Source organism: Micrococcus lylae NBRC 15355 (assembly GCF_001570885.1).
GTDB classification, from domain to species: Bacteria; Actinomycetota; Actinomycetes; order Actinomycetales; family Micrococcaceae; genus Micrococcus; species Micrococcus lylae.
Map to the genome: position 1 here is coordinate 1 of NZ_BCSN01000003.1, position 99,854 is coordinate 99,854.

Here is a 99,854-nt window from a genome sequence, read left to right on the forward strand (position 1 = left end):
AGCAGCCCGGGAGACGGCGCACGGGAGACGGCGCACGGCAGGGCACCGTCAGAAGTGGCTCTCCCCGCTCAGGTGCTGAGCAGCAGCAGGGGCACCTCACGCTCCGCGCGGGTGGGCGAGCCGTGCTGTCCGACCATCTCGAAGGCGTGGGCACCGACCCGGCGGCCGTCGTAGAGGGCCAGGTCGCCGTGGGCGGCGATGAGCAGGTCGCCGATGCGCGGGCGCACCCGGTCCGCGACCTTGGCGCCGAACCAGCCGGCGGCCACCGCCTCGTCCCGGGTCAGGACCCATGCGTGGGCGCCGTGGGCGGCACGCCAGGCCTCGGCCACGGCGGCGCGGCGCTCGGCGGAGACGTCCGCCCCGAAGTGCAGCTGCACCAGGCGCGGCTCCCCCGCCGTGTGCTCCACGCCGTCGAGCAGCTCCGGGAAGCGCAGACTCCCGTCCTCGAGCACCTCCGCGTAGTCGAGCCGACGGGAGTCGGGCACGTCCACCATCCCGTGGTCCCCGGTGATGCCGAGGGTGGAGCCGGGCGGCATCCGCTCGTGCAGCCGCTTCAGCGTCGTGTCGACCTCCTCGAGGGCATGGAGCCAGGAGTCGGAGCCCAGGCCGTCGCGGTGACCGGCCTTGTCCAGCTCGTTGAAGTACAGGTAGACCAGGGCTGGCTGCCGGGCGCTGTCCAGCACGCCGAGGGCCAGCTGCATGCGGGCGGCCATCGTGGAGCCGGCCCGGTACTCGCCGCCGCGCAGGGCGGCGCGGGTCAGCGCGGAGCCGGCGAACAGAGGCAGGGAGACCGTGACCACCGCACAGCCGGCCGCCTCGGCCCGCTCCAGGACGGTGGGCAGCGGCTGCCACTGCTCCGGGACGGTGGCCGGGTCCCAGCCGCCGAGCATGTTCACCACCACGCCCCGCTCCGGATCGAGCACGTCATAGCCGACCACGCCGTGCACGCCCGGCTCCTCGCCGGTGCCCAGGCTGGTCAGGGAGGCCGCGGTGGTGGTCGGCACGGGCACCTGCAGGACGCGGCCGTGGGACTCCATGGCGGACTTGAGGAACGGGGCGTGACCCCCGAAGCGGCGCAGCACGTTGCGGCCGAGCCCGTCCACCAGTGCGACCACGGCACGGCGCGTCTGCGGCCAGGCCAGCGCGTTGTCCAGCCCCTCCACCCCGAGCGCCGCGGCCGCCGAGGCCATGACGGAGCGCAGATGCCGCTCGGACGGGACGACGCCGGCGGGGACGGGTGCGCTCATGCGACCGCCGCCAGGTGGACGCGGCGCAGGGTGCGGGCGAACGCCAGGGCGTCCTCGACCGCGGCACGCCCGTCGGCGTCCGCCGCCACGCGGATCACGAGGTCCTCGCGCGTGGAGGTGCCGGTATAGCCGTGGTCCGCCTCGCAGTTCGGGTCGGCGCAGCCGGCCGGCTGCAGGTCCAGGCGCTGGCCGCCGGCCCACTGCACGGCCAGCGTCATCTCGGCCACCGGGTCGGTGGGGCGGAACCGCTCGGGCTCGGCGTGGCCGGTGGTGATCACCACGGAGCCGATCGCGGACACCGGGACGAGCTCCGTGGAGATCTGGGCCAGCATGCGGCGCCCCTCGGTGTCCAGCGGGTGGTCGTCCAGGTGCGCGGCCACCACCACGTCCTCACACACCACCAGCACGGTGATGTGGCGGTGGATCTCGTCGTAGTCGAAGTGGGTGTCCACGTGCACCAGGTGGGCCAGTGGCTGCCGCCCCTCCAGCTCCTGGGCCAGGTGGTGCGCCACCAGGTCCGGGTAGAACCCGGCGCGGGCGAGCGATTCGGTCAGCGACGGACCCGAGCCCACCGTCCAGCGGCGGCCCTGTTCGGCCGCGCCCAGGCGGTTCAGCGGTGAGCGGTGGTCGTCGTGCTCGTGGTTCCTGCGCAGCGGGGTCATGGGCTCCATGCTATCGGCGCCCGGTCACCTGACCGCCGCATCCACAGGCGACGCCCTGGCGGCGCCGAGGGGCGTCGTCCACGAGGTCAGTCCCCGCGCATGGCACGGCGGGCGGAGTCGGTGCGCTGGCCGGCGTCCGCGACGTCCACCTCGGCCTGCAGCACCGTGACTCCGCCGGGGCCGGCCAGGACGGGGGCGAACCTCAGGCGGGCGACAGACGGCAGGTCGTCCTTGAGGGCGGCCACGCGGGAGACGAGGTCCTCCAGGGCCCCCATGTCCGCGGCGGGCACACCGCCGTGGGCCTGCAGCTTGGACGCGGCACGCGGGGCGCGGACCATCTGGGAGACGTCACCGGAGGTCAGCGGCGGGACGCGGTGCACCCAGTCGTCCAGCAGGTCGGTGGCGTCGCCGGTGATGCCGAAGGACACCACGGGGCCGATCAGCGGGTCCTCCAGGGCCGTGACGGTGACGGCCTGGCCGGCCGGCGCCATGGCCTGCACCTCGAGCTCGGTGACGCCGAAGGCCTTCAGCGCCTGGCGCATCTGTTCCACGTTGCGGCGCAGCGAGTCCGCGTCCGTGATGGACAGCCGCACACCGCCCAGGTCGAGACGGTGGCGCAGGTGCGGGTCGACCGCCTTCACGGCCACCGGGAACCCGAGGCGCTCGGCCGCCTCCACGGCCTCATCCGTGGTGCTGAAGCGCTCGGACGGGAGCGTGGAGATGCCATAGCAGTCCAACAGGCGCGCCGTCTCCTCCGGGGTGAGACGGGTCAGCTCGGTGCCGTTGTTGCCGCGGGCCACGGCGGCCTCCACGATCTCCTCCGCGGTGTGGCGGTCCACGCCCTCGAGCTCGATCGGCTCGCCCATGTCCTCGTCCCGCCAGTCCACGTAGGTGGCCAGGCGGCCGAGCACGCGCAGGGCCTTCTGAGGGGACGGGTAGAACGGGACGCCCGGCTGCAGGGCACCGGGCTCGGCGTCGTCGTCCAGCGGAGCCGAGCCGGCGAGCAGCGCACCGGAGTATTCCGGGTCCACCACATCGGTGAGGCAGACCAGGACCGGCACCTCGGCGCCGCGGGCGGCGTCCGAGAGTTCGCGGGCCAGATCGGCGGGGACCTCGGCCGACTGGTGCAGGCCGGCGCGGGCGATGACCACCACGGCGTCGGCGCGGCCGTCGGCGAGCGCGGTCTCCAGATCCTTGCGGACGGCGTCTGCGTGGCGGGCGGTGCCGTCCTCGGCGGAGGCGAGGCCGACGGTGTCCACGACCTCGAGGCCCTCGGCGGAGGCGGCGTCCCGGGCGAGGCGGTCCAGGGCGAGGGAGTCGCCCACCAGGAGCACACGGCGGCCGCGCGGCAGCGGTTGGGAGGCCAGGGCCTGCATGAGGTCCATGAGCTCCTCGTGGGTGATGACCTCGATCGCGCCGGTCTGGTCCAGCATGGAGTCCACGGTGCCCTCGGGTGCCCGGGTGGTGCGGGTCTCGTGGCCCGGGGGCAGGTTGCGTCCGGTGACGTCCGAGCGGACCACCACGACCGGCTTGGTGCGGGAGAGGCGGCGCGCGATCCGGGAGAACTTGCGCGGGTTGCCGAAGGACTCGAGGTACACGCCCACGGCGGCGGTCTGCGGGTCGTCCTCGAAGTACTGCATCGCGTCGTTGCCGGAGACGTCGGCACGGTTGCCTGCGCTGATCACGGTGGACACGCCGATGCCGCGGCGCAGGGCGGAGGAGGCGAGCATCGCGGAGATCGAGCCGGACTGGCTGAACAGGCCGATGCGGCCGCGAGCCGGCATGCCGGGCGCCGGGGAGGCGTTCAGGCGGATCTTCGGGTCGGTGCAGATCACGCCGAGCGAGGCAGGACCGATGATGCGCATGCCCTCCGCGCGGGCGCGGGAGACGAGCGCGCGCTGGGCGGCCACGCCCTCGGCGCCGGCGTCCGCGTAGCCGGAGGTGAGCACAAGGATCCCCTTGACGCCGTGCTCGGCGCACTGCTCGACGACGCCGGGCATCTCGTCCACGGGGACGGCGGCCACCACGAGGTCGACCGGGCCCGGGATGTCCTTCACATGGGCGTGGGCGGGCACACCGCAGACCTCGAAGGCCTCGCGGTTGACGGCATGGACGTCCCCGGTGAAGCCGCCGGCGAGGATGTGCTCGAGGACCACGTGGCCGACCGACTCGGGGTGACGCGAGGCGCCGACGACCGCCACGGAGGACGGGTTGACGATCTCGGAGACGGACCGGGCCTCGGCGCGGTGCTCGCGCGATTCCATGACGGCACGCCAGCGGGCGGTCGGGTCGATGGGGAACTCGACGGCCACGACGCCGTCCTCGAAGCGACGGGCGATCTCGAAGCCGGACTCCTGGAACACGGAGAGCATCTTGCGGTTCTCCGGGAGGACCTCGGCGGTGAAGCGGCGGATGCCGTTCTCGCGGGCGGCGACGGCCAGGTGCTCCATGAAGATGGAGCCGAGGCCGCGGCCCTGCGCGTCGTCGGCGATGTTGAACGCCACCTCGGCGACGTCCTGGTTCGGGTAGCGGTCGTAGCGGCCGACGCCGAGGATGCGGCCGCGGCGCTGGACCACGAAGGCCACGCGGTCCTTGTAGTCGACGACGGTGAAGCGCTTGAGGTCCTTCTTGGACAGCTGCGACTTGTACGTGAAGTAGCGCAGGTAGATCGACGACTCCGACTGGCCGCGGTGCATGGCCTGCAGGCCGTCCGCGTCGTCCGGAGTGATCGGCCGCAGGCGGGCGGTGGTGCCGTCCCTGAGCACGACGTCCGCCTCCCAGTGGCGGGGATATACAGGCTTCTGACGCTTCTCACCCATAGGATTCAGCCTAGACAATCTCCGAACCGTTGAGGACTCCCGAAGCACCATGACAGCCCGATCGACCCGTTCCCGCTCGGCCGGTGGCGACGCCCCGCAGCCCGTTCCCGTGGAGCAGGAGAACATCGTCGACGTCGACGTCGCGCAGGAGATGGAGGGCTCGTTCCTCGAGTACGCGTACTCGGTGATCTACTCCCGCGCCCTGCCGGACGCCCGCGACGGCCTGAAGCCGGTCCAGCGGCGCATCCTGTTCATGATGTCCCAGATGGGGCTGCGCCCGGACAAGGGGCATGTGAAGTCGGCGCGCGTGGTCGGCGAGGTGATGGGCAAGCTGCACCCCCACGGCGACGGCGCGATCTACGACGCCATGGTGCGCATGGCCCAGCCGTTCTCCCTGCGCCTGCCGGTGGTGGACGGCCACGGCAACTTCGGCTCGCTCGACGACGGTCCGGCGGCCCCGCGCTACACCGAGGCCCGCATGGCTCCGGCGGCGCTGGCGATGACCGCCGACCTGGACGAGGACACGGTCGACTTCGTCCCGAACTACGACAACCAGTTCACCCAGCCCGGCGTCCTGCCGTCGGCCTACCCGAACCTGCTGGTCAACGGTGCCTCCGGCATCGCGGTGGGCATGGCCACCAACATGGCCCCGCACAACCTGCGTGAGGTCGTCGCCGCGGCCCGCCACCTGCTCGGGCACCCGGACGCGGAGCTCGCGGACCTGATGGAGCACGTCCCCGGCCCGGACCTGCCGTCGGGCGGCCGGATCGTGGGCCTGGACGGGGTGAAGGACGCCTACGCCACCGGCCGCGGCTCCTTCCGCATGCGCGCCACCGTCGCCGTGGAGCAGGTCACCGCCCGCAAGACCGGACTCGTGGTCACCGAACTGCCGTACGGCGTCGGCCCGGAGAAGGTGATCGAGCGGATCAAGGACGGCGTCAACGCCAAGAAGATCACCGGCATCTCCGACGTCGTCGACCTGACGGACCGCAAGAACGGCCTCAAGCTCGTCATCGAGCTCAAGTCCGGGTTCAACCCGCAGGCGGTGCTCGCCGCGCTCTACAAGCACACGCCGCTGGAGGAGACCTTCGGCATCAACAACGTGGCCCTCGTGGACGGCCAGCCGCAGACCCTGGGGCTGAAGGAGCTGCTCCAGGTCTACGTGGACCACCGCCTGTCCGTGGTGCGTCGCCGGACCGAGTACCGCCTCGGCAAGAAGAGGGACCGGCTCCACCTGGTGGAGGGCCTGCTGCTGGCCCTGGTCGACATCGACGAGGTCATCGAGATCATCCGCACCTCGGACGACGCCGCCGCGGCCCGCACCCGCCTCATGCAGGTCTTCGACCTCACCGAGGTCCAGTCCAACCACATCCTCGAGCTGCGCCTGCGCCAGCTGACCAGGTTCTCCCGCATCGAGCTCGAAGCAGAGCGGGACGAGCTGGCCGCCGCGATCGCCGAGCTGGAGGCCATCCTCGCCTCGGACGCCCGCCTGCGCGAGGTCGTCTCCGGCGAGCTGGCGGACGTGGCGGCCGAGTACGGCGACGACCGCCGCACCCGGCTGCTCGACGCCGAGAACCTCGCCTCCCCCACCGCCTCCGCCCCGGCGGCGAAGGAGGCCGGGGCCGTCGCGTCCCCGATGATGGTCGCGGACACCCCCTGCTGGGTGCTGCTGTCCACCGCGGGCCGCCTGCTGCGCACCGCGGACCGGACCCCGATCGCCCCTGTCGGCCGCCGCCACAAGCACGACTCCTACACCTCCGTGGTCCCGACGACGGCCCGCGGCGAGATCGGTGCCCTCACCTCCGCAGGCCGCCTCCACCGCCTCCAGGTCGTGGACATCCCCGCCGCCGCGGAGGCCTCCGCCTCCCCGGCCATGGCCGAGTCCGTGCCCGCCAAGGAGTTCGTCCCGCTCGAGCGCGGCGAGTCCCTCGTCGCCCTCGTCCCCCTGGACGCCGTCCTGGCGATCGGCACCGCCCGCGGTGTGGTCAAGCGCGTCCGCCCACAGTGGCCGCTGAACCGGGACGTGTTCGAGGCCATCACCCTCAAGGACAGGGACGCCGTGGTGGGTGCCGCACCCGCAGTGCAGGACGAGGACCACCTGGTGTTCGTCACCGCCGCCGGCCAGCTGCTGCACTATGAGGCCTCGCTGGTCCGTCCGCAGGGCCCGTCCGCCGGCGGCATGGCCGGCATGCGTGTGGCGGACAAGGACACCGTCCTCGCGTTCGCCGTCGCCCCGGCCGGCACCGTGGTGCCCGAGGCCGAGCTGTCCTCCTCCGAGCGTCCGGCCGTGGTGGTCACCGTGGCCGACGGCCAGTCCGACCTGCTCGGCTCCGCGCCCGGGTCCGTGAAGGTCACCCCGCTCGGCGAGTACCCGACCAAGGGCCGCGGCACCGCCGGCGTCCGCGCCCACCGGATGCTCAAGGGCGAGAACGCCGTGGTGCTGGCCTGGGCCGGCGCCTCCCCCGCCCTCGCCGCGTCGAAGGCCGGCGTCGCCCGCGCCCTGCCCACCGAGTTCGGCCGCCGCGACGGCTCGGGCGTCCCGGTGGACCAGAGGATCGAGGCGATCGGCTCCGGCGCCTCGCCGATCCTGGTGGCCGCCGCCCCTCAGGCCGACGACGCGGTGGAGGTCTCGGCCGAGTGAGCGTCGCGGTGCAGGTCACCGCTCCGGCACCCGGGGCTGACCTGCCGAGCGCGTGGACGACGACTCACTGCGCGCCGTGACGGCCCCTGACGCGGCGTCGGGTCACCGCCGGCGGTGGCCGTGCTCGGCCCCGAGCCGCAGGACCACGTCGGCGTCCGCCACCAGCGCCTCGTCATGGGTGACCGTCACCGTGATCCTCTCCCCCAGGCCCGCCACCAGATCCTGCATGAGCGCGTGGCCCTCGTCGCGGCCGAGGTGCGCCGTCGGCTCGTCCAACAGGACCACATCCGCCCCGGCCAGCAGGGCCCGGGCCACCGCGAGACGCTGACGTTGCCCGCCGGACAGTCGCCGGCCGCCCGGTCCGACCCGGGTGTCCAGCCCGTCCGGCTGTGCCGCGAGCCAGCCGTCCAGCCCGACCCGGCGCAGGGCGTCTGTCAGCTCCTCCTCGTCCGGGGCCTGCTGCGGGTCTCGGGACAGCGCCAGGTTGCCGCGCACGGTGGAGTCGAACACGAGCGCGTCCTGCGGCGTCCACGCCACCCGGCGCAGGCGGTCCGCCGAGGGCCTGGTCCCGGCCTCGGCTCGGCGCCCCGTGCCGGCCGCGTCGGCGCCCGGCCGGCACACCGGGGCCGTCCCGGGCCCGAGCTCCGGCCCCGCCTCCTTTGACTCCACCTCTTCCGACTCCGCCGCGGTGAGCAGCGCATAGCGGCCCTGGGCAGGCGGGAGCAGGCCGAGCAGCACGGACAGCAGCGTGGACTTGCCGGAGCCGGACGGCCCCACCACCCCGATCCGCTCGCCCCGCCGAGCACGAAGGTCCAGGCCGGTCCAGACCGGCTCCTGTGCCCCCGGATGCCACGCGGCGGCGTCCTCGAGCAGCAGGGTCTCGACGACGGTGTCGGCCTCGACGACGGTGTCGGCCTCGGCGGCGGATGTCGGACGCCCCGATCCGGTCGGCTCCGGCCCAGCCAGCAGTGGCGCGACGGCGCGGCCCCGATCCCGCAGCACGGGCAGCTGCGCCGCGGCGGTCCCCAGGGCGGCCAGCGGCTCGGCCCAGCTCAGAGCGATAAGGACGGCCAACGCCGCGGCCGGAGCGGCGGTGCCGGTGTCCAGGGCGGCCTGGGCGGCGGCCAGGGCGGACGCCGAGGACGCGGCCACGGCCAGGGCCGCCCCGAGCCCGGCCGCGCGGGAGGCGCGGCGTGCCGGGGCGTCCAGCTGCTCGGCGGTCCGGTCAAGCCTCTGCAGGGCGCGCTCTGCCAGGCCGTTGGCGTGCAGGTCTGCCGCTGCCTGAAGCAGGCGGGTGACGTGTCCGAGCAGCGCCGAGCGTCGCGTGGCGGCGGCCCCGGAGGCGGCCCGGTCGACGAGCAGCACCGCCGCGGGGACCAGCACCAGCCCGGCGGCCGCGACGGGCAGGGCCGCCGCGGCCGGACCGGGGGCCAGCACGGAGACGATCGCGGCCGTGACAGCCCAGGCCAGCAGCGCCGCCGGGACCGGGACGAGGACGCGGGGCACGGCGTCGCGCAGTGCGTCGACGTCCGCGACGAGCGCGGACAGGGCCCCGTCGGCCCGGCTGAGCCGGCGGAAGGCGGCGGGATCCGCGCCGAGGCGGTCCCAGATCCGCAGACGCAGCCGGCCCGCCCACGCCAGCACCGCGTCGTGGGCGGACAGCCGCTCCAGGTAGCGGCAGACGCCGCGGGACACGCCGAACGCCCGCACCAGCACGATCACGGCCAGCAGGTACAGGATCGGCGGCTGATAGGCGGCCATGACGATCAGCCAGCCGGACAGACCGGCCAGCAGCGCGGCGGACAGGTGGGTCCCCACGGCCCAGCCCACCGCCGCCCACAGCCTGCGGGCGCCCCAGGGCAGCAGCCGGAGGACGTGGCGCCCGCGCGGGACACGCTGTGCGGTGGAGGCGACCGGCGGCCCGGTGACGGCCGCATCGATGCCGGCATCGGCCACGGCGGCCGTCGGCGGCCGCCCTGATCCGGCGAGGGCGGGGTCGTGGGATGCGATGAGCAGGGCGACCGGCGGCAGGGACATTCCGGGCACCCGGTCCGTCCTGATCGTCAGCAGCAGTCGGCGCACCCGGTCCGCCGCCGTCTCGTCCAGGTGGGCGGTGGGCTCGTCGAGCAGCACCAGCCGAGGCGCGCCGTCCGCGTCGTCGTCGCCCGTCTGCGCGAGCCGGGCCAGCAGCCGGGCCAGGGCAAGACGACGCCGCTCCCCGGGGCTGAGGTCGTCGACCGGGCGCTCCGCCAGGTCCGCGCGAAGGCCCACCGCCTCCAGAGCGGACCGGGCCTGCACCGGGTCCGCCCCCGCCAACGCCAGCTCCTCGGCGCCCGTGGGGGCGGCGAACTCCGGATGCTGCCCCAGCCACAGGACGCGTCCGGGCTCGGGCGCCCGCACCGTGCCGGCCACACGGACGTCGTCGTCGCGGAGCAGCCCGGCCAGCAGGTGCAGGACGGTGGACTTGCCGGTGCCGGACCCGGTCGAGAGCACCCGGGCCTCGCCGGCGGGCACGGACAGGTCGAGGCCGTCCACCACCCATGGCCCGGCCCCGTAGGCGATCCGCAGCCCGTCCAGGGCCAGCACCGGCTGCGCAGGGTCCTCACCTGCGTCGTCTGCGCCCCGCAGCCGGTCCAGGGCGGGGACACGCAGCGGCTCGTGCAGGCGGGCGTCGATGCGGTCCCGGGCCGCCTCGGCATCCTCGGTGGCATGGAAGGCGGCACCCAGGTCCCGCAGCGGCAGGTAGACCTCGGCGGCCATGACCAGGACCACCAGCCCCTCCGCGAGCCCCAGGCTCCCGGAGACCAGACGCACGCCGATCACCACGGCCACGACCGCGACGGACAGGGAGGCGATCAGCTCCAGCGCAAGACCGGAGACGAACGCGGTGCGCAGGGTGCCCATCGTGGCGGCCCGGTGCCGTTCGGAGACCCTTTCCAGAGAGCGCCGCTGCACCCCGGCCCGGTGCAGGCCCACGAGCACCGGCAGCCCACGGGCGAGCTCGGCCAGCTGGGAGGAGAGCCGGGCCAGTCCCGCGGCGGAGTCGGCGATGCGCTCGGCGGTGTGCCGGCCGATCAGGACCATGAACAACGGCACCAGCGGCAGGGTGAGCAGCAGCAGCAGCGCGGACAGCGGATCTCGCAGCAGCGCCCACCCGATCAGCGCGGGTGGGACCACCGCTGCCGCGGCCAGGGCGGGCAGCACCCGCGCGTGGTAGTCGTCCAGTCCCTCCAGGCCGCGGGTCGCCACCACCGCGTCCGGGCCCACGTCCTCGCCCAGGGCGTCGGCCTCGTCCAGGCGGCGCCGCAGCAGCGCACGGCGCAGGTCCGCCTGCACCTGCAGGGAGGTCCGGCGCCCCAGCGCCGGAGCGATCGCCTCCGCCGCCGCACGCAGCAGGGTGCCCGCCGCGCCCAGCAGCAGGGCGAGGCCGACCTGGTCCGCCTCCACTGGCCCGGCAGGGGCCGGCGGGCGCAGGAGCAGGTCGAGCAGGTCGGAGGCATCGGGGACGGGCAGGGCCGCAGCCAGCCCGGTCAGCAGCCGGGTCAGCGCCTCGGCGAGCAGGATCCATCCGCCCGCACGCAGCACGGCGCAGCCCAGCAGGGGGACCAGCAGCCGCCGGGAGGCGGAGTCTCGGGGAAGGGGGCCGGAAGACCGAGGTGCCCGGCCGTCGTCGGGACGACTCACACCGGGCGGACCGCGTGGGCCGTGGGGATGTGGGTGACAGCGATGCGGCGGCGGAAGGTCCAGTAGGACCAGGCGGTGTAGGCCAGGACGATCGGCACGAAGACGACCGTCACCCACGCCATGACGGTGAGCGTGTAGGCGCCCGACGAGGCGTTCTCCACGGTGAGGCTGTACGCGGGGTCGATGGTGGAGGGCAGCACCACCGGGTAGACGGCGGTGAACAGGGCGGCCACGCCGGCGGCCAGGAAGCCCGCCATGCCGGCGAACGTCAGGCCCTCACGGCCGGCACGCGCCCACATCCAGGCCGCCGCCAGGGCCACCACGGCGAGCACCGTGAGCACCCACGGCAGGACGGCGCCGCGGCGGGCGACCACGAGCACGACCCACAGGGCCAACGGCGCCACGAGCACCGGGAGCCAGCGGCCCAGCACCCGACGGGCCGCCTCGCGTGCGGCGCCGTCGGTCTTCAGGCCGAGGAATGCCCATGCCTGGGCGATCGCGTAGAGGACCACCGCCACGCCGCCGAGCAGCGCGTACGGGGTGATCCAGACGAAGGGGCCGCCCACGCGGTCGCCGTTGGCGTCCAGCGGCAGGCCGGTGGTGGTCAGGGCGAGCATGGCGCCCACGGTGAAGGCGGCCAGCAGCGAGCCGCCGGCCAGGCAGGCGTCCCATACGGCGCGCCCGGCGTCGGTGATCGCCTTGCCGCGGTACTCGATGGCCACGGCGCGCAGGATCAGTCCCACCAGCGTCAGCGTCAGCGGCAGGTAGAGGGCAGAGAACAGCGAGGCGTACCAGTGCGGGAACGCCGCGAAGGTCGCGCCGCCGGCGGTGAGCAGCCACACCTCGTTGCCGTCCCACACGGGACCGATGGTGTTGAGCAGCTGGCGCCGGGAGCGCTCGTCCCGCGCCCACAGGCGCATGAGCATCCCGACGCCGAGGTCGAAGCCCTCGAGCAGCAGGTAGCCGAGCCAGAGGACTCCGATGAGGGCGAACCAGATGGTGGGCAGGGTCTCTGCCATGGTGACGTTCTCCTTGGGTCCCGATCGCGGGTCAGTAGGCGAAGGCGAGGACGTCGTCCTCGTCGTGGTCGTGGTCGGCGGGGTCCGCGTGCTCGTGTGCGGTGAGCTCCGGCATGCCGGCGGGCACACCGCCGCGCACATAGCGGGCCAGCAGGACGACCTCGACCACGAGCAGCGTGCCGTAGAGCAGGGCGAAGACGATCAGGGACACGAGGATCTCGAACCCATCGACGCCCGGGGATACCGCCGCGGCGGTGAACATGAACACCTGGTCGCCGGCGGGCAGGGCGGGGTTCGGGGCCACGACGAACGGTTGGCGGCCCATCTCGGTGAACACCCAGCCGGCCATGTTCGCTCCGAAGGAGCCTCCGATGGACAGCACGGCCACGCGCATCCAGTTCCGGCTGGCCGGCACCGTCCCCCTGCGCGTCATCCACAGGGCGCAGGCGGCCGCGAGCGCTGCGAGGCCGCCGAAGGTGATCATCAGACGGAAGCCCCAGTAGGTGACCTCCATGAGCGGCTGGTAGTCGATCTGCATGCCGGCGCGCTCGCCGTACATGGGGTCGTCCGGCAGGTGGGTGCCGTACTTCTGCTCGTACTCGGGGATGAGGGTGGTGACGCCCTTCACCGGGGTCGTGAAGTCCTCATAGGCGAGGTAGGACAGCAGGCCCGGGATCTCGACCACTCCGACGACGTCGTCGCAGGTGGTGGCGCCCGACCGGTTGGAGAGGTCGGCGAAGGAGAAGACCGAGAACGCGGTGCCGTCGTGGCAGGCCGCCTCCGCGGAGGCCATCTTCAGCGGCTGGTTCTCGATCATCTGCTGAGCCTGCGCGTGACCGGTGAAGGCGGTGCCGACGAACCCGATGATCGCGACCACGGCGCCGATCCGCAGGGAGCGGAGCCAGACGGTGTGGTCCTGGCGGTCACGGGCGGCCGAGCCGGTCTCCCCCACCACCACACGGCCGTCCGCGTCCACGGTGTCGATGCCGTCGGCACGTCGTCGCCACAGGTGGTACCAGGAGATGCCGAGCAGAAAGCCCCCGCCGACGGCGTAGGCGCCCATGAGGGTGTGCGGGAAGTGGGTCAGCAGGATCGGGTTGGTCAGCACCGCGCCGATGTCGTCCAGCACCGGGCGTCCGTCCACGACCCGGTATCCCACCGGATGCTGCATGAAGGCGTTGGCCGCCATGATGAAGAACGCGGAGAAGTGGGCGCCGATCACGGCCAGCCAGAGTGCGGCGAGGTGGACGGCCTTCGGCAGCGTCTTCCAGCCGAAGATCCAGGCGCCCAGGAACACGGACTCCAGGAAGAACGCGATGAGCGCCTCCATGGCCAGCGGGGCGCCGAACACGTCGCCCACGAAGCGGGAGTACTCGGACCAGGCCATCCCGAACTGGAACTCCTGCACGATGCCCGTGGCCACACCCATGATGAAGTTGATGAGGAAGAGCTTTCCCCAGAACTTCGTCATGCGCAGATACGCCTCCTTTCCGGTGGCGAACCAGGCGGTCTGCAGGACCGCCACGAGCAGGCCGAGGCCGATCGTGAGCGGGACCATGAGGAAGTGGTAGACGGTCGTGATGCCGAACTGCCAGCGGGCGAGTTCCAGGGGATCCATACTGTGAGACTCCAGGGCAGAGACGTGATTCCACGGTGTGGGACGTTCTCAGGATACCCCTGGGCCATCACCGGTCAGGCATGTGTCGAGTGGCTCCGATCACCCTCCTGAGGCCCTCGGTCCCCCCGGGGGATAGACTCGTTCTCCGGCCTGCCCGCTCGGCGGGCCCGACAGACGTGCCCCGAGCAGATTGGCCCAGGTAACCGAACGTGTCCGGCAACGCCAGCTTCGAGTACTCCCGCGCCGCCCTCCTGGCGGTGACCGAGGTCGAGGCCCCGAACGAGCTCACCTCCGATGAGCTGGACGTCCGTCTGGACGACGTCCTCAAGCGCCTCAAGCTGCCCAAGGGGCTGCTGCAGCGCGTGGCCGGCGTCCGCGCCCGCCGCAACTGGGACAGGCCGGGCGACTTCCAGGAGGCCGCCGCCCGCGCCGGCACCGCCGCCCTCGAGGCCGCGGGGGTGCGCCCGGACCAGGTCGGCCTGATCGTCAACACCTCGGTCACCCGCGCCACCCTCGAGCCGTCCGTGGCCGTCGGCGTCCACCACATGATGGGCCTGCCGACCTCCGCGGTGAACTTCGACATCACCAACGCCTGCCTCGGCTTCGTCAACGGCATCATGCTGGCCTCCTCCCTCGTGGACGCCGGCCAGGTCGACTACGCCGTGGTCGTGGCCGGAGAGGACGCCCTCAAGGTCCAGGACGCCACCGTGGAGAACCTGCACTCCCCGCAGACCAACCGCGGCAACTTCATGGAGCAGTTCGCCTCCCTCACCCTCGGTTCGGGCGCCGCCGGCGCGGTGATCGGCTCCGCCGAGGAGCACCCGGAGGGCCACCGCATCGTCCGCGGCGTCACCCGCGCCGGTTCCGAGCACCACCTGCTCTGCGTGGGCGACCACAACGGCATGTACACCGACTCCACCGGCCTGCTCGACGGCGGCCTCGAGCTCGTCATGGACGCCTGGAACGACGCGCCCGCCGACTGGGGCTGGAAGGACGCGGACCGGTTCATCACCCACCAGGTCTCCCAGCTGCACACCAACGCGATCGCGGAGGCCGCCGGCCTGGACCTCGACCGCGTCCCCACCACCTTCCCGACGCTCGGCAACATCGGCCCGGCGTCCCTGCCCATCACCCTCGTCCGCGAGCAGGACACCCTCGAGCGCGGGGACAAGGTCCTCTGCCTCGGCGTCGGCTCCGGACTGAACACCGCCATGCTCGAGATCCAGTGGTGAGAAGGAGGACCACGCCGTGAGCATCCCCGCAGCCGCAGCGACCATCCCCCCGATCGACAGGATGCCCGGGTGGGACCCGCAGTGGTCCCGCCTGCTCACGGTCCAGTCCCCCGCGGACCCGGCCGGCACCGTCCGGACCTTCCACATCGCGGACACCGGCCCGGCCCTGGCCGCGATGGGCGTGGAGGTGCACGGCACCATCCTCGCCGTCCACGGCAACCCGACCTGGTCCTACCTGTGGCGCTCGCTCATGCGCGCCACCGTGGACCAGGCCCGCGCCGGCGGCACCGCCTGGCGCATGATCGCCCCGGACCAGCTGGACATGGGCTTCTCCGAGCGCCTTCCCCACGCGCAGATGCCCCGCCCGGAGACGATGGGCACCGCCGACTCGGACTACCGCGGCCTCGCCGCCCGCCTGGACGACCTCACCGCGATCACCGACGCCCTGGAGCTGCCCGGCCTCGTGGCCGCCGGCCACCGCCTCGTGACGATCGGCCACGACTGGGGCGGCGTCGTCTCCCTGGGCTGGGCCGGCCGCCACGCCGAGCTGCTGTCCGGTGTGATGACGCTGAACACCGCCGTCCACCAGCCGGAGGGCGCCCCCATCCCGGTGCCGCTGCAGGCCGCCCTCGCCGGCCCCCTGCTGGCCAACTCGACCGTGGCCACGGACGCGTTCGTCTCCGTCACCACGTCCCTGGCCAGCCCGCAGCTGTCCCGCGCGGTGCGCGCCGCCTATCACCTGCCGTACACCTCTGCGGACCGCCGCGGCGGTGTGGGCGGCTTCGTGGCGGACATCCCCGCCACCGCCGACCACGGCTCCCACCCCGCGCTGCAGGAGGTCTCCGCAGGCGTGTCCGCCCTGGGCGCCGCCGACGTTCCCGCCCTGATCCTGTGGGGCGCAGACGACCCCGTCTTCCTCGACCGCTATCTCGACGACCTGCGCGACCGCCTTCCGGCCGCCCGTGTGCACCGCTACGAGGAGGCCGGCCACCTGCTCGTCGAGGACCGGGACCTGACCGGACCCGTCCTCACGTGGCTGGAGCTCCTGGACACCGGCATGCTCTCCTCCCCGGGATCGGGCCTGCCCGTGTCCCTGCCGGAGCCCGAGCTGCGCTACGAGGCGCACCCGTCCACCACGTCCCTGCACCTGGAGGACCTCGAGTCCCACGTCTCAGCCGGTGAGGAGGACGACGACGGCACCGCACCCTCCGGCCAGGACGTCCCCGCCGCCCCGGCGCAGCCCGCCTCCTCGTCCTCCGGACGCCGTCGCCTGTGGGACCAGCTGGAGGAATGGGGCGCGCCGGAGGCCTACAACCGCGACGCCACCGCCCTGGTGGACATGACCGGCGCCGCCAGCTCCCGAGCGATCGTGCGCCGGAAGCGCCGCCCCGTGGCCGTGAGCTGGGGCGAGCTGCAGGAGATGGTCTCGGCGATCGCCACCGGCCTGTGGGCCGCGGGGGTCCGCCCGGGGGACCGCGTCTCCATGCTCGTGCCGCCGGGCCGGGACCTCACCGCCGCCCTCTACGCCGTGCTGCGCCTGGGCGCCGTGGCCGTCGTCGCGGACCAGGGCCTGGGCATCAAGGGCATGACCCGGGCCATGAAGTCCGCCCGCCCGAAGTGGATCATCGGTCAGACCCCCGGCCTCACCCTCGCCCGGGCGCAGTCCTGGCCGGGCACCCGCTTCTCCGTGGCCACGCTGGGGGCCGCCCAGCGCTCCCTGCTGAACGTGGAGGACAGCCTCTACGCCATGGTGGAGCGCCACCGCGACCCGCACCGCGTCGGCCCGGTGGACGAGCAGGGCCAGATGCTGCCGGTCCCCGAGGAGCACCAGGAGGCCGCCGTCCTGTTCACCTCCGGCTCCACCGGTCCGGCCAAGGGCGTCGTCTACACCCACGGCCGCCTGGGCCACCTGGTGCGGCGCATCCGCCGCACGCTCGGCATCGAGCCGGGCTCGTCCCTGCTCGCCGGGTTCGCGCCGTTCGCGCTGCTGGGCCCTGCCCTGGGCGCCACCTCCGTGTCCCCGGACATGGACGTCACCAAGCCGGCCACGCTGACGGCCCGCGGCCTCGCCGAAGCCGCAGAGGCAGGCCAGTCCACCGTGCTGTTCGCCTCCCCCGCCGCACTGCGCAACGTCGTGGCCACGGCCGACGAGCTGGACGAGGCCGGGCACGCCGTCCTCGACCGGATCCGTCTGGTCCTCTCCGCCGGGGCCCCCGTCCCACCGTCCCTGATGCGCCAGGTGACCGCGCTCGTGCCGAACGCGCAGGTCCACTCCCCCTACGGCATGACCGAGGGCCTGCTGCTCACGGACATCGACGCGGACACCGTCCAGGAGCTCGTGCACGCCAAGGACGCCGGCGTGTGCGTCGGCACCCCCATCGAGACCGTGGAGGTCGCGATCGCCCCGCTGCTGGAGGACGGCTCCGCGGAGGAGGTCATCCTGGACCGCGAGTCCGGCTGGGGCGTGCTGGGCGAGGTCGTCGTCTCGGCGCCGCATCTGAAGGAGCGCTACGACGCCCTCTGGTACACGGACCAGCAGTCCAAGCGGGACAGCCTGTTCGGCGGCGGCGGGCGCGTGTGGCACCGCACCAACGACGTCGGCCACGTCGACGCCGAGGGGCGCCTCTGGATCGAGGGCCGTCTGCAGCACGTCGTGTCCACCCCTCACGGCCCGGTCGCCCCGGTGGGCCCGGAGGCCGCCATCGACGCCCTCGGCCCGGTCGACCGCTGCGCGGTCGTCGGCGTGGGCCCCGCCGGCACCCAGGCGCTGGTGGTCTGCGTGGAGGCGGCGAAGCCTGCGACCCGTCCGGAGAAGCGTGCCGGTCACCTGCGGGACGGCCGCCCGAAGCCGGGTCTGGCCCCCGCCGAGCTGGCGACCCAGGTCCGTGCGGCCGTGGCGCCACTGGCCGTCTCCGCCGTCCTCGTCACGGAGGCCATCCCCACGGACATCCGACACAACTCCAAGATCGACCGTGCCCGCATGGCCCGGTGGGCCGAGCACGTGCTGGCCGGCGGAAAGGTGGGCCATCCCTGATGTCACGCATGGGATTCGAGGTCGAGCTCGACGCGCTGGGCACTCCTCAGGTCTTCGAACAGCCTGAGGCGCACCGCGTCCTCGTCACCGGCGCCTCCGGCATCCTGGGCCAGGGCGTGGCACGGGCGCTGCTCGCCTCCGGCTCCGAGGTCGTCACCCTCCAGCGCCGCCCCTCCGGCGTCGAGGGCGCCGAGGACGTCCGCGGCTCCGTGGCGGACCCCGAGGCGGTCGCCCGCGCCATGGACGGCGTGGACACGGTCGTGCACGTGGCCGCCAAGGTCTCGGTGTCCGGCCGCGAGGAGGAGTTCGAGCTCGTCAACGTCGCCGGCACCCAGTACGTGGTGGAGGCCGCCAGGGACGCCGGCGTCAGCCGCATGGTGCACATCTCCTCCCCGTCCGTGGCGCACGCCGGCAGCTCGATCGTCGGTGAGGGGGCCGGCCCGGCCGACCCGGCCGCCGCGCGAGGACCCTATGCCCGCACCAAGGCCGCCGGCGAGCTGATCGCGCTGTCCGCCGACTCGCCGTCCTTCCACGTGCTCGCCCTGCGCCCGCACCTGATGTGGGGTCCCGGAGACATGCAGCTGACCGACCGCATCGTGCAGCGGGCCCGCGCCGGCCGCATGCCGGTGCTCGGCTCCGGCGCCGCCCTCGTCGACACCCTCTACACCTGGAACGCCGTCGAGGCCGTCCTGGCCGCCGTGACCGCCGCGGACCACACGCACGGCGAGTCCCTCGTGGTCACCAACGGGGAGCCGCGCCCGGTGGGCGAGCTCATCACCCGCATCGCCATGGCCGGCGGTGCCGCCCCGCCCCGCCTGCGCCTGCCCGCGGGCGTGGCCCGCCGCGCCGGCGCCCTCGTCGAGCGCGCGTGGGAGCGGAACCTCTTCGGCATGCGCCGTGCCACCGCCGACGGCGAACCGCCGCTCACCGAGTTCCTCGCCGAGCAACTGTCCACCTCCCACTGGTTCGACCAGCGCCGGACCCGCGAGGTCCTGGACTGGCGTCCCCGGGTGAGCATCGACGAGGGCCTCGAACGCGTCGCCGAGCACTACGCCGAGCGCTGACCCTCCGCGCCGGGCCGTCCCGGCCGCGTCCTACCGCCGGCGCTGGGCCGCGGGTCGGTCACGCCGCCGGCGTGTGCCTGCACGATCTGCGCGGCGATCTCACGGAAGCGCTCGATCGCCCCGGGAGGACTGAGGAGGCGGATGTGGTCGCCGAACTGGAGCAGCTGACGCACCGATTCCACATCCGAATAGTGGACGGTGATCGGGGTCCAGCCTTCCTCCGGGACACCCGCGGCGACCAGCCGGGTTCCGAGGATCCGCCGCGCCAGGTCCAGACGGGTCGAGCGCAGCATCGCCTGCACCTCGACGCCGGGGGTCGGTGAGAGTCCGGTGACCAGCTCGTGCCAGACCGATCGCAGATCGCTGCCGGGGCGCAGCACCGCGTCGTCCGTGAGGGCCTCGTACCGGTCGATGCGGCCGGCATGGAACATGCGGGGCGCGCCGCCGACGTCGGCCACGAGGTACCACGCGCCAGCCTTGTTCGCGAGGCCGTACGGATCCGCGGTGAGCCAGGTCCCGTCGGCCTGACCGCTGCGGCGGTAACGCAGGCGGATGCGTCGTCGCCGGCGCGCGGCGGTGAGAAGATCGCTCAGGTCTTGCTCCTGCCCCGCGGTGAACCACCCGGTGGGGTCGATGAGCAGGACCTCGGACAGCGGTGTCGTCTCGGGCGCCCGTCCCCGGAGGGCCACGGCCGTCAGTTTCTCCTGGGCACTCACCTGGTGCGCCTTGAGTCCGATCTGGTTCAGCAGCTCGGCATCCGGGCCGGCCGCGGTCAGCACCTGCAGTTCGCCCGGATCGAGGCGTGCCACGTCCAGCCGTGCCCGGCGGTCCAGCACGATCGCTCCGCCGCGGCCCTGTTCCGTGTGGATGGGCACACCCGCGGCCGACAGTGCCACAACGTCCCGGAGGATGGTGCGCGAGGACACCTCGAGGCGACGGGCCAGTTCGGCGCTCGTCATCCGCTCATGTGTCTGCAGGAGCAACAGGATCGACAGCAGCCGGGAGGACCTCATAGGCCGATCCTGCCAGAAGCATGACAGCAGATGTCATGTTTCCCTGCTCGAATGGTGGCTCCTGAACCACCGATCCGAGGAGCCACCATGACGGCACCCAACCTGTTCCTGAACTACGTGAGCGACGCCGAGCGGTCCACCGCCTTCTACAGCGACCTTTTCGAGATCGAACCGACCTTCACCAGCCCCCGCTATGTCGCCTTCGAGGTGGCCCCGGGAGTGCTGTTCGCCATCTGGACCGGCCGCAGCGAGAACGCGGTCGCCGGCACGCCTCGGACGAGCGAGGTCGGACTCATGGTCCCCGGCCCGGCGTCGGCCGTCGACGAGGTGTACCGGCGGTGGGCCGCCAAGGGCGTGCGGGTGGTCGAAGGGCCCTACGACGAGGTGTTCGGCCGCACCTTCGTGATCGCCGACCCCGACGGCAACCTCATCCGGGTCAGCCCCGTCGACTGACCGGCGGCCGGAGGCTGATGCGCCGCGTTCCCGTCACGGGGCGGCGCCCGGCCTCACCGGTCGGCGGGCGAGTCGAGCAGCACTGCACGGTAGCTCCGGTGGAAGAGGACGCCGACGACGGTGCCCAGCGCCACGGCCGCCGCGACCTGTAACGTCCCGCCCGGCAGTCCCGCGATCAGAGCCGGTCCGATGGCCGCCCCGAACGCCAGGGCGAGCGCGGCCGCGGCGGGCACCGTGTCCTGGGACGCCGAACCGCCGGCCGCCCGGAGCTCGCTGAACCGCCGCTGCACGGGGAGCAGGGCCACGACGGCGACGACCATCGCCACCACCATGCCCGCCAGGGCGGGCCAGTCCCCCACCAGCGCGCGGAGGCCGGCGCTCGTCAACGCGACGCCGACGCACACGGAGGCGACCGTCAATCGTCTGAGCACGGAAGGCTCTGTCACGGCGGCGAAGCTCATGTCCCCCACCCTAGGGGCCCCACCGGCCGCCGGGTCCACCGCACCGCGTCCTCAGGCATCGATGCGCTCGGCGTCCAGCTCGTCCGCGTTGGAGACGATGAACTCCTTGCGGGGTGCCACGGAGGAGCCCATGAGCAGGTCGAAGACCTTCTCTGCGGCCTCGAACTCGCTGATGCGCACGCGGCGCAGCATGCGGTGGCGCGGGTCCATGGTGGTCTCCGCCAGCTGGTCCGCGTCCATCTCGCCCAGGCCCTTGTAGCGCTGGATCGGCTCCTTGTAGCTGCGGCCCTCCGACTCGAGGCGGGTCAGCAGCTGCGCCAGCTCCTTCTCGGAGTACGTGTACACGACCTCGCGCTCCTTCTTGCCGCGGGCCACGACCTCCACGCGATGCAGCGGCGGGACGGCGGCGTAGACGCGGCCTGCCTCCACCAGCGGCCGCATGTAGCGGAAGAACAGGGTGAGCAGCAGGGTGCGGATGTGGGCGCCGTCCACGTCCGCATCGGTCATGAGGATGACCTTGCCGTAGCGGGCGGCGTCCAGGTCGAAGGAGCGGCCGGCACCGCCGCCGACCACCTGGATCAGCGCGGAGCATTCGGCGTTGGAGAGCATGTCCCCCACCGAGGCCTTCTGGACGTTGAGGATCTTGCCGCGGATCGGCAGCAGCGCCTGGAAGTCCGAGGAGCGGGCCAGCTTCGCGGTGCCCAGCGCCGAGTCGCCCTCCACGATGAACAGCTCGGAGGAGGTGACGTCGTTGGTGCGGCAGTCGGCCAGCTTCGACGGCATGGAGGAGGACTCGAGCGCGTTCTTGCGGCGCTGGTTCTCCTTGTGGGTGCGGGCCGCGATGCGGGACTTCATCTCCGCCACGACTTTCTCCAGCACCGCGGCGGACTGCTGCCTCTGGGTTCGGGCGCCGGACTTCAGCAGGGCTGCGAGCTCCTTGGAGACCACGTTGTTGACGATGCGGCGCACGGCCGGGGTGCCGAGCACCTCCTTCGTCTGGCCCTCGAACTGCGGCTCGGCCAGGCGCACGGTGAGCACCGCGGTGAGTCCGGCGAGGACGTCGTCCTTCTCCAGCTTGTCGGTGCCGGCCTTGAGCTTGCGGGCGTTCGCGGCGACCTGGTCGCGGAAGGTCTTCAGCAGCGCTGCCTCGAAGCCGGACTGGTGGGTGCCGCCCTTGGGGGTGGCGATGATGTTCACGAAGGAGCGGAACGTGGTCTCGTAGCCCACGTCCCAGCGCAGGGCCACGTCCACCTCGCAGGTGCGATCCACGTCCTTCATCTGGGTGCGGCCGTCCGCGCCCAGCACGGGGACGCGCTCGGAGAACGTGCCGGAGCCCTGCAGGCGCCACACATCTGTGACGGGCGAGGCCGGGGTGAGGTGCTCGGCGAACTCGGCGATGCCGCCGTCGTACTGGAAGACCTCCTCATGCGGGCCCTGTTCCCCCGGCGTGCCCTTGAGCCGGCGCAGGTCCCGCACCGTGATGCGCAGGCCCGGGATCAGGTAGGCGGTCTGGCGGGCGCGGGCCTGCAGCTCCTCCACGGAGAAGCGGGCGTCCGGAGTGAACACCTGTTCGTCCGCCCAGTAGCGGACCCGGGTGCCGGTGACACCGCGCTTGGCCCTGCCGACGACCTCGAGCGGGGTGACCTCGGTGCTCTCGGCGAACGGCGCCTCCGGGCTCGGGCGGGAAGCGTCCTGGAAGGTGCCCGGCACTCCGCGGCGGAAGGACATGCGATGCACCTTGCCGCCGCGCGAGACGTGGACGTCCAGGCGGGAGGACAGCGCGTTCACCACCGAGGCGCCCACGCCGTGCAGGCCGCCGGAGGCCGCGTAGGAGCCGCCGCCGAACTTGCCGCCGGCGTGCAGCTTGGTGAAGACGACCTCCACGCCGGACAGGCCGGTGCGGGGCTCGACGTCCACGGGGATGCCGCGGCCGGAATCCTCGACCTCCACCGAACCGTCCGGGTGCAGCGTGATCTCGATCGAGGAGCCGTAGCCGGCCAGGGCTTCGTCCACCGAGTTGTCGATGATCTCCCACAGGCAGTGCATCAGGCCGCGGGAGTCGGTGGAGCCGATGTACATGCCGGGGCGCTTGCGCACGGCCTCGAGCCCCTCCAACACGGAGAGGTGGCGGGCGTTGTACTCGGTTGAGCGGCTCACGGCGGGATCTTGCCTTTCCTGCGGATCGAGGGCGTCTTCCAGGGTACGTCGGCAGCCCGCTACGCGGGCGGCGAAACACCGCGGCCGCGACACCACGGGAGGGAACAGACCTGCCATAGTGGTGGTTCTGATGGATGGAGCGGGCACGCCCGCGGGACCGTCGAGACGGACCCGTCGCCCGCTGCCGGACACCGAAGACCGAAGGAGGACGCCATGTCCACGACCGCTGTGGCCGAACCGGCCTCGCTGAACGCCACCGACCGCTGCGACCGTTGCGGTGCGCAGGCCTACGTGCGCGCCGTCCTCACCGCCGGCGGCGAGCTGCTCTTCTGCGGCCACCACGCCCGGGCCGTCGAGGACGTCCTGCGTCCGCAGACCTCGGTGTGGCAGGACCAGACCCACGAGCTCACCGTGCGTCCCACCCCGGAGGACTGACCTGCCGGACGCAGATGAGGGCCGGGACTCCAGTGCGGGGTCCCGGCCCTCAGTGCGTCCCGGGTCGACGAGGTTCGCCCGCGTCCCCGGCCGACGAGGTTCGCCCTCCTGCCCGCCGTCGCTCATGCTCTGGCGGGCCCGTTGCGCGGGCGAAGGACGAGGTTCACAGGCCCACCGCCCAGCCCACGTCAGCGGGCCGGGACCAGGCGTCCGTATTCGACTTCCGCGAGCTGGGGCCGGCGGGGGTCCGCGGAGCGGTGACCGGTCTCCGTGAATCCGAGCCGCTCGTAGGCGCGACGCCCCGCGATGTTGTCCTCCGGCGTCTCGAGCAGCTGGCGGCTCCGCCCCGCCTGCCGCATCACCTCGTCCGCCCCCGCGAACAGCGCCTCGACGACGCCGCGGCCGCGGTGACCGGGGCGCACGTAGACGGACACGATGTTCACCGTGTCCTCGTCCAGGAGCATGTCCTCGGTGTAGCCGACCCAGTCGATGCTCAGCGCGCCCACCGGAACACCGTCCGCCAGTGCCTGGAGGTGGGTGTGCGGTCCGGACACCCGTTCACGCCAGGTGGCCTCCGTGTAGTCGGCGACGTCGTCCAGGGTTGCCCAGAAGTAGTCCGGGGCGTCCGCGAGCATCTCCAGGCGCAGCTCGCGGTAGGACTCCCAGTCCGCCTCGTCCAGCAGACGCAGCGAGAGCGGCGCGTCCGGATGGACGGTCTCGGGCAGGGTGACCTCCGGCCGTCGGCCGGAAACGGGGATGTCCGACATCGGGCGTCCTCTCGAAGACGGGCTCGCCGGTCGCGGCGGGCAACGGTGGGGGCCTGCGACGACGCGGCGTGGGTGCCTGCGACGACGCCCCGCTCGGCGGGGCCGGCAGGGGCGTCGTGGGGCCGCGGGGTCAGTCGAGGTAGTCGCGGAGGACCTGGGAACGCGAGGGGTGGCGCAGCTTCGACATGGTCTTCGACTCGATCTGCCGGATGCGCTCCCGCGTCACGCCGTAGACCTTTCCTATCTCGTCCAGGGTCTTCGGCTGGCCGTCGGTGAGGCCGAAGCGCATGGCGACGACGCCGGCCTCGCGCTCGGAGAGCGTGTCCAGCACGGAGTGCAGCTGCTCCTGAAGCAGGGTGAAGGACACGGCATCCGACGGGACGACCGCCTCGGAGTCCTCAATGAGGTCGCCGAACTCGGAGTCGCCGTCCTCACCGAGCGGAGTGTGCAGGGAGATCGGCTCGCGGCCGTACTTCTGGACCTCGACGACCTTCTCCGGGGTCATGTCGAGCTCCTTGGCCAGCTCCTCCGGGGTGGGCTCGCGGCCCAGGTCCTGGAGCATCTGGCGCTGCACGCGGGCGAGCTTGTTGATGACCTCCACCATGTGCACCGGGATGCGGATGGTGCGCGCCTGGTCCGCCATCGCGCGGGTGATGGCCTGACGGATCCACCAGGTCGCGTAGGTCGAGAACTTGAAGCCCTTGGTGTAGTCGAACTTCTCGACGGCACGGATCAGACCGAGGTTGCCCTCCTGGATGAGGTCCAGGAAGAGCATGCCGCGGCCGGTGTAGCGCTTGGCCAGGGAGACGACGAGACGCAGGTTCGCCTCGAGCAGGTGGTTCTTCGCCCGACGGCCGTCCGCGATGATCAGCTGCATGTCGCGACGCTCGCGGTAGTCCTCGACCGGGTTCTCCTTCATCTTGTGCTCGGCGTAGAGGCCGGCCTCGATGCGCATCGCGAGGTCCACCTCCTGCTCCGCGTTGAGGAGGGCGACCTTGCCGATCTGCTTCAGGTAGTCCTTCACCGGGTCAGCGGTCGCACCGGCGACGACGACCTGCTGGACCGGCGCGTCGTCCTCCGAGTTGTCCACCACGAAGCCGCCGGAGGAACCGGCATCCTCACCCTTCTTGTCGCCCTTGACGCCGGCCTGCTCCTTGGCCGCCGACTCGTCGGACTGGGGCTCTTCGACCTCGGTCTCCTCGACGGCGTCGGGCGCGGTCGGCTGGAGGTCCTCGAGCTCCGCGGCGGCCTTGGCCGAGGCCTTCTTCGTTGCAGGCCTGCGGGCTGCGGTCTTCGCGGCCGGAGCCTTCTCGGCCGCCGTGCCGGTGGTCTTCTTCGCGGCGGCGGTGGTCTTCTTCGCCGTCGAGGACTTCGCGGTCGAGGCAGAGCCGGTGCCCGTGGTCTTCTTCGCCGCGGGGGTCTTGGCGGTGGAGGCCTTCTTGGTCGCGGTCGACGTCGTCTTCTTCGCCGCGGCGGTGGTCTTCTTCGCCGTCGAGGACTTCGCGGTCGAGGCAGAGCCGGTGCCCGTGGCCTTCTTCGCCGCAGGCTTCTTCGCAGCGGTCGTCGTCGAGCCCGTCGTGCCGGACTTCTTGGCCGCGGTGGTCTTGCGAGCGGTGGTCTTCTTCGCGGCGGGGGTCGAGGTGGTCTCCGGACCGTCCTGCTTGCCGCTGGTGGTCGACGTCGGGGTCACACGTGGCCTTTCGGTTGGTCCGCGGCCGTTCCGCGGGTGTCTGCAGTGGCGCGCACCGTCGCCTCTCCGGCCCGGTGGAGGACCGCAGGGAGCCGACATGCGCGTGACCCTGTCAAGTCCAGGCCTGACGGCCACACCGCGCCGCGGCGTGTCCGGCGACCGCATCGGACTCCAGGGTCTTCGGTGCGCACAACACGGCCTGCTGACGGTCTATTCCCGCTCGGGACGGAAATGCTCCGCGGCCTGCCGTGAGGCAATGCTCCGCGGCCTGCCGTGAGGCCCGATTATGCCACGCAGACCCGCGCTCGGCCGGGCCCTCACCCGGCGGGTCGCCAGGCGGTCCGCGGGTTCGACGCCCAACCGGCGATGCGCCCGCCCTCGACCAGACGGAGGAGCAGGGAGGTCAGGCCGTGGCCTGGCCGCAGGCGCCATGCCTCCTCGAGGTGCGCGCCGGCCCGTGACCCCTGCCCTCGGGCCCAGGCGATCCATCCGACCACGGCGAGCGCATTGGCCGCCTGCTCGACGGGCAGGTCCGGGACGGCGGCCCGCAGCTCGTCGTGGAGACGGTCGAGCAGGTCCCAGCGCGGCGCCTCGTCCGAGTCGGCGAAGAAGAGGTCGACGGGACAGGCGTCGGGCCCCGCGTCGTGGTCATGCCCGACGGCGGCCATCCCCAGCAGGCGGTCCCGCCACAGGGGCAGCGCCAGCGGGGCCGCAGCCTGCCTGCGGTTCAGCACGCCGATGCGCGACCGCCCGGCCAGGATCCGCGCCCAGAGTCCGAGCCAGGCGGTGATCGAGGCCTCGTCGTCGTCCGCCGGCAGCGGCCAGGGGGCGTGCTGTGCCGCCGGGGTGGGCACATCTGCGCGTCCGGGCCCGGAGTTCCAGATCGACCCCTCCGCCGCCATCAGGGACAGGGAGACGGCGCTCAGCTCGGGGGAACCGATCGGGCGCGGCTCGTCGTCCTGGCCGACGTCGATGTCCTCACCCTCTCCGGTCCAGGCGACGGCGGCCCCGTCCTCCACGCACCATGCGGCCACGACGGGGACTCCGGCCCGCTGGAGGACTGCTCGCAGGACCGGCGCCAGCGGCCGGTGCACGGACTCGTCCAGGCCGGGCTCATGGACGACGAGCAGGCAGCCGTCGGCGTCGCGGTCCGAGCGGACGGCGCGGGCGACGGCCTCGGCCCAGCGTCGCCGCGTCCCCTCTGCCGACGGGGCGGGGACGGGGACGTCGACCCGCGCCACGGCGCGCATGGTCTTCCCCCGGAGGGTGATGAAGCAGAGGCTGGAGCGGGGCAGTCGGCCCAGGACGTGCCCGATGTAGCCGAGCAGGTCGTCGACGTCGCGGGCCGAGGCGTGCGGGACGGTGGCGGTGTGCTGTGTGGTGTCCATGCCGTCACGCTGGACCGCCGTGCCGTTTCAGACCAGCGCGACCCCTTGCGTCACGGCGTGTCTGTGGACGGGTCCGGGCCCTCGTCGTCCTGTGCAGGAGAGGAGGGGCGTGCGGACGGGCCACCCTCCCGTCCGAGCAGGTACGCCTCCACGGCCGAGGCGAGTTCGTCGCCGTCGGGGAGTCCCTCGGAGGTCTCGAGCAGGGACCGCCCCTGCTCCGCGACGTTCTGGTCGAAGGTGCGTTCAAGACCGGACACCATGGCCTGGATCTCCTCGGAGCCTGCGGTCTGCCGTTCGAGCTCGGCCTCGACGTCCCGTGCCTTGTCCCGCAGCTCGTCGGTGGGGAGCATCAGCCCCATGGCGGCGCCGGCGTACTCGAAGGCCGCGACCGCCGCCTGGGGGAACTTCGCCTCGGCGATGTAGTGCGGCACGTGCAGCGAGTAGCCGGCCGTCGGGATGCCCTTCTCCTCGGCGGCCGTCTCCAGCAGCTGGAGCATCCCGGCCATCATCTCGGCCTCGGCGGACCAGGTGCTCAAGCCCGCCAGGACGTCGGTGCGCGTGCCATGGGCGGTCACGCCGACCCGGCGCGTGTGCGGCACGGGCATCGGCACGGAGTCGACGAGGACGAACGAGTTGACCCTCCAGCGGTCGGCCAGCTCCAGGACCTCTGCGGCGAAGCCGTGCCATCGGAAATCCGGCTCCGGCCCGGAGAGCATGAGGAACGGATGGCCCAGCAGGTCCTTCACGAGATCCACGCCGATGCGCGGCACCTGCAGGTCCAGATAGCGGTCCCGCTCGAAGCGCACGTGCGGACGGCGGGCGCGGTAGTCGTAGGCGGCGTCCAGGTCGACGTCCGCCACCGGGGTGGTCTCCAGCCGGTCGCGGACGGCCTCGCGCAGCTGGCGGGCCACGCGTCCGGCGTCCATGTGCCCGGAGAGGGCGACCAGAAGGTCGAGCCCCTCGGGCACCTCCACGCCGGGGTGCAGGGTCATGAGCGTCTCGGGAGTCTGCATGGCCGCGGCCTCACCTGGTCCTTCCTGGTCCGGTTCCTCGATCTCGGCGCAGACGGCTCGCCGTCGGCCCCGCCTCGATCCACAACGATGCCGCATGCCGGTCCATTCCCCGCACGATGCGGGTCGTCCGCCGATGCCGCGCCGCTCCGATCGCCCGCCGCGAACGGCTCGCAACAGGCGACGATAGGATCGGGCGTGACGCGCATCATGCCGCGGGACCCGCCCGTGCCCGGCACAGCGCGCTCGCGACCAGAACCATCGACATGGAAACGAGGACCGACGACGTGATCACCACCGATCGTCCGACCCTGACCACCTGCACGCTCGAGGGCACCGACGCCGCTGCCCTCGTGATCGGCGTGGGCACCGGCGCCGACGGCGCCGAGCTGCTGGCCAACCCCCTGCCGGCCGACGCGGCGGAGAGACTCCAGTCCCTGCTGGAGCCGCTGGGCGTCTCGGGCAAGGCGGACGAGGTCGTCCGCGTGCCGGGCGTGGAGGGCTGCCCCGTCGAGCTGGTCGTGCTCACCGGCGTCGGCTCGGTGGAGGACGCCGAGCCGACCGAGGAGGCCCTGCGCCGCGCCGCCGGCGCCGCGGTCCGCGCCCTCGCCGGCACCGAGAAGGTCGCCGTGGGCCTGCCGGCCGACACGGCCGAGCGTCTCGCCGCCGTCGCCGAGGGCGCCGGCATGGGCTCCTACGCCTTCACCGCCCACAAGTCCACCAAGGACACCGAGGCCGCCCGCCGCTCCGCCCCGGTCTCCGCCCTGTCCTTCGTGACCGAGGCCGCCGACGCCGAGGCCGTCCTCGAGCGCGCCGGGCACATCGCCGACGCCGTGTGCGCCACCCGCGACCTCATCAACACCCCGCCGTCGCACCTCTACCCGGAGACCTTCGCGAAGACCGTGGAGGAGGACCTCGCCGGCTCGGGCGTCTCCGTCAAGGTCTGGGACGACAAGCAGCTGCTTGCCGAGGGCTTCGGCGGCATCATGGGCGTAGGCCAGGGATCCTCGCGCCTGCCGCGCCTCGTGCGCATCGAGCACGCCCCTGCTGACGCCGCGGCCCACGTCGCCATCGTGGGCAAGGGCATCACCTTCGACACCGGGGGCATCTCCCTGAAGCCGGCGACGTCCATGACCACCATGAAGTCGGACATGGGCGGCGCGGCCTCCGTGTTCGCCGTCGTGCGCGCCGCCGCCCGCCTCGGCCTGAAGGTCAAGGTCACCGGCTGGCTCGCCCTCGCCGAGAACATGCCCTCGGACACCGCGATCCGCCCGTCCGACGTCCTGACCATGTACGGCGGCAAGACCGTCGAGGTCATGAACACCGACGCCGAGGGCCGCCTGGTCATGGCCGACGCCATCGTCGCCGCCACCGAGGAGACCCCGGATGTCGTCATGGACATCGCGACCCTCACCGGCGCCCAGATGATCGCGCTGGGCACCCGCACCACCGGCATCATGGGCGACGACGAGATCCGTGACGAGCTCGTCGCCACCGCCGGCCGCGTGGGCGAGACCGCCTGGGCCATGCCGATCCCGGAGAACCTGCGCGCCTCGCTGGACTCCCGCGTGGCAGACATCTCCAACGTGGGTGACCGCTTCGGCGGCATGATGTCCGCCGCCGCGTTCCTGCGTGACTTCGTGGACGCCTCCCGCGACGAGTCCGAGCGCGCCGAGTCCCCCACCCCGTGGGCACACCTGGACATCGCCGGCCCCTCGTTCAACGAGTCTGCCCCGTACGGCTACACCCCGAAGGACGCCACCGGCACGATGGTCCGCACCCTGATTGGTTTCATCGCGGGCCGCGCCGGGTAAGGTAGACACGACCGTCCGCACCGGACCTGCGGCGGCGCCGACACCACGGGCGTCGCCGCGGCTCGGTCGGCATCCGGACAGCAATCAGCGATCGATCCAGCACCCAAGGAGCTCCATCGTGGCCGACAAGGCATCCGCTCAGGAATTCGACGTCCTCGTCCTCGGCGGTGGTTCCGCCGGCTACGCAGCCGCGCTGCGTTCCGTCCAGTACGGCAAGACCGTCGGTCTCGTCGAGAAGGCCAAGCTCGGCGGCACCTGCCTCCACACGGGCTGCATCCCCACCAAGGCTTACCTGCACGCCGCGGAGGTCGCCGATGAGACCCGCCACGCCGAGAAGTTCGGCGTCAAGGCCACCCTCGAGTCGGTCGACATGTCCGCCGTCCGCGACTACAAGGACGGCATCGTCGCCGGCAAGCACAAGGGCCTGTCCGGCCTGATGAAGATGCGCAAGATCCAGGTCATCGAGGGCGAGGGCAAGCTCGTCTCCGAGAACGAGATCGAGGTCGACGGCACCCGCTACAAGGGCGAGAACATCGTCCTGGCCTCCGGCTCCGTCTCCAAGACCATGGGCCTGCCGATCTCCAAGAAGATCATGACCTCCACCGAGGCCCTGGAGCTCGACTACACCCCGAAGTCCGCCATCGTCCTGGGCGGCGGCGTCATCGGCTCCGAGTTCGCCTCCCTGTGGAACTCCTTCGGCGTCGAGGTCACCGTCATCGAGGGCCTCGAGCACCTCGTCCCGAACGAGGACCCGGCCATCATCAAGGTCCTCGAGCGCGAGTTCAAGAAGAAGGGCATCAAGACCAACCTCGGCACCTTCTTCGACAAGGTCGAGGAGACCGAGGACGGCGTCAAGGTGACCCTCGCCGACGGCAAGGAGTTCACCGCCGAGGTCTGCCTCGTCGCCGTGGGCCGCGGTCCGAACACCGAGGGCATGGGCTACGAGGATCAGGGCATCAAGATGGACCGCGGGTTCGTCCTGACCGACGAGCGCCTCCACACCGGCGTCGGCAACATCTACGCCGTCGGCGACATCGTCCCGGGCCTGCAGCTCGCCCACCGCGGCTACCAGCAGGGCATCTTCGTCGCCGAGGAGATCGCCGGCAACAACCCCATGGTCGTCGAGGACGTCAACATCCCGAAGGTCACCTTCACCGAGCCGGAGATCATGTCCGTCGGCCTCACCCAGCCGAAGGCCGAGGAGAAGTACGGCAAGGACAACGTCGAGATCACCGAGTACAACCTGGCCGGCAACGGCAAGTCCTCCATCCTCGGCACCGGCGGCATCATCAAGATGGTCCGCCAGAAGAACGGCCCGATCGTCGGCGTGCACGGCATCGGCAAGCGCATCTCCGAGCAGATCGGCGAGGCGCAGCTCATCGTGAACTGGGAGGCCTACCCGGAGGACGTGGCGGCCTTCGTCCACGCCCACCCGACCCAGAACGAGTCGCTGGGCGAGGCCGCCATGGCCCTGTTCGGCCACCCGCTGCACGGCTGACCCCATCCACCCAGACATCCCGACCCGCGTCCCCGCGGGCCGGACAGACCACCCGACGACTGCGACGACGGTCGTCCGTCCGTGAGGAGAATCGGCCACATGTCCGAAACCGTGAACCTTCCCGCACTCGGCGAATCCGTGACCGAGGGCACCGTGTCCCGCTGGCTCAAGGAGGTCGGTGACGAGGTCGCCGTCGACGAGCCGCTCGTGGAGGTGTCCACCGACAAGGTCGACACCGAGATCCCGTCCCCGGTCGCCGGCGTCCTCGAGGAGATCCTCGTCGAGGAGGACGACACCGTGGAGGTCGGCGCCCCGCTCGCCACCATCGGCGACGGCGAGGGCGGCGGCGCGTCCGACGACTCCGACGACGACGCCGAGGCCGAGGAGGACGCCTCCGAGGCCGCTGCCGCCGACGAGTCGGACGACTCCGACGACTCCGAGGAGAAGGAGGAGGTCAAGGCCGACAAGGGCTCCTCCTCCGGCGAGACCACCGAGGTCACTCTCCCGGCCCTGGGCGAGTCCGTCACCGAGGGCACCATCAGCCGCTGGCTCAAGGAGGTCGGTGACGAGGTCGAGGTCGACGAGCCGCTGCTCGAGGTCTCCACCGACAAGGTCGACACCGAGATCCCGTCCCCGGTCGCCGGCACCCTGGTCGAGATCAAGGCCGAGGAGGACGAGACCGTCGAGGTCGGCGCCGTCCTGGCCCTGGTCGGCGACGGCTCCGGCTCCTCCGACTCCGACGGCGGCTCCACCGACGACGCGGACACCGAGGACGAGTCCGACGCCTCGGCCGAACAGATCGAGGAGAAGGCCACCCAGGCCGAAGCTCCCGAGAAGACCGAGGAGGCGGTCGAGGAAGCCGCGGACGAGGACGCCGGCCAGGACAAGGGCGGCGCCAAGCCCGAGGAGACCTCGGCGTCCGAGGAGGACGCCAAGCGCGCCGACCGCGAGCGTCAGGACGCCGACACCCCGACGGCCTCCGAGCCGGGCCAGGGCTACGTCACTCCGCTGGTGCGTCGCCTGGCCAAGCAGCACAACGTGGACCTGTCCACCGTGCGCGGCACCGGTGTGGGCGGTCGCATCCGCAAGCAGGACGTGCTGGCCGCCTCCCTGGCCGCGGGCGAAGCTGCCTCCGGCACCGAGAAGACGGCCGCCGAGACCCAGGCCCCGGCCGCTGCCGCCTCCGCTCCGGCCGCCGCCGCCGAGTCCTCCGTGGACCCGTCGGTCCGCGGCAACACGGAGAAGGCCCCGCGCATCCGCCAGGTCATCGCCCAGCGCATGCGCGAGTCCCTGGACCTGTCCACGCAGCTCACCCAGGTGCACGAGGTCGACCTCACCCGCATCGTGAACCTGCGTGCCCAGGCCAAGGCCTCCTTCCAGGAGCGCAACGGCGTGAAGCTCACCTACCTGCCGTTCATCGCCCAGGCCGTGGCCGAGGCGCTGAAGCAGCACCCGAAGCTCAACGCCTCGTTCTCCGAGGACAACAAGGAAATCACCTACCACGCCTCCGAGGACCTGGCGATCGCCGTCGACACCGACAGGGGCCTGCTCGTCCCGGTGATCAAGGACGCCGGCTCGCTGAACCTCTCGGGCCTCGCGCAGAAGATCGCCGATGTGGCGGACCGTGCCCGCACCAACAAGATCGGTGCGGACGAGCTGTCCGGCGGCACCTTCTCGATCACCAACATCGGCTCGGTCGGTGCCCTGTTCGACACCCCGATCATCAACCAGCCGCAGGTGGCCATCCTCGGCACCGGTGCGATCGTGAAGCGTCCGATGGTGGTCACCGACGCCGACGGCAACGACTCGATCGGCATCCGCCACATGATGTACCTGTCCCTGACCTACGACCACCGTCTGGTGGACGGCGCGGACGCCGGCCGCTTCCTGATGACGCTGCGCCAGCGTCTCGAGGCGGGCGAGTTCGGTCACGAGCTGGGTCTCTGACGAAAGGAATCCCCCGCACACCATGGACTTCACCGACGTCCTCCGCCTGATCTTCCTCGCCCTCCACTTCATCTCGGTGGCAGCGGTGTTGGGAGGCTGGTTCGCCAACTTCAAGCGTCCGACCGTCACCACCTCGCAGTGGTGGGGTGCGATCGGCATGCTGGTCTCCGGCATCGCTCTGGCCGCGATCGTCTCGATCGTGGGAGATGCGAACCACATGAAGCTCGGCATCAAGCTGCTCGTCGGAGTGATCGTCTTCGTGGCGGCCCTGATCGGACGCCGCAAGATCAATTCCGGTGAGTCGGTCGGCACGGGCCTCGCCCACGCCGTCGGCGGCATGGCGCTGATCAACATCCTGGTGGCGGTCTTCATCTGATCGTCGGCGGCACACGCCGTCAGCAGCAGGGGTCGGCCCGGTGAGCATCGCTCGCCGGGCCGACCCCTTCTCCGTGTCCGGGGACCCGGCGGCCCACGCCCTCCCCGGCGGCCCGCCCCCTCCGGCTGCGCCGTCGTCACGACGACGTCCGCTCACCTCGGGCGCACCTCGCTCACCTTCCAGCCGTCCTCCGTCCGCTCCATCACAAGGGTCGCGGCGTCACGTCGCGCGACCTCCGCGGTGAGCACCTCGCCGTTGCCGTCCACGAGCCGGTGAGCCGAGGTCTCCAGCACCACGGGGACGACCGCCACGGTCGGCCGCTGCCCCGATCCAGCGTCAGCCTCACCGTCCGGTGTCACGGACAGCTCCAGGCCGTCGAACCGCGTGTCTTCTGCCCGGAGGCGTTCGATCACCGTGCGGTCCGCCATGCCCGCGTCCGAGTCGGGGACCGCGTAGGCCGCCACGGCGGCGGCGTCGGCGTGGGCGAGGGCCCTCGCACGCTCTGTGGCCACCCGTTCGAGCACGTGCGCGTCGGGAAGCGCGGGGTCCGCCTCCGGCCTGCGACCGTCGGTTCCGGCCGTCTGCGAGGCCGCAGTGTCCGGCCCCGCCCCGGACGGCGGGGCGTCACCCTGTCCTCCGGACGGTCTTTGGCGCGGATCAGCCGTTGCTGTCGAATCCGTAGCTGCGGCGGCCTGCCTCGGCCGTGTCGGCTCTGTCCCGCCCTGCTCCCGCAAGTCGTGCGTGTCAGCCGGTGCGAAGAGCATCAGCGCTGTCGTCATGGCTGCAGCGGCCGCCGCGAGTCCTCCGGCGGCCGGCAGCATCCGGCCCCGCCTCCGGCTCGGTCGAGCGCGCCCCGAGCGTCCCGGTGCCGTGGGCGCCGGCCGCACCGTCGGCAGGACGAGCGCCACCTCCGGGGAGGCCGATGCGTGCAGGAGGACGGGCTCGCACTCCCCCGTGGCATACAGCGCATGGGCGAACTCCTCCGCGCTCGGCCTGTGTTCGGGCACGGGGTCGAGGCAGGCGTCCAGCAGGTCGGCGAGCTCTGCTCCGGCGTCCGGGACCAGCACCGGCAGCGGCGCCCGGTCGTCGAACCCGGCCGGCGCCCGCCCGGTGAGGCAGAACCAGGCGACGGCGCCGAGGGCGAACACATCCGCCGCGGCGCCTGGGGCCCCGTCCCCGTGCGCCCCATCCACTGTCTCCGGCGCGGCGAACCCGGGGGTGCCGCCTGCACGGTCCTGCCCGCCCAGCAGCCGCGAGGCACCCAGGTCGGACAGGGCAGGCCGGCCGTCGACGTCGAACAGGATGTTGGCCGGGGAGACGTCCCCGTGCACGATGCCCTCCTCATGCAGGGACTGCAGGGCTTGGGCGATCGGCACCACGGCCGTCCGCATCCGGGCCACCGGGAGCGGACCGCCGGCACGCACGAGCGCGGCCAGGCTCCCACCTGCCAGCAGCTCGGTGAGCAGACCGGTGCCGCGGTCGGTCTCGACCTCACCGAGCGGCGCCACGAGGTGGCGGTGGCGGTGGTGCCGCAGCGCGGCCGCCTCCTGGGCCAGGCCCTCCGCCCCGCCGGGCAGCGGCACCTTGAGCGCCGCCTGCTCCCCGCCCGGCCCGCGGACCTCCCAGACCTCCGCGTCGGCGCCGGCGCCCAGCCGGCGCCCCACGGTCCACCCGGGCACCCGGGGCCTGCCCGGCGGCTCCGTCTCCTGCGGCGCGTGCTCCCGCCCACGCTCGCCGCCTCCCTCTGCCCCGGGGCCTCCCCGGGGCGTGTCCCCGCTCTCCTGCGAAGCCTGCATCTTTGAGCTCCCTCGCGTCCGGCTCGGCGTGACCGGTGCGGTCCCGCCACGGCCATTCTGGACGCACCACGCCGTGCCCCTCTGAAGTTATCCACACCCTGCCTGAACCGATAGAGTGGCGGGCATGTCTGAGCTCTCTGCGCCCCCGGTGCGCGTCCTCGGCTTCGATCCCGACTTCGTCGACTACCGCGAGGCGTGGGACCTGCAGCGATCGCTGCACGCTCAGGTCGTCTCCGGCGCGTCCGAGGGACAGATCCTCCTGCTCGAGCACTCCCCCGTCTACACGGCCGGCCGCCGCACCGAGGACGCCGAGCGCCCCAGGGACGGCGCCGAAGTGATCGACGTGGACCGCGGCGGGAAGATCACCTGGCACGGACCGGGCCAGCTCGTGGGCTACCCGATCGTCCGGCTGCGGGACCGCGCCCACGTGAAGGACTTCGTCTGGTTCATCGAGGAGCTGCTCATCCGCACCGCGGCCGAGTACGGGGTCACCGCCGTCCGCGTGGACGGCCGTGCCGGCATCTGGTGCCTGGCAGACCGGGCCCCGGACGGCGCCCAGCGCCCCGACCGCAAGCTCGGCGCCATCGGCCTGTCCATCCACGAGGGCGTCTCGATGCACGGATGGGCCCTGAACTGCTCCAACTCGCTGGAGCCGTTCTCCACGATCATCGCGTGCGGCATCGCCGACGCCTCCACCACCACCCTCTCCGCGGAGATCGGACGCACGGTCACCCCGGCCGACGTCCGTCCTGTGCTCGAACGCCACCTCGCCGAGCTCGCCCCGCAGTACATCTCCACCGCCGACCCGGAAGGACACCCCGCATGAGCCCCGCACCCGAAGGCCGCCGCCTGCTCCGCGTCGAGGCGCGCAACGCCGAGGTCCCGGTCGAGCGCAAACCGGAGTGGATCAAGGCCAAAGTCCACATGGGCCCGGAGTACATCGGTCTGAAGAACAAGGTGAAGCGCTCGGGCCTGCACACCGTCTGCGAGGAGGCGGGCTGCCCCAACATCTACGAGTGCTGGGAGGACCGCGAGGCCACCTTCCTCATCGGCGGCGACATCTGCACGCGCCGCTGCGACTTCTGCGACATCGCCACCGGCAAGCCGCGTCCGCTGGACATGGAGGAGCCGCAGAAGGTCGCCGAGAACATCCGCGAGATGGGCCTGCGCTACGCCACCGTCACCGGCGTGGCCCGAGACGACCAGAAGGACGGCGCGGCCTGGCTGTACGCGGAGACCATCCGCAAGGTCCACGAGCTGAACCCGAACACCGGCCTGGAGATCCTGCCGCCGGACTTCGGGGCCGTGCCGGAACTCGTCCAGCAGGTGTTCGACGCCCGCCCGGAGGTGTTCGCCCACAACCTGGAGACCGTGCCGCGCATCTTCCGCAAGATCCGCCCGGCCTTCACCTACGAGAAGTCCCTCAAGGTCCTGTCCATGGCCAAGGAGGACGAGCTCGTCACCAAGTCGAACCTCATCCTCGGCATGGGCGAGGAGGACCACGAGATCGACCAGGCCCTCGTGGACTTGCACGAGGCCGGCTGCGACATCATCACCATCACCCAGTACGTGCGTCCGTCGAAGCTGCACCACCCGATCGACCGCTGGGTGAAGCCGCAGGAGTTCGTGGACTGGTCCAAGCGCGCCGAGGAGATCGGCTTCGCCGGCGTCATGGCCGGGCCGCTGGTGCGCTCCTCCTACCGTGCCGGCAAGCTCTACGCCTCGGCGCTGGAGAAGCTCGGCCGGACCCTCCCGGAGCACCTGTCCCAGCTGGCCGGCGAGTCCACGGCGCGCCAGGAGGCCGCCGCCGTCGTCGCCCGGATGGGCTGATCAGCGCAGGTAGACTGGAAAGGCTATGGCCAAGAACTCCGCATCCTCTCAGCCCGGCTCGCCGTCGCCCTCCCTCAAGGAGGTCAAGGCGATGCAGCGCGACCGCCGTCGCCAGATGAAGGCAGACAAGAAGTCCGACCGCGCGGCCAAGCGCGCCGAGCGCAGCCGCAAGCCCGGCATCATCACGCAGCTGAAGCAGGTCTTCAGCATGACCCGCCAGCACTACCCGAAGCTGGTGCTGTGGATGGTGCTCGCCTTCGTGGCGACCCTGCTGGTCGGACTGCTCATCGGCCTGCTGCTGCACAACTGGATCACCTGGCTGCTGATCTCCATCCCGTTCGGCGTCCTGGCGGCGATCATCGTGATGAACCGCTTCGCCGAACGCGCGATGTTCGCCCAGATCGACGGCCGCCCGGGTGCCTCCGGCGCCGCCCTGTCCACGCTGAAGCGCGGCTGGATCGTCTCCCAGGAGCCGGTCGCCGTGAACCCGCGCACCCAGGACGTCGTCTACCGTGCGATCGGCCGCCCGGGCGTCGTCCTGGTGACCGAGGGCCCGTCCAACCGCATCGCGAAGCTCGTGAACAAGGAGGAGCGCGCCATGAAGCGCTTCCTGCCGAACGTGCCGGTGCGCGTCGTGGAGACCGGTCATGGCGAGGGGCAGGTCCCGCTGCACAAGGTCGTCAAGACCCTCAAGGCCATGGAGAAGAAGCTGACCAAGCACGAGGTCAACGCGGTGGACAAGCGCCTGTCCGCCATCGGCTCCGCCAAGCTCCCGATCCCGAAGGGCGTCGACCCCATGAAGGCCCGCCCGGACCGCCGGAGCATGCGCGGACGCTGACCGGCCCGCTTCCCGCACCGCGGACCAGACGATGACGGACCGTCACCTCGCGAGGTGACGGTCCGTCGTCGTTGTCCCGCCCGCGACACCGTCCGGCGCCCGGCGCCGAAGGCCCCGCACGCAGGCGCCTCGGTCTCACATGACGAGCTCCACGGTGCCGGCGGCCTTGTCGTGGAGGCTGCGGCCGTCCGGGTCCACGATCATCAGCGGCAGCACCAGGCACAGCAGGACGGTGCGCAGCAGGATCCTGTGCACGGGCGCGGTGGAGCCGCCGCCCAGGGGCACCACCTGGATGCGGACGAGGGCCTTGCCCACCGTGGTGGCGAGCAGGGACAGGCCGAGTACGTGCATGACGGCCAGGGCGATGAGGGTGGCCAGGGCGTTGCCGCCGAAGAAGACGTTGGAGATCACCAGGGCGATGGCCCAGTCGATGCAGAGCGCGCCGATCCGGCGCAGGGGGCGAGCCAACGAGCTCGGCCCGGACTCCGGCAGGCCGAGCCGGTCGCCGGGCCACCGGCCGGCATGGATGTTGCCGCCGGGCCCGTCCACCCAGCCGGCCATCTCCCGGCGGGTGATCAGCGGCTCGCTCCGGCCGCCCTGGGGTCGCTGCTGCCGCGGGGTCTTCTCGTCTCTGGCCACCCCACCAGCGTAGTCGGGGTCCGCCGGCAGCGCGTTACACGCCGGAAACACCCGCGGCATGACCGCGTCACGCCGCTCACGTAGTGTGAAGGAAGCTCCACGGAGGAAGAAGTCCTGCCGCGGACGCCCCCCACTGCCGCACAAGGAAGGCCAGGCGAGAACAATGTTCAGCTCTGTCGAGGAAGTCCTCACGTTCATCAAGGAGGAGGGCGTCGAGTTCGTGGACATCCGCTTCACCGACCTGCCGGGCGTCCAGCAGCACTTCAACGTGCCGGCCACGACCGTGGACGAGGACTTCTTCCGCGACGGCCAGCTCTTCGACGGCTCCTCCATCCGCGGCTTCGCCGGCATCGCCGAGTCTGACATGCAGCTGATCCCGGACATCGCCACCGCCTACGTGGACCCGTTCCGCAGACGCAAGACCCTGGCGATGAACTTCTCGATCGTGAACCCGCGCACCGGCGAGCCGTACCACCGCGATCCGCGCGGTGTCGCCCAGCGTGCCGAGGAGTACCTGACCGCCTCCGGGATCGCAGACACCGCGTTCTTCGCCCCCGAGGCCGAGTTCTACGTGTTCGAGGACGTGCGCTACTCCTCCCGCCCCAACCACGCCTTCTACGCCGTGGACTCGGACGAGGCCTGGTGGAACACCGCCCGCGAGGAGGCCGGCGGCAACCTGGGCAACAAGATCCGTCAGGGCGGCGGCTACTTCCCCGTCTCCCCCATCGACAAGCAGGCGGACCTGCGCGACGAGATGTGCGCCGTCCTCGGCGAGGTCGGCCTCGAGGTGGAGCGCTCGCACCACGAGGTGGGCGCGCCCGGCCAGGCCGAGATCAACTACCGGTTCAACACCCTCACGCACTCGGCGGACGACCTGCAGAAGTTCAAGTACGTCATCAAGAACGTGGCGGAGCAGTTCGGCAAGACCGTCACCTTCATGCCGAAGCCGGTGTTCGACGACGGCGGCTCCGGCATGCACTGCCACCAGTCCCTGTGGACCGACGGCGAGCCGCTGTTCTACGACGAGAAGGGCTATGCCAACCTCTCGGACACGGCCCGCTGGTACATCGGCGGCCTGCTCAAGCACGCCTCCGCCGTCCTGGCGTTCACCAACCCGACCGTGAACTCCTACCGCCGCCTCATCCCGGGCTTCGAGGCGCCGGTCTCGATGGTCTACTCCCAGGGCAACCGCTCCGCCGGCATCCGCATCCCGATCACCGGTTCCAACCCGAAGGCCAAGCGCATCGAGTTCCGCGCCCCGGACGCCTCCGGCAACCCGTACCTGGCCTTCGCGGCCCAGCTGATGGCCGGTCTGGACGGCATCCGCAACCGCATCGAGCCGGCCGAGCCGATCGACAAGGACCTCTACGAGCTCCCGCCGGAGGAGGCCAAGGACATCCAGAAGGCCCCTGCCTCGCTGGAGGAGGCGCTGAGCGCCCTCGAGGAGGACCACGAGTTCCTGCTCGCCGGCGACGTCTTCACCGAGGACCTCATCCAGGCCTGGATCGACTACAAGCGCGAGACCGAGATCGCCCCGCTCGCCGCCCGCCCGAACCCCTACGAGTTCGAGCTGTACTACTCCTGCTGACGTCATAGCAGGGATCCCGCGGGCGTAGTCCGCCAGGAGTCCGCGCGGCCCCGCAGCCTCCCTCCGGAGGGTGCGGGGCCGTCGTCGTGGTGGCCGGCACGCGCCGGCGGCGCGGAATAACGACGACGGCCCGGGCGCTGGCACTGACGACCCACCGTCGTCTGCCCACCGGAGGACCACCATGACCGCGCTGCCGATCTCGATGCTCGACCTGGCCACCGTGAAGCCGGGACGGACGGTGGCCGAGGCCCTGTCCGAGTCCGTGCAGCTCACGCAGGCCGCCGAGGAGCAGGGCTTCACGCGCGTGTGGTTCGCCGAGCACCACAACATGCCGGGCATCGCCTCCTCCGCCACCGCCGTGCTCCTGGCCCACGTGGCCACGCAGACCTCCACCATCCGGCTGGGCTCCGGCGGCGTCATGCTGCCCAACCACTCCCCGCTGGTGATCGCCGAGCAGTTCGGCACGCTCGCCGAGCTCCATCCGGGACGCATCGACCTCGGACTGGGCCGTGCCCCGGGCACCGACCAGCGCACCCTGCAGGCCCTGCGCCGCTCCCCCGACGCCGCCGAGGACTTCCCCCAGGACGTCCTGGAACTGCAGGGCTACCTGCGCGGTGAGTCCCGCCTGCACGGCGTGGACGCGTACCCCGGCAAGGGGACGGACGTGCCGCTGCACATCCTCGGCTCCTCCGCCTTCGGCGCACAGCTGGCCGCCCGCCTCGGCCTGCCCTACGCCTTCGCCAGCCACTTCGCCCCGGACATGCTCGAGCACGCCGCCCGAATCTACCGCGAGACCTTCGAGCCGTCCGAGCAGCTGGCCGAGCCCCACTTCATGGCGGCGATGAACGTGGTGGCCGCGGACACCGAGGAGCACGCCCGCGTCGAGTACGAGCACGCGCTGCGCCTGCGTGTGCAGATGCTGGTCGGCCGCGGACGGGACTACACCGACCAGGAGCTCGACCTGCTCATGGACTCGCCCGCCGCCGCGCAGGTGATCCGCATGGTGCGGCACACCGCCGTGGGCACCGGCGAGCAGGCCGCCGCCCACGTCCGCGACTTCGCGGCACAGAGCGGTGCGGACGAGGTGATGGTGACCGCCATGGCCCCGAGCCTGACGGTGCGCCGGCGCACGGTCGAGCTGCTCGGCGAGCACGTGGTGCGCAGCTGACGGACCGGTGGCACGCGGCCGTCCCTCCGAGGGAGTCTCCGGCGCAGGCCGGCCACCGGCATGGGGTCAGAGCCCGTAGAAGTGCTTCTCGAACACCTGGCGGGCATGGCGCATGGTGCGCTTGACGTGCTCCTCGACGTCGCCGGCGTGGTGCCCGGGTCCGGCGCACCAGCGGGCGAGCGCGGCCACGTCCCGAGTGTGGGAGGGCAGCACGTCCGAGGCCTTCCCGGACCAGAGGTAGCCGGCTGCACGGATGCGGCTGCACAGCAGCCACGCCTTCTCGAGGGCCTCGGCGTCCGCGGCCGGGAGCAGGTCCAGGGACACCAGCGCGCGCAGCGCCGGAAGGGTGGACGTGGTGCGCAGCGAGGAGTGTTCGCCGGCATGGCGCAGCTGCAGAGTCTGCACGAGCCACTCCACGTCCGAGAGGCCGCCGGGGCCGAGCTTCACATGGCGGGAGGGCTGCACGCCGCGCGGCAGCCGCTCGGACTCCACGCGGGCCTTGATGCGGCGGATCTCCCGCAGCTCCCCGGCGGAGAGTCCGCCGCTGTAGCGGACGGAGTCCGCCCAGTCCCCGATCTCCTCGAGCAGCGAGGACTCGCCGGCGAGCGGACGGGCACGCAGCAGCGCCTGGCGCTCCCACACCTCGGCCCAGCGCTGGTAGTACTCGCGGTACGAGTCCATCGAGCGCACGAGTGGTCCCTGACGTCCCTCCGGGCGCAGATCCGCGTCCACCACGAGGGTGGGTTCCCCCGGCAGGGCGGGCTTCGCCGGCTGCTTGAGCAGGGCGGTGAGCTGCTTGGCGATCGCCACGGCCTGGTGCTGGGCGGCCTCCGGGTCCGCGCCCTCGCGCGGGCGGTGGACGAACATGGCGTCCAGGTCCGAGCCGTAGGTGATCTCGCGGCCGCCCTGACGGCCCATCGCCACGACGGCGACGTCGGTGAGCAGCTCCTCCTCCTGCTCGACCGCGGCCAGGCACACGTGCAGGGCTCCGAGCACGGCCACGTGGTCCACGTCGGAGAGCGCCCTGACGGTCTGCTCGAGGTCGATGTGACCGGAGGCGTCGGCCAGGGCGACGCGGAGGATCTCGCGGCGGCGGGCGTGTCGCACATGGCGGACCACCTTGGCCGGCTCCTCGGACCGGTCTCGGCGGGACAGGACGGCGCGGGCCTGCTTCCACAGGGCCTCCGGCTCCATCGGCTCGAGCTGGCGGTCGTCGCCGAGCCAGGCGGTCGACTCCGGGGAGTGCTCCAGCAGGTCCCCGATGAACCGGGAGCTGGAGAGCACGCCGCACAGGCGCTGGGCGGCCGCGTTGGAATCGCGGAGCATGCGCAGGAACCAGGAGCTCGCCCCGAGGGACTCGGAGAGCCGACGGAAGGCGAGCAGACCGCCGTCCGGGTCCGGTCCGTCCGCGAACCAGCCGAGCATGACCGGCAGCAGCTGGCGCTGCATCGCGGCGCGGCGGGACACGCCCCGGGTGAGGGACTCGATGTGCCCCAGGGCTCCCTTCGGGTCGCGGTAGCCCAGGGCGGCCAGGCGCTCCTGGACCGCCTCGGCGGTGAGCTTGACCTCGTCGTCGGACAGGGCCGCCGTGGTGGACAGCAGCGGCCGGTAGAAGATCCGCTCGTGCAGCTGACGGACCTCACGGCGCACGGTGCGGAAGGCCTCGGAGAGCTCCTCGCCGCCGGCATGGCGCTGCTCGCCCTGCGCCTGCATGGAGCGGGCGACCACGCGCAGCGCCTCCTCCTTCGTGGGCATCAGATGCGTGCGCCGCAGGTGGACGAGCTGGATGCGGTGCTCGAGGGTGCGCAGCCAGCGGTAGCGGGCGGCGAACGCCTCGGCGTCACGGGTGGAGATGTAGGAGGCCTCGCACAGCCGGTCGATGGCCTCGAGGGTGGAGCGGACGCGCACGGTCTCGTCCGCACGCCCGTGGACGAGCTGCAGCAGCTGCGCCGTGAACTCCACGTCCCGCAGGCCGCCGCTGCCGAGCTTGATCTCCCGGTCCCGGTCCGCGTGGGCGATGGTGTCCATGACCCGGCCGCGCATCTTCTGCACGCTCTCCACGAAGCCCTCCTGGGCGGAGGACTTCCACACCAGCGGCCACATGCGGTCCATGTACTCCGCGCCGAGGGCGGTGGAGCCGGCGATCGGGCGGGCCTTGAGCAGCGCCTGGAACTCCCAGCCGTGGGCCCACCGCCGGTAGTACTGCGCGTGGGAGTCCACCGTGCGGGACAGCGCCCCGTCCCTGCCCTCGGGCCGCAGGTTGGCGTCCACCTCCCAGAGGTTCGGCTCGGGGGCGGCGCCGTAGACGACCTTGCCGATGCCGCCGGCCATCTCGGCAGCCACCACGGCGGCCGTCGTCTCGTCCTGGCCCTCGCCGGCGGCGTGGACGAACACCACGTCCACGTCGGAGATGTAGTTGAGCTCGCGGGCGCCGCACTTGCCCATGCCGATCACGGCGAGGTCGAGGGTCTCGGCGGCCTCGCCGTGACGTTCGACGGCGGCGGCCCGGGCCACGGCGAGCGCGGCGTCGATCGCGGCACCGGCCAGGTCGGCCAGCCAGGCGGAGACGGACGGTTCGATCAGGGTGGGGTCGGCCGAGCCGAGGTCCTGCAGGGCGATCGCGGTGATCTGCCGGCGGTAGGCCCGACGCAGGGCCACGGCGGCCTCCGCACCGGTCCGGCCGGCCACGGGTCGCTCGGCCTCCGGGTCTGCGCCGACCGACTCGAGCAGCAGGCGACGCAGGGCAGCGGACTCGTCCTGCCAGTCCTGGCCGGTCGCGGCCGGGTCGCGCTGGGTCAGGGCGGGAGCGGTGGCGGCGGCCCGCTCGGGATCGGAGACGAGGTCCAGGTGCTCCGGGCGCCGGATGAGGAACTCGCCGAGGGCCTCGGACGCGCCCAGCAGGCGGGCCAGCCGCGCTGCCTGCTCCTCGTCCGCCACGATCCCCTTCGCGTCGGGCTCACGCTCGATCAGGCGCAGCCAGAGCAGCAGCGCCTGTTCCGGGTCCGGGGCGTGGGACAGTGCGGCCACGAGGGCCTCGAGGTCCACGCCCTCGAATTCCCTCTGGCCCATGAGGGAACGGGCACGGTCCAGGTCCGTGAATCCGGCGGCCGTCAGGGCGCGGCGCTGGAGGGACTCGGCGTCGGCCCCGGGCAGCGAGGTCATCGGCGTCTCCCTCCGCTCAGAGGCCGCTGAGGTAGCGCTTGATCTCGTACTCGGTGACCTGGACCCGGTAGTCGTCCCACTCCTGGGCCTTGTTCCGCAGCAGGGTCTCGAAGACGTGCTCGCCGAGGACTTCGGCCACGAACTCGGAGTCCTCCATGATGCGCAGGGCGTCGTGCAGGGTGCCCGGCAGCGGCTGGTGGCCGAGGGCGCGACGTTCCATGGTGGTCAGCGCCGAGATGTCCTCGGCGGCGGCCTCGGGCAGCTCGTAGCCCTCCTCGATGCCCTTGAGGCCGGCGGCCAGCAGCAGGGCGTAGGCGAGGTAGGGGTTCACCCCGGCGTCCAGGCCGCGGTACTCGATGCGGGCAGAGCCCGCCTTGTCCGGCTTGTAGAGCGGCACGCGCACGAGGGCGGAGCGGTTGTTGTGGCCCCAGGACACGTAGGCGGGCGCCTCGCCGCCGCCCCACAGGCGCTTGTAGGAGTTCACGAACTGGTGGGTCACCGCGGTGATCTCCACCGAGTGGTGCAGCAGGCCGGCGATGAACTGCCGCGCCGTGGTGGAGAGCCGGTACTCGTCCGAGGGGTCGTAGAACGCGTTGGAGTCGCCCTCGAAGAGGGAGAAGTGGGTGTGCATGCCAGAGCCCGGGTGCTCGGAGAAGGGCTTGGGCATGAAGGTGGCGTAGTGGTCGTTGAGCGAGGCCACCTCCTTGATCACCGTGCGGAACGTCATGATGTTGTCCGCGGTGGTCAGTGCGTCGGCCGCGCGCAGGTCGATCTCGTTCTGTCCGGGGCCGCCCTCGTGATGGCTGAACTCCACGGAGATGCCCATGTCCTCCAGCAGCGTCACGGCGTGGCGGCGGAAGTCCTGGGCCACGCCGCCGGGGACGTGGTCGAAGTAGCCGGCGGAGTCCACCGGGACCGGCTTGCCGTCCGGTCCGGGCTGGGAGGACTGCAGCAGGTAGAACTCGATCTCCGGGTGCGTGTAGCAGCTGAAGCCCATGTCCGCGGCCCTGTTCAGGACGCGGCGCAGCACGTGGCGGGGATCGGCCGGGGAGGGCTCGCCCTCCGGGGTGAGCACGTCGCAGAACATGCGTGAGGTGCGCTCCTGCTCACCGCGCCACGGGAGGATCTGGAAGGTGGACGGATCCGGCTGCAGGAGCATGTCGGACTCGAAGATGCGGGTGTAGCCGTCGATCGAGGAGCCGTCGAAGCCCAGCCCCTCGGTGAACGCGCCCTCCACTTCGGCCGGGGCCAGCGCCACGGACTTGAGGGTGCCGATGACGTCGGTGAACCAGAGGCGGACGAAGCGCACGTCCCGGTCCTCGATGGTGCGGAGCACGAAATCCTGCTGTCGATCCATGCACGTCACTGTAGTCGGCGTGGTGCACGCCACTGCGTAGACTCGGGCACATGTCGACCCAGCATCCCCAGGCCGCCGACAGCGCGGTCGCACCCGCTTCCGCAGACACCGCCGACGAGACCGCTGTGTACGGGCCGCCCGCCCCGTCCCGCTACCGCACCGTGCACCTGCAGAGGGCCAAGGACGAGGGACGGCGGTTCGCGATGCTCACCGTCTACGACGCCATGACGGCCGCCCTGTTCGACGCCGCGGGCGTCGAGGCGCTGCTGGTCGGCGACTCGGTCGGCAACACCGTGCTGGGCCACTCCTCGACCCTGCCGGTCACCGTGGAGGACATGGTGACCTTCTCCGCCGCCGTCGTCCGCGGCGTACAGCGGGCCTTCGTGGTGGCGGACCTGCCCTTCGGCTCCTACGAGGAGTCCCCCGAGCAGGCCGTCCGCTCCGCCATGCGCCTGGTCAAGGAGGCCGGGGTGCACGCCGTGAAGATGGAGGGTGACGAACGCTTCGTCCCCCATGTGGAGGCCATGACCGCCGCCGGCATCGCCGTGGTGGCCCACATCGGGTTCACCCCGCAGTCCGAGCACGTGCTCGGCGGCTACCGGGTGCAGGGCCGCGGCGACGGCGCGGCCGACCGGATGATCGCCTCCGCCCGCGCCCTCGAGGCGGCCGGCGCGTTCTGCGTGCTCATGGAGATGGTCCCCGCCGAGGTCGCCCGTGCCGTGGACGAGGCCCTCACCGTCCCGACCATCGGCATCGGCGCCGGCGACAGCACCACCGGACAGGTCCTCGTCTGGCAGGACATGCTCGGCCTCTCCGACGGCAGGAAGCCCCGCTTCGTGAAGCAGTACGCGGACCTGCACTCCGTGATCACCGACGCCGTGGCCGCCTACCGCCGGGACGTGATCACCGGCGCCTTCCCGGCCCCGGAACACCAGTTCGAGTCCTGACGGCCTCCCGCTGCCGCGCGCCCGTCGCCGCAGGCGGCCGGGAGCACGACGGCGGGGCCCGAGGTCAGTCCGCGTCGTTGCCGGGACGGTTGTCCCACTTGCTGTCCTCGTCGTCCGCGGCGTCCGCGGCCTCGTTGTTGGCCGCGACCTTCGCCATCGCCCCCTCGGCCTCCTCGCGGGAGCCGTAGGGGCCCAGCAGCTGCGACCAGTCCGACTGGGCGCCCTGCTCGACCTGGCCGGTGCGGGTGTTGTACCAGAACTCTTTCTCGCTCATGGGGGCGAGCGTAGCCCCCGAGTAGGCTGGACACCATGCCCGAATCGCGTCCTGCAGCACCGTCCAGCCACAACGGCCCCCGTCCGGAGGGCCCGCCCGCGCCCCAGGAGGGCTCGCGTGCCCCGATCGGCACCCTGACCCCGGGCGTCCTCTCCCCCGCCCCGTCCGTGCCCGCCTCGATCCCGCGCCCCGAGTACGTGGGCAAGAAGACCGCGGACGAGGGCAACGCCTCGGACGTCTACGACGCCGCCGGCATCGCCCGGATCCGCGAGGCCGGCCGCCTCGCCGCCGAGGCCATGGAGCACACCGCCGCCCACATCCGTCCCGGCGTCACCACGGACGAGCTCGACCGGATCGCCCACCAGTACCTCGTCGAGCGCGGCGCCTACCCGTCCTGCCTCGGCTACCGCGAGTTCCCGCGCTCGATCTGCACCTCCCTGAACGAGGTCATCTGCCACGGCATCCCGGACTCGACCGTCCTCGAGGACGGGGACATCCTCAACCTGGACATCACCGCCTACTACGACGGCGTCCACGGGGACCACAACCGCACCTTCCTGGTCGGCGACGTGGACGAGGAGTCCCGCCTGCTCGTCGAGCGCACCCACGAGGCCATGATGCGGGGCATCCGTGCCGTCAAGCCCGGCCGCCAGGTCAACATCATCGGCCGCGCCATCGAGTCCTACGCCAAGCGCTTCGGCTACGGCGTGGTCCGCGACTTCATCGGCCACGGCGTCGGCGTGGAATTCCACTCCGGCCTCGTGATCCCCCACTACGACACGGCCCCGCTGCACGACACCCTGCTCGTTCCCGGCATGGTCTTCACCATCGAGCCGATGATCACCCTCGGCACCCACGAGTGGGACATGTGGGACGACGGCTGGACCGTGGTCACCCGGGACCGGAAGCGCACGGCACAGTTCGAGCACACGATCGTGGTCACCGAGGACGGCGCGGAGATCCTCACCGCCGTCTGACACGTGTGAGTCGCGCCACGGGCGCCGGTGCGCGGACAGCCCTCGGGCCTGTCCGTAGACTGGCGCCCGTGAGCACTTCGAGCACCTCCAAGTACCCCACGGCCGTCGGCATCGATGTGGGCGGCACCGGCATCAAGGGCGGTCAGGTCCGCCTCGGCACCGGCAAGAAGGCCGGCACTCTGCGCGGCGACCGCTTCCGCATCCCGACCCCGCAGCCCGCCGTCCCGGACTCCGTCGCCCAGACCCTCGCGGCGATCGCCGAGGAGCTCGACGCCCGCCCGAAGGCCGCCCCGGCCGACGCGACCCTGGGCGTCTGCTTCCCCTCGATCGTCCGCGACGGCGTCTGCCTGTCCGCGAACAACATCGACACCTCCTGGATCGGCACCGACATCGCCGCCCTCTTCTCCGAGACCCTCAAGCGTCCGGTGCGTGTGCTCAACGACGCCGACGCCGCCGGCCTCGCCGAGGCCCGCTACGGCGCCGGCCGCGGTGCCCAGGGACTGGTCATGGTCATCACCCTCGGCACCGGCATCGGCGGCGCCATGATCCACGACGGCCGCCTCGTCCCGAACTTCGAGGTCGGCACCATGGAGCTGGACGGCGTCATGGCCGAGCAGCGCGCCTCCGCCAAGGCCCGCGAACGTGAGAACCTGTCCTGGCCCGAATACGCCGAGCGGCTGCAGCGCTTCTTCGGCCACCTCGAGCGGATCTTCTCCCCCGACCTGTTCATCGTCGGAGGCGGCATCTCCAAACGCCCGGACGACTACCTGCCGCTGCTGCGGCTGAACGCCCCCATCGTCCCCGCCCAGCTGGTGAACAACGCGGGCATCGTCGGCGCCGCCCTGGCCGCTCACGACGACCCGGCCGACGCGAACTGACGTCACAGGAGAGTCGACATGACACCCCGTCCCCGCACGGCCCTGTCCCGGCTCCTGCGCCGAACCGTGCCGACGCCCGTGACGTCGGCGCTCCGGCGCTACCGGGACACGTCCGCTGCGAACGCCCCGGCCTCCGCCGTCCGTGACTCCGGCCCGTCGGCCGACGAACGTCTGCGCCGTTACGAGGCCCGCACGAAGGAGCTGCTGGAACTGCTGACCGATGCACAGGCCCGTGCCGCGCAGCACGAGGGCACGCTGGCGGAGGCACAGGCGCAGCTGGCCGACGCCGTCGCGGAGCGCGACGCGGCCCGCAAGGAGGTGAGGCGGCTGCGCAACCACGTGGCGATCTGGCAGAGGCGCATCAAGTCCCCTTCGTTCCTGCGCCACCACCACGCCTGGGTCGACCTCGGCAAGCACTACCGTCAGGATCCCAGCCCTGCGAAGGAGCGCATCGGCGAGCTCAACCGCAAGCTGTGGGTCCATGCCTACGCGGCCAGCCACGGCGTCGCCCTGCCCACGATCTATGCACTGGCCGAGCGTCCCGAGGACGTCGACCTGTCTCGACTGCCGGACGAATTCGTCGTGAAGTCCGACGGCGGCACGGCCAGCAAGGCGGTCCTGCCGCTGCGCCGAGTGGGCGAGGACCGCTACGAGTGGATCAGCCATGACCCGCCCCGTACGCTCTCCACGACCGAGGTCGTCGAGCACTTCCAGGCCGCACGTGCCGCCGGTGCCTCCTACGGCCCCGTCTTCGCCGAGCAGCTGCTCCGCCCGCTGCACGGCGAGGGCCTGCCCGACGACGTGAAGATCTACGTCGCCTACGGCAAGGTCCTGCACGTCCTCCTGCGCCGACCGCAGATCATCGACGGCCGCCCGGTCACCACCACGCGCTATGTGGACGACAAGGGCGTCAGCCTCGGCAAGGTGGCGCTGTGGGGCCAGCACTCCGAGGACATCCCGGTCCCCGAGCAGCTCGACCAGATGCTGGCCGTCGCCGTGCGGCTCTCCCTGTCCCTGCCGATGCCGCTGTGCCGCGTCGACATGTACGAGACGCCCGACGGACCGGTGCTCGGCGAGATCACCCGCACTCCCGGCGCACCGCACTTCTACCGTGAAGACCACGACCTGTTCCTCGGCACCGAGTGGACCAAGGCGGAGGCGCGCCTGTTCGAGGACATGCACCAGGGGCGCTCGGGTCGTCCCCTGTGGGGACCGCACGCGGACCTGTCGATGATCGACGACATCCCCGGGTTCGACGCACCCCAGGCCTGACCCGACCCCCAGACGAGGCGAGGTCCCGACGGACGGCGAGCGGCCGTCCTCGGGACCTCGATGCCTCTGCACGCGCGGGGCCGACGGACCCGGAATGCACCGAGGGCGGTTCCGGCTTCCCCTCCGGAACCGCCCTCGGCAGACTCGTGGTCCCGGCACTGCCGGAACCGGGCACCACTCTACCGGGTGAACAGTCGTGGTTGTAAAGCCGGGGAACGTCGTTCGTCCCCCATCTCCCGCAGGTCCGCGATCGCGGTCTCGAAGTCCTGCAGCGACTCGAAGTCCTGGTAGACGGACGCGAACCGCAGATACGCCACCTTGTCCAGCCGGCGCAGCGGGTCCAGGATCGCCAGGCCGACGTCATGCGCGTCCACCTCCGCATGGCCGGTGGCGCGGATCGACTCCTCGACCTCCTGTGCCAGCATCGCCAGGTCGTCCGCGCTCACGGGGCGACCCTGGCAGGCCTTGCGCACACCGTTGATCACCTTCGAGCGGTCGAAGGGCTCGGCCACGCCGGAGCGCTTCACCACGGTCAGCGACGTGGTCTCCATGGTGGTGAACCGCTTGCCGCAGTCCTGGCACTGGCGGCGCCGGCGGATCGCCGAGCCGTCGTCCAACGAGCGCGAGTCCACCACACGGGAGGCCTCATGCCGGCAGTACGGACAGTGCACGTCTGCTCCTTCCGATCACGCGGGGGCGTCTGTGGTGAGCGTACCGCGCGCTCAGCCCAGGCAGTGGGAGCCGAGCAGCACCTTGAGGTCGCCGAACAGCGCCGGGTTCGGGTTCACCCGGAACTGCGGGCCCAGCTGGTAGACCTCCGTGGACCGCTGGCCGGACAGGTGCAGGCGCACCTCGGTGGAGCCGTCGTGGTTGCGGAGGGTGTCCGCGAGCTGGCCCATCAGGTCCTCCGTGGCACGGAACGCCGGGATGGTGATGGTCACCGGCCCGCCGTCCGTGTCCTTCAGCTCCGGGATGGTCAGCTCCTGGGCGGAGAGGACCACGGAGCCGTCGTCCCGGCGCTGCACGCGGCCCTTGACCGCCACCACCAGGTCCTCCGCCAGCATCATCGCGATCGGGGCGTAGACCTGGCCGAAGAACATCACGTCCATCGAGCCGCCGAGGTCCTCGATCTCGCAGCGGGCATAGGCGTTGCCGGAGGACTTCGCGATGCGCCGCTCGAGCGTCGTGATCAGGCCCGCGATCGTCACGGACTGGCCGTCGGCCGGACCGTCGTCGTCCAGCACGCGGGTGATCTGCGTGTCCGCGAACTGGTTGAGGACGCCGTCCAACCCCTGCAGCGGATGGTCCGAGACGTAGAGGCCGAGCATCTCGCGTTCGAAGGTGAGCTTGTCCTTCTTCGGCCACTCCGGCAGGTCCGGGACCACCACGGAGTCGGACTTCTCCTCCTCCGTGTCCTGACCGCCGCCGAGCGCGAAGATGTCGAACGTGAACTCGCCGTGGTCCTCCTTGCGCTTCTGCTGCACGGTGGCGTCCACGGCCTCTTCGTGGACGGCGAGCAGCGCGCGGCGGGCGTAGCCGAGGGAGTCGAAGGCGCCGGCCTTGATCATGGACTCGATGGTCCGCTTGTTGCAGACCACCAGCGGCACCTTCGCCAAAAAGTCGCCGAAGGACGTGTAGTCCCCCTTCTCCTCACGGCTCTGGACCATGCCGCGCACGACGTTCGCACCGACGTTGCGGACCGCGCCCATGCCGAAGCGGATGTCGTTGCCGACCGGGGTGAAGTTCTGGAAGGACTCGTTGACGTCCGGCGGCAGCACCGTGATGCCCATGTGGCGGCACTCGTTGAGGTACATCGCCAGCTTGTCCTTGTCATCCCCCACCGAGGTGAGCAGCGCGGCCATGTACTCCGCCGGATAGTGGGCCTTCAGGTACGCGGTCCAGTAGGACACCAGCCCGTACGCGGCCGAATGCGCCTTGTTGAACGCGTAGTCCGAGAACGGCAGCAGGATGTCCCACAGCGCCTTGACGGCGGCCTCCGAGAAGCCGCGGTCGATCATGCCGCCGTGGAAGGCCTCGTACTGCTTGTCCAGCTCGGCCTTCTTCTTCTTGCCCATCGCACGGCGGAGGATGTCCGCCTGTCCGAGCGAGTAGCCGGCGACCTTCTGCGCGATCGCCATGACCTGCTCCTGGTACACGATCAGGCCGTAGGTCGTGTCCAGGATGTCCTTGAGCGGCTCCTCCAGCTCCGGGTGGATCGGGGTGATCTCCTGGAGCCCGTTCTTGCGCAGCGCGTAGTTGGTGTGCGAATTCGCTCCCATCGGGCCCGGACGGTACAGCGCGATGGTCGCCGAGATGTCCTCGAAGTTGTCCGGCCGCATCATCTTCAGCAGCGAGCGCATGGGCCCGCCGTCGAGCTGGAACACGCCGAGGGTGTCGCCGCGGGCGAGCAGCTCGTAGGACGCCCGGTCGTCCACGTCGAGGGTCTCGAGGTCCAGGTCCACGCCCTGGTTGGCCTTCACGTTCTCGATCGCGTCCGAGATGATCGTGAGGTTGCGCAGGCCCAGGAAGTCCATCTTGATCAGTCCGAGCCCCTCCGCGGTGGGGTAGTCGAACTGGGTGATGACCTGGCCGTCCTGCAGCCGGCGCATGATCGGGATGACGTCGATCACCGGGTGCGAGGACATGATGACGCCCGCGGCGTGCACGCCCCACTGCCGCTTCAGGCCCTCCAGGCCCTTCGCCGTCTCGAAGACCTCCTTGGCCACCGGGTCCGTGGCGATCAGCTCGCGGAAGTCACCGGCCTCCGCGTAGCGCTTGGCCTCCGGGTCCTCGATGTCCTTCAGCGGGATGTCCTTGGCCATCACCGCCGGCGGCAGCGCCTTGGTGAGGGCCTCGCCCATGGAGAACGGCTGGTCCATCACGCGGGCGGAGTCCTTGAGCGCCTGCTTCGTCTTGATGGTGCCGTAGGTGACGATCATGGTGACGCGCTCGTCCCCGTACTTGCGGGTGACGTAGTCGATCACCTCGGAGCGGCGGCGATCGTCGAAGTCGACGTCGAAGTCCGGCATGGACACACGGTCCGGGTTGAGGAAGCGCTCGAAGATCAGGCCGTGCTTGAGCGGGTCCAGGTCCGTGATGCGCAGCGCGTACGCGACCATCGAGCCCGCGCCGGAGCCGCGGCCGGGGCCCACGCGGATGCCGTGGTCCTTGGCCCAGTTGATGAAGTCCGCCACCACCAGGAAGTAGCCGGGGAAGCCCATCGAGATGATGACGTCCAGCTCGTAGTCCGCCTGCTTGCGGACGTGGTCCGGCACGCCGTCCGGGTAGCGGTAGTCGAGGCCTGCGGCGACCTCCTTGATCAGCCAGCTGGTCTCGTCCTCCCCGTCCGGGGTGGGGAACAGCGGCATGTAGTTCGCGTCCGTGTCGAAGGAGACCTCGCACCGCTCGGCGATCACCAGGGTGTTGTCGCAGGCCTCCGGAAGCTCCTTGAACAGGTCCCGCATCTGCCGCGGGGACTTCAGGTAGTACTCGGTGCCGGAGAACGCGAAGCGGGAGCCGCCCTGGTCGTAGGTCGGCTCGTTGAGCTTGGAGCCGGACTGGATGGCCAGCAGCGCCTCATGGGCCTTCGAGTCGTGCTCGTGGGTGTAGTGCAGGTCGTTCGTGGCCACGAACGGAAGGTCCAGCTCCTTGGCGAGCCGGCGCAGGTCCGTCATGACGCGGCGCTCGATGTCGAGGCCGTGGTGCATGACCTCGCAGTAGAAGTTGTCCTTGCCGAAGATGTCCCGGAAGTCCGAGGCCGCCTGCAGCGCCTCACGGTACTGCCCCAGGCGCAGGCGGGTCTGCACCTCGCCCGAGGGGCAGCCGGTGGTGGCGATGATGCCCTTGGAGTACTGGCTGAGCAGCTCCCGGTCGATGCGCGGCCACTTCGCGTACACGGAGTCCAGCGAGGCGATCGAGCCCATCTTGAACAGGTTGTGCATGCCCGTGTTGTCCTCGGACAGCAGGGTCATGTGCGTGTACGCGCCGCCGCCGGAGACGTCGTCCCCGCGCTGGTGGGGCTCGCCCCAGCGGGTCTTCTCCTTGTCCGTGCGGTGCTGGTTCCCCGGTGTCAGGTAGGCCTCGAGGCCGATGATCGGCTTCACACCGGCCTGCTTGGCCTTGTTCCAGAAGTCGAAGGCGCCGAAGAGGTACCCGTGGTCCGTGATCGCCAGTGAGTCCATGCCCAGGCGGTTGGCCTCGGCGAAGAGCTCGTCGAGCTTCGCGGCGCCGTCCAGCATCGAGTACTCGGTGTGGGTGTGCAGGTGGACGAAGCCACCGTCCTTCGTGGCCTCTGCGGCGGTCTCGGCGGTCGCGGACATCGGTGCGCACTTCCTCCTGGGCACGGGGCGCACCGGAGGGGACCGGGGCGCCGGGGTGGTTCGGCCGACGGGTCGGACGGTGTCCGGGCGACGGCGGGGGCTGGGCGGCGAGGCTCCAGCCTACTGCGCTCAGGCCTCCCCGCGCAGGGCGGCCAGGGCGTGGTCGAGGTCGTCCGGGTACGGCGAGACGATCGTCACGGACTCCCCCGTGACCGGATGCGGCAGCTCGAGCCGATGGGCGTGCAGCCACTGCCGCGTCAGCCCCAGCTCGGCGGCGAGCTTCGGGTTCGCCCCGTAGGTCAGGTCACCCACGCACGGATGCCGCAGCGCGGAGAAGTGGACGCGAATCTGGTGGGTGCGTCCGGTCTCCAGGTGCACCTGGACGAGGGTGGCCGGACCGAAGGCCTCGAGCGTCTCGTAGTGGGTCACCGAGGCCCGGCCGCCGTCGATCACGGTGAACTTCCACTCGTGGCCGGGGTGCCGGCCGATCGGCGCGTCGATCGTCCCGGACAGCGGCTCCGGCAGGCCCTGCACGACGGCGTGGTACACCTTGGTCGGCACCCGGTCGCGGAACTGGTCCTTGAGCGCCGTGTACGCCTGCTCCGTCTTCGCCACCACCATCACGCCGGTGGTGCCGACGTCGAGCCGGTGCACGATGCCCTGGCGTTCCGGGGCTCCCGAGGTCGAGATCCGGTAGCCCAGCGCGGCCAGGCCGCCGACCACCGTGGGCCCGACCCAGCCGGGCGAGGGGTGGGCGGCCACCCCCGTGGGCTTGTCCACCGCCACCATGTGCTCGTCCTCGAACAGGATGCGCATCTCGTCCACGGGTTCGATCCTCACTTCCAGCGGGTCGCCGTCGTCCGGCACGTCCACCACGAGCCGTTCCCCCGGCACGGCCTTCGCGGACTTGCTCAGGGTGCGGTCGCGTCGGCCGTTGCGGGTCTCGGCGCGGACCAGCCCGCGGGAGAACCAGTCGGCCAGCTGTGAGCGGGAGACCCCGAAGGCCTCCGAGAGCACGACGTCGGCCCGTCGCCCCGCGTGCTCGTCCGTCACCTCGAGCGTCTCCGTGCATCCCGGGTGCATGCCCATGCTCAGCTCCGCCGCCCGTCGTCGTGGGCACCGTCCACCCGGCGGCCCAGGAAGACCAGGAGGCACACGGCGACCATGGCGCAGCAGATGAACGAGTCCGCGACGTTGAAGACGGCGAAGTTCGGCACCCAGATCATGTCCACCACGTGGCCCTGGCCGAACGACGGCGGCCGGAACAGGCGGTCGGTGAGGTTCCCGAGGACTCCGCCGGCCAGGCCGCCGAGCGCCAGGGCCCAGGGCAGGGAGCGCACGCGCAGGATCAGCACCAGCGCGACCACGGCGACGACCGACTGGATCACGGTGAAGACCCAGGTCATGTCCTCGCCGATCGAGAAGGCGGCGCCCGGGTTCAGGATGTAGTGCCAGTGCAGCAGGCCCGGGATCACGTCGATGGTCTGGCCGAGCGTCATGGACTGCTCGACCCAGTACTTGGTGCCCTGGTCCAGCAGGTAGGCGACAACGAGCACCGCCGCCGCGAGGAGCGTGCGGCGGCGGGGGCGGACGACGGCCGTGGAGGTCACCGCTCAGCCTGCTCGACGGCGCGGCCCTGCGTGAGTGGGGTCCGACGGAACCGCTCGGTGACGAGGTCCTCCCTCAACAGCGACATCGGGGCACTCCTCCAGGGTCGGGGGCAGACCCCGGCGCTGGGGTCCGCAGGCGGCGGACATGGCGGTCCGGTGCGGTCCGCAGCCGCGGTCCGGAGGCCTCCGTCAGGCTATCACCGGGGCTGACACGGACGCCGCCGGAGACGGCGGGTCAGACCAGGGCGCGGACGAGAAGCTTCAGGATCACCACGGCGATGAACAGGACGAGGAACGCCAAGTCCAGCTGGACGCCGCCGAGGTTCAGCGGCGGCAGCTTCTGCCGGATCGCGCGCAGCGGGCGGTCGGTGACACCGTAGATCGCGCTCGCCACCACCAGCACGATCCCCGAGGGACGCCAGTGCGGGACGAACGACGTCACGACGTCGAAGACGATCCGGACGATCAGCACGGCCTGGAAGACCGTGAGCAGGATGTACAGGCAGGCGAGCAGCAGCGCCATCGCGAGCGATCAGTCCTCGGTGAACAGGGCGGCGTGCTCGCCGTCGTCCTGGTTCTCGTCTCCCATGACCTCGACGGTCGACGGGGTCAGCAGGAAGACCTTGTTGGTGATGCGGGAGATCGAGCCGTGCAGGCCGAAGACGAGGCCGGCGGAGAAGTCCACGAGGCGCTTGGCCTCGTTGTCCCCGAGCTCCGTCACGTTCATGATCACCGGCATGCCGGAGCGGAACGCCTCGCCGATCGACTTGGCGTCGTTGTAGGACCGCGGGTGCACGGTGGTCAGGGTTCGCACGGGGGCTCCTTCGCTGGCCGACGCGGCGGCACGCTTGATCGGGGTGACGGGGGCACGGTACTCCTGCTCGGAGCTCTCCGCGCGGGACGGGCGCGAGGTCTGGTCCGAGGCGGCCGGACGGGAGCCCTCGGCGCGGGCGGGGCGCTGCTCGCGCTCGGCCGGGACCGCAGCGGCGGAGGCCGGCTCTGCGGCGGCACGCTGCTCGTGCTCGGCCGGACTGGAGGCCGCCGCGGCCGGACGGTCCTCGGCGGCGGCCGGCCGGCGCTCACGGGATTCCTGGCGCGGGATCTCGTCGTAGTCCTCACCGTCGGCCAGGCCGAGGTAGATCATCGTCTTCTTCAGGGCACCGGACATGCGTCAGTTCCTTCGGGGAGGGGCGGCTCGCAGCGGAGAGGGGCCGCGCCGCCGTGGCCATTCGGTCGGTGACGTCGAGGTCCGACACCCGGGATCCGGGGTCGGCGCGGTCGACGCGCTGTCACATCAACGCTATCCCAGGTGCGCACGGCGTCCGAGGATGTCCGAGCCGATGCGCAGGTGTGTCGCCCCGGCGGCGACCGCCTCCTCGAGGTCGGCGGTCATGCCCATGGAGAGCCGGTCCGCCTCGGGGTGCCCGTCGCGCAGCCGTGCGGACAGGTCTGCCGCGCGTGCGAACGACTCCGCCGGGTCGATCCCGCGCGGGGCGACGCACATCAGGCCGCGCAGGCGCAGCCGCGGCGCGGCGGCGATGCGGGCCGCCAGCGCGGGGACGTCCTCGGGTGCCGCCCCGCCGCGGCCGCCGATGCCGTCGGTCGGACGGTCCTCGGGCTCACGCGGGTCCACGTCCACCTGGATGAGGCAGTCGAGGTCCTCGCGGGCAGGCACCTCGCCCGACGCCGCACGCTCGGCGCGCACCTGCATCGCCCGGGCGAGGGCGTCGACGAGGGACTCGCGGTCCACCGAGTGCACGGCCGCGGCGTAGCGGATGACGTGCTTGGCCTTGTTGGACTGGAGCTGACCGATGAAGTGCCAGGCCGGCGCGGTGACCGAGGCCTCCGCGCAGAGCCCGGCGGTCGCCTCGGCCTTGGGGCGGGCCTCCTGGTCCCGGTTCTCCCCCACGTCCGTGACGCCCAGGCGGGCGAGGGAGAGGACGTCCTCGGCCGGATGCGTCTTGGTCACCACGATCAGACGGGGCCGGTCCGTACGGCCTGCGGCGGCGCACGCCGCCTCGATCCGACCATGGACGTGCTCCAGGCCGGCCGCGATCTCTGCGGAGCGGTCGGCGGCGGGGTGCTGCTCGGTCACGGGGTCCTCCAGACGAGTCCGGCGAAGCGGCCGCGCCCGGGGGCGCGACGATGGGAGAAGAGGCGTTCGTCCTCCACGGTGCACAGCTGCACGCGGTGCACGTCCACGCCGCGGGCGGCCAGCACGGCCTCAGCACCGGCGGGCAGGTCCAGGGAGGGCGTTCCCCAGGATGTGGTGGCGGAGGCCACCGGGAGCACCGTCGCGGACTCCGCTCGCATCTGCTCCGGCACCTCATAGCAGGCGCCGCAGACGCCCGGGCCGATCCAGGCGCGCACCGGCTCGCCCGCACCCGCGTCGGCCGGGCGCAGCGCCGCCAGCCGGTCGAGGGTGTTCTGCAGGACGCCGTCCTGAAGACCTCGCCGTCCTGCGTGGGCGACGGCCGTGGCCCCGGTGACGGGGTCGACGAACACCACGGGGAGGCAGTCGGCCACCATGATCGCCAGGGCCTGGGAGCCGCCGGCGGAGACGATGGCGTCGCCGACCCGGACGGGGCCGTCGCCCCAGCCTGCGCCCTCGGCGTCCACGACGTCGGCCGAGTGGATCTGGTCCACGAAGGCCGTCGACCCGGCGTCCACGCCCATCCGCTCTTCGAGTCGGGTGCGGGCCGCCGCGACGCCCTGGCGGGCCCGCTCGCGCTGGTGGCCGGAGCCGTCCGGAAGGACGTGGAAGGCCAGGTTGCCGGCCTGCACCGAGGTGAAGGCCACGTGCACCGCGCGTCCGCCGGCGTCGGTCACCTCATGGAACACGAACGGGTCGGAGGACGCGGCGGCGTCCCCCGACCCGGGCGAGTGGTCGAGCACGTGTCAGATCACTTCAGGAAGTCCGGCACGTCCAGGTCCGAGCCGCCGGAGCCGAGGTCCGGCTCCACGACGGTCGGCAGGTCCTCCTGCGCACGGCGCGGGGCCTGCTGCTGCGACTGCCGGCCGCCGTCCTGCTGACCGTGGGACGGGGCCTGGCCGCCGAACTGCGACGCACCCGCGACGCCGCCCTGCGAGCCCTGGTTCAGGGGCATGGTGCCCGGCACGGACGGGCGGGACTGCTGCTCGGACTGCTGGCCGCCCTGGCCACCCTGCTGGCCTCCGGACTGCGCGGAGCCCTGCTGGCCGGCAGCGGACTGGCCCGGAACGGGCTGCTGACCGGAGCCGTAGGAGGTGGGGGCGGAGGTGACGTCCACCTTGTCGAAGCCCGCGGCGATGACGGTGACGCGCACCTCGTCGCCCAGGGCGTCGTCGATGACGGTGCCGAAGATGATCTTGGCCTCCGGGTGCGCGACCTCCTGGACGAGGCGGGCGGCCTCGTTGATCTCGAACAGGCCCAGGTCCGAACCGCCCTGGATGGAGAGCAGCACGCCGTGGGCACCGTCGATGGAGGCCTCCAGCAGCGGGGAGGCGATGGCCAGCTCGGCGGCCTTGACGGCGCGGTCCTCGCCCTGGGCGTGGCCGATGCCCATGAGCGCGGACCCGGCACCCTGCATCACGGACTTCACGTCGGCGAAGTCCAGGTTGATCAGGCCCGGGGTGGTGATCAGGTCGGTGATGCCCTGCACGCCGGACAGGAGCACCTGGTCGGCCTGGCGGAAGGCGTCCATGACGGAGACGTTGCGGTCCGAGATGGAGAGCAGGCGGTCGTTCGGGATGACGATGAGGGTGTCGACCTCGTCACGCAGGGCGTCGATGCCGTTCTCGGCGGAGTCGGCGCGGCGACGGCCCTCGAAGGTGAACGGGCGGGTGACGACGCCGATGGTCAGCGCGCCCAGGGAACGGGCGATGCGGGCCACGACCGGGGCGCCGCCGGTGCCGGTGCCGCCGCCCTCGCCGGCGGTCACGAAGACCATGTCCGCACCGCGGAGGACCTCCTCGATCTCCTCGGCGTGGTCCTCGGCGGCCTGACGGCCGACCTCGGGGTTCGCGCCGGCGCCGAGGCCGCGCGTGAGCTCGCGGCCCACGTCGAGCTTGACGTCGGCGTCCGACATCAGCAGAGCCTGCGCGTCAGTGTTGATCGCGATGAATTCGACGCCGCGCAGGCCGACCTCGATCATGCGGTTGACGGCGTTCACGCCGCCGCCGCCGATGCCGACGACCTTGATGACGGCCAGGTAGTTCTGGGGTGCAGCCACGGTGTTCAGTTCCCTTGTCTTCAGTCTCGATGTGAGCCGGTGCCGACGCGGGGCCATGGGCGACCGAGTCGGGCGGATGCCGCCGCGCCGCCCTCCCATCCCCGGACCCTCAACACGGGGTTGAAGGCTGCCCGGAGGGGCGGAGGAGAACGCGGCGACACCCAACGTTCAGGGCAACGGTAGCGTCACGGCGGACCGCCGCGCAAAGCGCCCAGGCCCGCATGGACGCTGATTTCTCGCCACAGATCTCAACCTTCACGCGATGCTTGAAGCACACGCGTTCTCCGCGCGACGCCCGAGGGGCACGATCTGGCCGCACCCATCGCCTTCACCTTCACCTTCGAGTTGAATGCTGTGAGGTTGCGGCGACCTCGTCACCGGGTGACCGGGCGGTCCGGGACGGAGACGTCGAGCTCCTCGACACCCGCCCGGGACTCCTCGCCCTGCCCGAGAAGCGATTCCACCACAGCGGCCTTGACCCGGGGCTGGTCCGTGCCACCCCACTGGACGGACGGGCCGTCCTCCAGGCGCAGCTCGACGGAGTCCGGACCGGCGGCGCGGACCTCCTCCACCCGCTCGCGCAGGGCGGACGGCAGCGCGTCGACGACGGCCGCCACGGCGGCACGGGTGCGCTCGTCGGCGTGCAGCACCCCCGGGGCGACCGGCACGGGCGTCTGGCCCTCGAACACCCGTGGATCGACACCCGACAGCACGGCCCCGTCGTCCATCAGCACACGGGCGGTGCCGTCGGAGACGTGGGCCGCCACCGGACGGCGCTCGTGCACGGTCACCTGGAGGCCCGTGGGCGGGGCTGCGATCATGTCCAGCGACTCGACCCCGGGCAGGTCGCCGGCGAGGTCCTGGACGCGTCCTCGGCCGACCTGTGGCAGCGGAACGCCGTGAAGGGGACGGAGACGCTCTTCGACGTCGGCGCGGTCCACGAGGCGCGTGCCGTCGACCTCCACGCGGTCCACGGCCAGCACCGGCGAGAAGTAGAGCACCAGGGCGCCGGCCACCAGCGCGACCAGGGCGAACGCGGCCATCGTCCACCGCAGCCAGCGGCGGGGCCTGCGTGCAGGCTCCGGGAACGCGACGACGTTCTGGCCCACAGGCTGGGACGAGGAGTCCCGGCGCCGTGTCGCCGCGGTGCCGCCGCGGCGTCGCAGCCGTGGCATCCTCACTGCGCGGCCGTGGCGTCGTCCGACAGCGCGGCAACGATGGTCGGCCCCAGCGCAGTCACGTCTCCGGCGCCCATGGTGATCACGACGTCGCCCGGCTCGGCCCCCGCCACGAGGTCGGCGACAGCCCGCTCAGGGTCGGCGGCGACCGCACGGTCGGTCTCGTCCGGCGTGGTGAGGCGGGAGGAGATCAGGCTGGAGTCCACCCCCTCCATCGGCTCCTCGCGCGCGGCGTAGACCTCGAGCACACGCACGCGGTCGGCCGTCGAGAGCGCCTGGGCGAACTCTGCGGCGAAGTCATGGGTGCGGGAGAACAGGTGCGGCTGGAACAGCACGTGCACCCGGCCCGTGCCGGCCACCGCCCGACCGGCGGAGACGGCGGCCGCCACCTCGGTCGGATGGTGGGCGTAGTCGTCGAAGACGCGTACGCCGCGGCCTGCGCCGCGGAATTCGAAGCGGCGCGCCGTGCCGCGGAAGGCCTCCAAGCCCGCGGCCGCGGCCTCCGGCTCCATGCCCGCCTGCACGGCGGCCAGGAGGACGGCCGCGGCGTTGAGCGCGTTGTGAGTGCCCGGCACCTGCAGGCGCACGGACACCACAGTGCCGTCGGCGAGCTCGTAGCGCACGCGCTGGCCCACGCCCGACTCCCGTGCGTCCACGAGGGTCTCGGCGACGAGCAGGTCGGGACGGACGCCATCGCGCTCGGCGGTGCCGTAGGTCACCACCCGGCAGCGGGCCTCCTCCCGGGCCCAGGCGGCCAGGGCGGCGGCGCCGTCGTCGTCGAGACAGGCCACCAGTGCACCGCCGTCCGCGGCGGCCGGGAGCTGTCCGGCGAAGGTGCGGAACACCTCATGGACGGCCTCCTCCGTGCCGTAGTGGTCCAGGTGGTCGGCCTCCACCGTGGTCACGATCGCGACGGTGGACGGGTAGTTCACCAGCGTGCCGTCGGATTCGTCGGCCTCGGCCACGAACCAGTCGCCCTCGCCGTGGGCGGCGTTCGTGCCCAGCCCTGCGACGGCGGCCCCCACCGCGAAGGTGGGCTTCCAGCCGGCCTCGGTGAAGGCCATGGCAGCCATGGACGAGGTGGTGGTCTTGCCATGGGTGCCGGCAACGGCCAGGACGCGGTGGCCGCGCATGGCCATGGCCAGGCCCTCCGACCGGTGCATCATGGGCAGCCCGCGGGCGGCCGCCGCGTCGTACTCGGGATTGCCCGGTCCGGCGATCGAGGAGGCGATGACGCAGGCGACGTCGTCGCCGACGTTCTCCGGGGCGTAGCCGACCGTGATCCGGGCACCGCCCTGGGCCAGCTGGTGCATCACCGGCAGGTCCTTGGCGTCGGTGCCGGACACGGGCACTCCCTGGTCCTGGAGGATGCGGGCGACGCCGGAGACGCCGACTCCGCCGATGCCCAGGAAGTGGACGCGGCCCTCGGCCGGGAAGTCCTCGGGGTGTGCGGTGGCGGCGGTCATCGATGTGCTCCTTCGGCGGCGGCGGCCCGGGTCAGTCGGGCCATCTTCTGGTCGGCGTCCCGCACACCGTGGGCGGCGGAGGCGGCGGCCATGGCGGACAGGCGCTCAGGCGAGGTCGCCAGCGGGATGAGCTCGCGGCGGACCCACTCGGGGCTGAAGGTGTCGTCCCGGACGAGCAGGGCTCCCCCGTCGGCGACGACCTGCTCGGCGTTGAGGGCCTGTTCGCCGTTGCCGATCGGCAGCGGGACGAAGACGGCGGGCAGCCCCACGGCGCAGACCTCGCAGACGGTGCCGGCACCGGAGCGGGCGACGATGAGGTCGGCCACGGCATAGGCCTGCTCCATGCGGTCGAGGTACTCGCGCTGGTGGTAGCCGTCACGGACCACGCGCTGCCCGGCGGAGTCGGTGACCTCCTTGCCGCGTCCGGTCAGGTGCAGCACCTGCACACCGGCGCCCAGCAGGTCGTCCAGGGCGCCCTGGACGGTGCGGTTCACGGACAGCGCGCCGGAGCTGCCGCCGGTGACGACGACGGTGGTGCGCTCGGGGTCCAGGCCGAGCTCGGCGGCGGCTGCGCCCCGGGCCTCGGCCCGGTCCAGGGACGACACCTCCGGACGCATCGGCATTCCGACCCACTCGGAGCCCTTCAGCGGGGTCCCCTTGAGCGCCACGGCGACCCGGGCGGCGGAACGGGCTCCCCAGCGATTGGCCATTCCCGGCCGCGCGTTCGCCTCGTGCACCACCGTGGGGATGCCGAGGGACTTCGCCGCCCGGTACATGGGAGTCGACACATAGCCGCCCACGCCGACCACGACGTCGGCCTCCCGGCGGCGCAGGATGGCCTTCGCCTGGTCGATCGCGGCACGGAACCGGCCGGGGAACCGCAGCACGTCCATCGAGGGACGGCGCGGGAAGGGGACGCGCCCGATCGTGTCGAGCTCGAAGCCGGCGTCGGGGACCAGACGGGTCTCCATGCCGGACTCCGTGCCGACCATGGTGCAGACCGCCGGCACCGGGACGGTGCCGTCCGGGCCCGGCTGCGGCTCCTGGAGGGCGCGGGCGATCGACAGCATCGGGGAGATGTGCCCGGCGGTGCCGCCGCCGGCCAGGACCACGCGCAGAGGTCGTTCGGTGGAGGGGACGGTCATGATCAGGCCTCCTGGGTCTGGGGAGCGGGCGTCGGATCGATCGGTCTGAACGAGGCGGCGTGGGCCTGTTGGGCCGCCAGGTGTGCCAGGCGACGCTCATGGCGTGCGAAGGACAGCACGACGCCCACAGCCGTCATGGCCAGGGTCAGCGCGGAGCCGCCGTACGAGATGAACGGCAGCGGGACACCCACCACCGGCAGCAGGCCGGACACCATGCCGGCGTTGAGGAAGGTCTGGCCCACGAACCAGGTGATGATGCCCCACGTGGCCACGCGGATGAAGGTCGAGCGCGTCTGGGCGGCCACCCGGTACATGCCCAGGGCGAGGATCGCGAACAGGCCGATCACGAGCAGGGTGCCCAGCAGCCCGAGCTCCTCGCCGAGGATGGTGAAGATGAAGTCGTTCTCCGCCTCCGGGATGTAGCTCCACTTCTGGCGGGACTGGCCCAGGCCGACGCCCCACCAGCCGCCGGAGGCCAGCGCATAGAGGCCGTGGGCGGGCTGGAAGCAGGGGTCCGAGGGGTCATCGCACGCGGCCTCGACGCCGAGCCAGGCCTGGACGCGGAGCATGCGGTGGGAGGCGAACAGCGTCAGGCCGATCGTCAGGAGGGCGACCATCCCCGCGGTGACCATGAACACGATGCGGTGGGCCCCGCCGACCCAGAGCACGGCGGCGAGCACGAGCGCGACGATGATCGCGGTGCCCAGGTCCCTGCCCCACATGATCAGGCCGAGGACGAGCACGCCGCCGGGGAACACCACGGGCACGAGGGCATGCTTGACCTGGTTCACCAGGCGCCCCTTGCGCGCGATCACGGCGCCGCCCCACAGGGCGAGGGAGAGCTTCGCGAGCTCGGACGGCTGCGCCGTGAACGAGCCGATGCGCAGCCAGTTCGTGTTGCCGCCGACGTTCACGCCCAGCGGCGTGAACGCGACCAGGCCGAGCAGGACCACGGACACGGCCAGCGCAGGCCAGGCCATCCGCCGGATCCAGGGCACCGGGGTGAAGGTCGCGGCGGTCAGCATCACCATGCCCACGCACGCCCAGAGCGCCTGGCGCAGGAACAGGGAGTACGAGCCCCCGGAGCCGATCGCCTCGACCGAGGACGAGGACAGCACCATCACCAGGCCCAGCACGGTCAGCACCGCGGTGCTACCCGCGATCATCAGGACCGTCATGTCGAGCATGCGACGGCCCTCGAGGGCGGCCCACATGCGGTCCAGCCCGTGCTTGACGGGGCTCAGGCCGCCGGAGGTCTTCGTCGGCATGGTGCTCCTTCAGCGGACGGGGACGGTGGGGTCAGAGGGAACGGCGGGCCTTCAGCCGGAGACGGGGCCGTCGTCGTCGACGTTCCAGCCGTGCTGCCGCATGACGGCGGTGACGGCCTCGATGAACGCGTCGCCGCGGTCCGCATAGGACCGGAACTGGTCCATGGAGGCGGCGGCCGGAGCCATGAGGACCACGTCGCCGGCCTCGGCCAGCTCGTCGGCACGCTGCACGGCGGCGGTCATGGCGGCGTGGCCGTCCTCGGTGCCCCGGCCGGACGGATCGGTGAGCGGGCTCTCGACCGGGACGTCCGGGGCGTGCTCGGCAAGGGCCGTGCGCAGCGCGGAGGAGTCGGCGCCGATCAGCAGGACGGCGCGGAGACGGTGTCCGTGCGCCCTGACGAGCTCGTCGTAGGTGACGCCCTTCGGCAGGCCTCCGGCGATCCACACGATCGAGGAGAACGCCGCCAGGGAGGCGTCCGCGGCATGCGGGTTGGTCGCCTTGGAGTCGTTGATCCACATGACGTCCCGCGAGGTCGCCACCAGCTGGATGCGGTGCTCTCCGCGGTCGTAGCCGCGCAGGCCGTCCCGGACCGCAGTGGGCGAGACGCCCACAGCACGGGTCAGCGCCGCGGCCGCGGCCGCGTTGGACACGGTGTGCTGCGGAGCCACGGCGCCCAGGTCCGAGCGCTCGGCGAGGGCCACGGCCTCATGGGCCCGGTTCTCGGTGAACGCGCGGTCCACGAGGATGCCGTCCACGAGGCCGACGGTGGACAGGCCCGGGGTGTCCGTGGAGAAGGACACCGCACGGCATCCCTCCTGCACGTCGGCCTGCTCCACGAGGCGGCGGGTGATCGGGGCCGCCTCGTTGAACACGCACGCGATGCGGGTGTTCTCGTACACGGAGCCCTTGTCCCGGACGTACCCGTCCATGGAGCCGTGCCAGTCCACGTGGTCCTCGGCGATGTTCAGCACCGCCGAGGAGGCCGGCTCGATGTGGTGGGTCCAGTGCAGCTGGAAGCTGGAGAGCTCCAGCGCCAGGACGTCGAAGCCCTCCGGATCGCGGACGGCGTCCAGCACCGGGGTGCCGACGTTGCCGCAGGCGATCGCCCGGCGGCCGTCTGCGCGCAGGATGGCCTCCACCATGCTCACGGTGGTGGTCTTGCCGTTGGTGCCGGTCAGGCAGATCCAGTCGGCGACCTTGCGGCCCGCGCGCTCACGGACCCGCCAGGCCAGCTCGATGTCCGACCAGATCGGCAGGCCCGCGGCGTGGGCCTGCATCAGCAGCGGCTGGTCCGGACGCCAGCCCGGGGAGGTCACGACGACGTCCGGCGGCTGTGCGTCGAAGCGCGGCAGTGCGGTGGTCGCCTCCTTCTCCAGCACGACGTCGCGCACACCCACGATCCTGAGGGTCTCGGCACGCCGGACGTTCTCCTCGGACGCGTTCCCGTCCACGACGAGCACGTCGGCACCGAGCTCCACCAGCGTGTCCGCCACGGAGAAGCCGGTGACGCCCAGGCCGGCGACAACCACGCGCAGCCCCTGCCACTGGGGGGCGTCCCAGGAGGTGAGCGGGTCGGTGCGGGGAGTCGAGGCGATCGGCTCGAGGACGGGGGTCACCATGGCCTCGCTCATGGGGTCACCGCCGCGGTGCCGCCGCCGGCGAGGAGCCACTCGCCGTAGAACACGAACAGGCCGACGGTCACGCAGACCAGGCTGATGAGCCAGAAGCGGACCACGACGGTCACCTCGGCCCAGCCCTTGAGCTCGAAGTGGTGCTGCAGCGGGGCCATGAGGAACACTCGCTTGCCGCCGGAGAGCTTGAAGTAGCCCACCTGGATGATCACGGACAGGGTGATGGCGACCATGAGCCCGGCCAGGATGACCACGAGGATCTCGGTGCGGGTGAAGATGGCGAAGCCGGCGAGGGCGCCGCCGAGGGCCAGGGAGCCCGTGTCTCCCATGAAGATCTTCGCCGGGGAGGTGTTCCACCAGAGGAAGCCCAGCAGCGAGCCGGTGAGTATCGCGGCGAGCAGGGCCAGGTCCATGGGGTCGCGGACCTCGTAGCAGCCCGGGCCGGTGATGGTGCCGCAGGCCTGGCTCGCCTGGAAGATCGACATCAGGACGTAGGCGCCGGTGATCATGGCGGTGGCGCCGGTGGCCAGACCGTCCAGGCCGTCGGTGAGGTTCACGGCGTTGGTGGTGGCCGTGGTGATGAGGTTGGACCAGATCACGAACAGCACGTAGGCGAGCACGGGACCGGCGAAGGCCATCTCGAGCCACGGGATGTCACGGACGAAGGAGATGGCCGTCGAGGCCGGGGTCAGGCCGTCGCTGTTCGGGAAGTTCAGCGCCAGCACCGCGAAGACGGTGCCGATGAGGCCCTGCAGGACGATCTTCCCCATGGGGGTCAGGCCGAGGGACTGCTTCTTCGTGATCTTGGTGAAGTCGTCGACGAAGCCGACGAACGCCATGCCGACCGTGAGGAAGAGCAGCAGCACACCGGACGCCGTCGGCCCGGCGAGCTCGGAGTCGAGCATCGCCAGGATGGCGTGGGTCAGGAAGTAGACCACCACGAGCACGACCACGAAGACGAGGCCGCCCATGGTCGGGGTGCCGCGTTTGGTCTTGTGGCTCGTGGGGCCGTCGTCGCGGACGAACTGGCCGTACCCCTTCTTCACCAGGAACCGGATGAACAGGGGCGTGCCCGCGGCCGCGAAGACGAGGCCGAGGACACCGCCGATGAGCAGGCCGATCACGGACGCTCCTCCTTGGGGGTGGACGACGCGGAGTCCTCGGCGCCGACGGCGGCGAGACGCTCGCCGAGCTGGGCGAGCCGCGAGCCGTTGGAGGACTTCACCAGGACGATGTCTCCGGGGGCGAGGAGCTTCGAGAGAAGGTCGAAGGCCTCGTCGAGGTCGGCGGCGAAGTGCGCCTCCTCTCCCCAGCTGCCCTCATTGAGGGCGCCGATGTACAGGGGGCGGGCACCGGCTCCGACGACGAGCAGCTGTGCGATGTTCAGGCGCACGACGGTCTCGCCGACGAGCGTGTGCTCCCTGATGTGTTCGTCGCCGAGCTCCAGCATCTCGCCGAGCACCGCCCAGGTGCGGCGGCCGGTGGCGCGGCCGAGCTGAGCGAGGGTCTTCAGCGCGGCGCGCATGGACTCCGGATTCGCGTTGTAGGCGTCGTTGATGACGGTGACGCCGTCGGGACGCTCCGTACGCTCCATGCGGAACCGGCTGGTCGGGCCGAGACCGTCCAGCACGCCGGCGATGTCCGCCGGGCGGACGCCGGCCGCCGCGGCGGCACCGGCCGCGGCGACGACGTTGTGGGCGTGGTGGACGCCGATGAGCCCGGAGGTGACAGGCACGGTCGGAGCCTCGGTGTCGGCGCCGAGCTGCAGGTCGAACACCGGCCGGCCCTCGACGTCGGTGGTCAGGTTCCGAGCGAGGGCCACGCCGGCGGCGCGGCCCCCGGCCACGTCCTCGGCGATCAGCGGCACGGTGTCCTCATCGGTGGAGAACCAGACGACCGGGGCCGTGGTGCGCTCGGCCATGGCGGCGACCTGGGAGTCGTCGCGGTTGAGCAGGACGACGCCCTCGGGGCCGATGGCCTCCACGAGCTCGCCCTTGGTCTTGGCGATGTTCGCCACGCCGCCGAAGCTGCCGGCGTGGGCGGTGCCGACCATGAGGACGACGCCGATGTCCGGCTTCACGATGTCGCAGAGGTACGCGATGTTGCCGACGTGGTCCGCGCCCATCTCCACCACGAGGTAGCGGGTGTCCAGGGATGCGCGGAACACGGTGAGCGGCACGCCGACCTCGCCGTTGAACGAGCCCTGCGGGGCCACGGTCGGCCCCTGCTCGGCGAGGATCGCCGCCAGCAGGTCCTTCGTGGTGGTCTTGCCGGCCGAGCCGGTGATGCCGATGACGGTGGTCTCGGAGTGCGCCCGCACGCGGGCCACCACGTCACGGGCGAGGGCGCCCATGGCCATCACCGCGTCCTCCACGAGGATCGACGGGTGCGCGGAGCCGTCCGGAGCCGTGGTGGCACGCTCGGCCAGCACGGCGGAGGCGCCGGCGGACAGCGCGGCGTCGATGTAGTCGTGCCCGTCGGCGTGCTCGCCGGGCTTGGCCACGTACAGGACGCCGTCCTGACCAGCGACCTCACGGGAGTCCGGGGTCACAGCGGTCAGCACGGTCTCCGGGTCGAGCGACTCGGAGAGGGTGCCGCCGACGGCCGCGGCGATCTGGGAAGCGGTGAGAGCGATCATTTGGACTCGACTTTACCGCGCCGTGGATGACAGATCCGTGAGGCGGCCCTCGCGCCGGTCGACCAGGGCCGCGCGCAGCTCGACACGGTCGTCCAGCTCCACGTCCACGCCCGCCACGTCCTGCACGGTCTCATGGCCGCGGCCCGCCAGCAGGATGCTGTCCTCGTCCGCGGCCAGGGCGACGGCGAGCCGGATGGCCTCGGCGCGCGGTGCCGACTCGTGGACCTCGACGGTGCGGCCCTGCTCGGCCTGCTCCGCCGCCTCGGCCCGCACGCCCTCGAGGACCTGGGCGCGGATCCCGGCGGGGTCCTCGCCGTGCGGGTCGTCGTCCGAGACGATCACCACGTCCGCGTAGCGGGCCGCGATGCGTCCCATCAGCGGACGCTTGGTGGTGTCCCGCTCCCCGGTGGCGCCGAAGACGAGGATGGTGCGCCCGTCGCGGCCGGTGGCGGCACGGGCCTGCGTGAGCGACTCGAGGGCCTGGACCATGCCGTCCGGGTTGTGGGCGAAGTCGACCACGCCGTCCGGCTCACGGCCGACGACCTCCATGCGGCCGGGCACGGCGGCAGCGAAGGGTCCGGCGCCGGCCGGCACGTCCAGCACGTCCTGGAGCAGCTCGAAGGTCTCCTCGCCCAGGGCCTCGAGGACCATGAGGGCGGCCAGGGCCGCGTTGGCCGCGTTGAAGCGGCCCGGCAGCCCGACCGAGGCCTTGAGCACCCGCCCGGTGGCCGCCTCGGTGAGCTCGAATCGATGGCCGAGGCCGTCCGGGGTGAGGGCGGTGAGCTCCCAGTCCGGCACGACGTCCGGGTGGCGTTCGGCGAGAGCGCCCGGCACGGACGCCGCCGGTCCGAGGGCGAGGGTGGTGGTCGGTGCGCCCGAACGCTCCGCCATGGCGACGCCCCACTCGGGGCCCTCTCCCCCGTCGAGCACGATCACGGCGCGGCCGGTGCGTGCGGCGTCGAACAGGCCGAGCTTGGCCTCGAAGTACTCCTCCATGGAGCCGTGGAGGTCCAGGTGGTCCTGGGTCAGGTTGGTGAATCCGGCGACGGCGTAGCGCAGGCCGGCGATGCGCTCGAAGGACACCGCGTGGGAGGAGACCTCCATCACGGCGGTGTCCACGTCCTCCTGGCGCATCAGGGCCATCAGTGCGTGCAGCTGCGTGGACTCCGGCGTGGTGAGCGAGGAGGGCACGGTGCGCTCTGCCGCCCGTGTGAGGATCGTGCCGATGACGCCGGTCCGGCGGCCGATCGCCTCGAGCAGCGAGCAGGCCAGGAAGCTGGTGGTGGTCTTGCCGTTGGTGCCGGTCACGCCGATCAGCCGGGGTCCGGCGTCCAGTCCCTCACCGTAGACGGCAGCGGCCGCCGCACCCGCCGCCGTGCGGGGGGTGCCGGTCTTCAGGACGGCGAGGTCGGCCAGGCCCTGCTCGGCGACGAGGGCCGCGCCCTCGGCGTCGGTGAGCACACCGACCGCTCCCGCCGCGACGGCCTCGGTGGCGAAGGAGGCGCCGTGGACACGGGCACCGGGCAGGGCGACGTACAGGTCGCCCGGCTGCACCACACGGGAGTTCAGGCAGGCACCGGTGACCCGACCGCGCGGTGCCGTCCCGGACTCGACCGCCTCGATGCCGGCGCCGTGGAGCACCTCTACCAGCGTGGACCAGGCGACCCCGTCCACCCGGTCCGGGCGGAAGGCGCGGTCCTGCTCCGCGGGGGTCAGGGTCGAGGACTCGGTCATGACGGGTGCTCCTGGTCTTTCGGTTCGGAGTGCGGGTTCGGGGGCTGCGGGCAGGCGGCCGTCACCAGGGACGGTCCTGCGGGTCCTCGGCGAAGACCTTGTAGTCGTCGGGCTTGTCGCCGGTGGCCGGGACGTTGTACTTGCGCAGCAGGTGCTCCATCAGATCGGCGGACAGGGCGTCCAGGTGCGCTCCCTGGTAGTTCTCCGCGGGCCGGTGCATGGAGACGGAGACGACGAATCGCGGGTCGTCCAGCGGCGCCACCGAGGTGAAGCCGATGTTGTAGCCGTCGTAGCGGCCGGAGGGGCCGGCGGCCTGGGCGGTGGAGGACTTGCCGCCGACGCGGTACCCCTCGACGGCCGCGCGCTTGGAGGTGCCCCGGGTGACCACGGTCTCCATCATGCGGATCATCTCCGCGGCGGTCTGCTCGGACACGACCCGGTGCTTCTCGCGGTGGGGGTAGGCGTGCTCGGCGCCGTCCGGGTCGACGATCGACTTGATGACCGAGGCGGGGACCATCTCTCCGCCGTTGGCGAGGGCCTGGTAGATCTGCGCGGTGTGGAGGGTCGTCTGCGTGTAGGCCTGGCCGAAGGTCGTGGTCGACCTCTGACGGTTGTCCCATTCCTCCGGCGGCACGAGGGTGCCCGCGGCCGCGGCGGGAAGGCCGATGTCGTTGGCCTCGCCGATGCCGAAGGACTTCATGTACTCGAAGCGCTCCTGCAGGGACATCTCCTCGGCCGCCTTGACGGTGCCGACGTTGTAGGAACGGGCGAAGATGCCGGCGAGGGTCATGTCGTACTCGGCGTGCGCGTTGGCGTCGTTGATCCTCTGCCCGTGGAACTCTTCGCTGCTGGGCACGGTGAACTCGCTGAGCGGGGTCAGGTCGGTGGCGTCGAGCGCGGCGGCCATGGTGACGGCCTTGCCGGTGGAGCCCGGCTCGACCGCCTGGGTCATGGCGGTCGGGCGCCAGAACAGCTGGTCGGTGGCGTTCGGGTCGGCGGGGTCGACGGTGGTGGAGTCGGCCATCGCCAGGATCTCGCCGGTCTTGGCGTCGAGGACCACGATGTTGGCCCATTCGGCGTCGTAGTCGGCGGCCTTGGCGGCGATGAGCTCCTGCGCGTACCACTGGATGTCCCGGTCGATCGTCAGCTCCACGTCCGAGCCGTCCACGGCGGGGGTCTCGTTGTACACGGCGTTGGGGATGCGCAGGCCGTTGGCGGCGACCTCGTACTCGCGGCGGCCGGCCTTGCCGGCCAGGGCCTCGTTCTGGCTCAGCTCGAGTCCCTCGCGGGCGGTGCCGTCCGCGGAGACGAACCCGAGGACGGAGCCGGCCACGGGGCCGTTCGGGTAGCTGCGGCGGTCGACGGGCTCGGCGATGAGTCCGGGCACGCGCAGGTCCATGGCGAGGTCGCGGACCTGGGGTGTGACCGAGCGCTTGACCACCGAGTACGGGCGGTCGCCCTTCATCCGGTCGTCCAGGTCGTCTTCGGAGACGCCGATCACGGTGGACAGCTGCGCGATGCGGTCGTCGATCGAGACCATCTCGTTCTGCTCCGTCTCGGAGTTCCACTCCTTGAAGTCCTTGACCAGCCGCTGGTCGACCACCAGATCGTAGCGGCGCACGCTGGTGGCGAGCACCTCGCCGTTGCGGTCCTTGATCGCACCGCGCTCCGGGGTCAGCACTTGGCTGCGGAGCCGCTCGTCGAGGGCGGCGGAGGCCTGGCCGGTCGGGTCGATGCCCTGCACGTAGAGCAGCCGCAGGGCGACGGCGGCGAGCAGGACGAGGCAGACGAGCAGGAGGGTGCGTGCGCGACGCCGCGCCCCCGTGCCCGCCTCGGCTCCGGTGGGGTCGGAGGTCGCGGACATCAGTCCCGGCCGGATTCCGCGTCGTCGGCGGAGCCGTTCTCGGCATCGGCCGCGTCCACGGCGTCCTCGGACGCCGCGCGCTCCTCGGCCTTGCGCTCGGCCGTCCGCTCCTCGGCCGCCTTCTTCTCCTCCGCGGGGTCCTTCAGCTCCGGCCCGGCGATGTGGCCCGGCGGGAGGGCGTCGCCCTCGAGGCTGTTCACGCCCAGGGGCTGGTCCAGGGAGGAGGGCGGGTTGACGTAGGACGCACCCCGCTCACCCTCCTCGGCCGCGACGGCCTCGCCCGAGACGCGGCCGGTGGCGACGTCGACGGTGGCGCTGCCGGCCGGGTCGACCATGCCCAGCGCGTCGGCGCGGGCGGCCAGGTTCTGCGGAGCCTCGAGGTAGCCGACGCGCTGGGACAGCAGCTCGTTGGCCTCGGACAGCTCGGTCTGCTGGGCACGCAGCTCCAACATCTGGTACTGACGGTTGGAGACGGTGATGTTGGCGACGAGGACGACGGCGAGGGCGACCATCAGGATGCCCAGGCAGAGCACGGTGATGCCGCGGCCGGTGCGGGGCAGCGGGGCGGGCACCACGGACAGCGGGGTGCGGACGCGCTCGGAGGCGCCTGCGACGTGCTCGAGGGCGCGCTCGGGACGGGGCTCGACGCTCCGTGCCTCTGCGGTTGCGGCCATGCGATGGTCCTCCAGTGCCGTCATCGGGTTCCTCGTGACTTCCTGATCTTCTCTGCTGCGCGCACCTTTACGGAGGAGGCGCGCGGGTTCTCAGCGATTTCCCCGGAAGTCGGCTTCTCCGTGCCGCGGGTCAGGATCTTCACCACGGGTTCGTGCTCCTCGAGCACCACCGGGAAGTTCGGCGGCGCCGTCGATGTCGCCCACTCCCCCAGGTGCCGCTTGGCGATGCGGTCCTCGAGCGAGTGGTAGCTCATGACGACGACGCGGCCGCCGACGTGCAGGCGGTCCAACACGGCGGGCACGGCGGCCTCGAGCAGGTCGAGCTCGTCGTTGACCGCGATGCGCAGCGCCTGGAAGGTGCGCTTGGCAGGGTGGCCGCCCTTCGCGCCGGCCGCGACGGGGACGGCCGAGCGGATGACGTCGACCAGCTCGCCGGTGGTGGTCAGGGCGCGCTCGGCACGGGCCCGGACGATCGCCCGTGCGATGGGGCCGGCGAACTTCTCCTCGCCGTAGCGGCGGATGAGGCTGCGCAGCTCGGACTCCTCGGCCTCCGCCACGAGGTCGGCGGCGGTGTACGCGGCGTCGGTGTCCATGCGCATGTCCAGCGGGGCGTCGTAGGAGTAGGCGAAGCCGCGCTCCCGTGCGTCCAGCTGATAGGAGGAGACGCCGAGGTCGTAGAGCGCGGCGTCCATGCGGTCCACGCCGGCGGCCTCGAGGGCCTCGGGGACCTGGTCGTAGGTGCCGTGGAAGGGGATGAGCCTGTCCGCGAGGCCCTCCAGCCGTTCGCCCGCCATCCGCAGGGCGTGCGGGTCACGGTCGATGCCCACCACCACGAGGTCCTCGAAACGGCGCAGCATCTGCTGGGTGTGCCCGCCCATCCCGAGGGTGCCGTCGACGGCGATCGGAGTGCGACCGGCGTCCCGGGCCGCCTGCACGGCGGGGGCGAGGAGGTCGATGACGCGGTCCCGCATGACGGGCAGGTGACGGTCCTCGGGGCGCAGCGGCGTCTGTCCGCTCTCGCTGTGCTGCATCGGGGTCCTCCTCCCCTGCTGTGGGTGGGCCGCGTCGGGGCGGCCCCGGGCTCGGGGCGACGCCGTCGCGCTTCAGCGTGTCACGCCGGGGGCGGTTCCCCCGGAGACGACACGGATCCCTGGGCCTGATCCCCATCCGACCGCGTTCCGCCTGGCCCAGGGGAAGTCAGGTCAGGTGGCTCGCGTCGGCTGGAGGCCACGCTCAGGGATCCGTGGATGTTCTGTTGTGGACCCGCCCGCGGACGGGTCAGAAGATGCCCGGCAGGACGTCCTCGTCGGTGTCGGAGAAGGAGGTCTCCTGCTCCTGCAGGTACGCGTTCCAGGACTCGAGGTCCCAGATCTCCGCTCGTGTCCCCGCGCCGATCACCGCGACCTCCCTCTCCAGCCCGGCGTACTGCCGCAGCGGAGCGGGCACGGTGATGCGGCCCTGCTTGTCCGGCGTCTCGTCCGAGGCTCCGGACAGGAACACGCGGATGTAGTCGCGCGCCTGCTTCGAGGAGAGCGGAGCCGACCTCATCTGCTCGTGGACCCTTGCGAACTCACGCTCAGAGAAGACGTAGATGCATCGCTCCTGACCGCGGGTCAGGACCAGTCCGTCCGACAGCTCCTCACGGAACTTCGCCGGGAGGATCAGCCGGAACTTGTCGTCCAGACGCGGGGTGTAGGTCCCGAGGAACACGGGCACCCCCTGTCTCGCCGAGCTCCGCAACGGCCGATGCATCGCCTCTGCTCTCTTCTGGACTCCACTTTACCCCACTTCCCCCCACTCTCCAACCACCACATTCACGACGGCACCCCGGCACTCGCCAGAATCCGCGGATTCATGCGGATGTCTCACAGTGGAGGACAGTGGAGGGGCCGGCCGCCCGCCCCCGCGACACCCCTCGCCGAAGGCCCGGTGGAGGGCAGGGCAGGCCCGGTGGAGGGGCTCGGGGAGGGGTGTGGAGGGCCCGGTGGAGGGAAGTGGGGGCCTCGGCCGCCCACCCCGACGGCGGCCGCCTCCCTCAGGGCGCCCCCTCACCGTCCGAGGGCGCACATGACGAAGGCCCCGACCGCATCGCGGTCGGGGCCTTCGTGGAGTGGTGGGTGGCCAGCGGTGCCCTCCGGGGGCTCAGCGCCCCTGGCCTCGGCGTTCGTCCCACTGCTGTTCGAGGCGGGACATGAAGGCGCTCTCCTTCTTCTTCCCGCCGGCTGCCGCGCGGGCGCCGGCATCGGCACGGCCGGCCCCCGAGGAGTCGCCGGAGCCACGGCTGGAGAGCACGTAGACGCCGGCGCCCATGACGGCGACGCCCACGACGCCCACGATCACGTTCTGGAGGGAGACGCCGAGGAGCACGACCGCGAGGCCGGCGACGGCGATCGCGACACCGAGGACGACGCGCCGGACGGAGACGCCGCCGGGGCGGCTGTCCCTGAGGTGGGTGTCGAGCCGGGGGTCCTCCGTGCGCAGCTGGGCCTCGAGCTCGTCGAGCATGCGCTGCTCGCGCTCTGACAGCGGCATGGCCGCACCTCTGCTTTCTTCCGGTCCGTGCTTGCTTCCGGTGCGTCGGATCCGTCCCCGACCTGCGACGCCGTACAGGTCGTCTGACCCACCAGTCTAGTGACGGCGACGCCGCCGGGCCAGTGGGTGACGGCCGCGCACGGCAACCTCCCAGGAGACGGCCCGCCGCCCCGGTCCGGGCATCGCCGCGGCACGCCGTTCAGCCGGCGTCGGAGCAGACCGTCACTGCCGGCGGTCGCGGCCGTCGGCCGCAGGGTCGACGTCGCCGAGCAGCGAGGCCGGGGCGGGTCCGTGGCCCGGAAAGCGACGGCGGACGGCGTCCACCGCCCGCTCGGCTGCGCCCCAGTCGGCGGCCCGGCCGCCTGCCTCGTCGTCGAAGAGGCTCTGCTGCCGCGGCGCCTGCTCGTCCGTCAGCCGTTCGGCCCGCACCCCGACCAGACGCAGCGGATGGGGCCTGTCCGCGAGCAGCTCCCTGACGGCACGGCGCGCCGGAGCGAAGAGGTCGTGGCCGGAGTCCGTGGGGTCCGGCAGCCGGGCGGCCCGCGAACGGACCCGGGCCTCCGGGGACTTCACCCGGACGGTGACGCCGCCGGCGAGCACACCCTCGGCGCGCAGCCGTCCGGCGACGTGGTGGCAGAGCCGGAGCACGTGGCGGTCGATCTCCTCCGGGTCGGTCGGGTCGTCGTCGAACGTGTGATCCGCGCCGATGCTCTGGTGCCCTGTCTCCTGGTGCACCGGACGGGGGTCGAGGCCTCGGGACAGGTCCTCGACGCGTGCCCCGACCTCGCCGAACCACTGGCGCAGGCGCCCCTCCGGCAGAGCGGCGGCGTCACCGATCGTGTCGATGCCGCGGGTGCGCAGCCGCTGGGCCAGCACGGGGCCGACGCCCCACAGGTGGTCGATGGGGCGGGGATGCAGGAACTCGAGGAGCCGCTCCCCGGGGACGACCACCAGGCCGTCGGGCTTGGCGGCCGTGGAGGCCATCTTGGCCACGAACTTCACGGGCGCCGCACCCACGGAGCAGGGCAGACCGAGCTCGGCACGCACGCGTTCGCGGATCGCGGCACCTATCCGGGCCGGCGGGCCCAGGCGACGCCGGGAGCCGGCCACGTCCAGGAACGCCTCGTCCACGCTGAGCTGCTCGCGCACCGGGGTGACCCGGTCGAGCAGGGCCATGACCTCGGCGGACACGGAACGGTAGACGCTCTGCCGCGGCTCCACCAGGCGCAGCTGGGGGCACAGGCGCAGCGCCTGCCCCACGGGCATCGCCGAGCGCACCCCGAACGCCCTGGCCTCATAGGAGGCGGAGAGGATGACCGAGCGCAGCGACCGGCCGGCCACCGCGGCGGGGACGCCCCGCAGGTCCGGCCGCTCGCGCAGCTCCACGGAGAGGAAGAACGCGTCCATGTCCACATGGAGGACGGTGGCGTCGTCCCCGGGGACCACGGGCGCCGGCTGCTGCATGTCTTCGACCCTACCCACGGCACGGACGGCATAGGGTGGGCGCATGTCGCAGAACATCCCGCATGACCGCCTGGCCCCGGAGCAGTTCCGCGCCGCCGTGGCGGACCGTCTGACCGAGCTGCTGGGCTCCCACCGCGCCCGCGCCGAGCGGGTCCACCCGGAGGCGGCGGCGGTCGTGGACGCGATCTCCCGGCTGACCGCGGGCGGCAAGCGCCTGCGTGCCACCCTCTGCTGGCTCGGCTGGCGTGCGGCCGGAGGCGCTGCGGACGACCCGAGGATCATCACGGCGGGGGCGGCCTTCGAGCTGTTCCAGGCGGCGGCCCTGATCCACGATGACATCCTCGACCGCTCGGACACCCGCCGGGGCATGCCTGCGGTCCACCGCGCCTTCGAGGCCATGCACCGCTCGTCAGGATGGCGCCACGACCCGGAGCACTTCGGCGTCTCCGCCGCGATCCTCGCCGGAGACGTCTGCCTCTCCCTGTCCGACGCCGCCTTCCACGACGCGTTCGCAGGCTCGCCCCGGGCGGACCGCGCCCGCCAGGAGATGGAGACCATGCGCTTCGAGGTGATGCTCGGCCAGTACCTGGACGTCCTCGCCGAGATGGCCCCGCCGGCGGAGGACCCCGCCGTGGCCGCGCAGCGGGCGGAGACGGTGGTGGAGTACAAGTCCGCGCGCTACTCCGCCGTGCACCCGATGGCCCTCGGTGCCGTCCTGGCCGGCGGCGACGACGGCCTCGTCGCCTCCTTCGAGCCCGTCACCCTCCCCTTCGGACTCGCCTTCCAGTACCAGGACGACCTGCTGGGCGTCTTCGGCGACCCGGAGCTGACCGGCAAGCCTGCCGGCGACGACCTGCGCGAGGGCAAGCGGACCGTGCTGATCGCCCACGCGCTCGACCTGCTGGAGGCGGACACTGCGGCCGCCCTCGAGGACGAGCTGGGCCGGGCCGACCTGAGCGCGCAGAGCGTGGCCCACTGGCAGCAGGCCCTGCGCGAGTGCGGCGCCGAGAAGCGCGTCCGCGCCGAGATCGACGACCTGGTCGCCCAGGCCCAGGAGGCCGCCGGCCGCCTCGAGGGCTCGGGCGCCGAGCCGTCGGCGCTGGCGGACCTGCGCGGCCTGATGGACACGCTTCTGCATCGCACCGCCTGACCCGACGGGCAGGGTGGGTGCCCCGACGGGCAGGGTGGGTGACCCGATGGGCACGGAGGGTGACCTGACGGTCACGGGGGCGCCCGGGACACGGCCCGGTCCGCCCCGACCCGGGCGGACCGGGCCGTGTCAGGCGAGGGGACGTCGTCGGGAGGCCTCCGGCGAGCGCCGGGCCGGGCTCACCAGGCGAGGGCCTGGGCGCGGCGGCGGACCTCCGTCTTGCGGCCGTCGCGCAGTGCGTCGATCGGACGCCCCGGCAGGGACTCGTCCTCGGTGAAGAGCCAGCGCAGGGCCTCCTCGTCGGAGAAGCCGGCGTCGTTGAGGAGGACCAGCGTGCCGTGCACGGGCTCGACGACCCCGGTCGCGGAGAGGAACAGGGCCGGGACGCTGCGCACGGCGCGCTCGCCGCGGCGGACGGCCACGAGCCTCCGGTCCTTCACGAGGTTGTGGACACGGGAGACGACGACGTCGAGGCGCTCGGCGACCTCGGGAAGGGTCAGCCACTGGCCCACGAGGGCGTCGAGGTCGGCGGGGATCTGATCGGAGGCGTCGCTGGTGTTCACGGCTCCACGATAGTTCCCCGGCGGACTGGTCGTTCCCTCACGGGTGCGGTCACGGTGACATCACGACCGGCACGGCCCGCGCCTTTCCCCACGTGACAACCTGTCCCGCGCGCGACACGCCGCACTGACCTGCATCGCCCCGTACTCACAGCGCATTCATTGGTCCCGGCTGGCCCTCACCCCCTCCCCGCACTAGGCTCACGAAGGTCACAGAACGATCTCGTCAACGCGACACGCCGCTGTTGACGAGATCGTTGTGTGATCACGCGGCGGGTGGCCGCCGCGGCTTGTCATCACCGTCGACGACTCCTCGTGAGGTACCCGTTCCATGTCCGCTTCCCAGCAGCAGACGGCCCCCGCGCCGCGCGCTTCCGGTCAGCGTCTCGTCCGCTCGGCCCTGACCACCTCCGTGCTCCCTCTGATGCTCCTCGGCACCGCTCCGGCGGCCCAGGCCGAGGAGGCCACACGCCCGGCCGAGCAGCGGCCCACGGGCTCCGGCTCCGGCTCCGGCTCCGGCTCCGGCTCCGACGGCACCGTCGCGCCCGCCACCAGCACCTACACCGTCCGGCGCGGCGACACGCTCTCCGAGATCGCCTGGGCCCACAGGGTGCCGCTCAAGGAGGTGTTCCGCCTCAACGGCATGGACCACAGCACGGTCATCTACGCCGGCCAGAAGATCACCCTGCCCACCGGCACCGCAGCGACGACGTCCTCCGGCGAGCGCAAGGCTCCGACCTCCTCGAAGCGTTCCGGCCAGGCCGCCTCCACCTACACCGTCCGCCGCAACGACGGCTGGTGGATCATCGCCCAGCGCACCGGCAGCACCATGGCGGCGCTCCAGAAGGCCAACGGCATGTCCGCCACCACCACGCTCCATCCGGGCATGGTGCTGAAGGTCCCCGGTGCCGCCTCCTCCGCACCTGCGGAGCAGGCCGACCCGGCCCCGACGCGGTCCGCAGGCCGGTCCACTGCGCTCGAGCGCACCGGCTCGACCTCCGGGGAAGCCGTCCGATACACCGTCGTCGCCGGCGACTCCCCGTGGCGGGTGGCCCAGAAGTTCGGCATCTCCGTGAAGAGGCTGCGCGACCTGAACGGCCTGAGCGTGGACTCGCCGATGTACGTCGGCGACGTGCTGGTCGTAGACGACGGCAGCCCGAAGTCCTCCGCCCCGGCCCCGCAGAACCGCCCGATCGGCAACACGTTCCTCCACTACACCTACCCGGAGCACGTGACCGCCTCGGCGAACGAGAACTACGCCCGCCTGCAGTCCGCGCCGGCCCCGTCGCCGGCCGAGACGCAGCAGCTGATCCGCGAGACCGCCCGCAGCATGGGCGTGGACCCGCGCCTGGCCCTGGCGCACGCGTACACCGAGTCCCGCTTCCAGCACCGCTCCGTCTCCCCCGCGAACGCGATCGGCACCATGCAGGTCATCCCGGTGGCCGGCGAGTTCGCGTCCCAGCTGGTGGGCCGGGAGCTGAACCTGCTGGATCCGCAGGACAACGTGACCGCGGGCGTCGCCATCATCCGCTACATGCAGCAGAACACTCCCACCCGTGACTTGGGCATCGGCGCCTACTACCAGGGGCACGGCAGCGTGATGCGCCAGGGCCTGAAGCCCGACACCGCCGCCTACGTGGCCCGTGTGAAGGCAGCGATGGCCATGTTCTGATCCTCTCCGCCCGTGTCCTTTCCGGGGCGTGATCTACCCTGGAGCAATGACGTCCCCGCGCACGGACCCGCTGGTGGGAGCGACCCTCGACGGCCGCTACCTCATCCGTGCGCGCCTGGCCCGCGGCGGCATGTCCACCGTGTACCTGGCCCTGGACACGCGCCTGGACCGGCAGGTCGCCGTGAAGGCGATGCTTCCGCACCTGGCGGAGGACCCCGCCCTCGTGGCGCGCTTCGAGGGCGAGGCCAAGACGGCCGCCCGGCTGGCGCATCCGCATGTGGTGGGGGTGCTGGACCAGGGACATGCGGACGGCCCGGACGGCGAGGTCGTCGCCTATCTGGTTATGGAGTACGTCCCCGGCTGCACGCTGCGTCGGATCGTCCGGGACGAGGCCCCGCTGACCTCCCGCCGCGCGCTGACCCTGCTCCTTCCGGTGCTGGACGGCCTCGCCGCCGCGCACGAGGCCGGGCTGATGCACCGGGACGTGAAGCCGGAGAACGTGCTCGTCGGAGAGGACGGCCGCATCCGCGTCGCCGACTTCGGCCTCTCCCGTGCCACCACGTCCCACACCTCGGGCGGCAAGGCCCTGGTGGGCACGGTCGCCTACCTCTCGCCCGAGCTCGTCTCCGGCGAGGAGGCGGACGCGCGTTCGGACGTCTATGCGGCCGGCATCATGCTCTTCGAGCTGCTCACCGGCCGTCAGCCGTACACCGCGGACAGCCCGGTGCAGGTGGCCTACGAGCACATCCGCAGCCGGGTGCCGGCGCCGACCGTCGTGGTGCCGGAGGTGCCGGACGCGGTGAGCGACCTGGTGCTGTGGTGCACCGAGCCCGTCCCTGCAGACCGCCCCGAGGACGCGGCCGAGGTGGCCGCCGAGGTGCGCCGCCTGCTCTCCTCCACCCCGGACTCCCTGCTGGACCGCGAGCCGCACTCGACGGCGGCCGAGGAGGAGAGCCTCGAGAACGCCGCCGTCGTCATCGAGCCGGGCGGGGCCGGGCACCAGCCCACCTCCGTGGTGCCGTATCCGTCCGTTCCCGACGACGGTCCCTCACCCGGCACGGGGGACGTCGCCTCCCCCGCGGGCCGGGGCCGGCACGGCGACCACCGCACGGAGCCGCAGCCGGACCGTCGTGACCTCCCGGACCGCGCCCCGGACACCCCTGCGGCCGCACCCGGCCCGACCGCCTCCTCGGACCAGACCCGGGTGCTGGACCGTGGATCGGCGGGCCGCCTCTCGGCGGACCGGCCCTCCGGACCCCCGGCAGGCTCCGCCGCTCCAGGCCCCCGCCCGGTCTCGAAGCGTCAGCGCCGCCGCGCCGCCCAGCGCCCGACCCTGGACGTCGGGCAGGGCAACGGGCGCACCCTGGCCACCGGCATCGCGGTGACCCTGCTGCTCACCGGCATGGCCCTGCTGCTGGGCTGGACGCTCGGTGCCGGCAACGTCCCGTTCTCCGGGGCGTCCTCCACGGTTCCGGACCTCGGCGGCACGGACCGCGAGACCGCCGTCGCGCGCCTGCACGAGGCAGGTCTGCAGGTCGACGTCTCCAGCAGACACGACGAGGTCTACTCCGCCGGCGCCGTGGTGGCCTCCGCTCCGGCGGCCGGCACCGAGGTGCGCACCGGGGACCGGATCGAGCTCACCGTCTCCTCCGGCCCGGCCCCTGTGCTGGCCCCGGACCTCGTGGGCCGCGACGCCGCCGACGCCCGCCTGGCCGCCCAGGACGCCGGCCTGCTCGTCAAGGTCGAGCACACGCGCCACGACCCCGACGTCCCCGAGGGCCAGGTCATCTCCCAGGTGCCCGCGCCGGGCTCGACCACGAGCCGCAACGCTCTGGTACGCTTGACCGTCTCCGAGGGACCCCGCCGAGTCGCGGTGCCGGACGTGTCCGGTCTGACCGTCCAACAGGCCCGGGACCGGGCCGCCGAGGCCGGCCTGCGGCTGGAGGTCGAGACCACCCCGGGCGGCGGCATCTTCGGTCTGCGTGAACCGCGCATCGCGGAGCAGCAGCCCCGCGGCGGCGCCCAGCTCGATGAGGGCTCGATCTTCCGCGCCCGTGCTTTCTGAGGGCTGACGGGGCCGGATCCTCCGCGGTGGAGGGTCCGGCCCCGTCCTGCGTGCGGCCCCCGTGCCCTCAGGCGCGGCGGTCCGGGTGCGTCAGCGCCTCCGTGACCAGGAAGGCCATCTCGAGGGACTGCTCGTGGTTCAGCCGAGGGTCGCAGAGCGACTCGTAATGCTCCTCGAAGGCGGACTCGTCCACGAGGTTGGCGCCGCCGAGGCACTCGGCCACGTCGTCTCCGGTGAGCTCGACGTGCATGCCGCCCGGGTGGGTGCCGAGCTCGCGGTGCACGTCGAAGAATCCGGCGACCTCGTCCATGACGTCCTCGAAGCGGCGCGTCTTGTAGCCGTTCTTCGCCGTGACGGTGTTGCCGTGCATCGGGTCGGTGACCCAGACCGGTTCCAGACCCGCATCCTTCACCCCGGAGACGATGTCCGGCAGGACGTCGCGGATGACGCCGGCGCCCATGCGGGTGATGAAGGTCAGGCGGCCCGGCTCGCGCGTCGGGTCGATCTTCTCTGCCAGGGCCAGCACGTCGTCGACCTTCGTGGACGGGCCCAGCTTGACGCCGATCGGGTTGCGCACGCGGGACAGGAAGTCCACGTGGGCCCCGTCCACCTGGCGGGTGCGCTCACCGATCCAGAGGAAGTGCGCAGAGGTGGCGTAGGGGTTCCCGGTACGCGAGTCCTCACGGGTGAGGGCGCGCTCGTAGTCCAGCAGCAGCGCCTCGTGGGCGGAGTAGAACTCGGTGCGGCGCATCGCCTCGAAGTCCACGCCGGCCGCCCCCATGAAGCGGACCGCGCGGTCGATCTCGGCGGCCATCTCCTCGTACTTCGCGTACGCCGGGTTGGCGAGGAAGCCCTGGTTCCAGGCGTGGACGCTGCGCAGGTCGGCGAAGCCTCCCTGGGTGAAGGCACGAACCAGGTTCAGGGTGGAGGAGGAGGTGTGGTACGCCTGCACCATGCGGCGGGCGTCGTGCCGACGGGCCTCTTCGGTGAACTCGTAGCCGTTGACGATCTCCCCGCGGAAGGACGGCAGGGTCACCCCGTCCCGGGTCTCGGTGTCCGAGGAGCGGGGCTTGGCGAACTGTCCGGCGATGCGGCCCATCTTCACCACGGGCACCGACGCGCCGTAGGTGAGCACGGCCGCCATCTGCAGGATCGTCTTCACCCGGGCGCTGATGCGGTTCGCGGTGGATCCGGCGAAGGTCTCGGCGCAGTCGCCTCCCTGCAGGACGAAGGCCTCGCCGCGGGCGGCTTCCGCCAGCCGGGTGCGCAGCACGTCCACCTCGCCCGCGAACACGAGCGGCGGCACCTGGCTCAGCTCGGCGACGGCGGCCTTATAGTCCTCCTGGTCCGCCCACTGCGGCGCCTGACTGATGGGCAGGCTGCGCCAGTGGTCCAGGCCTGCAGTGGTGGCGGCACCCTCGGAGGTGGCGGTGCCGAAGGCCAGGATCTCGTCGCGGGAGTGTGCAGTCATGCGCTCCACCCTAGGTGCGCGATCCTCGGCCGGGGGCGAGCACACGGCCGGTGGCCGACATGTGGACATGCACGTCTCACAGAGCGCGCCCTCACGGGAGCGGGCGGACGCCGGCGGCGCGACGGCAGACCGAAGCGGGCGGCCGTCGTCGTGGGACGGGGATGCGGCAGCCCGCCGCCGGCGACCGGCCCGACAGACGGGGCGAGGTCAGGTGCGCGCAGCGCGCGGCGGGGCCTGGACGTGGCCGGACTTCACGTCCGCCGCGTAGACGTCCACGTACTCCTGGCCGGAGAGGCGGCGGATGGCCTCCATGATCTCGTCGGTCACCTGGCGCAGGACGGCGATCTCGTCCTTGCGGTCCTTCAGGTGGGAGAACGTGAGCGGCTCGCCGAAGATGACCCCCACGCGGCCCGGACGCGGGAGCGACTGGCCGATGGGCTGGACCTTGTCCGTGCCGATCATGGCGATCGGCACCACCGGCACGTCCGCGGTGAGCGCGAGTTTGGCCACGCCGATCTTGCCGCGGTGCAGGCGACCGTCGGGGCTTCGGGTGCCCTCCGGGTAGATGCCGAGCAGCTTGCCCTCCTGGAGGGCCTCCAGGCCCGCCTGCAGGGAGCGCAGGGAGGCGGCGCCACCGGAGCGGTCCATCGGCAGCTGGTTGATCGCCACGAAGAACTTCCTGGTGATCCAGCCCTTGAGACCGGTGCCGGTGAAGTACTCCATCTTGGCGAGGAAGTGGACCTGGCGGTCCAGGCTCGCCGGCATGAACACGGAGTCCGAGACGGAGAGGTGGTTGCTGGCGAGGATCGCCCCGCCGGTCTCGGGCACATGGGCACGGCCCTTCACCCAGGGGTTGAACAGCGCCCTCACCACGGGGCGGACCACGAACGTGCGGGCGGACCGGTAGAAGGTGGACATGCCTCTCCTGGGACGGCGGACGGACGGTGCTGTGGCTCCATCGTAGTCCGAGCCGCGCCGCTAGGGTGGTGGCCATGTCCCACACGCGACGCACCTGCCCTGTGCCGCCGACTGCGGCCGGGACCGTCCCGGTCGACCCTGTTCATCGCCCGCTGGACCTGCCGCCGGCACGCGGCCCCGGCGACCGCGCCGTCGTGATGGTGCACGGCTTCACCTCCGGCCCGCACTCGGTCAAGGACTGGGCCCATGCCCTGGCCGAACGCGGCAGCAGGGTGATCGTGCCGCTGCTGCCGGGACACGGCACCTGTTGGCAGGACCTCAACAGGGTCAGCGCCGAGGACCTGCGCGGCGCCGTGCGCGCACACGTGGACCACGCCCTGACCGAGCACCGCCACGTGGTGGTGGCCGGCCTGTCCATGGGCGGGGCGCTCGCCCTGGACGCGGCGGCACACCGCCCGGTGGCGGGGGTGGCCGTGGTGAACCCGGCCCTGTCCTTCGGACAGCCGCTCGCCCATGCCGCTCCCCTGCTGCGCTGGGTGGTCGCGTCCACGGCCCCGGTGGCCGACGACGTCGCGGCCCCGGTCAGCGAGCACGCGTACGAGCGCACCCCGGTCGGCGGCGTCGCCGCGCTCGGCCGCATCCAGCGAGCCGCAGTCCGCGGGCTGCCCCGGATCACCGCAGACGTCGTCTCGTACTGGTCCCCGCAGGACCATGTGGTGCCGCCGTCCTCCCAGGACCGTCTGCGGGCCGGGCTGCGTGCGGCCGCCTTCGAGCAGGTGCGCCTGGAGCGCAGCTACCACGTGGCCACCATGGACCGCGACCTGCCGCTGATCGTGGAGCACAGCGCCGCCTTCGTGGACAGCGTGTGCCGGAAGGCGGCCCGCCGATGACGCCGGACCGCTTCCCGGACGGCCCCGAGGACCACGAGGGCCCCGAAGACCGTCGGCCCTCGGACGACGAGGCGTGGGACGACATCGTCGCCCGCCTCCACCCGGACATGCCCGCGGCCCCGCCGGCCGAGGAGGGGCGTCGGACCTCAGCCGAGGGCGGCCGTCCCGCGCCGCCGCACGAGCCTGCCGCGCCGGCTGCGCCGTGGCCGGTGCTGCACCCCGAGCCCGTCGAGGACGAGGAGCTGCCCGGCGAGTTCGTGCCGCCGGAGCCGCCGCCGGTGCTCAGCGGGCGCCCCTCCCTCGTGCTCGCCGCTAGCGCCCTGCTGCTGCCGATCCTCGCCCTCCTGATCCTGGCGGTCCTGCCGGTGTCCTTGCCCGGCTGGGCGCTGTTCGCCCTCGTGCTGGTCGCCGCCGGCGGCGGCGTGGGCCTGTTCCTGCAGCTGCCCCGACGCGGCGACGGCCGCGGAGACCGCCTCGACCGCGGGGCCCAGGTCTGACCGTCGGGCACCTGCCCTCCCGGGCCCGGACCCGACCACCACGCTGCCGCCTGGACGGATACGGAACAATCCGAGACTGCGGGTATCGTAGACTTCAGCAATGTGATCCCCGCCACGGACTCGGCGGCGGATCTGGTCCCCTCACGTGCACCAGGAGCCTCTATGCAGCAGATCAGCACCCCGCCCGCACCGGCGCTGCCCGCCGAGTCCAACATCACGGACCTGCTCGAGCGCCAGGTGCGCGAGCGCAGCCACGGCATCCTCTTCTCGGTGCCGGTGGGCGAGACCGCGTGGCGCGACGTCACCGCCAAGGAGTTCCGTGACCGCGCCGTCGAGCTGGCCAAGGGCCTCATCGCCTCCGGCATCGGCCAGGGCGACCGCGTCGGCCTCATGGCCGCCACCCGCTACGAGTGGACCCTCGTCGACTTCGCCATCTGGTACGCCGGCGCCGTGACCGTGCCGATCTATGAGACCTCCTCGGCCTCCCAGGCCGCCTGGATCGTCGAGGACGCCGCGATCAAGGCGGTCGTGGTGGAGAACGCCGACCGGCGCAAGACGGTCACCGACGCCGTGCACCGCGAGTCCCTGCCCGAGCTCAAGGGCCTGTGGGTCATCGATCCGGACTCCGGCCTGCCGGGCACCGGCCTGGACGAGCTCGCCGCGGCCGGCCGCGACGTCGCCGACGAGGACGTCGAGGCCCGCCGCTCGCACGCCGGGCTCGAGGACCCCGCGACGATCATCTACACCTCTGGCACCACCGGCAAGCCCAAGGGCTGCCTGCTCACCCACGGCAACTTCGCCGAGCTGTGCCACCAGGCCCTCGAGAGCTCGCTCGGGGACATCGTGAACGAGCGCGAGTCCACCGTGCTCTTCATCCCGCTGGCGCACGTGTTCGCCCGCTTCGTGTCCGTGCTGACGATCGCCGCCGGCGCCCGCTGCGGCCACACCTCGGACCTCACCAAGCTCACCACGGCCCTGCAGTCCTTCAAACCCTCGTTCCTCCTGGCCGTCCCCCGCGTGTTCGAGAAGGTCTACAACGCCGCCCTGCTCAAGGCCCAGGACGGCGGCAAGGGCGAGATCTTCGAGAAGGGCGCACAGGTCGCGATCGCCTACTCCAAGGCCCTGGACACCGGGAAGGTGCCGCTGGCCCTCAAGGCCAAGCGCGCCCTGTTCTCCAGGCTGCTCTACGGCAAGATCCGCGCGGCCATGGGCGGCGAGCTGCAGTACGCCGTCTCCGGCGGCGGCCCGCTGTCCACCGAGCTGGCCCACTTCTTCCGCGGCATCGGCCTGACCGTCCTCGAGGGCTACGGCCTGACCGAGACCACCGCGCCGATCACCGTGAACACCCCGGACGACCTGAAGATCGGCACCGTGGGCCTGCCTCTGGGCGGCAACGCGGTGAAGATCGCCGAGGACGGCGAGATCCTCGCCAAGGGCGTCTGCGTGATGGCCGGGTACCACCAGCGCGACGACGCCAACGCCGAGGCCTTCGACGACGAGGGCTGGTTCCGCACCGGAGACCTCGGCTCCCTGGACGAGGACGGATTCCTCAAGATCACCGGCCGCAAGAAGGAGCTCCTCGTGACCGCCGGCGGCAAGAACGTCGCCCCGGCGCAGATGGAGGACCTCATCCGCTCCGACGCGGTGGTCTCCCAGGTCATGGTCGTGGGCGACGGCAAGCCGTTCGTCGCCGCGGTCGTCACGCTCGACGCGGACACCCTCCCCGGCTGGCTCTCCGCCCACGGCCTGGACTCGGGCATGTCCGTGCCGGAGGCCGCGAAGAACGAGAAGGTCCGCGCCCACATCGCCGAGATCGTCGAGCGCACCAACCAGACCGTGTCCCGCGCCGAGTCGATCCGCGAGTTCCGCATCCTCGACCGCGACTTCACCCTCGAGGACGGCCACATGACCCCGTCCCTGAAGATGCGGCGCGCAGCGATCATGAAGGACTTCCAGGCGGAGATCGACTCGATCTACAACGGCGGCTGATCCGCGCCGGCGGCACCGGCCGCCGCAGGCGCCTGCGGGCCCCGGACCACCCCAGGTCCGGGGCCCGCGTGCGTCCGGCTCAGAGCAGGCCGGAGTCCGGGACGTCGAGGCCGAGCAGGGCGTTCTCCACCACCTCGGACAGGGCCGGATGAATCCAGTACTGTCCCCGAGCCATGGTGTGCGCGTCCAGGCCGAATGACATGGCCTGCACCAGCGGCTGGAGGAGATTCGCCGCCTCGTGGCCCACCAGGTGCGCGCCCAGGAGTCGCCCGGTGCGGCGGTCCGCGACCAGCTTGCACAGGCCGACGGCGTCGTTCATCGCCCAGCCGTAGGCGACATCGCCGAACTCCTGCTCCTTCACCGTCACGTTCTCGGCGCCGACCTCGTCCACCGCCTGCTGCTCGGTCAGTCCGACGGAGGCCACCTGCGGGCGGGAGAACACAGCGGACGGCACCGGGGCCAGTCGGTTCTCGCGCAGGTCCTCCGGATGCACCAGGTTGTGCGCCACCACGCGCGCCTCGTGGTTCGCCACGTGCTTGAGCTGCCAGGAGTTGACCACATCTCCCAAGCCCCACATCCCCTCGACCGGCTCTCCGCCACAGAGCAGCCGCTGGTAGGCGTCCACGGCAAGGACGCCGCGGTGGGTGACGTCCAGGCCGGCCGCCGCCACGTCCAGGGTGTCCACGTTCGGGGTGCGGCCGGTCGCCATGAGCACCACGTCGGCCTCGAGCTCGAGGAACGCCTCGGCCGTCCCGGCGGCCGTGCCCTCCTGCGCGGCACCGCGCCAGCTGCGGGCGAAGCGGACGGTGACGGGGCCGTCGTCGTGCCCGGGGACGATCTTTCGCGGCTCCCAGCCGGTGCGCACGTCCCATGTGCGGGAGGCGATCTCGGTGAAGCGGGCGGAGACGGAGTCGTCGTGGGAGGTCAGCAGCCGTTCGCCGCGGATCACCTGGACCACCTCGGAGCCGAGGCCGTCGAACACGGCGGCGAACTCCACGGCGATGAACCCTCCGCCGACCACCACCACGCGGCGCGGCAGCTCAGGCAGTCGCATGACGGTGTCCGAGGTGTGCACGGCGGGCAGGTCCACGCCGGGAATGTCCGGCAGCGACGGCCGGGAGCCGGCGGCCACCACGATCTGGTCCGCGGTGAGCACCCGCCCGGAATCCGTGGTGAGCTGCTTGGGGCCGGTGAAGCGCACACGTTCCTCGACCACGGTGGTGTAGTCCAGCTCGTCGCGACGGTACCGCAGCCCGCTGTCGCTGATGGCGTCGATGCGGCCGAAGATGCGGTCCCGCAGCGCCGGGAAGTCCACACCCTCGCGGCGCAGGTCCACGTTCACCCGGGCCGCCTCCTGCTCGGAGCCGCCCAGCGAGGCGGGGTAGGCGTACATCTTCGTGGGGATGCAGCCCACGTTGAGGCAGGTGCCGCCGAAGGTCCCACCGTCCACGACGGCGACCCGGCGGCCCTCCCAGGCCTCACTGATCAGGGAGTTGCCGGAGCCGGAGCCGATGATGATCAGGTCGAAGTGCTCGGCGGCCGCAGTCCCGGGGTGGTCGAAGGTGGAGGTGCTGGTCGACATGCCAGCCAGCATAGGCCGGACGCAGCGCTGGGGCGGGCACCGCAGCTGCGGTGCCCGCCCCAGCGGACGCTGCGCCCCTGCGCGGGGCAGGGAAGGTCAGGCCTCGTCGATGACCACGATGAGGTCGCCGCCGTTGACCGGGGTGACGCCCTCGAGGACGACTCGCTTGACGGTGCCGCCCACCGGCGTGGTGATCGCCGCCTCCATCTTCATCGCCTCGATGGTGGCGACCGGGTCGCCGGCCTCCACCGTGTCGCCCTCGGCGACCTGGACGGTCACGGAGCCGGCGAACGGTGCCGGGATCTGGCCGGCCACGGACGAGTCGGCCTTCTCCGCGGTGCGGACGGAGGACTCCACCGAGCGGTCGCGGACCATCACGTGGCGCATCTGGCCGTTGAGGGTGAGCATGACGGTGCGCATGCCCTTCTCGTCCGGCTCGGACACGGACTGCAGGACCGCCAGGAGGCGGACGCCGCGGCCCAGGGAGATGACGTGCTCGCGGCCCGGCACGAGGCCGTAGAGGAAGTCGCGGGTGTGCAGCGTCGAGGTGTCGCCGAACTCATCGCGGTGGGCCTCGTACTCCTTGGTCGGGGCCGGGAAGAGCAGGCGGTTCAACGTGGCGCGGCGCTGCTCGCCGGACTCGGCCAGCACGGCCTTGTCCTCCTCGGGGATCTCGGTCATGCCGGTGCCCTCGCGGCGGCCCTGCAGGGCCTTCGTGCGGAACGGCTCCGGCCAGCCGCCGGGCGGGTCGCCCAGCTCGCCGCGGAGGAAGCCGACCACCGAGTCCGGGATGTCGAAGTCCTGCGGGCGCTCGGCGAACTCCTTCGGGTCCACGTCCCGGCCCACGAGCTGCAGGGCGAGGTCGCCGACGACCTTGGAGGACGGGGTCACCTTCACCAGGTGGCCGAGCATGTCGTCCGCGGCGGCGTACATGGACTCGATCTGCTCGAAGCGCTCGCCCAGGCCGAGGGCGATCGCCTGCGTGCGCAGGTTGGACAGCTGACCGCCCGGGATCTCGTGCTGGTACACCCGGCCGGTGGGGGCCTTGAGGCCGGCCTCGAACGGCGCGTAGATCGAGCGCACGGACTCCCAGTAGGGCTCCATGGCCGCGGCGGCGTCCAGGGTGAGGCCGGTGTCCCGCTCGGTGTGCTCGAGCGCGGCGACGAGGGCGGACATCGGCACCTGGCTGGTGGTGCCCGCCATGGAGGCGGTCGCCACGTCCACGGCGTCCACCCCGGCCTCGGCGGCGGCGAGGAGGGTTGCCAGCTGGCCGCCGGCGGTGTCGTGGGTGTGCAGGTGCACGGGCAGGTCGAACTCGGCGCGCAGGGCGGTGACGAGCTCGCGGGCGGCGGCCGGACGCAGCAGGCCGGCCATGTCCTTGATGGCGAGGATGTGCGCACCGGCGTCGACCATCTGGCGGGCCAGGCCCATGTAGTAGTCGAGGGTGTACAGCTTCTCGTCCGGGTCGGACATGTTTCCGGTGTAGCAGAGGGCGGCCTCGGCCACGGCGGTGCCGGTGGCGCGGACGGCCTCGATCGCCGGGGTGATCTGCGAGACGTCGTTCAGCGCGTCGAAGATGCGGAAGATGTCCACGCCGGCCTCGGCGGCCTCGGCCACGAAGGCGTCGGTCACCTCGGTCGGGTACGGGGTGTAGCCCACGGTGTTGCGGCCGCGCAGCAGCATCTGGATCGGGATGTTCGGCATCTCGGCGCGGAGCAGCTCGAGGCGCTTCCACGGGTCCTCGGAAAGGAAGCGCAGGGCCACGTCGTAGGTGGCGCCGCCCCAGGCCTCGACGGAGAACAGACCCGGCAGGGTGTGGGCGACCGCCGGCGCGGCGGCCAGCAGGTCACGGGTGCGGACGCGGGTGGCCAGCAGGGACTGGTGGGCGTCGCGGAACGTGGTGTCCGTGACGGCCAGCGCGGTCTGCTCACGCAGCGCCGTGGCGAAGCCCTCGGGGCCCTTCTCCTGGAGCACCTGGCGCCAGCCGGCCGGCGGCACGGCGTCCGGGTTGCGGGACGGGCCGTCGAACGGCGAACGGTCCGGCTCCTGGGACTTGTCGCCCGGGTGGGCCGGCAGGCGGTCGCGCGGGTCGATGCCGTCGATGCGATCGCCGTGGGGCTTGTTCACGGTGACGTCGGCCAGGTACTGCAGCACCTTGGTGCCGCGGTCCCGGGACCGGTTGACCTGGACCAGCTCCGGGTGGGTGTCGATGAAGTCCGTGGCCACGTCGCCGGCGAGGAACTGCGGGTCGTCCAGCACGTTCATCAGGAACGGGATGTTGGTGGCCACGCCGCGGATGCGGAACTCCGCCAGCGCACGGCGGGCACGGTGCACGGCGGTGAGGTAGTCGCGACCGCGGCAGGTGAGCTTCACCAGCATGGAGTCGAAGTGCGGGGAGACTTCGGCGCCGGCGTAGATCGTGCCGCCGTCCAGGCGCACGCCGGAGCCGCCGGCGGAGCGGTACGCGGTGATGGTCCCGGTGTCGGGGCGGAAGCCGTTGGCCGGGTCCTCGGTGGTGATGCGGCACTGCATGGCGAAGCCGCGCAGGCGCAGGGACTCCTGGGTGATGCCGAGCTCCGGGAGGGTGGCGCCGGCGGCGATGCGCAGCTGGGCGCCCACCAGGTCCACGTCGGTGACCTCCTCGGTCACGGTGTGCTCCACCTGGATGCGCGGGTTCATCTCGATGAACACGTGCTGGCCGGCGCGCTCGCCCGCAGTGTCCACGAGGAACTCCACGGTGCCGGCGTTGACGTAGCCCATCTCCTTGGCGAAGGCCACGGCATCCCGGTAGAGCGCCTCGCGGATCTCCTCGTCCAGATGCGGGGCCGGGGCCATCTCCACGACCTTCTGGTGGCGACGCTGCAGGGAGCAGTCGCGCTCGAAGAGGTGGACCACGTTGCCGGCGCCGTCGGCGAGGACCTGGACCTCGATGTGGCGCGGGCGCAGCACGGCCTGCTCGAGGAAAACGGTGGGGTCGCCGAAGGCGGTGTCGGCCTCACGCATGGCGGCTTCGAGGGACCCCTTGAGGTCCTCACGCCTCTCCACGCGGCGCATGCCGCGTCCGCCACCGCCGGCCACGGCCTTGACGAAGATCGGGAAGCCGATCTCCTCGGCCTGTTCCAGGAGCCAGTCCACGTCCGCGGAGGGCTCCGAGGAGGCCAGGGTCGGGATGCCGGCGCGCTTGGCGGCACGCAGGGCCTCCACCTTGTTGCCCGTCAGCTCGAGCACGTCGGCCGGCGGGCCCACGAAGGTGATGCCGTTGTCCGCGGCGGCGCGGGCCAGGTCCGCGTTCTCGGAGAGGAAGCCGTAGCCCGGGTAGATGGCCTCTGCGCCGGCGTCCTTGGCAACGCGGATGATCTCGTCCACGTCCAGGTAGGCGCGGACCGGGTGCCCCTCCTCGCCGATGCGGTAGGCTTCGTCGGCCTTCTGACGGTGGATCGAGTTGCGGTCCTCGTAGGGGAAGACGCCCACGGTCTTGGCGCCCAGCTCGTAGCAGGCGCGGAAGGCGCGGACGGCGATCTCGCCGCGGTTGGCGACGAGGACCTTCGAGAAGACGGGTGCGGTGTCGGCTGTGGGGGCCGCGTCGTTGCGGCCGGAGGTGTTCTCGGCAGAGTCGCTCATGCTGGCAGTGTGCCACAACATCTGGACGTGCATCTGCATGTCTCGCTGGGTTCACGCGGGCATGAGACTGCCCCGTCACGTTCGCGCGGTGACGTGGGCGACAGGGCCGGACGCACCCGGCCTCAGCGGGTCAGGAGGCGCTCTGCTGGCGGCGTGCGCGACGGCGGGCGGAGAGCTCGTCGCCGGGGAACTGCTCGGCCTGCGGGAGGTGCTCGCTGGGCAGCTCGGCGAGGGTGCCCTCGACCTCGCGCCACACCCGGCCCACGGCGATGCCGAAGACGCCCTGACCGCCCTGGACCAGGTCGATGACCTCGTCGGCGGAGGTGCACTCGTACACGGAGGCACCGTCGCTCATCAGGGTGATCTGGGCGAGGTCCTCCACACCGCGCTCGCGCAGGTGGCCGACGGCGGTGCGGATCTGCTGCAGCGAGACGCCGGTGTCCAGCAGCCGCTTGACGACCTTGAGCACGAGGATGTCGCGGAACGAGTAGAGGCGTTGGGAGCCGGAGCCGGCGGCCGTGCGCACCGTGGGCACGACGAGGTCGGTGCGCGCCCAGTAGTCGAGCTGCCGGTAGGTGATGCCGGCGGCCTTGCACGCGGTCGGGCCGCGGTAGCCGGCCTCTTCGTCCAGCTGCGGCATGTCGTCGGTGAAGAGGATGCCTTGGTGGGAGCCGACCGGTGCGGGCCGACCAGAACCTGCATGGGGTGTCACGAGTGAGCCCTCCTGGTCTCGGTTCCGCTTCGGGGGAAGTGGGTGCCGACGTCTCGGGCCCCGCCCTCCGGTGACCGTGGAGGGACAGGGTGGGCCGCCGGCGGCGCGGAACCCTTCTCCATGAAGGTACGGTCCCGGGCGTCCCCGGTCAAAGACCTGCCGCCCGCACGAACCGGCGTGTCGCCGGCCGGCGGCCGCCCGCAGGGGCACGACGACGGCCCGTGCCTCCGCCGTCCCCGCCCCGTGCGCACGGGCTCGGCTCAGGCGAAGTCCTCCGGGTCCACGTCGTCGAGGAAGCGGCGGAAGGACTCCAGGTCGTCGGTGTCATGCTCCTGCGCGGGCACGCCCAGCTCCTCGACCACGGCCGGCGGGGCGAGCACGGGGGCCTCGGCCCGCAGCGCCACGGCCACGGCGTCCGAGGGGCGCGCGTCCAGCACGGTGCCGTCGGCGAGCACGAGCTCGCCGAGCACGGTTTCGCCCTCGGTTCCGGTGAGGCGGGCGCAGGAGACGGTGCCGCCCAGTGCCCGCACGGCGGACAGCAACAGGTCGTGGGTGAGCGGACGCGGCGGGGGGACGTCGTCCAGGACGAGCGCCACCGCGGTGGCCTCAGCGGCTCCCACCCACACGGGGACCACCCGGTCCCCCGCCGGAGTGAGCAGCAGCAGGGCGTGGTTCTGGGCGGGCAGGTCCACCCGGACTCCCAGGACGGTGAGGGGGACGTCGTCGGGAGCACTCATCGGCGCGGCCCCTCGGCGAGGGCAGAGACCCCGTCCTCCACGAGCGCGGAGTGCAGGGAGAGCATGGCCTCGCCGAGCCGGCGGGCCGTCTCTGCGGTGCGGGCGCGGGAGTCCTCGTCCCGGCGCGTGGCCAGCGGGGCCACGACCTGCTGCACGAGGCCGAGCTCGCGGTCTGCGGCGGCACGGACGGGCCGGAGGTGGCGCGGTTCCAGGCCGTGCTCGGCGAGGGTGGCCACGGCGGCCACCACGTCCGAGGCGTTCTCCGGGTAGCGGCCCTCGGCATCCGGCGCCGGGAGCAGCGCGTACCGCTCCATCTCGGCCAGGGCGGCCGGGGTCAGCCCATGGGCGGCGCAGAGCTCGTCCCCGGTGAGCCGGCGGGCGGTCGGCTCGGAGGGTGTGGCGCCGGCTCGCCGGGCGTCCAGGGTGTGCCCGCCGGGCAGCGGCTCCGGCCGCTCGCCCCGGTCCAGGGCGTCCAGGTGTTCGCGGATCACCTTCAGCGGGAGGAACTGGTCCCTCTGGACGGTGAGGACGAAGCGGAGCCGCGCCACGTCGTCTGCCGTGAACTTGCGGTACCCGGCCGGGGTGCGCGCCGGGTGGACCAGGCCGCGCTCCTCGAGGAAGCGCAGCTTGGAGGCCGCCACCCGGGGGAACTCGTCCTGCAGCTCCGTCAGCACCTCGCCGATCGTGAGCGTGGACGGCGACGCCCCCGAGTCCTCTCGGGGGCGTCGTGACGTGCGCGGGGCGTCTGCCTGCACGGCGTCCGTGGCCTCAGGCGCGGCCGGGGGCCGTGTAGTAGGTCATCCGGAACTTGCCGATCTGGACCTGCATGCCAGTGCGCATCTGCACCTGGTCCACACGGTCCTGGTTCACGAACGTGCCGTTCAGCGAATTGCTGTCCACCAGCTCGTAGCCCTGCTCGGAGCGGCGGAACTCCGCGTGGCGTCGGGACACGGTGACGTCGTCCAGGAAGATGTCGGCATCCGGATGGCGGCCGACCCGCACGACGTCTTCGTCCAGCAGGAAGCGTGCCCCGTGGTCCGGGCCCTCGTGGGCGACCAGCAGCGCCGAGTCCATGGGCAGCGCGGCGATCGCCTCGCGCTCCTCACCGGACAGGCTGTGATCGGTCACCGGAGCCAGGTCCGGGAGGCTGATGCTCGTGGTGTGGGCCTCAGGCTCGCGGCCGGCCCCGGCCGGAGAGTGGTGCTCCTGCATGGTGTGTCTCGACTCCTGATGAAGGCCCCGAGTCGCTCGGGGCGGGACGGCCGCTTCCTGCGGCGGATGACGTGGTCGCCGTCGTCAGCCGACCTGTGCGGTGTAGGCGGCGGCGTCCATGAGGGCGTCCATCTCGGACGCGTCGGACAGCTCGACCTCGAACAGCCAGCCGCCCTCATACGGGGCGGTGTTGACCAGGCCCGGCTCGCCGTCGAGATCCTCGTTGACGGCGGTGACCTTGCCGGACACCGGGGCGAAGATGTCCGAGACGGACTTGGTGGACTCGACCTCCCCCACGGCGGACCCGGACTCCACGTCCGAGCCGACCTCCGGCAGGTCGACGTAGACGACGTCGCCCAGGGCGTCCTGCGCGAAGTCGGTGATGCCGATGCGCACGGTGCCGGCGGCTGAGGCCTCGGCGATCCACTCGTGCTCGGCGGAGTACTTCAGGCCCTCGGGAATGGCGGTCATGGCGGTGTCTCCTGTGTCAGTCGACGGACGGCGATGTCACTGCACATACTAACGGAGATGTGACGCGTTCCACGCCTCGGTCTCCCCCGGACGCACCGCGCCCCCGGTGCGCGGCGCACCGGGGGCACGGGGCCGTCGTCGGGAAGGACGGACGGAAGACGGCTCCGACCGGGTCAGTCGATGCCGCGCATGGCGCGGTGGACCGGCTTGACCACCAGGAGCATCAGCACGCCCACACCCACGGTCACGGCGCCGATGACGCCGAAGTAGGCGGCCTCGTTGTCCGGCGAGTAGGAGCCGGCCAGCGAGCCGGCCGCGGCGGTGCCGAGCGCCACGGAGAGGTTGTAGAGGGCCACCATGAGCACCGGGAACGCGGCCGGGGCCAGCTTCGTGGACAGGGACAGGCCCACCGGAGAGACCAGCAGCTCGCCGACCGTGGCCACGAACAGGATCAGGGTCAGCCACAGCAGCGGGACCGCGGCCACCGGGGCCATCGGGATGAACAGCAGGAAGGCCACGCCGATGGCGATCAGGCCCAGGCCGAACTTGGCCGGGGTGACCGGCTGGCGGCGGCCCAGCTTCGTCCACAGGGCGGCGAACAGCGGGGCGAACACGATGATGAAGATCGGGTTGATCGAGTTCACCCACTCCATCGGGATGTCCCAGCCGAACACGCTGCGGTCCAGGCGCTGCTCCGAATAGATGGCGATCACAGTGAACTGCTGCTGGAACAGGGCGAAGAAGACGGCGGAGCCGATGAACAGCGGGATGAACGCCTTCACGCGGGAGCGCTCGGCCGCGCTGACCTTGTCCGAGCGCAGCAGCACCGCGAAGATCGCCACGGCGGCGACGGCGGCCACCACGACCACGGCGTCGGCGAGGTTCCCGATGTTCAGCACACCGGTGGCGAAGAGGACGGCCACCACGGCCAGGGCGATCACCGCGACCAGGGCGGTGCGGCCGTAGGCGGAGCGGGGCAGGCGGTCCGGGACGGCGTGCACCTCGCGCGGCAGGGAGCGGCGGGCGACGGCGTACTGGACCAGGCCGATCGCCATGCCGACGGCGGCCAGGCCGAAGCCGACGTGGAAGCCCCAGGCCTCGCGGGCGGCGCCGGTGACGAGCGGGCCGATGAGGGCGCCGACGTTCACACCCATGTAGAAGATGGAGAAGCCGGCGTCGCGGCGCGGGTCCTCACGGGAGTACAGGGCGCCCACCAGGTTGGCGGCGTTCGCCTTCAGGCCGCCGGAGCCGACGGCCACGAGGGCCAGGCCGAGCGCCAGTCCGGCGTAGCCCGGCACGAGGGCCAGGGCGATGTGGCCGAACATGATGAGCACGGCGGAGTAGAACATGGTCCGCTCCGAGCCGAGCAGGCGGTCGGCCACCCAGCCGCCGAGGATGCAGAACACGTACACGAGGCCGCCGTAGGCGCCCACGATGCCGGTGGCGACGGCCTCGTCCATGCCCAGGCCGCCGCGGGTGAGCTCCCAGCTCATGTAGTACACGAGCATGACCTGCATGCCGTAGAAGGAGAATCGCTCCCACATCTCCACGGAGAACAGGTTGGCCAGCTGGCGCGGCTGGCCGAGGAAGGTCTTGGTCTCGCCGGTCGTGTCGGCGGCGGTCGGGGTCTCTGGCGACGGGGTCGTCGCACTGTCGTTCGGTGTCATCACCGGCGGTAGTGTGCTCTCCTTCACGTTCCGGGGCAATGGCCTCGGCCGGAGTGTCGCAGTTCCGTCGGTGAGAATTCCCACACTCCGTTCAGGGTCCGCGCCCGCGCACGTAGGGTGTCCGAGTGCCGCAGTACCGAGACCTCACCC

77 protein-coding genes are annotated in these 99,854 nt (G+C 72.1%); 25 read left to right on the plus strand and 52 right to left on the minus strand.

The features are described 5' to 3' along the window. Positions 1-68: 68 nt before the first annotated feature. From MLY01S_RS01365 to MLY01S_RS01375, 3 genes are all read right to left on the minus strand, one after another. Positions 69-1,247: an alkaline phosphatase family protein gene (locus tag MLY01S_RS01365; protein WP_067188595.1), complete on the minus strand. Its 1,179-nt coding sequence runs from the start codon at positions 1,245-1,247 to the stop codon at positions 69-71. Further along, positions 1,244-1,909: a DUF5998 family protein gene (locus tag MLY01S_RS01370; protein ID WP_067188597.1), complete on the minus strand. Its 666-nt coding sequence runs from the start codon at positions 1,907-1,909 to the stop codon at positions 1,244-1,246. Before MLY01S_RS01370 ends, MLY01S_RS01365 begins: the two co-directional genes overlap by 4 nt. 86 nt (positions 1,910-1,995) lie before the next feature. After that, positions 1,996-4,728 (minus strand): bifunctional acetate--CoA ligase family protein/GNAT family N-acetyltransferase, encoded by a 2,733-nt coding sequence (locus tag MLY01S_RS01375; RefSeq protein WP_067188598.1) that lies wholly within the window; start codon positions 4,726-4,728, stop codon positions 1,996-1,998. Between the two features lie 49 nt (positions 4,729-4,777). Between MLY01S_RS01375 and MLY01S_RS01380 the strand changes: the two genes are divergently transcribed. Further along, on the plus strand, positions 4,778-7,369 hold the full coding sequence (locus MLY01S_RS01380; RefSeq protein ID WP_067188600.1) for a DNA gyrase/topoisomerase IV subunit A: 2,592 nt from the start codon (positions 4,778-4,780) through the stop codon (positions 7,367-7,369). A 102-nt stretch (positions 7,370-7,471) separates the two neighbouring features. On the opposite strand, the gene MLY01S_RS01385 is transcribed toward MLY01S_RS01380, so the two are convergent. The 3 genes from MLY01S_RS01385 to MLY01S_RS01395 are packed head-to-tail and all read right to left on the minus strand — an operon-like array spanning position 7,472 to position 13,690. Then, the gene (locus tag MLY01S_RS01385; RefSeq protein WP_067188602.1) at positions 7,472-11,053 is read right to left on the minus strand and encodes an ABC transporter ATP-binding protein/permease; all 3,582 of its coding nucleotides are present in this window, start codon (positions 11,051-11,053) and stop codon (positions 7,472-7,474) included. Then, positions 11,050-12,072: a cytochrome d ubiquinol oxidase subunit II gene (gene cydB / locus MLY01S_RS01390; RefSeq protein ID WP_067188604.1), complete on the minus strand. Its 1,023-nt coding sequence runs from the start codon at positions 12,070-12,072 to the stop codon at positions 11,050-11,052. The genes MLY01S_RS01385 and cydB overlap by 4 nt, the downstream gene beginning before the upstream one ends. Positions 12,073-12,103: 31 nt before the next feature. Then, entirely contained in the window at positions 12,104-13,690 is a 1,587-nt protein-coding gene (locus MLY01S_RS01395; RefSeq protein ID WP_067188606.1) for a cytochrome ubiquinol oxidase subunit I, read from the minus strand. Between the two features lie 209 nt (positions 13,691-13,899). On the opposite strand from MLY01S_RS01395, the gene MLY01S_RS01400 reads away from it, so the two are divergent. From MLY01S_RS01400 to MLY01S_RS01410, 3 genes are read left to right on the plus strand one after another with little or no spacing between them, the layout of a single operon-like run. Next, positions 13,900-14,922, plus strand: a complete 1,023-nt coding sequence (locus tag MLY01S_RS01400; protein WP_067188608.1) for a 3-oxoacyl-ACP synthase III — start codon at positions 13,900-13,902, stop codon at positions 14,920-14,922. Positions 14,923-14,938: 16 nt separating this feature from the next. Then, positions 14,939-17,956 carry an alpha/beta fold hydrolase gene (locus MLY01S_RS01405; protein WP_306301685.1) on the plus strand — a complete coding sequence of 1,006 codons (3,018 nt, stop codon included), beginning with the start codon at positions 14,939-14,941 and terminating at the stop codon, positions 17,954-17,956. Further along, a complete protein-coding gene (locus MLY01S_RS01410) occupies positions 17,956-19,020 on the plus strand; it encodes an NAD-dependent epimerase/dehydratase family protein (RefSeq protein WP_067188610.1) in 1,065 nt (354 codons plus the stop codon). The genes MLY01S_RS01405 and MLY01S_RS01410 overlap by 1 nt, the downstream gene beginning before the upstream one ends. Here MLY01S_RS01410 and MLY01S_RS01415 read toward each other — a convergent pair. After that, positions 19,005-20,033: a helix-turn-helix transcriptional regulator gene (locus MLY01S_RS01415; protein ID WP_082739506.1), complete on the minus strand. Its 1,029-nt coding sequence runs from the start codon at positions 20,031-20,033 to the stop codon at positions 19,005-19,007. The genes MLY01S_RS01410 and MLY01S_RS01415 overlap by 16 nt on opposite strands. Before the next feature lie 87 nt (positions 20,034-20,120). Between MLY01S_RS01415 and MLY01S_RS01420 the strand changes: the two genes are divergently transcribed. Beyond that, positions 20,121-20,486, plus strand: coding sequence for a VOC family protein (locus tag MLY01S_RS01420; RefSeq protein ID WP_067188612.1), 366 nt, complete (start codon positions 20,121-20,123; stop codon positions 20,484-20,486). 53 nt (positions 20,487-20,539) lie between these two features. Here the strand turns inward: MLY01S_RS01420 and MLY01S_RS01425 are convergent, their stop codons facing one another. Together MLY01S_RS01425 and MLY01S_RS01430 are read right to left on the minus strand one after the other, a co-directional pair. After that, a complete protein-coding gene (locus tag MLY01S_RS01425) occupies positions 20,540-20,947 on the minus strand; it encodes a hypothetical protein (RefSeq protein ID WP_143745234.1) in 408 nt (135 codons plus the stop codon). Positions 20,948-20,998: 51 nt separating this feature from the next. After that, positions 20,999-23,104 (minus strand): DNA gyrase/topoisomerase IV subunit B, encoded by a 2,106-nt coding sequence (locus MLY01S_RS01430; RefSeq protein ID WP_067188616.1) that lies wholly within the window; start codon positions 23,102-23,104, stop codon positions 20,999-21,001. Between the two features lie 213 nt (positions 23,105-23,317). Here MLY01S_RS01430 and MLY01S_RS01435 point away from each other — a divergent pair, with 213 nt between their 5' ends. Next, complete coding sequence (locus MLY01S_RS01435) at positions 23,318-23,539, plus strand: DUF7455 domain-containing protein (protein ID WP_067188618.1); 222 nt, start codon at positions 23,318-23,320, stop codon at positions 23,537-23,539. Between the two features lie 188 nt (positions 23,540-23,727). Here MLY01S_RS01435 and MLY01S_RS01440 read toward each other — a convergent pair whose 3' ends face one another. From MLY01S_RS01440 to MLY01S_RS01455, 4 genes are all read right to left on the minus strand, one after another. Next, positions 23,728-24,306 carry a GNAT family N-acetyltransferase gene (locus MLY01S_RS01440; RefSeq protein WP_067188620.1) on the minus strand — a complete coding sequence of 193 codons (579 nt, stop codon included), beginning with the start codon at positions 24,304-24,306 and terminating at the stop codon, positions 23,728-23,730. Positions 24,307-24,436: 130 nt separating this feature from the next. Further along, positions 24,437-26,161, minus strand: a complete 1,725-nt coding sequence (locus tag MLY01S_RS01445) for an RNA polymerase sigma factor (RefSeq protein ID WP_373279958.1) — start codon at positions 26,159-26,161, stop codon at positions 24,437-24,439. Positions 26,162-26,313: 152 nt separating this feature from the next. After that, complete coding sequence (locus tag MLY01S_RS01450; RefSeq protein ID WP_067188624.1) at positions 26,314-27,384, minus strand: DUF4192 family protein; 1,071 nt, start codon at positions 27,382-27,384, stop codon at positions 26,314-26,316. Positions 27,385-27,434: 50 nt separating this feature from the next. Then, positions 27,435-28,397: a PAC2 family protein gene (locus MLY01S_RS01455; RefSeq protein WP_067188626.1), complete on the minus strand. Its 963-nt coding sequence runs from the start codon at positions 28,395-28,397 to the stop codon at positions 27,435-27,437. 263 nt (positions 28,398-28,660) lie between these two features. Here MLY01S_RS01455 and MLY01S_RS01460 point away from each other — a divergent pair, with 263 nt between their 5' ends. From MLY01S_RS01460 to MLY01S_RS01475, 4 genes are all read left to right on the plus strand, one after another. Continuing rightward, positions 28,661-30,208: a leucyl aminopeptidase gene (locus MLY01S_RS01460; protein WP_067188628.1), complete on the plus strand. Its 1,548-nt coding sequence runs from the start codon at positions 28,661-28,663 to the stop codon at positions 30,206-30,208. A 118-nt stretch (positions 30,209-30,326) separates the two neighbouring features. Further along, on the plus strand, positions 30,327-31,706 hold the full coding sequence (lpdA, locus tag MLY01S_RS01465; protein ID WP_067188629.1) for a dihydrolipoyl dehydrogenase: 1,380 nt from the start codon (positions 30,327-30,329) through the stop codon (positions 31,704-31,706). Between the two features lie 99 nt (positions 31,707-31,805). Further along, entirely contained in the window at positions 31,806-33,653 is a 1,848-nt protein-coding gene (gene sucB / locus MLY01S_RS01470; protein WP_067188631.1) for a 2-oxoglutarate dehydrogenase, E2 component, dihydrolipoamide succinyltransferase, read from the plus strand. Positions 33,654-33,675: 22 nt separating this feature from the next. After that, entirely contained in the window at positions 33,676-34,029 is a 354-nt protein-coding gene (locus tag MLY01S_RS01475) for a hypothetical protein (RefSeq protein ID WP_067188633.1), read from the plus strand. Positions 34,030-34,181: 152 nt separating this feature from the next. Here MLY01S_RS01475 and MLY01S_RS01480 read toward each other — a convergent pair whose 3' ends face one another. Next, positions 34,182-35,708, minus strand: coding sequence for a serine/threonine-protein kinase (locus tag MLY01S_RS01480; RefSeq protein ID WP_167635494.1), 1,527 nt, complete (start codon positions 35,706-35,708; stop codon positions 34,182-34,184). Between the two features lie 241 nt (positions 35,709-35,949). Here MLY01S_RS01480 and lipB point away from each other — a divergent pair, with 241 nt between their 5' ends. The 3 genes from lipB to MLY01S_RS01495 are packed head-to-tail and all read left to right on the plus strand — an operon-like array spanning position 35,950 to position 38,493. Further along, a complete protein-coding gene (gene lipB / locus MLY01S_RS01485; RefSeq protein ID WP_067188638.1) occupies positions 35,950-36,651 on the plus strand; it encodes a lipoyl(octanoyl) transferase LipB in 702 nt (233 codons plus the stop codon). Then, complete coding sequence (gene lipA / locus MLY01S_RS01490; protein WP_067188640.1) at positions 36,648-37,655, plus strand: lipoyl synthase; 1,008 nt, start codon at positions 36,648-36,650, stop codon at positions 37,653-37,655. Before lipB ends, lipA begins: the two co-directional genes overlap by 4 nt. 25 nt (positions 37,656-37,680) lie before the next feature. Next, positions 37,681-38,493: a DUF4191 domain-containing protein gene (locus MLY01S_RS01495; protein ID WP_067188643.1), complete on the plus strand. Its 813-nt coding sequence runs from the start codon at positions 37,681-37,683 to the stop codon at positions 38,491-38,493. A 135-nt stretch (positions 38,494-38,628) separates the two neighbouring features. Here the strand turns inward: MLY01S_RS01495 and MLY01S_RS01500 are convergent, their stop codons facing one another. After that, entirely contained in the window at positions 38,629-39,132 is a 504-nt protein-coding gene (locus MLY01S_RS01500; RefSeq protein ID WP_067188645.1) for an RDD family protein, read from the minus strand. A gap of 163 nt (positions 39,133-39,295) precedes the next feature. Here MLY01S_RS01500 and glnA (MLY01S_RS01505) point away from each other — a divergent pair, with 163 nt between their 5' ends. Continuing rightward, entirely contained in the window at positions 39,296-40,720 is a 1,425-nt protein-coding gene (glnA, locus tag MLY01S_RS01505) for a type I glutamate--ammonia ligase (RefSeq protein WP_067188647.1), read from the plus strand. Positions 40,721-40,901: 181 nt separating this feature from the next. Then, positions 40,902-41,888 (plus strand): LLM class flavin-dependent oxidoreductase, encoded by a 987-nt coding sequence (locus MLY01S_RS01510; RefSeq protein ID WP_067188649.1) that lies wholly within the window; start codon positions 40,902-40,904, stop codon positions 41,886-41,888. A 66-nt stretch (positions 41,889-41,954) separates the two neighbouring features. On the opposite strand, the gene MLY01S_RS01515 is transcribed toward MLY01S_RS01510, so the two are convergent. Next, positions 41,955-45,050, minus strand: coding sequence for a bifunctional [glutamine synthetase] adenylyltransferase/[glutamine synthetase]-adenylyl-L-tyrosine phosphorylase (locus tag MLY01S_RS01515; protein ID WP_067188650.1), 3,096 nt, complete (start codon positions 45,048-45,050; stop codon positions 41,955-41,957). Positions 45,051-45,066: 16 nt separating this feature from the next. Further along, positions 45,067-46,407, minus strand: coding sequence for a type I glutamate--ammonia ligase (gene glnA / locus MLY01S_RS01520; RefSeq protein ID WP_067188652.1), 1,341 nt, complete (start codon positions 46,405-46,407; stop codon positions 45,067-45,069). A gap of 50 nt (positions 46,408-46,457) precedes the next feature. Here glnA (MLY01S_RS01520) and panB point away from each other — a divergent pair, with 50 nt between their 5' ends. Further along, a complete protein-coding gene (gene panB / locus MLY01S_RS01525) occupies positions 46,458-47,354 on the plus strand; it encodes a 3-methyl-2-oxobutanoate hydroxymethyltransferase (protein ID WP_082739509.1) in 897 nt (298 codons plus the stop codon). 64 nt (positions 47,355-47,418) lie between these two features. Here panB and MLY01S_RS01530 read toward each other — a convergent pair whose 3' ends face one another. Continuing rightward, positions 47,419-47,628: a hypothetical protein gene (locus MLY01S_RS01530; protein WP_067188654.1), complete on the minus strand. Its 210-nt coding sequence runs from the start codon at positions 47,626-47,628 to the stop codon at positions 47,419-47,421. 35 nt (positions 47,629-47,663) lie between these two features. On the opposite strand from MLY01S_RS01530, the gene map reads away from it, so the two are divergent. The 3 genes from map (at position 47,664) to MLY01S_RS01545 (ending at position 50,755) form a co-directional block, all read left to right on the plus strand. After that, a complete protein-coding gene (gene map / locus MLY01S_RS01535; RefSeq protein WP_082739510.1) occupies positions 47,664-48,605 on the plus strand; it encodes a type I methionyl aminopeptidase in 942 nt (313 codons plus the stop codon). A gap of 68 nt (positions 48,606-48,673) precedes the next feature. Beyond that, the gene (ppgK, locus tag MLY01S_RS01540; RefSeq protein ID WP_067188656.1) at positions 48,674-49,483 is read left to right on the plus strand and encodes a polyphosphate--glucose phosphotransferase; all 810 of its coding nucleotides are present in this window, start codon (positions 48,674-48,676) and stop codon (positions 49,481-49,483) included. Between the two features lie 18 nt (positions 49,484-49,501). Next, positions 49,502-50,755 (plus strand): ATP-grasp fold amidoligase family protein, encoded by a 1,254-nt coding sequence (locus tag MLY01S_RS01545; RefSeq protein WP_067188658.1) that lies wholly within the window; start codon positions 49,502-49,504, stop codon positions 50,753-50,755. Between the two features lie 179 nt (positions 50,756-50,934). Here MLY01S_RS01545 and nrdR read toward each other — a convergent pair whose 3' ends face one another. The 23 genes from nrdR to dinB form a co-directional block, all read right to left on the minus strand. Continuing rightward, positions 50,935-51,426 (minus strand): transcriptional regulator NrdR, encoded by a 492-nt coding sequence (nrdR, locus tag MLY01S_RS01550; protein WP_067188660.1) that lies wholly within the window; start codon positions 51,424-51,426, stop codon positions 50,935-50,937. 51 nt (positions 51,427-51,477) lie between these two features. Continuing rightward, positions 51,478-55,074, minus strand: a complete 3,597-nt coding sequence (gene dnaE / locus MLY01S_RS01555) for a DNA polymerase III subunit alpha (protein ID WP_067188662.1) — start codon at positions 55,072-55,074, stop codon at positions 51,478-51,480. Positions 55,075-55,203: 129 nt separating this feature from the next. Further along, on the minus strand, positions 55,204-56,163 hold the full coding sequence (locus MLY01S_RS01560) for an RluA family pseudouridine synthase (protein WP_067188664.1): 960 nt from the start codon (positions 56,161-56,163) through the stop codon (positions 55,204-55,206). A 2-nt stretch (positions 56,164-56,165) separates the two neighbouring features. After that, positions 56,166-56,684, minus strand: coding sequence for a signal peptidase II (lspA, locus tag MLY01S_RS01565; RefSeq protein ID WP_067188665.1), 519 nt, complete (start codon positions 56,682-56,684; stop codon positions 56,166-56,168). Positions 56,685-56,919: 235 nt separating this feature from the next. Then, on the minus strand, positions 56,920-57,207 hold the full coding sequence (locus MLY01S_RS01570) for a YggT family protein (RefSeq protein WP_067188667.1): 288 nt from the start codon (positions 57,205-57,207) through the stop codon (positions 56,920-56,922). Between the two features lie 9 nt (positions 57,208-57,216). After that, a complete protein-coding gene (locus tag MLY01S_RS01575) occupies positions 57,217-57,852 on the minus strand; it encodes a cell division protein SepF (protein ID WP_067188669.1) in 636 nt (211 codons plus the stop codon). A 132-nt stretch (positions 57,853-57,984) separates the two neighbouring features. Next, positions 57,985-58,779: a YggS family pyridoxal phosphate-dependent enzyme gene (locus MLY01S_RS01580; protein WP_067188671.1), complete on the minus strand. Its 795-nt coding sequence runs from the start codon at positions 58,777-58,779 to the stop codon at positions 57,985-57,987. Next, positions 58,776-59,579: a purine nucleoside phosphorylase YfiH/LACC1 family protein gene (locus tag MLY01S_RS01585; protein ID WP_082739511.1), complete on the minus strand. Its 804-nt coding sequence runs from the start codon at positions 59,577-59,579 to the stop codon at positions 58,776-58,778. Before MLY01S_RS01585 ends, MLY01S_RS01580 begins: the two co-directional genes overlap by 4 nt. Positions 59,580-59,587: 8 nt before the next feature. Beyond that, complete coding sequence (gene ftsZ, locus MLY01S_RS01590; RefSeq protein ID WP_067188673.1) at positions 59,588-60,895, minus strand: cell division protein FtsZ; 1,308 nt, start codon at positions 60,893-60,895, stop codon at positions 59,588-59,590. 374 nt (positions 60,896-61,269) lie between these two features. Further along, positions 61,270-62,004, minus strand: a complete 735-nt coding sequence (locus MLY01S_RS01595) for a cell division protein FtsQ/DivIB (RefSeq protein ID WP_135103264.1) — start codon at positions 62,002-62,004, stop codon at positions 61,270-61,272. 68 nt (positions 62,005-62,072) lie between these two features. Then, the gene (gene murC / locus MLY01S_RS01600) at positions 62,073-63,539 is read right to left on the minus strand and encodes a UDP-N-acetylmuramate--L-alanine ligase (protein ID WP_067188676.1); all 1,467 of its coding nucleotides are present in this window, start codon (positions 63,537-63,539) and stop codon (positions 62,073-62,075) included. Further along, a complete protein-coding gene (gene murG / locus MLY01S_RS01605; protein WP_067188678.1) occupies positions 63,536-64,684 on the minus strand; it encodes an undecaprenyldiphospho-muramoylpentapeptide beta-N-acetylglucosaminyltransferase in 1,149 nt (382 codons plus the stop codon). The genes murC and murG overlap by 4 nt, the downstream gene beginning before the upstream one ends. Positions 64,685-64,686: 2 nt before the next feature. Beyond that, positions 64,687-65,952, minus strand: coding sequence for an FtsW/RodA/SpoVE family cell cycle protein (locus MLY01S_RS01610; protein WP_067188680.1), 1,266 nt, complete (start codon positions 65,950-65,952; stop codon positions 64,687-64,689). Positions 65,953-66,003: 51 nt separating this feature from the next. After that, positions 66,004-67,584 (minus strand): UDP-N-acetylmuramoyl-L-alanine--D-glutamate ligase, encoded by a 1,581-nt coding sequence (gene murD, locus MLY01S_RS01615; RefSeq protein ID WP_082739512.1) that lies wholly within the window; start codon positions 67,582-67,584, stop codon positions 66,004-66,006. Next, a complete protein-coding gene (gene mraY / locus MLY01S_RS01620) occupies positions 67,581-68,708 on the minus strand; it encodes a phospho-N-acetylmuramoyl-pentapeptide-transferase (RefSeq protein ID WP_067188683.1) in 1,128 nt (375 codons plus the stop codon). Before mraY ends, murD begins: the two co-directional genes overlap by 4 nt. After that, positions 68,705-70,222 carry a UDP-N-acetylmuramoyl-tripeptide--D-alanyl-D-alanine ligase gene (locus MLY01S_RS01625; RefSeq protein WP_067188685.1) on the minus strand — a complete coding sequence of 506 codons (1,518 nt, stop codon included), beginning with the start codon at positions 70,220-70,222 and terminating at the stop codon, positions 68,705-68,707. The genes mraY and MLY01S_RS01625 overlap by 4 nt, the downstream gene beginning before the upstream one ends. Positions 70,223-70,234: 12 nt before the next feature. Then, complete coding sequence (locus tag MLY01S_RS01630; protein WP_067188687.1) at positions 70,235-71,956, minus strand: Mur ligase family protein; 1,722 nt, start codon at positions 71,954-71,956, stop codon at positions 70,235-70,237. 61 nt (positions 71,957-72,017) lie between these two features. After that, positions 72,018-73,820, minus strand: coding sequence for a peptidoglycan D,D-transpeptidase FtsI family protein (locus MLY01S_RS01635; RefSeq protein WP_067188689.1), 1,803 nt, complete (start codon positions 73,818-73,820; stop codon positions 72,018-72,020). Beyond that, positions 73,820-74,494, minus strand: a complete 675-nt coding sequence (gene ftsL / locus MLY01S_RS01640; RefSeq protein WP_135103263.1) for a cell division protein FtsL — start codon at positions 74,492-74,494, stop codon at positions 73,820-73,822. Before ftsL ends, MLY01S_RS01635 begins: the two co-directional genes overlap by 1 nt. 20 nt (positions 74,495-74,514) lie before the next feature. After that, entirely contained in the window at positions 74,515-75,525 is a 1,011-nt protein-coding gene (gene rsmH, locus MLY01S_RS01645) for a 16S rRNA (cytosine(1402)-N(4))-methyltransferase RsmH (protein ID WP_067188691.1), read from the minus strand. A 247-nt stretch (positions 75,526-75,772) separates the two neighbouring features. Then, entirely contained in the window at positions 75,773-76,204 is a 432-nt protein-coding gene (gene mraZ, locus MLY01S_RS01650; RefSeq protein WP_067188692.1) for a division/cell wall cluster transcriptional repressor MraZ, read from the minus strand. Between the two features lie 432 nt (positions 76,205-76,636). Then, positions 76,637-77,026 (minus strand): SCO2097 family morphological protein, encoded by a 390-nt coding sequence (locus MLY01S_RS01655; protein ID WP_067188694.1) that lies wholly within the window; start codon positions 77,024-77,026, stop codon positions 76,637-76,639. 222 nt (positions 77,027-77,248) lie between these two features. Then, positions 77,249-78,490, minus strand: a complete 1,242-nt coding sequence (gene dinB, locus MLY01S_RS01660) for a DNA polymerase IV (RefSeq protein ID WP_067188696.1) — start codon at positions 78,488-78,490, stop codon at positions 77,249-77,251. 43 nt (positions 78,491-78,533) lie between these two features. On the opposite strand from dinB, the gene MLY01S_RS01665 reads away from it, so the two are divergent. Beyond that, positions 78,534-79,640, plus strand: coding sequence for a polyprenyl synthetase family protein (locus MLY01S_RS01665; protein WP_067188698.1), 1,107 nt, complete (start codon positions 78,534-78,536; stop codon positions 79,638-79,640). A 179-nt stretch (positions 79,641-79,819) separates the two neighbouring features. Here the strand turns inward: MLY01S_RS01665 and MLY01S_RS01670 are convergent, their stop codons facing one another. Beyond that, the gene (locus MLY01S_RS01670; protein WP_067188700.1) at positions 79,820-80,203 is read right to left on the minus strand and encodes an Rv2175c family DNA-binding protein; all 384 of its coding nucleotides are present in this window, start codon (positions 80,201-80,203) and stop codon (positions 79,820-79,822) included. A gap of 328 nt (positions 80,204-80,531) precedes the next feature. Between MLY01S_RS01670 and MLY01S_RS01675 the strand changes: the two genes are divergently transcribed. Both MLY01S_RS01675 and MLY01S_RS01680 read left to right on the plus strand, forming a co-directional pair. Then, positions 80,532-81,872 carry a LysM peptidoglycan-binding domain-containing protein gene (locus MLY01S_RS01675; protein WP_067188701.1) on the plus strand — a complete coding sequence of 447 codons (1,341 nt, stop codon included), beginning with the start codon at positions 80,532-80,534 and terminating at the stop codon, positions 81,870-81,872. A 46-nt stretch (positions 81,873-81,918) separates the two neighbouring features. Next, complete coding sequence (locus MLY01S_RS01680) at positions 81,919-83,937, plus strand: protein kinase domain-containing protein (RefSeq protein ID WP_067188703.1); 2,019 nt, start codon at positions 81,919-81,921, stop codon at positions 83,935-83,937. A gap of 67 nt (positions 83,938-84,004) precedes the next feature. On the opposite strand, the gene MLY01S_RS01685 is transcribed toward MLY01S_RS01680, so the two are convergent. Together MLY01S_RS01685 and MLY01S_RS01690 are read right to left on the minus strand one after the other, a co-directional pair. Further along, a complete protein-coding gene (locus tag MLY01S_RS01685) occupies positions 84,005-85,408 on the minus strand; it encodes a class II 3-deoxy-7-phosphoheptulonate synthase (protein ID WP_067188704.1) in 1,404 nt (467 codons plus the stop codon). Between the two features lie 207 nt (positions 85,409-85,615). Next, positions 85,616-86,326, minus strand: coding sequence for a lysophospholipid acyltransferase family protein (locus MLY01S_RS01690; RefSeq protein ID WP_067188706.1), 711 nt, complete (start codon positions 86,324-86,326; stop codon positions 85,616-85,618). A 74-nt stretch (positions 86,327-86,400) separates the two neighbouring features. Between MLY01S_RS01690 and MLY01S_RS01695 the strand changes: the two genes are divergently transcribed. The 3 genes from MLY01S_RS01695 (at position 86,401) to MLY01S_RS01705 (ending at position 89,702) form a co-directional block, all read left to right on the plus strand. Next, complete coding sequence (locus MLY01S_RS01695; RefSeq protein ID WP_082739513.1) at positions 86,401-87,216, plus strand: alpha/beta hydrolase; 816 nt, start codon at positions 86,401-86,403, stop codon at positions 87,214-87,216. Continuing rightward, the gene (locus tag MLY01S_RS01700) at positions 87,213-87,713 is read left to right on the plus strand and encodes a hypothetical protein (RefSeq protein ID WP_135103261.1); all 501 of its coding nucleotides are present in this window, start codon (positions 87,213-87,215) and stop codon (positions 87,711-87,713) included. The genes MLY01S_RS01695 and MLY01S_RS01700 overlap by 4 nt, the downstream gene beginning before the upstream one ends. A 162-nt stretch (positions 87,714-87,875) precedes the next feature. Beyond that, positions 87,876-89,702 carry an AMP-dependent synthetase/ligase gene (locus tag MLY01S_RS01705; RefSeq protein WP_067188710.1) on the plus strand — a complete coding sequence of 609 codons (1,827 nt, stop codon included), beginning with the start codon at positions 87,876-87,878 and terminating at the stop codon, positions 89,700-89,702. A 79-nt stretch (positions 89,703-89,781) separates the two neighbouring features. Here the strand turns inward: MLY01S_RS01705 and MLY01S_RS01710 are convergent, their stop codons facing one another. The 8 genes from MLY01S_RS01710 to MLY01S_RS01745 form a co-directional block, all read right to left on the minus strand. Then, positions 89,782-91,284, minus strand: coding sequence for a mycothione reductase (locus tag MLY01S_RS01710; protein ID WP_067188712.1), 1,503 nt, complete (start codon positions 91,282-91,284; stop codon positions 89,782-89,784). A 96-nt stretch (positions 91,285-91,380) separates the two neighbouring features. After that, positions 91,381-94,905, minus strand: coding sequence for a pyruvate carboxylase (locus MLY01S_RS01715; RefSeq protein ID WP_067188732.1), 3,525 nt, complete (start codon positions 94,903-94,905; stop codon positions 91,381-91,383). Positions 94,906-95,035: 130 nt separating this feature from the next. Further along, positions 95,036-95,617, minus strand: a complete 582-nt coding sequence (locus tag MLY01S_RS01720; protein ID WP_067188714.1) for a MerR family transcriptional regulator — start codon at positions 95,615-95,617, stop codon at positions 95,036-95,038. Between the two features lie 260 nt (positions 95,618-95,877). Continuing rightward, positions 95,878-96,354: a bifunctional nuclease family protein gene (locus MLY01S_RS01725; RefSeq protein ID WP_067188715.1), complete on the minus strand. Its 477-nt coding sequence runs from the start codon at positions 96,352-96,354 to the stop codon at positions 95,878-95,880. Then, positions 96,351-97,109, minus strand: a complete 759-nt coding sequence (gene ftsR / locus MLY01S_RS01730) for a transcriptional regulator FtsR (protein WP_082739515.1) — start codon at positions 97,107-97,109, stop codon at positions 96,351-96,353. Before ftsR ends, MLY01S_RS01725 begins: the two co-directional genes overlap by 4 nt. Before the next feature lie 13 nt (positions 97,110-97,122). Further along, on the minus strand, positions 97,123-97,566 hold the full coding sequence (locus tag MLY01S_RS01735; protein WP_067188717.1) for an FHA domain-containing protein: 444 nt from the start codon (positions 97,564-97,566) through the stop codon (positions 97,123-97,125). Between the two features lie 84 nt (positions 97,567-97,650). Then, entirely contained in the window at positions 97,651-98,037 is a 387-nt protein-coding gene (gcvH, locus tag MLY01S_RS01740) for a glycine cleavage system protein GcvH (protein WP_067188719.1), read from the minus strand. Positions 98,038-98,210: 173 nt separating this feature from the next. Then, positions 98,211-99,704: a peptide MFS transporter gene (locus MLY01S_RS01745; RefSeq protein WP_067188721.1), complete on the minus strand. Its 1,494-nt coding sequence runs from the start codon at positions 99,702-99,704 to the stop codon at positions 98,211-98,213. Positions 99,705-99,854 lie beyond the last annotated feature (150 nt).

Bases quoted from the DNA above. Each gene is read 5' to 3' on its own strand.
- MLY01S_RS01745 (WP_067188721.1), bottom strand. From the start codon at position 99,704: ATGACACCGAACGACAGTGCGACGACCCCGTCGCCAGAGACCCCGACC.
- MLY01S_RS01475 (WP_067188633.1), top strand. From the start codon at position 33,676: ATGGACTTCACCGACGTCCTCCGCCTGATCTTCCTCGCCCTCCACTTC.
- murD (WP_082739512.1), bottom strand. From the start codon at position 67,584: ATGAGCGAGGCCATGGTGACCCCCGTCCTCGAGCCGATCGCCTCGACT.
- MLY01S_RS01685 (WP_067188704.1), bottom strand. From the start codon at position 85,408: ATGACTGCACACTCCCGCGACGAGATCCTGGCCTTCGGCACCGCCACC.
- MLY01S_RS01515 (WP_067188650.1), bottom strand. From the start codon at position 45,050: ATGACCTCGCTGCCCGGGGCCGACGCCGAGTCCCTCCAGCGCCGCGCC.
- MLY01S_RS01610 (WP_067188680.1), bottom strand. From the start codon at position 65,952: ATGCCGACGAAGACCTCCGGCGGCCTGAGCCCCGTCAAGCACGGGCTG.
- glnA (WP_067188652.1), bottom strand. From the start codon at position 46,407: ATGGATCGACAGCAGGATTTCGTGCTCCGCACCATCGAGGACCGGGAC.
- MLY01S_RS01680 (WP_067188703.1), top strand. From the start codon at position 81,919: ATGACGTCCCCGCGCACGGACCCGCTGGTGGGAGCGACCCTCGACGGC.
- panB (WP_082739509.1), top strand. From the start codon at position 46,458: ATGTCGACCCAGCATCCCCAGGCCGCCGACAGCGCGGTCGCACCCGCT.
- MLY01S_RS01395 (WP_067188606.1), bottom strand. From the start codon at position 13,690: ATGGATCCCCTGGAACTCGCCCGCTGGCAGTTCGGCATCACGACCGTC.
- MLY01S_RS01375 (WP_067188598.1), bottom strand. From the start codon at position 4,728: ATGGGTGAGAAGCGTCAGAAGCCTGTATATCCCCGCCACTGGGAGGCG.
- MLY01S_RS01575 (WP_067188669.1), bottom strand. From the start codon at position 57,852: ATGTCCGGTGCCCTGAAGAAGACGATGATCTACCTCGGCCTGGCCGAC.
- MLY01S_RS01545 (WP_067188658.1), top strand. From the start codon at position 49,502: ATGACACCCCGTCCCCGCACGGCCCTGTCCCGGCTCCTGCGCCGAACC.
- MLY01S_RS01570 (WP_067188667.1), bottom strand. From the start codon at position 57,207: ATGGCGCTGCTGCTCGCCTGCCTGTACATCCTGCTCACGGTCTTCCAG.
- MLY01S_RS01735 (WP_067188717.1), bottom strand. From the start codon at position 97,566: ATGCAGGAGCACCACTCTCCGGCCGGGGCCGGCCGCGAGCCTGAGGCC.
- MLY01S_RS01495 (WP_067188643.1), top strand. From the start codon at position 37,681: ATGGCCAAGAACTCCGCATCCTCTCAGCCCGGCTCGCCGTCGCCCTCC.
- MLY01S_RS01710 (WP_067188712.1), bottom strand. From the start codon at position 91,284: ATGTCGACCAGCACCTCCACCTTCGACCACCCCGGGACTGCGGCCGCC.
- MLY01S_RS01725 (WP_067188715.1), bottom strand. From the start codon at position 96,354: ATGAGTGCTCCCGACGACGTCCCCCTCACCGTCCTGGGAGTCCGGGTG.
- MLY01S_RS01365 (WP_067188595.1), bottom strand. From the start codon at position 1,247: ATGAGCGCACCCGTCCCCGCCGGCGTCGTCCCGTCCGAGCGGCATCTG.
- MLY01S_RS01675 (WP_067188701.1), top strand. From the start codon at position 80,532: ATGTCCGCTTCCCAGCAGCAGACGGCCCCCGCGCCGCGCGCTTCCGGT.
- glnA (WP_067188647.1), top strand. From the start codon at position 39,296: ATGTTCAGCTCTGTCGAGGAAGTCCTCACGTTCATCAAGGAGGAGGGC.
- MLY01S_RS01440 (WP_067188620.1), bottom strand. From the start codon at position 24,306: ATGTCGGACATCCCCGTTTCCGGCCGACGGCCGGAGGTCACCCTGCCC.
- MLY01S_RS01450 (WP_067188624.1), bottom strand. From the start codon at position 27,384: ATGGACACCACACAGCACACCGCCACCGTCCCGCACGCCTCGGCCCGC.
- MLY01S_RS01445 (WP_373279958.1), bottom strand. From the start codon at position 26,161: ATGCGGTCGCCGGACACGCCGCGGCGCGGTGTGGCCGTCAGGCCTGGA.
- map (WP_082739510.1), top strand. From the start codon at position 47,664: ATGCCCGAATCGCGTCCTGCAGCACCGTCCAGCCACAACGGCCCCCGT.
- MLY01S_RS01425 (WP_143745234.1), bottom strand. From the start codon at position 20,947: ATGAGCTTCGCCGCCGTGACAGAGCCTTCCGTGCTCAGACGATTGACG.
- MLY01S_RS01635 (WP_067188689.1), bottom strand. From the start codon at position 73,820: ATGTCCGCGACCTCCGACCCCACCGGAGCCGAGGCGGGCACGGGGGCG.
- MLY01S_RS01415 (WP_082739506.1), bottom strand. From the start codon at position 20,033: ATGAGGTCCTCCCGGCTGCTGTCGATCCTGTTGCTCCTGCAGACACAT.
- rsmH (WP_067188691.1), bottom strand. From the start codon at position 75,525: ATGCAGCACAGCGAGAGCGGACAGACGCCGCTGCGCCCCGAGGACCGT.
- MLY01S_RS01370 (WP_067188597.1), bottom strand. From the start codon at position 1,909: ATGACCCCGCTGCGCAGGAACCACGAGCACGACGACCACCGCTCACCG.
- MLY01S_RS01530 (WP_067188654.1), bottom strand. From the start codon at position 47,628: ATGAGCGAGAAAGAGTTCTGGTACAACACCCGCACCGGCCAGGTCGAG.
- MLY01S_RS01455 (WP_067188626.1), bottom strand. From the start codon at position 28,397: ATGCAGACTCCCGAGACGCTCATGACCCTGCACCCCGGCGTGGAGGTG.
- dnaE (WP_067188662.1), bottom strand. From the start codon at position 55,074: ATGTCCGCGACCGCCGAGACCGCCGCAGAGGCCACGAAGGACGGTGGC.
- MLY01S_RS01630 (WP_067188687.1), bottom strand. From the start codon at position 71,956: ATGACCGAGTCCTCGACCCTGACCCCCGCGGAGCAGGACCGCGCCTTC.
- MLY01S_RS01665 (WP_067188698.1), top strand. From the start codon at position 78,534: ATGTCGCAGAACATCCCGCATGACCGCCTGGCCCCGGAGCAGTTCCGC.
- MLY01S_RS01420 (WP_067188612.1), top strand. From the start codon at position 20,121: ATGACGGCACCCAACCTGTTCCTGAACTACGTGAGCGACGCCGAGCGG.
- dinB (WP_067188696.1), bottom strand. From the start codon at position 78,490: ATGCAGCAGCCGGCGCCCGTGGTCCCCGGGGACGACGCCACCGTCCTC.
- lipB (WP_067188638.1), top strand. From the start codon at position 35,950: ATGTCTGAGCTCTCTGCGCCCCCGGTGCGCGTCCTCGGCTTCGATCCC.
- MLY01S_RS01695 (WP_082739513.1), top strand. From the start codon at position 86,401: ATGTCCCACACGCGACGCACCTGCCCTGTGCCGCCGACTGCGGCCGGG.
- MLY01S_RS01380 (WP_067188600.1), top strand. From the start codon at position 4,778: ATGACAGCCCGATCGACCCGTTCCCGCTCGGCCGGTGGCGACGCCCCG.
- sucB (WP_067188631.1), top strand. From the start codon at position 31,806: ATGTCCGAAACCGTGAACCTTCCCGCACTCGGCGAATCCGTGACCGAG.
- murG (WP_067188678.1), bottom strand. From the start codon at position 64,684: ATGACCGTCCCCTCCACCGAACGACCTCTGCGCGTGGTCCTGGCCGGC.
- gcvH (WP_067188719.1), bottom strand. From the start codon at position 98,037: ATGACCGCCATTCCCGAGGGCCTGAAGTACTCCGCCGAGCACGAGTGG.
- MLY01S_RS01460 (WP_067188628.1), top strand. From the start codon at position 28,661: ATGGAAACGAGGACCGACGACGTGATCACCACCGATCGTCCGACCCTG.
- MLY01S_RS01435 (WP_067188618.1), top strand. From the start codon at position 23,318: ATGTCCACGACCGCTGTGGCCGAACCGGCCTCGCTGAACGCCACCGAC.
- MLY01S_RS01700 (WP_135103261.1), top strand. From the start codon at position 87,213: ATGACGCCGGACCGCTTCCCGGACGGCCCCGAGGACCACGAGGGCCCC.
- cydB (WP_067188604.1), bottom strand. From the start codon at position 12,072: ATGGCAGAGACCCTGCCCACCATCTGGTTCGCCCTCATCGGAGTCCTC.
- ftsL (WP_135103263.1), bottom strand. From the start codon at position 74,494: ATGGCCGCAACCGCAGAGGCACGGAGCGTCGAGCCCCGTCCCGAGCGC.
- MLY01S_RS01705 (WP_067188710.1), top strand. From the start codon at position 87,876: ATGCAGCAGATCAGCACCCCGCCCGCACCGGCGCTGCCCGCCGAGTCC.
- MLY01S_RS01715 (WP_067188732.1), bottom strand. From the start codon at position 94,905: ATGAGCGACTCTGCCGAGAACACCTCCGGCCGCAACGACGCGGCCCCC.
- murC (WP_067188676.1), bottom strand. From the start codon at position 63,539: ATGACCGCCGCCACCGCACACCCCGAGGACTTCCCGGCCGAGGGCCGC.
- MLY01S_RS01410 (WP_067188610.1), top strand. From the start codon at position 17,956: ATGTCACGCATGGGATTCGAGGTCGAGCTCGACGCGCTGGGCACTCCT.
- MLY01S_RS01625 (WP_067188685.1), bottom strand. From the start codon at position 70,222: ATGATCGCTCTCACCGCTTCCCAGATCGCCGCGGCCGTCGGCGGCACC.
- MLY01S_RS01510 (WP_067188649.1), top strand. From the start codon at position 40,902: ATGACCGCGCTGCCGATCTCGATGCTCGACCTGGCCACCGTGAAGCCG.
- MLY01S_RS01560 (WP_067188664.1), bottom strand. From the start codon at position 56,163: ATGGGCATGCACCCGGGATGCACGGAGACGCTCGAGGTGACGGACGAG.
- lipA (WP_067188640.1), top strand. From the start codon at position 36,648: ATGAGCCCCGCACCCGAAGGCCGCCGCCTGCTCCGCGTCGAGGCGCGC.
- MLY01S_RS01655 (WP_067188694.1), bottom strand. From the start codon at position 77,026: ATGCCGCTGTCAGAGCGCGAGCAGCGCATGCTCGACGAGCTCGAGGCC.
- MLY01S_RS01690 (WP_067188706.1), bottom strand. From the start codon at position 86,326: ATGTCCACCTTCTACCGGTCCGCCCGCACGTTCGTGGTCCGCCCCGTG.